The organism is Fructilactobacillus sp. X7R7C1 (assembly GCF_059901065.1).
In genome coordinates this window covers 173,014-288,356 of record NZ_JBWXVF010000001.1, presented here as the reverse complement: position 1 = coordinate 288,356, position 115,343 = coordinate 173,014, and the positions used below count along the sequence as shown (strand labels likewise).

General features: G+C 39.5%; 90 protein-coding genes, 1 riboswitch and 1 other annotated feature (1 of these 92 running past the window's edge). Of the genes, 40 read left to right on the top strand and 50 right to left on the bottom strand.

Annotated features, from left to right (window positions below; genetic code table 11):
* Positions 1 to 740, bottom strand: partial view of a LacI family DNA-binding transcriptional regulator gene (locus tag AC6UDC_RS01235; protein ID WP_500708982.1) — the 5' portion only. It extends 241 nt beyond the left edge of the window; the window shows 740 of its 981 coding nt (coding positions 1–740); the start codon lies at positions 738 to 740; its stop codon lies beyond the left edge, outside the window.
* Positions 741 to 839: 99 nt separating this feature from the next.
* The gene (locus AC6UDC_RS01230; RefSeq protein ID WP_500720905.1) at positions 840 to 1,682 is read right to left on the bottom strand and encodes a MetQ/NlpA family ABC transporter substrate-binding protein; all 843 of its coding nucleotides are present in this window, start codon (positions 1,680 to 1,682) and stop codon (positions 840 to 842) included.
* Between the two features lie 48 nt (positions 1,683 to 1,730).
* Positions 1,731 to 1,964: a binding site (T-box leader), on the bottom strand.
* A 168-nt stretch (positions 1,965 to 2,132) separates the two neighbouring features.
* Here AC6UDC_RS01230 and AC6UDC_RS01225 point away from each other — a divergent pair.
* On the top strand, positions 2,133 to 3,758 hold the full coding sequence (locus AC6UDC_RS01225; protein WP_500720903.1) for a putative glycosyltransferase family protein: 1,626 nt from the start codon (positions 2,133 to 2,135) through the stop codon (positions 3,756 to 3,758).
* Positions 3,759 to 3,854: 96 nt separating this feature from the next.
* Here AC6UDC_RS01225 and AC6UDC_RS01220 read toward each other — a convergent pair whose 3' ends face one another.
* On the bottom strand, positions 3,855 to 4,205 hold the full coding sequence (locus tag AC6UDC_RS01220; protein WP_500693299.1) for an iron-sulfur cluster biosynthesis family protein: 351 nt from the start codon (positions 4,203 to 4,205) through the stop codon (positions 3,855 to 3,857).
* 226 nt (positions 4,206 to 4,431) lie between these two features.
* Here AC6UDC_RS01220 and AC6UDC_RS01215 point away from each other — a divergent pair, with 226 nt between their 5' ends.
* Entirely contained in the window at positions 4,432 to 5,217 is a 786-nt protein-coding gene (locus AC6UDC_RS01215; RefSeq protein ID WP_500693605.1) for a glucose 1-dehydrogenase, read from the top strand.
* A gap of 297 nt (positions 5,218 to 5,514) precedes the next feature.
* Here the strand turns inward: AC6UDC_RS01215 and AC6UDC_RS01210 are convergent, their stop codons facing one another.
* Together AC6UDC_RS01210 and AC6UDC_RS01205 are read right to left on the bottom strand one after the other, a co-directional pair.
* Positions 5,515 to 6,432, bottom strand: a complete 918-nt coding sequence (locus tag AC6UDC_RS01210) for an alpha/beta hydrolase (protein ID WP_500706168.1) — start codon at positions 6,430 to 6,432, stop codon at positions 5,515 to 5,517.
* Positions 6,433 to 6,634: 202 nt separating this feature from the next.
* Positions 6,635 to 7,102, bottom strand: coding sequence for a hypothetical protein (locus AC6UDC_RS01205; RefSeq protein WP_500720901.1), 468 nt, complete (start codon positions 7,100 to 7,102; stop codon positions 6,635 to 6,637).
* 112 nt (positions 7,103 to 7,214) lie between these two features.
* Here AC6UDC_RS01205 and AC6UDC_RS01200 point away from each other — a divergent pair, with 112 nt between their 5' ends.
* Complete coding sequence (locus tag AC6UDC_RS01200) at positions 7,215 to 8,762, top strand: ClC family H(+)/Cl(-) exchange transporter (RefSeq protein WP_500720899.1); 1,548 nt, start codon at positions 7,215 to 7,217, stop codon at positions 8,760 to 8,762.
* A gap of 11 nt (positions 8,763 to 8,773) precedes the next feature.
* Here AC6UDC_RS01200 and AC6UDC_RS01195 read toward each other — a convergent pair whose 3' ends face one another.
* The 5 genes from AC6UDC_RS01195 to AC6UDC_RS01175 all read right to left on the bottom strand — a co-directional run bounded on the left by AC6UDC_RS01195 (position 8,774) and on the right by AC6UDC_RS01175 (position 15,186).
* Positions 8,774 to 10,138: a S8 family peptidase gene (locus tag AC6UDC_RS01195; RefSeq protein WP_500721212.1), complete on the bottom strand. Its 1,365-nt coding sequence runs from the start codon at positions 10,136 to 10,138 to the stop codon at positions 8,774 to 8,776.
* A complete protein-coding gene (locus AC6UDC_RS01190; RefSeq protein ID WP_500720897.1) occupies positions 10,128 to 10,682 on the bottom strand; it encodes a flavoprotein in 555 nt (184 codons plus the stop codon). The genes AC6UDC_RS01195 and AC6UDC_RS01190 overlap by 11 nt, the downstream gene beginning before the upstream one ends.
* Positions 10,683 to 10,700: 18 nt before the next feature.
* Positions 10,701 to 11,954 carry a lanthionine synthetase C family protein gene (locus tag AC6UDC_RS01185; RefSeq protein ID WP_500720895.1) on the bottom strand — a complete coding sequence of 418 codons (1,254 nt, stop codon included), beginning with the start codon at positions 11,952 to 11,954 and terminating at the stop codon, positions 10,701 to 10,703.
* The gene (locus AC6UDC_RS01180) at positions 11,944 to 14,925 is read right to left on the bottom strand and encodes a lantibiotic dehydratase (protein WP_500720893.1); all 2,982 of its coding nucleotides are present in this window, start codon (positions 14,923 to 14,925) and stop codon (positions 11,944 to 11,946) included. The genes AC6UDC_RS01185 and AC6UDC_RS01180 overlap by 11 nt, the downstream gene beginning before the upstream one ends.
* Before the next feature lie 81 nt (positions 14,926 to 15,006).
* On the bottom strand, positions 15,007 to 15,186 hold the full coding sequence (locus AC6UDC_RS01175) for a gallidermin/nisin family lantibiotic (protein WP_500720891.1): 180 nt from the start codon (positions 15,184 to 15,186) through the stop codon (positions 15,007 to 15,009).
* A 152-nt stretch (positions 15,187 to 15,338) separates the two neighbouring features.
* On the opposite strand from AC6UDC_RS01175, the gene AC6UDC_RS01170 reads away from it, so the two are divergent.
* The 5 genes from AC6UDC_RS01170 to xylB all read left to right on the top strand — a co-directional run bounded on the left by AC6UDC_RS01170 (position 15,339) and on the right by xylB (position 21,446).
* Positions 15,339 to 16,031, top strand: coding sequence for a response regulator transcription factor (locus AC6UDC_RS01170; RefSeq protein WP_500720889.1), 693 nt, complete (start codon positions 15,339 to 15,341; stop codon positions 16,029 to 16,031).
* Positions 16,028 to 17,017, top strand: coding sequence for a sensor histidine kinase (locus AC6UDC_RS01165; RefSeq protein ID WP_500720887.1), 990 nt, complete (start codon positions 16,028 to 16,030; stop codon positions 17,015 to 17,017). The genes AC6UDC_RS01170 and AC6UDC_RS01165 overlap by 4 nt, the downstream gene beginning before the upstream one ends.
* A gap of 89 nt (positions 17,018 to 17,106) precedes the next feature.
* Complete coding sequence (locus tag AC6UDC_RS01160; protein WP_500720884.1) at positions 17,107 to 17,865, top strand: ABC transporter ATP-binding protein; 759 nt, start codon at positions 17,107 to 17,109, stop codon at positions 17,863 to 17,865.
* 2 nt (positions 17,866 to 17,867) lie between these two features.
* On the top strand, positions 17,868 to 19,787 hold the full coding sequence (locus AC6UDC_RS01155) for an FtsX-like permease family protein (RefSeq protein ID WP_500720882.1): 1,920 nt from the start codon (positions 17,868 to 17,870) through the stop codon (positions 19,785 to 19,787).
* Positions 19,788 to 19,949: 162 nt separating this feature from the next.
* Entirely contained in the window at positions 19,950 to 21,446 is a 1,497-nt protein-coding gene (gene xylB / locus AC6UDC_RS01150) for a xylulokinase (protein WP_500721209.1), read from the top strand.
* Positions 21,447 to 21,474: 28 nt separating this feature from the next.
* Here xylB and AC6UDC_RS01145 read toward each other — a convergent pair whose 3' ends face one another.
* The 3 genes from AC6UDC_RS01145 to hisS all read right to left on the bottom strand — a co-directional run bounded on the left by AC6UDC_RS01145 (position 21,475) and on the right by hisS (position 25,014).
* Positions 21,475 to 22,128 (bottom strand): VTT domain-containing protein, encoded by a 654-nt coding sequence (locus AC6UDC_RS01145; RefSeq protein ID WP_500720880.1) that lies wholly within the window; start codon positions 22,126 to 22,128, stop codon positions 21,475 to 21,477.
* A 170-nt stretch (positions 22,129 to 22,298) separates the two neighbouring features.
* Complete coding sequence (locus tag AC6UDC_RS01140; RefSeq protein ID WP_500720877.1) at positions 22,299 to 23,759, bottom strand: amino acid permease; 1,461 nt, start codon at positions 23,757 to 23,759, stop codon at positions 22,299 to 22,301.
* Between the two features lie 64 nt (positions 23,760 to 23,823).
* Complete coding sequence (hisS, locus tag AC6UDC_RS01135; RefSeq protein ID WP_500720875.1) at positions 23,824 to 25,014, bottom strand: histidine--tRNA ligase; 1,191 nt, start codon at positions 25,012 to 25,014, stop codon at positions 23,824 to 23,826.
* Positions 25,015 to 25,248: 234 nt separating this feature from the next.
* Between hisS and guaB the strand changes: the two genes are divergently transcribed.
* The 6 genes from guaB to AC6UDC_RS01105 all read left to right on the top strand — a co-directional run bounded on the left by guaB (position 25,249) and on the right by AC6UDC_RS01105 (position 32,001).
* Complete coding sequence (gene guaB / locus AC6UDC_RS01130; protein WP_500693290.1) at positions 25,249 to 26,391, top strand: IMP dehydrogenase; 1,143 nt, start codon at positions 25,249 to 25,251, stop codon at positions 26,389 to 26,391.
* A 10-nt stretch (positions 26,392 to 26,401) separates the two neighbouring features.
* On the top strand, positions 26,402 to 27,961 hold the full coding sequence (gene guaA / locus AC6UDC_RS01125) for a glutamine-hydrolyzing GMP synthase (RefSeq protein WP_500720873.1): 1,560 nt from the start codon (positions 26,402 to 26,404) through the stop codon (positions 27,959 to 27,961).
* Between the two features lie 163 nt (positions 27,962 to 28,124).
* Positions 28,125 to 28,277, top strand: a complete 153-nt coding sequence (locus AC6UDC_RS01120) for a hypothetical protein (RefSeq protein ID WP_500693288.1) — start codon at positions 28,125 to 28,127, stop codon at positions 28,275 to 28,277.
* Positions 28,278 to 28,316: 39 nt separating this feature from the next.
* Positions 28,317 to 28,985 carry an SAV1803-related protein gene (locus AC6UDC_RS01115; RefSeq protein ID WP_500720871.1) on the top strand — a complete coding sequence of 223 codons (669 nt, stop codon included), beginning with the start codon at positions 28,317 to 28,319 and terminating at the stop codon, positions 28,983 to 28,985.
* A 129-nt stretch (positions 28,986 to 29,114) separates the two neighbouring features.
* On the top strand, positions 29,115 to 29,861 hold the full coding sequence (locus AC6UDC_RS01110) for a hypothetical protein (RefSeq protein ID WP_500720869.1): 747 nt from the start codon (positions 29,115 to 29,117) through the stop codon (positions 29,859 to 29,861).
* 1,141 nt (positions 29,862 to 31,002) lie between these two features.
* Positions 31,003 to 32,001: a LacI family DNA-binding transcriptional regulator gene (locus tag AC6UDC_RS01105; protein WP_500693285.1), complete on the top strand. Its 999-nt coding sequence runs from the start codon at positions 31,003 to 31,005 to the stop codon at positions 31,999 to 32,001.
* A 1,033-nt stretch (positions 32,002 to 33,034) separates the two neighbouring features.
* Here the strand turns inward: AC6UDC_RS01105 and AC6UDC_RS01100 are convergent.
* Positions 33,035 to 33,946 carry an alpha/beta hydrolase gene (locus AC6UDC_RS01100; protein ID WP_500720867.1) on the bottom strand — a complete coding sequence of 304 codons (912 nt, stop codon included), beginning with the start codon at positions 33,944 to 33,946 and terminating at the stop codon, positions 33,035 to 33,037.
* Positions 33,947 to 34,171: 225 nt separating this feature from the next.
* Between AC6UDC_RS01100 and AC6UDC_RS01095 the strand changes: the two genes are divergently transcribed.
* Together AC6UDC_RS01095 and AC6UDC_RS01090 are read left to right on the top strand one after the other, a co-directional pair.
* Positions 34,172 to 35,119: an NAD(P)H-dependent flavin oxidoreductase gene (locus tag AC6UDC_RS01095; RefSeq protein WP_500720865.1), complete on the top strand. Its 948-nt coding sequence runs from the start codon at positions 34,172 to 34,174 to the stop codon at positions 35,117 to 35,119.
* Positions 35,120 to 35,253: 134 nt separating this feature from the next.
* A complete protein-coding gene (locus tag AC6UDC_RS01090; RefSeq protein WP_500720863.1) occupies positions 35,254 to 37,302 on the top strand; it encodes an LTA synthase family protein in 2,049 nt (682 codons plus the stop codon).
* A 30-nt stretch (positions 37,303 to 37,332) separates the two neighbouring features.
* Here the strand turns inward: AC6UDC_RS01090 and AC6UDC_RS01085 are convergent, their stop codons facing one another.
* The 3 genes from AC6UDC_RS01085 to hdcB form a co-directional block, all read right to left on the bottom strand.
* Positions 37,333 to 38,526 (bottom strand): aminotransferase-like domain-containing protein, encoded by a 1,194-nt coding sequence (locus AC6UDC_RS01085; RefSeq protein WP_500720860.1) that lies wholly within the window; start codon positions 38,524 to 38,526, stop codon positions 37,333 to 37,335.
* 141 nt (positions 38,527 to 38,667) lie between these two features.
* A complete protein-coding gene (locus AC6UDC_RS01080; protein ID WP_500720858.1) occupies positions 38,668 to 39,213 on the bottom strand; it encodes a GNAT family N-acetyltransferase in 546 nt (181 codons plus the stop codon).
* A gap of 12 nt (positions 39,214 to 39,225) precedes the next feature.
* Positions 39,226 to 39,747: a histidine decarboxylase maturation protein HdcB gene (hdcB, locus tag AC6UDC_RS01075; RefSeq protein ID WP_500720855.1), complete on the bottom strand. Its 522-nt coding sequence runs from the start codon at positions 39,745 to 39,747 to the stop codon at positions 39,226 to 39,228.
* Between the two features lie 112 nt (positions 39,748 to 39,859).
* On the opposite strand from hdcB, the gene AC6UDC_RS01070 reads away from it, so the two are divergent.
* On the top strand, positions 39,860 to 40,528 hold the full coding sequence (locus tag AC6UDC_RS01070; protein ID WP_500720852.1) for an MmcQ protein: 669 nt from the start codon (positions 39,860 to 39,862) through the stop codon (positions 40,526 to 40,528).
* An 8-nt stretch (positions 40,529 to 40,536) separates the two neighbouring features.
* Here the strand turns inward: AC6UDC_RS01070 and hdcA are convergent, their stop codons facing one another.
* The gene (hdcA, locus tag AC6UDC_RS01065) at positions 40,537 to 41,472 is read right to left on the bottom strand and encodes a histidine decarboxylase, pyruvoyl type (protein ID WP_500695478.1); all 936 of its coding nucleotides are present in this window, start codon (positions 41,470 to 41,472) and stop codon (positions 40,537 to 40,539) included.
* Between the two features lie 261 nt (positions 41,473 to 41,733).
* Here hdcA and AC6UDC_RS01060 point away from each other — a divergent pair, with 261 nt between their 5' ends.
* From AC6UDC_RS01060 to cydC, 5 genes are read left to right on the top strand one after another with little or no spacing between them, the layout of a single operon-like run.
* Complete coding sequence (locus tag AC6UDC_RS01060; protein ID WP_500693276.1) at positions 41,734 to 42,912, top strand: NAD(P)/FAD-dependent oxidoreductase; 1,179 nt, start codon at positions 41,734 to 41,736, stop codon at positions 42,910 to 42,912.
* A 26-nt stretch (positions 42,913 to 42,938) separates the two neighbouring features.
* Positions 42,939 to 44,378, top strand: a complete 1,440-nt coding sequence (locus tag AC6UDC_RS01055) for a cytochrome ubiquinol oxidase subunit I (RefSeq protein WP_500693275.1) — start codon at positions 42,939 to 42,941, stop codon at positions 44,376 to 44,378.
* Positions 44,375 to 45,400 (top strand): cytochrome d ubiquinol oxidase subunit II, encoded by a 1,026-nt coding sequence (cydB, locus tag AC6UDC_RS01050; protein WP_500693274.1) that lies wholly within the window; start codon positions 44,375 to 44,377, stop codon positions 45,398 to 45,400. The genes AC6UDC_RS01055 and cydB overlap by 4 nt, the downstream gene beginning before the upstream one ends.
* A gap of 20 nt (positions 45,401 to 45,420) precedes the next feature.
* Positions 45,421 to 47,163, top strand: coding sequence for a thiol reductant ABC exporter subunit CydD (gene cydD / locus AC6UDC_RS01045; protein WP_500720849.1), 1,743 nt, complete (start codon positions 45,421 to 45,423; stop codon positions 47,161 to 47,163).
* Positions 47,156 to 48,895, top strand: coding sequence for a thiol reductant ABC exporter subunit CydC (gene cydC, locus AC6UDC_RS01040; RefSeq protein ID WP_500720846.1), 1,740 nt, complete (start codon positions 47,156 to 47,158; stop codon positions 48,893 to 48,895). The genes cydD and cydC overlap by 8 nt, the downstream gene beginning before the upstream one ends.
* A gap of 8 nt (positions 48,896 to 48,903) precedes the next feature.
* On the opposite strand, the gene AC6UDC_RS01035 is transcribed toward cydC, so the two are convergent.
* Positions 48,904 to 49,881, bottom strand: coding sequence for a polyprenyl synthetase family protein (locus tag AC6UDC_RS01035; protein ID WP_500693271.1), 978 nt, complete (start codon positions 49,879 to 49,881; stop codon positions 48,904 to 48,906).
* A 105-nt stretch (positions 49,882 to 49,986) separates the two neighbouring features.
* Between AC6UDC_RS01035 and AC6UDC_RS01030 the strand changes: the two genes are divergently transcribed.
* Both AC6UDC_RS01030 and AC6UDC_RS01025 read left to right on the top strand, forming a co-directional pair.
* Positions 49,987 to 50,901 (top strand): prenyltransferase, encoded by a 915-nt coding sequence (locus tag AC6UDC_RS01030; RefSeq protein WP_500710510.1) that lies wholly within the window; start codon positions 49,987 to 49,989, stop codon positions 50,899 to 50,901.
* Positions 50,902 to 50,924: 23 nt separating this feature from the next.
* The gene (locus tag AC6UDC_RS01025; RefSeq protein ID WP_500720844.1) at positions 50,925 to 51,845 is read left to right on the top strand and encodes a prenyltransferase; all 921 of its coding nucleotides are present in this window, start codon (positions 50,925 to 50,927) and stop codon (positions 51,843 to 51,845) included.
* 70 nt (positions 51,846 to 51,915) lie between these two features.
* Here AC6UDC_RS01025 and AC6UDC_RS01020 read toward each other — a convergent pair whose 3' ends face one another.
* Positions 51,916 to 52,797 (bottom strand): glycosyltransferase family 8 protein, encoded by an 882-nt coding sequence (locus AC6UDC_RS01020; protein ID WP_500720842.1) that lies wholly within the window; start codon positions 52,795 to 52,797, stop codon positions 51,916 to 51,918.
* Positions 52,797 to 54,032: an aminopeptidase gene (locus tag AC6UDC_RS01015; RefSeq protein ID WP_500720840.1), complete on the bottom strand. Its 1,236-nt coding sequence runs from the start codon at positions 54,030 to 54,032 to the stop codon at positions 52,797 to 52,799. The genes AC6UDC_RS01020 and AC6UDC_RS01015 overlap by 1 nt, the downstream gene beginning before the upstream one ends.
* Before the next feature lie 227 nt (positions 54,033 to 54,259).
* On the opposite strand from AC6UDC_RS01015, the gene AC6UDC_RS01010 reads away from it, so the two are divergent.
* From AC6UDC_RS01010 to AC6UDC_RS00995, 4 genes are all read left to right on the top strand, one after another.
* Positions 54,260 to 55,459, top strand: coding sequence for an MFS transporter (locus AC6UDC_RS01010; protein WP_500720838.1), 1,200 nt, complete (start codon positions 54,260 to 54,262; stop codon positions 55,457 to 55,459).
* Positions 55,460 to 55,476: 17 nt separating this feature from the next.
* Positions 55,477 to 56,118, top strand: a complete 642-nt coding sequence (locus AC6UDC_RS01005; protein WP_500720836.1) for an NAD(P)H-binding protein — start codon at positions 55,477 to 55,479, stop codon at positions 56,116 to 56,118.
* A gap of 112 nt (positions 56,119 to 56,230) precedes the next feature.
* Positions 56,231 to 56,758: a DUF308 domain-containing protein gene (locus tag AC6UDC_RS01000; protein WP_500695492.1), complete on the top strand. Its 528-nt coding sequence runs from the start codon at positions 56,231 to 56,233 to the stop codon at positions 56,756 to 56,758.
* Between the two features lie 27 nt (positions 56,759 to 56,785).
* Positions 56,786 to 56,938, top strand: a complete 153-nt coding sequence (locus AC6UDC_RS00995) for a hypothetical protein (protein ID WP_500720834.1) — start codon at positions 56,786 to 56,788, stop codon at positions 56,936 to 56,938.
* 143 nt (positions 56,939 to 57,081) lie between these two features.
* Here the strand turns inward: AC6UDC_RS00995 and AC6UDC_RS00990 are convergent, their stop codons facing one another.
* The 7 genes from AC6UDC_RS00990 to AC6UDC_RS00960 form a co-directional block, all read right to left on the bottom strand.
* Positions 57,082 to 58,791, bottom strand: coding sequence for an ABC transporter ATP-binding protein (locus AC6UDC_RS00990; protein WP_500720832.1), 1,710 nt, complete (start codon positions 58,789 to 58,791; stop codon positions 57,082 to 57,084).
* Positions 58,792 to 58,807: 16 nt separating this feature from the next.
* Positions 58,808 to 59,578, bottom strand: coding sequence for an ABC transporter permease (locus tag AC6UDC_RS00985; protein WP_500720830.1), 771 nt, complete (start codon positions 59,576 to 59,578; stop codon positions 58,808 to 58,810).
* Positions 59,579 to 59,604: 26 nt separating this feature from the next.
* Positions 59,605 to 60,363 carry an ABC-2 transporter permease gene (locus AC6UDC_RS00980; RefSeq protein WP_500720828.1) on the bottom strand — a complete coding sequence of 253 codons (759 nt, stop codon included), beginning with the start codon at positions 60,361 to 60,363 and terminating at the stop codon, positions 59,605 to 59,607.
* Positions 60,364 to 60,369: 6 nt separating this feature from the next.
* Positions 60,370 to 61,242 (bottom strand): ABC transporter ATP-binding protein, encoded by an 873-nt coding sequence (locus AC6UDC_RS00975; RefSeq protein WP_500720826.1) that lies wholly within the window; start codon positions 61,240 to 61,242, stop codon positions 60,370 to 60,372.
* 11 nt (positions 61,243 to 61,253) lie between these two features.
* Positions 61,254 to 63,935, bottom strand: coding sequence for a class III lanthionine synthetase LanKC (lanKC, locus tag AC6UDC_RS00970; protein ID WP_500720824.1), 2,682 nt, complete (start codon positions 63,933 to 63,935; stop codon positions 61,254 to 61,256).
* Between the two features lie 635 nt (positions 63,936 to 64,570).
* A complete protein-coding gene (locus AC6UDC_RS00965; RefSeq protein ID WP_500720822.1) occupies positions 64,571 to 65,158 on the bottom strand; it encodes a helix-turn-helix domain-containing protein in 588 nt (195 codons plus the stop codon).
* Positions 65,159 to 65,436: 278 nt separating this feature from the next.
* On the bottom strand, positions 65,437 to 66,285 hold the full coding sequence (locus AC6UDC_RS00960) for a hypothetical protein (RefSeq protein WP_500720820.1): 849 nt from the start codon (positions 66,283 to 66,285) through the stop codon (positions 65,437 to 65,439).
* 122 nt (positions 66,286 to 66,407) lie between these two features.
* On the opposite strand from AC6UDC_RS00960, the gene AC6UDC_RS00955 reads away from it, so the two are divergent.
* Both AC6UDC_RS00955 and AC6UDC_RS00950 read left to right on the top strand, forming a co-directional pair.
* Positions 66,408 to 66,983 (top strand): hypothetical protein, encoded by a 576-nt coding sequence (locus tag AC6UDC_RS00955; protein WP_500693257.1) that lies wholly within the window; start codon positions 66,408 to 66,410, stop codon positions 66,981 to 66,983.
* A gap of 10 nt (positions 66,984 to 66,993) precedes the next feature.
* The gene (locus AC6UDC_RS00950; protein ID WP_500693256.1) at positions 66,994 to 67,116 is read left to right on the top strand and encodes a hypothetical protein; all 123 of its coding nucleotides are present in this window, start codon (positions 66,994 to 66,996) and stop codon (positions 67,114 to 67,116) included.
* A gap of 87 nt (positions 67,117 to 67,203) precedes the next feature.
* On the opposite strand, the gene AC6UDC_RS00945 is transcribed toward AC6UDC_RS00950, so the two are convergent.
* On the bottom strand, positions 67,204 to 68,145 hold the full coding sequence (locus tag AC6UDC_RS00945; protein WP_500720817.1) for a dihydroorotate oxidase: 942 nt from the start codon (positions 68,143 to 68,145) through the stop codon (positions 67,204 to 67,206).
* Between the two features lie 380 nt (positions 68,146 to 68,525).
* On the opposite strand from AC6UDC_RS00945, the gene AC6UDC_RS00940 reads away from it, so the two are divergent.
* Together AC6UDC_RS00940 and pyrC are read left to right on the top strand one after the other, a co-directional pair.
* Positions 68,526 to 69,476: an aspartate carbamoyltransferase catalytic subunit gene (locus AC6UDC_RS00940; RefSeq protein ID WP_500720815.1), complete on the top strand. Its 951-nt coding sequence runs from the start codon at positions 68,526 to 68,528 to the stop codon at positions 69,474 to 69,476.
* Complete coding sequence (gene pyrC, locus AC6UDC_RS00935) at positions 69,473 to 70,747, top strand: dihydroorotase (RefSeq protein WP_500720813.1); 1,275 nt, start codon at positions 69,473 to 69,475, stop codon at positions 70,745 to 70,747. Before AC6UDC_RS00940 ends, pyrC begins: the two co-directional genes overlap by 4 nt.
* A 54-nt stretch (positions 70,748 to 70,801) precedes the next feature.
* Here the strand turns inward: pyrC and AC6UDC_RS00930 are convergent, their stop codons facing one another.
* Positions 70,802 to 71,308 carry a type 1 glutamine amidotransferase domain-containing protein gene (locus AC6UDC_RS00930; RefSeq protein WP_500695500.1) on the bottom strand — a complete coding sequence of 169 codons (507 nt, stop codon included), beginning with the start codon at positions 71,306 to 71,308 and terminating at the stop codon, positions 70,802 to 70,804.
* Positions 71,309 to 71,486: 178 nt separating this feature from the next.
* Here AC6UDC_RS00930 and AC6UDC_RS00925 point away from each other — a divergent pair, with 178 nt between their 5' ends.
* Together AC6UDC_RS00925 and AC6UDC_RS00920 are read left to right on the top strand one after the other, a co-directional pair.
* Complete coding sequence (locus AC6UDC_RS00925; protein ID WP_500720811.1) at positions 71,487 to 72,116, top strand: hypothetical protein; 630 nt, start codon at positions 71,487 to 71,489, stop codon at positions 72,114 to 72,116.
* Positions 72,109 to 72,798 carry a hypothetical protein gene (locus AC6UDC_RS00920; protein ID WP_500707680.1) on the top strand — a complete coding sequence of 230 codons (690 nt, stop codon included), beginning with the start codon at positions 72,109 to 72,111 and terminating at the stop codon, positions 72,796 to 72,798. The genes AC6UDC_RS00925 and AC6UDC_RS00920 overlap by 8 nt, the downstream gene beginning before the upstream one ends.
* A gap of 100 nt (positions 72,799 to 72,898) precedes the next feature.
* Here AC6UDC_RS00920 and AC6UDC_RS00915 read toward each other — a convergent pair whose 3' ends face one another.
* The 3 genes from AC6UDC_RS00915 to AC6UDC_RS00905 form a co-directional block, all read right to left on the bottom strand.
* Positions 72,899 to 75,856, bottom strand: coding sequence for a KxYKxGKxW signal peptide domain-containing protein (locus AC6UDC_RS00915; protein WP_500707682.1), 2,958 nt, complete (start codon positions 75,854 to 75,856; stop codon positions 72,899 to 72,901).
* Between the two features lie 572 nt (positions 75,857 to 76,428).
* A complete protein-coding gene (locus AC6UDC_RS00910; RefSeq protein WP_500720809.1) occupies positions 76,429 to 80,454 on the bottom strand; it encodes a mucin-binding protein in 4,026 nt (1,341 codons plus the stop codon).
* Between the two features lie 336 nt (positions 80,455 to 80,790).
* Positions 80,791 to 81,582, bottom strand: a complete 792-nt coding sequence (locus tag AC6UDC_RS00905; protein WP_500707684.1) for a KxYKxGKxW signal peptide domain-containing protein — start codon at positions 81,580 to 81,582, stop codon at positions 80,791 to 80,793.
* Positions 81,583 to 82,241: 659 nt separating this feature from the next.
* On the opposite strand from AC6UDC_RS00905, the gene AC6UDC_RS00900 reads away from it, so the two are divergent.
* Complete coding sequence (locus AC6UDC_RS00900; RefSeq protein WP_500720807.1) at positions 82,242 to 82,742, top strand: hypothetical protein; 501 nt, start codon at positions 82,242 to 82,244, stop codon at positions 82,740 to 82,742.
* Positions 82,743 to 82,811: 69 nt separating this feature from the next.
* Here AC6UDC_RS00900 and AC6UDC_RS00895 read toward each other — a convergent pair whose 3' ends face one another.
* From AC6UDC_RS00895 to AC6UDC_RS00870, 6 genes are all read right to left on the bottom strand, one after another.
* On the bottom strand, positions 82,812 to 83,441 hold the full coding sequence (locus AC6UDC_RS00895) for a class A sortase (RefSeq protein ID WP_500720805.1): 630 nt from the start codon (positions 83,439 to 83,441) through the stop codon (positions 82,812 to 82,814).
* A gap of 71 nt (positions 83,442 to 83,512) precedes the next feature.
* On the bottom strand, positions 83,513 to 84,661 hold the full coding sequence (locus AC6UDC_RS00890) for a glycerate kinase (RefSeq protein ID WP_500720803.1): 1,149 nt from the start codon (positions 84,659 to 84,661) through the stop codon (positions 83,513 to 83,515).
* Between the two features lie 97 nt (positions 84,662 to 84,758).
* On the bottom strand, positions 84,759 to 84,998 hold the full coding sequence (locus tag AC6UDC_RS00885) for a DUF2922 domain-containing protein (RefSeq protein ID WP_500696311.1): 240 nt from the start codon (positions 84,996 to 84,998) through the stop codon (positions 84,759 to 84,761).
* Between the two features lie 15 nt (positions 84,999 to 85,013).
* Complete coding sequence (locus tag AC6UDC_RS00880) at positions 85,014 to 85,217, bottom strand: DUF1659 domain-containing protein (RefSeq protein ID WP_500694590.1); 204 nt, start codon at positions 85,215 to 85,217, stop codon at positions 85,014 to 85,016.
* Between the two features lie 68 nt (positions 85,218 to 85,285).
* A complete protein-coding gene (locus AC6UDC_RS00875) occupies positions 85,286 to 85,801 on the bottom strand; it encodes a sigma-70 family RNA polymerase sigma factor (RefSeq protein WP_500720801.1) in 516 nt (171 codons plus the stop codon).
* A 189-nt stretch (positions 85,802 to 85,990) separates the two neighbouring features.
* On the bottom strand, positions 85,991 to 86,914 hold the full coding sequence (locus AC6UDC_RS00870) for a prenyltransferase (protein WP_500720799.1): 924 nt from the start codon (positions 86,912 to 86,914) through the stop codon (positions 85,991 to 85,993).
* Positions 86,915 to 87,190: 276 nt separating this feature from the next.
* Here AC6UDC_RS00870 and AC6UDC_RS00865 point away from each other — a divergent pair, with 276 nt between their 5' ends.
* Together AC6UDC_RS00865 and AC6UDC_RS00860 are read left to right on the top strand one after the other, a co-directional pair.
* Positions 87,191 to 87,787: a hypothetical protein gene (locus tag AC6UDC_RS00865; RefSeq protein WP_500694593.1), complete on the top strand. Its 597-nt coding sequence runs from the start codon at positions 87,191 to 87,193 to the stop codon at positions 87,785 to 87,787.
* Positions 87,788 to 88,340: 553 nt separating this feature from the next.
* A riboswitch (THF riboswitch) is annotated at positions 88,341 to 88,438 on the top strand.
* 47 nt (positions 88,439 to 88,485) lie between these two features.
* Positions 88,486 to 89,031, top strand: coding sequence for a folate family ECF transporter S component (locus AC6UDC_RS00860; protein WP_500696001.1), 546 nt, complete (start codon positions 88,486 to 88,488; stop codon positions 89,029 to 89,031).
* Positions 89,032 to 89,181: 150 nt separating this feature from the next.
* Here the strand turns inward: AC6UDC_RS00860 and AC6UDC_RS00855 are convergent, their stop codons facing one another.
* From AC6UDC_RS00855 to AC6UDC_RS00805, 11 genes are all read right to left on the bottom strand, one after another.
* On the bottom strand, positions 89,182 to 98,346 hold the full coding sequence (locus AC6UDC_RS00855; RefSeq protein WP_500720797.1) for a KxYKxGKxW signal peptide domain-containing protein: 9,165 nt from the start codon (positions 98,344 to 98,346) through the stop codon (positions 89,182 to 89,184).
* Positions 98,347 to 98,527: 181 nt separating this feature from the next.
* Positions 98,528 to 99,484, bottom strand: coding sequence for a helix-turn-helix domain-containing protein (locus AC6UDC_RS00850; RefSeq protein WP_500706122.1), 957 nt, complete (start codon positions 99,482 to 99,484; stop codon positions 98,528 to 98,530).
* Between the two features lie 5 nt (positions 99,485 to 99,489).
* Positions 99,490 to 99,678 (bottom strand): hypothetical protein, encoded by a 189-nt coding sequence (locus AC6UDC_RS00845; RefSeq protein ID WP_500694576.1) that lies wholly within the window; start codon positions 99,676 to 99,678, stop codon positions 99,490 to 99,492.
* 20 nt (positions 99,679 to 99,698) lie between these two features.
* Positions 99,699 to 100,553, bottom strand: coding sequence for a hypothetical protein (locus AC6UDC_RS00840; RefSeq protein WP_500720795.1), 855 nt, complete (start codon positions 100,551 to 100,553; stop codon positions 99,699 to 99,701).
* A complete protein-coding gene (locus AC6UDC_RS00835; protein ID WP_500706342.1) occupies positions 100,531 to 101,997 on the bottom strand; it encodes a glycosyltransferase in 1,467 nt (488 codons plus the stop codon). The genes AC6UDC_RS00840 and AC6UDC_RS00835 overlap by 23 nt, the downstream gene beginning before the upstream one ends.
* 34 nt (positions 101,998 to 102,031) lie before the next feature.
* A complete protein-coding gene (gene asp3, locus AC6UDC_RS00830) occupies positions 102,032 to 102,760 on the bottom strand; it encodes an accessory Sec system protein Asp3 (protein WP_500721207.1) in 729 nt (242 codons plus the stop codon).
* A 13-nt stretch (positions 102,761 to 102,773) separates the two neighbouring features.
* Positions 102,774 to 104,333, bottom strand: coding sequence for an accessory Sec system protein Asp2 (gene asp2 / locus AC6UDC_RS00825; protein ID WP_500720793.1), 1,560 nt, complete (start codon positions 104,331 to 104,333; stop codon positions 102,774 to 102,776).
* 5 nt (positions 104,334 to 104,338) lie between these two features.
* Positions 104,339 to 105,934: an accessory Sec system protein Asp1 gene (gene asp1, locus AC6UDC_RS00820; protein WP_500720791.1), complete on the bottom strand. Its 1,596-nt coding sequence runs from the start codon at positions 105,932 to 105,934 to the stop codon at positions 104,339 to 104,341.
* A gap of 15 nt (positions 105,935 to 105,949) precedes the next feature.
* Positions 105,950 to 107,152: an accessory Sec system protein translocase subunit SecY2 gene (locus tag AC6UDC_RS00815; RefSeq protein WP_500720789.1), complete on the bottom strand. Its 1,203-nt coding sequence runs from the start codon at positions 107,150 to 107,152 to the stop codon at positions 105,950 to 105,952.
* A 20-nt stretch (positions 107,153 to 107,172) separates the two neighbouring features.
* Entirely contained in the window at positions 107,173 to 109,506 is a 2,334-nt protein-coding gene (secA2, locus tag AC6UDC_RS00810; protein ID WP_500720787.1) for an accessory Sec system translocase SecA2, read from the bottom strand.
* Between the two features lie 59 nt (positions 109,507 to 109,565).
* On the bottom strand, positions 109,566 to 112,955 hold the full coding sequence (locus AC6UDC_RS00805) for a BspA family leucine-rich repeat surface protein (RefSeq protein ID WP_500720785.1): 3,390 nt from the start codon (positions 112,953 to 112,955) through the stop codon (positions 109,566 to 109,568).
* A gap of 555 nt (positions 112,956 to 113,510) precedes the next feature.
* Here AC6UDC_RS00805 and AC6UDC_RS00800 point away from each other — a divergent pair.
* The 3 genes from AC6UDC_RS00800 to AC6UDC_RS00790 all read left to right on the top strand — a co-directional run bounded on the left by AC6UDC_RS00800 (position 113,511) and on the right by AC6UDC_RS00790 (position 115,041).
* The gene (locus AC6UDC_RS00800) at positions 113,511 to 114,251 is read left to right on the top strand and encodes an ion channel (RefSeq protein ID WP_500720783.1); all 741 of its coding nucleotides are present in this window, start codon (positions 113,511 to 113,513) and stop codon (positions 114,249 to 114,251) included.
* 100 nt (positions 114,252 to 114,351) lie between these two features.
* Positions 114,352 to 114,534, top strand: a complete 183-nt coding sequence (locus tag AC6UDC_RS00795) for a hypothetical protein (protein ID WP_500694142.1) — start codon at positions 114,352 to 114,354, stop codon at positions 114,532 to 114,534.
* A gap of 303 nt (positions 114,535 to 114,837) precedes the next feature.
* Complete coding sequence (locus AC6UDC_RS00790; RefSeq protein ID WP_500720781.1) at positions 114,838 to 115,041, top strand: hypothetical protein; 204 nt, start codon at positions 114,838 to 114,840, stop codon at positions 115,039 to 115,041.
* Positions 115,042 to 115,343: the final 302 nt, after the last annotated feature.

Below are 115,343 nucleotides of genomic sequence, written 5' to 3'. Positions count from 1 at the left end.
TCCTTTAAAGCAAAAATCAGCCCCCCATTTGTTTCTTTGATGTCATTTTTCAGTTTGGAGTATGCCTGACGAAATGAAGCCTCATCGTTTCCCGGTTGAATGATCGTGACGTGGTTCCCATAGACTGCTTTAATCCCGTTCAGTCGTTGTTCTCGGGTGGAAACGTTTTTTACATTATTTGTAATCACAAAGACGTGGCTTAATCCCTGGTCTTTAAAGTATCGCGCCGCTTTCTTACTGACCTCATAGTTATTGGTAACCACACTCGGCCACGGACTGCCCTTAATCTGCCGATCTAACATGACCACCGGTACATTTGTGGGAATTGAGCTTTGAAAGGCGTCCAGGTCGTTACTTAACGGCTGAATCAAGACGCCACCAAACATTTGTTGGTTAAGTGACGATAACGTGTCAAGTTCCCGCCGTTCATCACTATCGGAGTCCATTAAGACCGCGATGAAGTTGTTCTTTTTTAAAACCGAATTAACACCCTTAAAAATCTCCGTGGAAAAGTAATCATCAACATCCGCCGCAATGACCGCCACCAATCGACTTTGCTTGGTAATGAGCTGTCTGGCGGATTCGTTTGGCACGTAGTTCAACTTCTTGATCGCTTCGGTAACCCGCTTGGCAGTAGCATCGGACATGTGGTTGGTCTTTCCGTTTAAGTAGCGTGAGATGGTGGCAGTTGACACTCCTGCTTCTGACGCAACGTCTCTAATCGTAGCTACTGAACCCATTTGGACCCCTCCCATCGTTTTTTTCATTCTACCATTTATTAAACCATTGTTTCAGACCAATAAAAGAATTCATCAATTAATTGATGAATTCTTATTGAGTTACTTAAATTTAAGGTTCCAAGCCGCTTGTTGATTAATCCCGGACTCTTTCTTAATCAGTTTAGCGGTCTTTTCGGTCTGATAGGCTTTCACTAATTCCTTGATTTTCTTGCTATGTTCGTCGCGCTTCTTTGCGGCAATGAAGTTGACCCACTTATGCGAATCCTTGGTAAATGGCGCCGTATAAATGGCCTTCTTGGGACTCAGGTTCGAACTCTCAGCGAAGTTCCCGTTCACAACGGAAGCTCCCGCTGAATTCAGTAATCGTGGCGTTTGCGAGGCGTCAACTTCCTTAATCTTCAGGTTCTTCGGATTACTAGTAATGTCCTTGACGGTGGTGAACGCCTTTTTCGGATTTAACTTAATTAATCCCGCACTCTGGAGGACGTGTAAAGCCCGGGACTCGTTGTTAGTGTCGTTTGGCACCGCAATGGAAGTTCCACTGGAAATTTCACTGACTGACTTAAACTGATTGGAATAAATTCTCATTGGCTCAATCACGGTATCCCCAACCGGAACAATATCAGTGTGGTGGACGTCATTCCAATTGTCCAAAAATGGGTAGTTTTGGTAGGCATTCACATCAATGTCTCCGTTAGTCAGAGCGTTGTTAGGCTGTGAATAATCGGTAAACGTCTGAAACTGAACGTTTAGGCCGTACTTATCCTTGGCGTCTTTAGCTACTTCGTTCCAGATGGCCTGTTCCTGTTTGGATCCGGCCATGATGCCAACGGTAATGGTGTTCGCTTCCGCTTCTGATTGGTGGAAAAAGCTGAAGTATCCGGCGATTCCAATAAACAATATAATTCCAATCCAAATTAAGTATTTAACCCATCTTCTCATCTGCGTTCCTCCCATTTATTAACCAAACAAAAAAAGCATCCATCCTGTAAAAAGGACGAATGCTTTCGCGGTACCACCTTAGTTCATAGTCGTCTCACAACGACTACCTCAACGGTTACTTGTAAAAATAACCGGTCCATGATATCGGCGGCATCCCGTCACCAGCTCACGATTCACTGGTGAAAACTCCAAGTCCATCTTCAACAACGTTAACTCATCTCATCGCACCAGCCTGAGACTCTCTTTGAGTTTCTTCTGCCTACTCAACTTTTCCGTTTAGTTAATTTATTGTTTTTAATGGTCGTTACTTTACATGCTTTAAAACTCAATGTCAATCATTTTTAAGAAAAAATAGAATAACTTTTAAAGTTATTCTATAATAACGATATTAACTCACAAGGGGGAATTACCATCTCGAAGTTCATACATAAACATTTTACGCTATTTTCAATGATTTTATTTTTAATTCTAAGTGTGGCAATCAGCAGTCCGTATTTCTTTGGCAATCCAATCCTACCACGCGAAGACATGCAGTTTCATCTGGCCCGGGCGTACGAGAGTTACATCCAGGTTCAACACGGTGGCATCCTACATATGATACCAGGGATGATGACGAAAACTTTTGTCAAAGTTGGTTATCCGCTAAACGGGTTCTATCCGATTTTTGCCGTCTTACCTGAGGCCATGATTCATCTGGCCATTAAAAATCCGTACACATCCTACTTACTTTACCTAATACTAATCAACTTTCTGGTATTTATCTCCATGTATCTAGCAACCTGGAAAATTACCAATCGGAAACTGACTGGGCTCGCATCCGCCATCATCTACGGTTTATCGACGTATCTAACGTTCGACCTCTTTGTGCGCTTTGATGTGGCTGAAGGAATGGCGTTTGTCTTTCTGCCAGTGGTTCTCTACGGAATTTATCAAGTATGTATCAAAAACGATCGTCAGTGGTGGGTCTTAAGTATTGGATTAACATTTTTAGTCTTAACCCACCTCTTGTCGTTTTTAATTGCCGGTACCTTTGCCGCCATGACGATCATTATTATCATGTTAAACCATGATTCATTGAAACTTAAGGTGAAGCGAGGCCTAGCGCTAATCGCCGCTGCCGTCGGAACCTTTTTTCTGTCAACTTTCTTTTTACTGCCATTAATTCAGAATTACCACTACGACCAAGAAATTTCCATCATGAAGTGTCGCCTCCAAGACATGAGTATCCCGGTCACCAATCTGTTTTTTGGTCCCACTCCGAACGGACCGTGGCAGTACGGCGCTGGCATTGGCATTGTCGGACTAATGATCATCATTTTGCTGTTCGTCTTCTGGCATCGAATCGACCTGTTCTCTAGATCAATGACGGTCCTCTCACTGCTCTTTCTGCTTTTTAGTTCGAATCTTTTTCCGTGGGACCTTTTGCAAAAGTGGGTGGGAATGATCCAATTCCCATTCCGTTTTCTGATCATCACCACCGTTCTATTAGCGTTTTTAGGCGGAGAAATCATCACCAAGATTTTTGCCAAAAACAATTCTACGGGAGCTCTCTTGCTTTTAGGCGTCTTAGGACTTAGCCTGTGTTCATCACTTGCCACCAATTTGCAGCTCAAATCGTGGGAACCTCAGGCTTCTTCACCACAGGAATTTGAAAAGGTGGGAAAATCGGCCGTTTATTGGGACTACCTCCCTCATGCTTCCGATTCACTAGAACCGCTACTCAAAGAACACTCTATTTTAAAAATGAATCCAAATCAGAAGGGCTTAAAACAAAAGCAACGGACTACCTCGTACAATCAAATTGAGTACCAGTTAGACGCTGAAAGTGCCACCAGGGTTCGTTTGCCAAATGTTTACTTCCCTGGCTACGTAGTGACCGTTAACAATCAGGCCGTTCCAATTAAAGTAGACCAAAAGCGTGCCATCCACATTCCCGTCAAAAAGGGAGCAAACACCATCAAATTGACGTATCACCGCACCCGCGTTCACATCATTGGGATTTGGATCAGCGTTATTTCTTGGTTACTTTTACTGGGATACCTTGGGCTGGCATTTTACAAAAAACATTTTAAATAAACGAAAATGGGACTCACGTGACGTGAATCCCATTTTTTAATAAAAAAGAACCGAAGCAATTACTCCGGTTCTTCCCTGGCTTATTAATCTCTTATTCTATTTTTCAACTTGATTGTTGGTCGTAACTTGACCATCAATCATTTCACCGTCATCTTTTAACTGTAAGAAGTTATTCTTGAAATCAAGTTTTAGACCTGGTCCGAAGAAAGTCATATCATTCTTGCTGGTTAAAACGTCAGCACCTTGATTGTTTTCAAGTTTAACATCATAGTCTGATGGTGCTTTTGAAACACCAACAACTTGAAAGGCATCTCCAACGGTGCAAGCACCGCCGGCACCTTCAGAGAAGTTATTTGATCCGTCATTTGCGGCCAACAGGTATGCGTTAGCACCTGCTAATCTTTTCTTCATGTAGGCCATTGCGTCATCAGTAATTGTTAGTTTCATATTTATAACCTCCTATAAGTGATTCAGAAATGAACCTCTTCAAATCTTCACTATTTATGATAGCAGGAATTCACCATAACGCAAGTAAAATGTACACAACTTAATTTTAAAGGGTCAATCAGTTCTTTCCCCTTTATATTAGTCTCTTAATGGGTTATTATAGTGTCAGAAACAAGTCCAATCCGCTTAACAGGATTAGAAATGTAGAGGTGTATATTATATGGTTATGTATAAAGATCTTGAAGGCAAGACGGCCGTAATCACTGGAGGAGACTCAGGGATTGGTGCTGCCATTGCTGAACGTTTGGGTCAAGAACACATGAACGTGGTTATTAACTACCACAAAAACGAAGATGCAGCTAACCAAGTTGTTGAAATCGTTGAAAAAAACGGTGGCCACGCCGTTACTAAGCAAGGCGACATTGGCGATGATGCTGGTGCTGAATCATTAGTACAAGCCGCCGTTGATTCCTTTGGTGATTTGGACGTTTGGTTCAACAACGCTGGGATGGAAAAGAAGACCCCTACAAACGAAGTTACCCTTGAAGAATGGGAAGCAGTCGTTAACGTTGATTTGACTGGTACTTTCTTGGGTACTAAAGCTGCTTTAAACTACTTCTTAAAGCACAACAAGAAGGGTAGTATCGTTCAAACTTCATCAGTTCACCAACAAATTCCATGGCCGACATTTGCAAGTTACGCTGCAAGTAAGGGTGGCGTTAAATTATTCACCGAAACTGCCGCAATGGAATTTGCTCAACAAAACATTCGAATTAACTCGATTTGTCCTGGTGCCATTAACACCCCAATCAACGCCAAGAAGTTTGCTAATCCTAAGACTTACGAATCAACTGTTAACATGGTTCCAATGCACCGGATTGGTAAACCTTCCGAAGTTGCAGCTGCTGCCGTTTGGTTAGCTTCTGACCAAGCTAGCTACGTTACTGGAATCTCACTTTACGTTGACGGTGGAATGACCTTATACCCATCATTTCAAAATGGTAACGGTTAAAATTATCAACCAAAAAGACTACGAATTCAAATTCGTAGTCTTTTTTTGTCTAAAATACCTTTAAAATTCTTTTGATTAACTCATTAATTCCGTGCCATCCAAACAGGACGCATGCGACAACTAATCCAACTCCTTCAAAAAAGAGGACCAATCGTTCTCTTTGATCCAGGATAAAATACGCAGCAATTACCCCGATTACAAGTAAACACGCAACTGTTAGTCTAATTTTGGCTTTAATTGGTCCTCATCTCCTCAGCATTCGTGTTTTAATTTTACCAATCATTTCACCAAATTCAACTACTTAAAATACTGCTGAGAAAAGTTGACGACTTTTTGCGTATACGCATCTGGATCCTGACTCCGACCTTCAATATGGCCAGCACCCTTAATGATCCAGATTTGTTTTGGACCAGCATCGTTCTTGTAGTTCTCATAGGCATTTTTAACGGGGACAAACTTGTCAACATCACCGTGAATGATAAACAACGGAATCTGGTTGTGCTTCAGGGTCTTCTTCGTGTTCCCATCATTCATGTTATACTTCGCAAACATTCTTACATAGAGATTAACGGTCGGAACCAGTGGAAAACTCGGAATGTTAAATAGCCGCTTCAATTGGCCACCCAACTCCCCTTCGACACTGGCATAACCACTGTCTTCAATCGCAAATTTCACGTTACTTGGCATTTTTGGTAAAGAGTACATGACGGCCGACGCCCCCATGCTTGTCCCAAATAACCCTAATTCGCCATCGGGGTGGTCATAATTGAGCACTCGAGCCCATTTTTCCAGGTTAGTGGCGTCTTTGACACCGTACCCGATGTATTTACCACCACTGCCGCCAAACGACTGGTTATCCGGTGCAAGAACATTATAACCGGCATCATGAAAGATTTTTATAAAGGATTCCATCTCTTCACTATTACTACCGTACCCGTGAACGACAATCATCGTCTTGTTGGTTGGTTTTTCCGATGGGACGTATCTAGCAACTAGATTGGTCCCATCACTCGCCTTTTCGTGTAGAACCTGTGCGTGATTATCACTAAACCACTCGGTATCGGGCGTTCCAGCATTTTCGTTGTACAAGCTGGCTAGTCCCGTCTTCCCAAAGGCAAAGTTAAACAGGAGATAGCCAACCGCCAAATCAAGGATGACTGCGAAAATGACAAAGAAGAAAGCCGTCACTCCAGTCCATTTCAGTATTCTTTTCATTGGCCTTGCTCCTTTCTAATTGATTTTCACTTTTAAAAATGATTTTAATAAGTCTATGTACTATCTTAGTGGAGGTCAGACACAATGACACAAAAAAGGTTTAGTTTAGTGAAAAATTAATGAAAATAAAATACACCTATGAAAACCATAGGTGTATTTGTGCTTGTATAAGGATAAAATTATTAATTAGCTAATATGTTTATTAATTAGAATTGCTACCTGAACCTTGCTGGCTCGAATTCTGCTTCTCAGAGTCTGGTGTAACATCCTTCCAATCACCCTTAGTTCCATCATCGTTAATCAAGTCCGTCTTAAGCGTACTAATGTTAGTAAATACCTGCCACATGATAATGGCCATCACAATGTGTGAAATCCATCCCACAATTGGAATGACCGCGATTATCGACAAGACAATCCCAACGATAAATCTTGGTTTGATGTTATCCATCTCAGCCTTAACTTTACCATCACTTAAAGAACTCACCATCTGCGAACTGATGATGAAACAAGTAATGTAGAGTCCTAATAGCACCAAGAGTGGAACCCAAAGCATGCTGACAATGATGATCCCACCGAGGATTGGAAACAACAAAACCGTTTCAATAATTGAAATTACTAGGGTTAGAACATACAAGAAGTCTAACTTTTGAACAATATCTGATTTCTTCATAAATTCCTCCAATTAAATCTTTTCTATATTATTATTTTACCCTAAAATCGAATTCATTTGGGGAAATTAATCGTGATACAATTGGTGTAATTGCTTAATGGAGATGAACAACTTGCCGAAACGCACACACCACATTGATTTTTCAGACATTCGATACGTTCTCTTTGCAACCATTATTGGAACGCTGACGGGTGCCGTAATTGCGTCTTTTCGTTACCTAATCCAGGTCGCTTTAAAATGGTCGCTTACAATTTATCATGGACTTGACCACAATCTCAATCTTCTGTGGTTGGTAATTCCCACTTTCTTACTCATCTCAATCGTGACCGGTCTTATCATGAAGGGCGATCCTGACGTTAAAGGCTCCGGGATTCCACAGGTTGAAGCTCAACTTGCGGGCAACATTGAAACTAATTGGGTCTCTGTCTTATGGCGGAAATTTGTCACTGGTGTCCTAACCGTTGGAACCGGAATTTTCGTTGGACGAGAAGGACCTTCCGTTCAGTTAGGTGGTGCCATTGGTCAAGGAATTGCCCAGGGATTTAAAGAAGACGGTTCTGAGCGGCGATTGATGATTGCGACCGGAGCAGCCTCAGGACTGTCGGCCACCTTTAGTGCACCACTAGCAGGGACGTTCTTCGTCATGGAGGGCGTTTACCGCAATTTCTCCCCCGCCGTTTGGCTTTCGTCACTCACGGGGTCAATCTGTGCAAACTTTGTTTCCTTAAAAGTTTTCGGCTTAAAACCCATTCTGCCCATTTTCTACAGTCACATTTTTCAACTGCAGAACTACTGGCAACTGATTATCCTAGGTATTATTCTGGGTGTCCTAGGCTACGTCTATAACCTAGGTCTACTGGACCTGCCAAAGTGGTTCGCTAAGATTAAAATTATTCCATGGTACTTTATGTGTGCGATTCCGATTTTACTAGTTATTCCCGTTGGAATGTTCTTTCCGACCACCATCGGAAGTGGTAGTCGGGTCATCATGACCGTTGCTACCCACAACGTGCCCTTAACCGCCATCTTTGTCTTCTTAATCGTCCGGTTTGTCTTCGGATTAATTACGTATGGTGCTGGAATTCCAGGTGGCTTCTTCATGCCGGTCTTAGCAGTTGGATCACTGATTGGTGCCGCTTACGGTGGCTTTATGTCACAGACTGGACTACTTGGTTCCGGGTACGTCAATAACTTGCTGATTTTCGGGATGGCCGGCTACTTTGCGGCTGTCAGTAAGGCGCCTTTTACCTCGATTATGCTAATAACCGAACTGGTCGGTAACACCAAGAACTTCATGGCGTTAGCGCTCGTGGTCCTCATTTCGTACGTCGTTGTCGACATGCTGGGTGGTCAACCAATCTATCAAGCCTTAGCGGAACGATTGACAGCCATTAAGACGTATTTCAACGCTGACAGCAAGACGGACAAGATTCAGGTCCCGGTCTACGAATTCAGTTCAATTGAAAACAAATTAGTCAAAAACATCCACTGGCCGAACCACTCCATTCTAATCACAATTAGTCGGGGTAATCTCCACATCATCCCTAATGGAAACACTAAGATTAAAGCCGGTGACACGCTGATCGTCCTCGCCCATCGAGATAACATCGGACCCGTTAAGAAACAGCTGGTAAAAATGGCGATGGAAATTGATGAATAAACACACTCAATTTATTTGTTATTTAGTGCCCTCTCCATATTCACTATTTTTAATTGATTAGAATTATTAGTAGATGTATCTGAAACAATCCTGATTGCTTTTTTGGGATTATTATATAATTTATATTTACACAATGTATCCATTAAAATTCCAGAAACTTTTGGAGCTGATAACGATGTTCCATCAAAATAAGAATAATTATTATCATTAGTGGTTGTTAAAACGAATTCATTCATAAATAATTTTTTATCGTAAAACACTTTAGGCCCAACTTTATCTAAAAGTCTTTCATCCCCTCCCGGAGCAACCAAATAATATCTTTTATTATTAGAATAGTAATTAGAAAATGAAGATAGCAAGCCATCTCTTGACGATGAAGTTACTTTTACAACTCCATTTATATTCGATGGATAATCTTGTACTCTACCAATTACATTTTTCATGGGATTTTGTTTCTTATACAACAGTTCAAGTTGTCGGGAATCATCCTCGTTTATTCCATCATTTCCCATAGCAGCTACAACTAAAACATGGTGATGGATAGCATATCTAATAGAACGTTCATATCCAATCCGATCAGCTTTATTTAGGTTTCCACTATCTACGTATTCACCAAGACTTAAATTTATTAGCTTTACATGGTCTTTTGTCGCAGACAGTATAGCTTGAGTTATCCAAGAAGTTTCCCCTTTCCCATTACTATCAAAAACTCGATATGAACTCAATTTAACTCCAGGAGCTGTTCCCTTTATGCTACCATTTGCTGCAATTTGTCCAGCAACTTCTGTTCCGTGCCCAAAATCATCCTGAAAATCACTTTTATTTCCAGTTTCTTTTGGATCATTTCCATTTACTCCACCTTTCCTAACAAAATTTCTATTGATATTACTTTTACACTCTTTTAAAGATGGATTATCAAAATCGATTCCAGAATCAATAATAGCGACTTTATTATTTTTTAAACTTCTAGGTATTAATTTATATCCCATTCCATTGTCAGTGATTTGTTTCATATCCCATTGATAATTAGTTAAATCAGGAACATTATTTTTTAAATTGGCCTTACCATAATTTGTTTCATTCGAAATTTTATTAGTTTGAACTTTTGATATAAATGCTATATTTTTAATTCTCTTGATAAAATCACTATTAGTGAACTTAATATTATAGTATCCAATCTGTGGTGAAGAATTATTAATTACAACTTTATTTTGTTTATCGGCAGTAGAAAGTAACGTACCTAATTCAACATTATTACTGGAACTCTTACTACTAACAGAATAAGCATCATTTTCTGATCCTAAAACGTTTAATTGTAATATTAAAAAAACAACCAGTGAACAAATAAATAATCCTAATCCCTTGCTAACTTTCACTATCAATCAATATACCTTTCAAATCGTTGCATAATAATTCAATATTAGGAACCACAAACTGCTTATTAATAGAATGAGCCGCCACTTCATATGCATCCATTGAGACAGGCCCAATGAAATTATAATTTAACCTTTTTAATTTTTTATAATTGTCTTGAACAATTGGATTTAACCACATTCTTTTGTTCATATTAGGACAAATTATTAAATTACTTCCAAAAGATAAAGCTACCGTAGAAAGTAAATCATCTGCAATTCCATTGGCTAACTTACCAATAAAATTAGCCGTGGCAGGTATAATAATGAATGCATCTGCCCATTCACAAATACTAATATGATTATTTTCACTCAGATCTTCATTACCATCCAAATAAACTTTCTCTGAAAACAACTTTAATGTACTCTTATTAATCATAGTACAAGCAGATCTTGTAGAAATAACTCTTATATGTGGAAAAACAAATCCTAATTGTGCTAGATAATCGTTAATTTTTAAAACGTCGGCAGAACCAGTAATACCTACTAGCAAGTTCTTATATTTCATAATGATCCTTTCATAAAGTTAAATTATTAAAAAAATGTTGCTCCATTTGGTGGTCTTACAAGATTGATCAATCAGCTCACTTAGCAATAAAATAATACCTGCACTTCCCTCCAGTAAACTGATATTATTCTTTTTGACACTTCCATCTAAATTTAAAAAACCAAATTCATATTTACCCGAATAACAATTAAGTAGATCGGAAGTTAATTTATCAATAACAACTTCAGTTTCTTTATTATGATATAAATTATCGTTAATACTTTTTAATACCATAAGAAGCCCTGCTTTTCCGTGACATACTATTGGAGAATTTAAATATTCATTGTAATGATTGAGAACAAACTTAAGAACTTCAACTCCATTATTAAAAACTTCATTGTCATGAAGGATTTTTCCAGCTAGTAGTAAAGTATAGGAAATTACAGAGTTTCCATAGCACCACCCATTTCTATAAACGAATTCTTTATCTACATAAACGTTCATATTTGGAGGTTCTCTAGGAAAAAAGTACATGTTACCATTATCATAACGTTTAAATTTCATGATCTCTTTTATCATAGAATATATACTATCTTTAATTTTTAACTCTAATTGTGGCATTATTCTTGATTTATAAATTAGACACAATAAAGAAAGTGGTCCTAGTATTCCATGAGCTAAGCCTAAATTATAATTACCTTCTTTATACATCTTTTTATCTACATCCAAAAACTGATTCTCACTACTTATCCAAAATGGCATTCTATTTCTATTAAAATTCGATTGTTCATTACAAAGGCATACAACTATTTTCTTTAACGCTTTAGTTTCTTGAATATTATAATCATGAGAATAGTAATTAATATAAGATAATAAATAATTACCTATTCCAGTTATTCCTTGAATTAAGTCAAATGACTGTGATTTAATAGAATGATTTGACATTTGCTTTAATTTACAATCAAGATTACTAGTTATTAGTTGATTTAATGTTTTTAAAATTTTAGAAGTATTATGATTCAATCCATCAGAAATTAGAAACGCATAAGCAATACCACTAATACCCGAAAACAATGAAAGATCTAATTGTTTTCTAACAAGCTTTCCCAAAATATACTTCTGTATTAATAAAGATTTCTCATGATCTCCTAATGTAGAATACAAAACTAGTTCACCACTGAATCCATATGACAGTGATAAATCTATATTATGCGAATTACTTTTTATTTCGTTCCATATTTGATGAGAACATTCATCTATGATCTGAGATGCTATAATTTTTTTATTTAACATATTTCATACCCCGAGAAAGCACATTAATAAGAGTTAAAACTTTTCCTTCGGCGTTTTGATCTATGCCAAATAACCTATTATTATGCATGTGAATATAACTATCAATAATTCTTACAATTCTGTCTCTATTTAAACTATTGAATGAACTTTGATTAGATTGAATCTTATTAGATGATTCTTTAATTTTTAAAAATATTAATGGATAGTTTTTACTCAACATTTTTTTACCATCTTTAAAATACTTAAAAGCAAGTTTTGACACAGTGTGAACTGATTTTTTACGATCTGACGTAGTAAATTGATCCGTATGCTTAGCAATTTCGGCATATGAAAATCCAAATGAAGAATAAACTTCCATAGAATATATTGCACTTAAAATTATTAACTTGTTATAACTTAAGTTATAATTAAGTACTTCAGTTACAAGTTCACTGTCTAACATAAAAATATTTTCTGCTAAATTTAAAGCCTTTTTGCCCCCATATCGATATACTTCTGGAATATATCGCTTATATACAAAATCACTAACTAATCCATTGTTATACATAGCTTTAAATAAAATTTCAAAATATTTGTTTATTCTTTCCTTACTCATTAATCCACTATTAATTCTCAATCTAACAGTGTTATTATCGCCATTCTTATATTTAATAAAAAACCATTCTATATTTTTTCCATTTATTTTAGATAAATATTGAATAAATCTAGTTAAATATTCCCTTATTACTTTGTTTTGCAATCCTTTGGGAACATTAATTTCAACATAAAACCATTCAGATCTAATAAACTGACTATATTCATCCCAATCGTAATTATCAATCTGTCCATAGGTACCATTTACTTTCTCATCTTCAGTGTTTATAAATGGTAATACAAGTTCCGATTGATAATAATTATTATTAATTTGTAATGTTGGAGAATACTCAGGATGATTTTTTAAATAATCTTCTGTTAATTTTACTTTTTCATATTTTTGAAAACATTGAAATAACAATGCTCTATCATGTTTATTAAATAGATCTATATTTAATTCATTATCATTTTTTGAAATAAATACATATCTAGGAATTTTTAAAGATTTAACTTCTTTCATTAAAAGGTCTACATCTAGTTTTTCATTATTAATTATTTCATTTTTTGACAAATTCCAGGAAGCCAAATTTATAATTATATTATTCCATTCAATTCTTTGCTCAATCTTATTATTAAAATTAGTACAAACGGGACTAAGGTACTTAGTATTTGCTAATGAAATCTCAATAAGAAATCTATATAAACGTGATGCATAATTAAAATTAAGCATATTATTTGCAGAAAATTTTAATCGTTTTTTGTTTCTTTTCGAATAAAAATATAAACCCTTTAAAGTTGCTCCTACATATATATCATTAACATCTATGCTATTATCCAAATGATTAATTCCTTGAAGTTGTAATTTATATTTTAAATTACTATGGTTATTCATTACATTTCCATTTTTTCCGTACAAGGGAAATTCTGATAACTCTACGTTAATTTCATCATTAGGATAATTCACCTTATTCTGACCAAATGTGATAGTGTTGTTTTCTTTATCATTAAAAAGCGACCAAAAGCGACCGAATGAATTTCCAACACCAAATGATCCCATAACTCCACTTAATAAGATCTTATATTCATTATTTTTATTTTTTAATAGTTTAAAATAAATTTCTCCAGACCGTGGCACTTTATAATTTTTAGATACCATCCTTCTCATAATTCGCCAATCATTATCACATAACACTAAGGAATTACTTCCATTAACAATTTTCTTTATTCCCAAATTATTTAAATATTCTTGGATTTTATTATTTTTACTTATCTTACTTTCTTTATGAAGGGCAAATTCAGATGGATACCCTAATCCAAAAGTTTCATCTAAAACTCGTGTAACATTTACTAACTGACCTACTCCATATTTTTCTATGAAGGACATTAAATATTTAGAAATCCACTTGTCATTAATTGTTGGAGAAATAGATATCATATTACTAGCTAATGCTGTAATTTCATTTGCTAAATCATAACTTAACTTAGGACTTCTTACATAGTCAGAACGTAAGTCAACTTTTAATGTTGAATCTTTTGAATATAAAAATTTCATTTGTTCAATAATTTCTATATAAGTATTGATTCCATTTCCAACTTCATTTTTTTCGTATTTATCAATTAATTTTAAAATCACCTTTAATTTTTTTACTAGGGTAATATTAATATTATTGGTCTCCAATATTTTAACTAACCGAATAAGAGAATCATGATCAAAAAATTTAGGTCTTAACTCTGTTATCAAAATTTCGTTATTTATTAAATTTTGTAAGTACAATTCAATTTCATTACAATCATATTGAGTTAAAGACGTCAATTTATTGATCACTTTACTGATACTAATGGGATTTCTGGTTATTCTTAAAATCATGCTTAATATTTTATTGCTTTTAGTAATAAATCGTCTATCTATTTTAGATAAAGAAGTCTCCCCATAATTTGATTTTTCATCAATAATAAATATATTGCTATCTTGGTAAACTTGATTATTCTTTTGAATCTTAATACAAGAGTCCTTTGAAACTATATCTGAATCGACCATCTTAATAATCGACATTAACCATTTAAAATCAACCGTAACATTTTTAATATAGTGAACTGTTTTAAAATAAAATTCATTATTTTCAGATAAGTATCCTAATGATACCCCCGAAAATAATCCAAAGGGAGTTGGACGATCACTAATACGCTTAGAATATTTAAATAAGCTAGAATCAATTTTATTTAATTGTTTTGGCTTTAAATTTTCTTTATTTACAATATATGCATTTTTAAACAAATTCTGAGAGGCAACTAGTATGCTCTCTTTAAATACGTTGTTATGACTTTTTTTAGCGTTATTCATACAAATAGGCAAAACATTGTTACGCATCATAAAAAAATTTGCTGGAACATATTTCATTTCTATACCTTCCTAAAAAAGGTAAGATACTAACACTGAATTAAATGTTGGCATCTTACCTTTTCTTTCAAAATGTATTAATTAACAGCAATAGCTATTAAAGCTTCCTGTATGAGCACATCCTGGTGTACATAAAAATGCTGATTTAATTCGTGGATCTGAATCAGTTGACTCAACAACTGTTACATCTGAAGAATTTAAATTCAAATCTAAATCTGTATCAACATTAATATCGCCTAACGCATTCTTTAAGGCTTCCATTAATCTCACCTCCCTTACTTTTAATACAAATTAATTGTATTACACTAAATCGTTATTAAAACTTACGATTTATGCATAAACATTACAATTTGTTATATAAAATAGTTTATGTATACAATTAATATAAGATACTAATTAAGGAGGTAACAATCATGAACAACATATTTATAGTTGAAGATGATAAATTGGTATGTTCTATGATGAAAGATGAACTCGTCAAATGGAATTATAAAGTAGCATCCGTAGACAACTGGGATAATATAATTAAAGAAGAAAGCAGTTTTAAACCTGAATTAATAATAATGGATATAACTCTTCCAAAATTTAATGGTTTTTATTGGACAAAAAAAATTCGTCAAAACTCAGATGTACCGATCATTTTTGTCTCAGCTTCTGAACTTGAACCAAATGCAATTAGAGCTATTGAAGATGGTGCTGATGATTATATTTCCAAGCCATTTTCATTAAATTTATTAATGGCAAAAGTTCAAGCAGTTCTAAAGAGATGTCAAACAAAACATCATGATACTGAATTAAACAGAAAGTATAAGATCAACAACTATATTTTTAATCCACTTACAAATGAAATTAGCAAAGAAAAATTAACAACAAAACTAACCCCAACAGAAGGTTATATTTTGAAGATATTAATTATAAATAACAATAGTGTTGTAGATAAAAGAAAAATATTTAGATTATTATGGGAAGATGGAAATTTTATAAATGATAATATTTTAAATGTTAATATGAGTCGTTTAAGAACAAAATTAAAAGATATTGGATTAAAAAACATAATTATTACTGAAAGAAATCATGGTTACATGATTATAGGTAATTGCAAATGAAAAATTATCTATTTTATTGGATAAAATTATTATTTGAACAAAAATCAATAATTTTAACATATTTATTCATAATCATAATGATGGCTTTATTATGTAATTTATATGATATTACATTAAAAATAATATTAGATCTTGTTCGATTTACTTGGATTCCTATACTAATTGTCATTTTTTATAGAATAATTATCGAAAACAAGCAAATAAAAAAAGCACAAAATTATTCTTCTAATAAAAAATTAGAACAAAAGGGAGATACTCTTGTTCTAAAAAGATACAAGGAACTTATCTATAAAATAGAATCAGAAAAATCTTCAATTAAAAATGACACTATAAATTTAATTAAAAATAATAATGACTACATAATGATGTGGAGTCATGAAATGAAAACTCCGCTTACAGAATTAAATTTGCTCGCAGAAAAAAATGACCATATCGATAGCAATGACACCATTTTAAAGATATCAATTATAAAAAATGATTTAGACTCACTACTAACATATGAAAGACTAAATACATTTAACCATGATTTAAGATTTTGTTGGATAAACTTATATAAGATCATTTTAGAAATATTAAAAGAATATTCTGTATTTTTTATTAACAAAGATATAACACCTAAAATTCTTGTTTCAAAAAAATTATCAATATTAACAGATAAAAAATGGCTTGAATTTATAATAAAACAAATAGTATACAACGCTATAAAATATAGCGATTGTTCTACTACAATCATATTTAGTTTTAAAAACAATACTCTCTCTATAACGGATCAGGGTAAAATTATTGAAAAAAGTGATTTATTAAGATTATTTGAACCTGGATTTACCGGTAAAAATGGAAGAATTAACCAATCTTCTACTGGAATGGGATTGTATCTATCAAGAAAAATATCCAAGATATTAAATATTAATTTATCAATCGAATCTAAATATAAGAAAACTATAGTTAAAATGTCTTTTTTAAACTCACAAATACGAATTAAATAATACTGTAAACATATTACTGAAATGTAAGATTACTCCATAAAAACAATGATTTATAATTATTTATATCACTTAACTTGAAGGAGATTAATATGTGCTTGTTACAGTTAAAAAATATATCAAAAACATTTAATGAAGGAAAAAAACAAAAGATTGCATTAAAAGACATCTCATTAAAGGTAAATAATGGTGACTACGTAGCTATAATGGGTGAGTCCGGAGCAGGTAAATCTACACTATTAAATATAATTGCAACTTTAGAAAAACCAACTAGTGGAACAATTAGATTAAACGGAACATTAACTTCCAAATTATCTGAAGAATCGTCTGCAAAATTTAGAAGACAAAATTTAGGATTCATATTCCAAAATTTTGACTTATTAGACACTCTTAATAATCGCGATAATATCTTCTTACCCTTAGTACTATCAAAAGTTGACTATGCCACAATGACAAAGAGATTAATACCAATAGAAAAGGGACTGGAAATAAAAGACATCCTAAACCAATTCCCATATGAAATTTCTGGAGGACAAAAGCAAAGAATAGCCACTGCAAGAGCCTTAATTACTCATCCAGAATTAGTATTGGCTGATGAACCCACCGGAGCATTAGATTCACACAATTCATCACGACTAATGAATATATTAGATAAAATCAATAATAATGGACAAACTATCCTATTAGTCACACATAGTGCCATTACAGCTAGTCATTCAAAAAAAGTTTTATTTATAAAAGACGGAATCATCTATCACAAAATAAACAAGGGAGATTTATCACAAGACGAATATACAAAAAAAATCACTGATACTATCACCTCACTTTTAACCAAGAGAGGTGAAAAATAGTTATGCTATACATAAAATTAGCTATCAATAGCATTTCAAATAATATAAAACAATATTCAATTTTTACATTATCTGGGTCTATCTTATTTAGTATTAATTTTATATTTTTATGTATTTTAAATGATAAAAATTTAACAGATGGAGAAAATGGTAATATTTTACAAGATATGATCAAGCTTGGAACTATTTTTATTTTTTTTATTTCTGTCGTGTTTGTTTTGTATTCAAATAGTTTCTTAATGAAAAATCAAGTTAAAGAATTGGGCTTGTATAATATTCTAGGTTTAACCAAAAAGAATCTTGCGTCAATGCTATTGATTGAAGATATTATTTTATTTTTAATTAATATCGTATTAGGTGGACTTATCGGAATTACATTCGTTAAATTATCATTCTTATCTCTAAAGAAACTTATAAATATTGATTCCATTAATATCTCAATTCTGGACATAATATGCTCACTATTATGTGTAGCAGTTTTCTTCATTTTCTTATATTTAATAATATTCACATATAATTGGATTCATATAAAGCATCTACAGCCAATTGAATTACTCAAATCATCATCATCAATTGAAAAAGAGCCAAAAAATCATTTAGTATTGGGACTTATTGGACTTCTATTACTTAGTAGTGGCTATTTTATTTCTATAACAACTGTTCCAAATACAGGAGCATTTATAAAATATATCTTTGCAATAATACTAGTCATAATGGGAACCTATATAACATTCACAGTTGGAATTATAACCCTATTAAAAGTTCTAAAGAGTAATAGTAAAATTTATTATTCACCAAATAAATTCATTCCTATTTCTGGGATGTTGTATAGAATGAAACAAAATGGAATAGGACTAGCAACAATATGCTTATTGTGTTCATCAATTCTTGTTGTCACAGTCACAACAATTAGTCTTTATATGGGACAAAAAACTTTACTAAAAGAATGGAACCCATATGATATTATGATAACTTCAACTGAAAAGCCAGATAAACAATCTAAACTTCAAATTTATGATAATGCCAAAAAAAATAATGTAAAGATACATCATATTAATATTTTAACTTCCACTATACCAACAATTGGATCGTTATCCAAAAACAAATTCAAGCCCCAAACTATTAATAAAGCAACAACTTCATTATCCACCCTTACAATTAATAATTATAATAAATTATCCAACAAACATATTACTCTACAGAAAGGTCATGCCTTAATATATTCACCAGGAATTTCGCAAAACTTAAATAATATTATTGTCCATAATAAAAAATATAAAGTAAAACATATAAAGCGATTTAATATGTCATTTAATTATCAACATTCAACATTCAATCCTATCTTTTTAATTGTTCAAAATAAGCAAATAGCCACAAACATAAATAATAAACCATGGATCTACACAGAAGGATTTGATATTGAAGGATCTAACAAGAATAAAATGACTTTTTCATCTTCATTGCAAAAAAAATTAAACATTGATCCCGGCTTATATTCATCTAAACCAAAAATGCAAAAAATGTTTAAAGAAACCTTTGGAAGCTTATTATTTGTGGGATTGCTCATAAGCATTGTTATGGTTTTAGCTGCTGCTTTAGTTATATATTACAAGCAATTGTCTGAGGGAATTTCGGATAAAGACAATTTTATTACAATGAGAAAAGTTGGATTAAGTTTCAAAGAAACAAAAAGTGCCATCAATAGTCAAATGATAATGATATTTATGCTACCAATATTAGGAGCCATCATTAATTTTGGATTTGCACTTCCCGCAATAAAAAATATTTTATCGGTTTTTTCAATGTATAATAAAAATATTCTTGTATACACTAGTATATTAATGATATTAATTTTAACTTTACTATATGCAATATTTTATAAATTCACTACAGTTATATATCAAAATATAGTAAATGATTAACCAAAACATATATTCCTTATCTCTTTAACAACTAACCAAAATGGTTAGTTGTTTTTTCTTTGTCATCATTAAATTAATATTCATTGAAAACGATTACATAACCTGCTAACCTTAAATTAAGAGTTGTAACTACAAGGAACATTTATGAAAGTTGGTGCACACATGGAAAAAAACGTTTTAGGAATCGACCTCGGCACGGGATCGGTTAAAGTCACTGCCGTCAATAAGCTGGGCGACATTGTGGGACAGGAGTCAACGTCGTATCCAAACCCGCAGCCAAAACCCGGATGGAGTGAACAAAATCCCAATGATTGGGTCAATGGCACGATTGCGGCCATCAGAAAATTAATCAACGACGATAATGTTGATCCAGAGTCCATTAGTGGAGCTAGTTTCTCAGGTCAAATGCATGGACTAGTCTTGTTGGACAAAGATAATCAGGTCATCAGACCAGCCATCTTGTGGAACGACACTAGAACCACTAAACAACGCAAAGAGATTGAGGATAAACTAGGGAAGCGATTCGTCGAAATCACCGGTAATCAACCACTGGAGGGCTTTACCATTACCAAACTTCTCTGGGTCAAGGAAAACGAACCGGAGAACTGGGCAAAAGTAAAAACCTTCCTCCTACCAAAAGATTACCTGCGCTTCAAGATGACTGGTAACATTGCGGTCGACTTTTCTGACGCTACCGGAACCACCCTCTTAGACATTCACGATAACAAGTGGAGCCTCGAAATCTGTAAGGCCTTGGGAATTCCCGAGAAAATCCTGCCGCCACTAATTCAGTCCATTGACTACGCGGGAAACGTCATCCCCGACTTCGCCGATCAAGCCGATATGTCAACCATTACCAAGGTCTACGGTGGAGCCGCCGACAACTCAGCGGGAGCAGTTGGAGCGGGCATCATGTCACCCAATAACGCGCTGGTCAGCGTCGGAACCTCGGGCGTGGTCCTACATCATGAGGTCGACCTCTCAACCGACTATGGTGGTCGCCTGCAAATGGAAGACCATTCCATTCCGAACACCTACTATTCAATGGGTGTCACGCTGGCCGCTGGTGATTCTTTGACCTGGTACAAGAACACCTTCGTTAAAGACGAAGACTTTACCGAGATGACTAATGAAGCAGGTAAATCTCCGATTGGATCCAACGGTCTGTTATTTACCCCTTACATTGCAGGGGAACGAATGCCTCACGCTGATTCGCAAATTCGCGGGAGCTTCATTGGAATTGACCGCACCCAGGTCCGACGCGACTTCACTAGAGCCGTGATGGAAGGGATCACCTTCAGTCTCCAAGATATCCTTACCATTTACGCCGAAATGGGTGCGACCATTGATCACGTTACTTCCATTGGTGGCGGCGCTAAAAGTTCCGTCTGGACCCAAATGCAGGCGGACATCTTCGACAAACCCGTCATCACCCTCGCAAACGAACAGGGACCTGGCATTGGAGCAGCCATGATTGCGGCTGTCGGACTTGGTTGGTTCACCGGCTTTCCCGCCTGTGCCGATCAGTTCATCAAGTTCGGTAAGACCTACGAACCAATTGCCGCTAACGCTGATAAATACGCTAAGATTTTTAAAATCTATCAACAAATTTATCCCCAAACGAAAAAAATTAGTCATGAATTACAGGATTTACGTTAATTCAAACCCCAAAATAAAAGGATGCAGCCTAGGCTGCGTCCTTTTTACTAGTGAAACGGGTTTTAATTAATCCGATCAGAGCCGGAAGTAACGTAATCAAGATAATTGATAAAATCACGGCCGAAAAGTGTTCCTTAACGAACGGAATGTTGCCAAAGAAGTATCCGCCACCACAACATAGTGCGACCCATGCCACACATGCGGTAATGTCATACTTCACGAACTTTTGGTAACTGTAGTCACTGCTGGCAGCGACGAACGGAACGAACGTCCGCACAATCGGCATGAAGCGACCAAGTAGGATGGCCCATGAACCATACTTATCAAAGAACTGATGGGCTTTCTCAAAATCCTTGGGCTTAATTAACCGACTCAAATACTTATTGTCAGTAATGGCTAGGCCAACTTTTCTTCCCAAGAAGAAATCCAGTGAGTCCCCCAAGGCGGACGCCAGAAAGAACAAAATCACAAAAATCCAAACGTTTAAATCATTGGTACTAGCGGCGGCCAAGGCGGCGGCCGCAAACAAAAGTGAATCACCCGGCAGAAATGGCATGATCACGGCGCCGGTTTCGATGAAGATAACCGCAAACAGGATCAGATAGGTCCAATTGCCAAACATGTTGACGAGTGTGACTAGGTGGTGGTCAATGTGAAGCACAAAATCGACTAAAAAACTCATATAATTAATCCCCACTTAAATTTAGTTATTTTCTAATTTTACCAAAATGCCGCTAGTAAGGATAGCCACGGAGCACCTATCGGCTTCTATTTAAACTAAAATTAATGAATATCAAAAAGACGACCGAACTATCTGAAAGTTCAATCGTCTTTTAATTTTTCCAAATTTAATTACAATTTCGGTTGAATCAGTAAGATGACCCCAATGACGGCCACCACTAGAATGGCAATGGCAAAGTAGCGTTCGTACTTACCAAAGATTGGTTGACCCGGTGCGTACTGTTTTCGAGCGTACATAAACAGTGGGATTCCCAAAGCGTAGATCACGAAGGCAATCGTCAGGTATTCCAATCCGGCGGCGTATCCCATGAAGATGGTTCCTAAAATTGCGAGCGCTGAAACCAAATAGGCACTCTTTCTAGAAACGGATAGCTTATGCCCTTCAGGATTGAACGTTTTCTCATTGCGACTAATCTTGAACAGATACATCATCGAAATCAGGTACGGTGGCACCGTCATCGTTCCCACGATCGTCAGCGTGAAATTAAAGGCCCGCCCCGCAAAATGGGTAAAGATAATGATTAATTGAATGACGATAACCGTCATGAACAGCGAGTGAATCGGAACGTTGTTCTTGCCCATCTTTCTAAAGAACTTCGGGAAGGTCCCGTCCATGGAGGCTGCTCGGGGCATTTCAGATAAAACTAAGACCCACGTCAACCAACTGGATAAGACGGCGACAATGACGCCAAAGGTGATGATTAAGCGTCCCAGTGGTCCCAAAACAATCTGCATCAAAGCTCCGGTTGACGGACTCTGCAGGTTCGCCAGTTGACCGTAACTGCGTAAGCCTAGTGGCAAAATTGAAACCAGCGCATACAGTACCAAACAGATTAAGAAGCCATATTTAGTGGCCTGCCGCACGTCCTTTTGACTCTTGGCGTTACTTGACAGTACCACGGCTCCTTCAACCCCAGAAAAGACCCACATTGTGGTCATCATGGCATTTCGGACTTGGGAAAACAAACTCCCCATGGCCTCATCATTAACCTTTGGTAACGTCTGGGACGCAAACATGTTGGTGGTAAAGGCGTGCCAGTTGAAGACCACAATCATGGTAATGATGAAGATGGCTACAATTGTCAGCATACAAATCGTCCCAAAAATATCGACGTGGCTGGTAACCCGGATTCCCTTTAAAATTAGGTAGGTCATCAGCCATAACACGATGGTTCCCCCAATAATTGAAATCCAGTTATTGCCACCAGTAAACGTCCCAGGCCAAAACGCGTTTAACGTCGACATCAAGAGGACCGAATACGCGGCAACGGCAAACGACTGACAGATCCAGTACCCCCAACTTACAAAGAAGGCGGTAAAGTTGCCAAAGCCAGCGTGGGCATAATGATACAAACCAGTGGTGTACTGTGGTCGAACCTCCGATAGGGTCATAAACGAACGCACAATAAACCAGATAATTAATCCCGATAGCACCCAAGCGATGATTTGGGCAATTGCGCCGGCATGGAGCGCCATGTTTTGGGGCAAATCGTAGATTCCACCACCAACCATCGCTGATAGTACAAACGCGGTCAGACCAATAGTTCCAACCTTTTCTTTTTTACTACTCAAATCTTCACTTCTTTCATCTTGAATTAAAAGAAAAAGGCGATATTATTCGCCCTCTTCTTGATAATTAATCCATTCGCATAATGTTTTTACTATTTAATTTCTTGGCTTCTTTAATCTGACTCTTCATGCTTCGACTCTGAAAGTTGACTTCAACGGAATTCCCGTCGTTACGCAAGTCTTCAGCGGTTTTTAGGGCCTTATCAAGAATCTGATTCTTAACGTCAGCTTCCTTATCTTTCACGTCGGTCGCAATGAAGTAGTCAATCGAATCACTGTCATCGTTAGAGTTCACGATGGTTGCCAACCGTTCCTCACCAAAAGCAAAGCCCACGCCTCCGGTATCTTCTGGTCCCCCGAACTCTTCCACCATGTGATTGTATCGGCCACCAGCACAAATCGTGGTGTAATCGTCACCAAAACTCGGATCCTTGGCCATGATTTCAAACACCGTATCGGTGTAATAATCAAGCCCGCGAACCAACCGATCATCAATGGTGTACGGAATGTCTAAAGCATCAAGGGCCGATAAAACATCATTAAAGTATTGTTTGGATTCATCCGTTAAACTGTCTTCTAATTTCGGAGCGTCAGCAACTAATTGTTGGTCCCCCTTGTCCTTACTGTCTAAAATCCGGAGTGGATTCTGTTTTAAGCGCCGTTTGGAGTCTTCACTTAATTGGTCCTCATACTTTGAGAAGTAGGCTACTAGGACGTCATGGTAACGTTTCCGACTCTCTTCATCACCTAACGTGTTGATTTCAACCTTTAAATCGTTGATGTCGACGCCCTTGAAGATGTCCAGGGCTAATGCAATCGTTTCAGCGTCAATCTGGGGACTGGTAGCTCCGATTGATTCACACCCAATCTGATGGAACTCCCGGTTATGAGTTGCACCCGGACGTTCGTATCTAAACATGGCTCCCATGTAGAAAACCTTAACGGGCTTGGGATGTTCTGGTCCAAACAGCTTGTTTTCAACGAAGGAACGGACTACTCCAGCGGTTCCCTCTGGTCGTAGTGAGATATCTCGCCCACTTTTATCCTGGAAACTGTACATTTGCTTGGTGACGATATCCGAACTATCACCAGAAGTTCTGGTAAAGACGGGGGTTTTCTCAACTAGCGGAGTGCGCATTTCATGAAAGTCGTATCGAGCGAAAACGTCCCGCGCCGTATCTTCGATTCGTTGCCAAACACTGGTCTCATCAGGCAAAATGTCTGACATTCCTCGTACTTTCTTAAATTTGTCATCCATAATATTCCCATCTTTCTATTAATTGTTTAATTAAAATTCTGTCAAATAGATATACGTAGATTTTACCATTATTGAATTACTCTGTCTTGTCCGTCTTTATAAATCAGTCAAGCGCCAACTACATATGATTAAAGTTAACCAAAGAAAAATTGTTCGAGTTGTCATTGATGTTGCAACGTTTTTTATGGTATTCTATTAACAATTTATATAAAACTGAACAATAGGAGGAGTACGATGAAGGATTGGAATTATAAATTCGGGAAACAAGGATTAACATTTGACGATGTTCTCTTAATTCCTGCAGCAAGTGACGTGTTACCAAACCAAGTTGACTTAAGAACGACCTTAGGTAAAAACTTAAAATTAAACCTACCCGTTCTAAGCGCAAGTATGGATACTGTCACAGAGGCACCTTTAGCGATTGCGATGGCTCAAAACGGTGGACTCGGCGTAGTTCACAAAAACATGAGCGCCAAAAAACAAGCAGCTGAAGTTAAAACGGTTAAAAATGCTGAAGTTACCGGTGCCAATGCTGCGGTTGATGACAATGGTCATCTATTAGTAGCGGGGGCCGTTGGGGTAACTAACGATACCTTCGATCGAACTCAATTATTATTTGATGCCGGGGCAGACGCCGTCATCATCGATACCGCCCACGGTCACTCCAAGGGTGTATTAGAAAAAATCGCTGAAATCAGAAACAAGTTTCCAGACAAGACTTTGATTGCCGGAAACATTGCGACCGGTGCTGGTGCTAAAGCTCTCTTTGACGCTGGTGTTGACATTGCCAAAGTCGGCATTGGCCCCGGTTCAATTTGTACCACCCGGATCGTGGCCGGTGTGGGAGTTCCCCAAATTACCGCTGCCTTCGATGCCGCCCAGGTGGCCGCCGATTACGGCAAGCAAATCATCGTTGACGGTGGGATGCAATACACCGGAGACATCGTTAAGGCGCTCGCAGCGGGTGGCAGTGCCGTCATGCTAGGAAGTATGCTGGCAGGTACAACGGAAGCTCCTGGAGACGTTTATACGGGTGCTGATGGCAAGAAGTACAAGGCTTACCGTGGCATGGGCTCACTGGCAGCCATGGAAAATGGCTCTTCTGACCGATACTTTCAGGGCAAGGTCAAAGAAGAAAAGAAACTCGTCCCAGAAGGAATTGAGGGTCAAACCCCATACAAGGGTGACGTCTCAACCGTTCTCTTTCAGATTGCGGGTGGCCTTCGTTCTGGAATGGGTTACACCGGCTCTCACACCATTTCCGACTTAATTAATAACGCTCAATTTGTTAGAATTACTAATGCAGGACTACGCGAATCACATCCCCACGATGTGCAAATCACCAAATCCGCACCAAACTATTCAATCGATAAATAGGAGGAATTTGATGGCAACTGGTACAAAAAAACGTGATTATGATGAGATTTTAGTTCTCGACTTTGGGAGTCAATACAACCAATTAATCACCCGTCGCATTCGTGACATGGGCGTTTATTCAGAACTAAAACCGCACACCATCACTGCCAAAGAAATAAAAGCGATCGCACCTAAGGGCATCATCTTTTCTGGCGGTCCCAACAGTGTCAACGGAAAAGACGCCCTAGACGTCGACCCCGAGATTTTAAACATGGGCATTCCGATTCTGGGAATCTGTTACGGCATGCAACTATTGGCCCACGACTTAAAGGGTGGTCAGACCACCACCGCTGACGACAGTCAGTACGGTCCCGCTCAAATCAAGGTCACAAGTAATGACTCCGGTACCTTTAAAGGACTGGACCCCAATCAAACCGTTTTAATGAGTCACGGAGACTTTGTGACCAAAGTTCCAGACGGTTTCAAAGTCACTGCCACTAGTGAACAGTGTGCCATTTCTGCCATGGAAGACCATGACAAAGACATCTATGCCGTCCAATTCCATCCCGAAGTTAACCTCACAAAACAGGGGAACCAAATGCTGCACAACTTCGTCTTTGATATTGCCCACGCTAAGGATAACTGGTCAATGGACGACTTCATTGAAGATGCCATTACAAACATCAAGGAAGAAGTTGGCGACAAACGTGTCTTACTGGGTCTCTCTGGCGGAGTTGATTCCAGTGTGGTCGCCGTTCTCTTACACCGGGCAATTGGGGACCAACTCATCTCCGTCTTCGTTGACCACGGTCTGTTGCGAAAGAATGAAGCCCAACAGGTCTTACACACTTTGGGCGATGAATTTGGCTTAAACATTGACTTTGTCGATGCTAGTGACGAATTCTTATCCAAACTAAAAGGCGTCACCGATCCCGAAAAGAAACGTAAAATCATCGGGAAAGAATTCGTCGACACCTTCTCAAAGGAAGCCCGCAAATTCAAGGACGTTGATTTCTTGGCCCAGGGAACCTTGTACACCGATGTGATTGAATCCGGAACGGATACTGCGCAAACGATTAAGTCCCACCATAACGTTGGTGGACTACCTAAAGACCTCAAGTTCAAGTTAATTGAACCATTAAACAAACTCTTCAAGGATGAGGTCAGAGAAATCGGTGAAAAACTGGGAATGCCAGACGAGATGGTTTGGCGCCAACCTTTCCCTGGTCCCGGCCTTGCCATTCGCATTATCGGTGACGTGACTCCCGAACGATTAAAGAAGGTCAGAGATTCTGATGCCATTCTGCGTGATGAGTTCAAAAAGGCCGGTCTGGACAAGAAGGTTTGGCAGTATTTCACTGCCCTACCTGGCATTCGGACCGTTGGTGTCATGGGTGACGAACGAACTTATGATGAAGCCATCAACATCCGAGCCGTCAATTCGGTTGATGGGATGACCGCTGAATTTGCGGAAATTCCGTGGGACGTTTTGAGTAAGGTCTCATCACGAATCGTCGATGAAGTTCCCGGGATTAACCGCGTACTCTACGACATTACCGGGAAGCCACCGGCAACCATTGAGTATCAATAAAAATAACTTTTAAAATAAAATGCTCTATAACTAGTAGATAATCTAGTGGTTATAGAGCATTTTTTGTGTTTGAAATTTAAAATAATTAAAAGCTTTAAAATCATTATCATTGCGGGGATAATGAAGATGTAAGCAAATACATGTGGCATTTGGAGATTTGATAATGAAAGATTCAGTGAACAAAACAACAAACAATAATTTTTTAGATACACCTGTGGCACAAAATGCGAAAAAAGATGCTGAAACTAATAACGTAACCACAATTGGATCATTAAGTGATTTTGATGCTTGGGTAGATAAACTAAACGAAAACTAAAGTACCATAATCAACGAATACATAACTACTATTAGGAGGATGAATATCATCGATAATTTAAGTGAATACCAGCAACTATTAAAAATTTCTTATAACGATGCAGTTAAAAAACTGTTGGACAAGTATGGACAAGTAAAGGGTAATTATTTTGGAGAAATTTCGTATAATAACTTTTTAAATGATAATAATGGTACCAGAAAAAGAATTAATAAGGGACACTACAAAAACAAGGAAGAACCAGGATTATATTGTCATCATATTGACGAAGATACATATAATAATTTATCTAAACCAAAATCCATCAAAAACCAATGTCCCCCTTTTTCTACTCAAACTCCAAGTAAACTTGTTTATTGTAATTTCATTGAGCATACAATCTTGCATGCCTTAATATATATCGAAAATAATAATTACATTTATCCTGGCTCTCATTACACTAATCCGGTGTTAACAGATATTTGTAAAGGTTTTCCTGATGCAATGTTAGGGAATGTATGTAAATGTTATCTAGATGCAATAAATAGTAAGTATAACCCTAGTGCAATGTTAAAAAACATAGATGTGTGGTACGTCAAGGAAGACCTAAAAGACGAGAATTTAAGAGATTTTTATGATGAATCATATTTGGATAAAGAAAATGCAAAGCAATTAATAAAAGACATTCAAAGAAGTGCTCTAAGAAATGACGTATCAATCACAATTAAATAAATTTCAAAAAATAATTTTTCCATATTTAATTGGAAATGGTTCTTTTGATGATTGTACTAGTTACCCCCCTATTTTGATGTATACTTATCCTTGGATTTTATATCAAAATACATAACGAGGATGGTTATTATGAATATCAAGAAAATCGCTCTTTCACTTCTAGTCGGTACTACCATGTTTGCCGGTGGACTGTTTGTAACCCATCCAAACATGGTTCACGCTGACTCAAATGTCGCGGCCGATACTGCGCAAGGTCAAGTTGTCGTCCAGTACGTCAATGCTTTAACTGGTCAACCAATTCGTGCCAGTAAAGTTATCTATGGTGCTCCTAACAGTATGCTTGACCTATCAAACGACGTTCCAAACATTCCTGGCTACGTTGCCAGAAGTAACCGAGCTGATAACGGTGGTAACACTTATCCAGCTGCTGGTCAGTCAATGACGGTCACCATTGCGTACCAACCACTCAATAAGCCACAACAGAGTGGAAATTATCAGGGCGGAAACGCAACGTCTCCTTCAAACGGCACGACGGCAAATGGACAGAATAACGGTTCAAGTGGCGGAAACGCAGCGATAAATAAAAACGGTAACTCTCAAGCAAATAATAACCAGGGACAAGCCGCTAACGGTAACGAACCTAAGCAAGCAAATAAAGCTAAGCAACAAAATAAAACCAAAAAAGACCAACAAAAGCAGAAGAACAAGCATCATAATGACAAGAATCAAAAGGCTAAAAGAGACAAGCGGAACCACAAATCAGCCAAAAAAGATCACACTGGATGGATGATCGGTGGTATTATTGTCATTCTAATTGTCGGAATTGGAGCTTTTGTCTGGTATCGCGTAAGAAAAGCACATCATTTTAGACACTAACAATTAAAAATTAAGATAACTAAAAAAGGAACTCCCAAATCTTTCGACTTGGGAGTCCTTTTTGGATACCTAACGTTAGAGTGTCTTACATATAATGTGACTTATTAGTTTTCGACTTATTTCGTTAGATACCACTATTCAGTAGAACTACGTAATCGTGACTTAATTTGCTTCTGACTACTTTCGTTTCTTCTTTTGCATACCAGCACCATTGACTAACCTGTCAATTCGCTCAAATGTCTCGCAGATTCCACCTGTTACTGGGAGTGTTATTGGCCGTGAAACCTGCTTAAGCAATGCATTTCCCACCACCCCGCGCAAACCGAAAAAACTCCAACAATCGCTACCAAACTAATCAGTGACAGCAATCCTACTATTAAAACAATCAGGCCATAAATGCCCAATTGTCGGTGATTGATATACATCTTCCACAAGTATTAATTCCGAAATGGCCCACCCGAAAATTAACTCATTTGATATTAAAGAAACCGCCAGGATCTTTTTATCATTATGTGTTTAATATTTATTTATGTTTATATCCCTCAATACTTGTGGCCTGACATGTATACATACGACAATCTAAGTTGTTGTTATTAGTTATTTTTGATTAATATGAAATACTTTTCTCACATTCAAAATTCCCGCAAACGAAACTTGATTTATCTTTAATTATAGAGATGAAACCACCTTCTCAATCTTTAATTCCACAAGTTATTTCATAAATAACGGCCTTTTATGGCGTAAAAATCTGATTAATTAAGTGGTTAAGCGTTTGCGCAAATTGTTTAAATTAAGTTGATCAATTACAGCTAAAGTCACTCAAACTTCTTGACCCCTTCTACAAGCGATACATGTTATTCAAACTGTAAACAATCCCACTAATCTTTAAGAACGGTTAAAAATAATGGCCCCGTTGCCTGTCATACCAGCCCTTCAATTGATTTCATGTTTATTTTTTAAAATAAACATGTTTCTCATTAATCCTCATACAGGCATGCTCGGTTAACCGTTTTCTCAATTTTATAACAACAATAACCTTAATTTCAATCTTAATTGAGATCGTTTTGCTTTTTATAATTTTATTAGATATGATAATTCCATGCAGTTAGCAGTTATGAAATAAAATTTGAGGAAATGAGAAATGAACAAAAAACGAGTCACCATTAGAGAAGTTGCCAAACACGCCAAAGTTTCAACGGCCACCGTGTCACGGTTCTTAAACAACCATTTGAACTCAATGTCCAAGAACACGGCGAATCGCATTAAACGATCAATCAAACACCTCGGGTACGTTCCTAACTCAATGGCACGTGGCTTAAGCCGCCAAAATGACAGTGGGAGCATCATTGCGGTGGGAGTGTCAGACATCGAGGATCCCTTTTCAATCAGAATGTTTGAGGGAATCCAGGACCAACTGTCCATTTACAAGTACATCCCCTTACTGATTAATTCCGCCAGTAAGTACAAAAACGAACGCGACCTCTTTCTAGCCTTAGATACTAGCCTCATCAGGGGCGCCATCATTCATCCCGTCAACAGCCACATCAAGGACATTGCCGAACTTTTAAAACCGCGTTTCCCCGTTATTTTGACCGATAAATCCATTAACGATGGCTTTTTTTATAATATCGTCATCAACAACTTTGCGATTTCTCAGAAAGCCGCCGCCTACTTTAAAAACAACCTGGGGCTTTCCAAGTTAATCTTAGTTACTAACGCCGAAAGCGAGATGAAGGTCGTCAGAGAACGCGTTGCCGGGATTAAATACGTCTACCCCGAACCTGATATTACAATTGTCAAGCCCGGTTATTCCAAAACGTCACTTCATCGTGCCTATCATGAAATCGTTCGCCAATTAAAAAAGCAACCCAACAGTTTGATTTTCTGTCTAACGGAAAAGTGGCTGTTAAGCTTTTTGCCCCGGTTGTTGCGTAACAACATTATTGACCGCGACAAGATTCCAAACATCACTGGATTTGTGAGTTCCAACATCGTTAACCTAATTCAGCCAAAAACGAAGTGTATCAGGACAGACGCATACACCATGGGAAAATACGCCGCGCAACTCATGTACGACATCTTAAACAAAAAAGTGGACCCAAGTAAAAAACGCTACATGGTCCACGCCAAATTTGAATAATATCTGTAACCGACTAAGTCCATGCTTAGCCGGTTTTTGTCTAATAAATAAAAAGTGCCACTTCTGAGAAGCAGCATTTTTTGGAGTTTGAAGCTATGTGTGCTCCAGAAGTAGGAAGCATTGTGAAAGTATCTTTTTTGGAGCGACTAAAGAATAACACGGTAAAATGCCTTACCATAGGTCGTTTAAACTCCACTCAAAGTAATAATGAAAGATTTACTGCCAAAACGCCACCTATCACGTTTAGTTAATCGTTTACGAAACTTATCTTAAGCCTAATCGAAGCTCAAAAAAACTTTAGACCAGCGCCAAGCTCATCCGTGCCAATCACTTCGGCTATCCTAACTCTTGTTTAATGATTATTTCAAAATCATAATTAGTCTCTTTTTATTATTTTGGTGATATACTCCTTTCATCGACTAGTTAAGAAACATTTTTATCGGACTCCCTAACTAATATAGATACTTTTTAAACCTCGATAACTCACAAGCGTCAGGCATCCACAAACTAATGTACTGTTAACTTGACTAGCCGAATCTTCCTAATTGCTCTGACTTCTTCAGCGAAGCCAGGGTTTTTTCTTTTGGATTTTTGGTAATACTTAATCAACCCCTATCTACACCGCATTTTTGTTATCACGAGTATATACAATAGAATAAAGTAATGCCAAGATGACAAATAAAACTCATAATATTATAGATTTCTTCTCGTTATGTGAAAATATATTATAATTAAAATGATTTAAGAAATAAGCTTAAGTTATTGCATAGTTTAAGGAGGAAATTAGATGCTTAATTGGTTTGATTTATTCTTTATGATTGGTACTTTGTTGTTAACAGTACTTCTAATTTTACTAGTTATCTTAGTACTGTACTTGTGTATCCGCCTAGGAATAAAACTAAATAGGTTCTTAAAAAGAGAAGAAGATAACCATGAAAAAAGGCATTAAATTATTAGTCATTAATGTCATGCCATTAGCTTCTGAATCAAAACTAGCAAATTATTTATAAATATAATTTGCTAGTTTTTTTGTTTATTTAAAATACTCTTCAGCGAACGCCTTGGTCTTATTAACGTAAACCTGTCCCTCCTTGTTCAAAGAATCAGCGTGTGTCGCGTGGTTCACAATCCACAATTTCTTAGGACCGTGGTCGTTTTTATAATTGATATAGGCGTCTTTAACAGGGACAAACTTATCGGCATTGCCATGAATGATGAATAGCGGAATTTGATTGTGCGCTAACGTCTGCTTCGTGTTGGCGTCGTAGAAATCGTACTTGGCAAAAACATCACCGTAGATGCGGGCAATGGGTAAGATTGGGAAGGTCGGCAAATGAAACAACGTTCCCAGTTCATATTTCAACTCGTCATAGATACTGTTATAACCACAGTCGGCAATCGCAAAGTCAACGTTGTGCGGGACCTTCGGCAAGGTAAAGAGAACGGCAGCTGCTCCCATACTGATCCCAAACATGCCGAGTCGTCCATTCGGTATTTTCTGGTTAATCATGTTCATCCATGTCACAATGTCAGACCGATCTTTCCACCCATAACCAGCGTACTCACCCTGACTGTTCCCAAATGATTCGTCATCGGGTGCGAGAACGTTATAACCATCATCATGAAACATTCTAATGTAGTTATTCATCTTGTGCCCGGTGCTCCCGTAACCGTGGATTACGATCACGGTCTTATTCGTCGCTTGCTTAGCTGGTAAGTAGTAAGCCGTGAGTTTTAAGCCACTCTTGTTCGTTTGGTGCCAAATCTGAGGCTTTTGTTCTTTAATCCAGGTGGTGTTAACCTTTTCGCCGACCTGCGTGCTGTATCCACCCCGTTTAAACGCGAAGTTAAACAGGAAGTAGGTTCCCACAAAGATTAAAATAATCACGGTAATTACGATGGCAATTGTAACTTTGTGCCAGCGCTTCAGCTTTCCTTTTTTCATAATTTCGCTCCTTTTTGCAACACTTGCCATTATACGGGCAGAGCGATTCAAATCATGATTAATTTTTAAGCGTCGCGTGGTACCGGTAACTAGCCAGCTTCAGACGAGTTACAGATTAATTTGAATGTCATTATATTAATCACAAATCGTTTTAGTTTGCTTCAAGCTAACTTTCAACTAAAATGTAAGATATAACTAACTAATAATAAGTAGGGAGTAATTAAATTGAAAACAAGTCCAATAACTAAAATGCTTGGAATTAAGTATCCAATCATTCAGGCGTCACTCAACTGGTTAACTGACGCTAAGTTTGTTGCCGCGGTCTCAAATGCTGGTGGTCTGGGAACGTTCGGACCCAATGCTGGTAAGACGAGTCCCAATCAGGATGCCACGGAAACGCTGAAAAGGCAGATTAAAGAAGCCAAACAGCTCACCGACAAACCCTTTGCCGTCAACATGATTGTCGGAAGTGAAGATGAGTTTGATTACCCAGATAAGACCTTTAGAGCTGCTTTTGACGCTGGAGTTAACATCTTCATCATTTCTGGTGTCATCAATCCAAAACTTTTTAAAGAAATCAAGGATTCAGGGAGTACCTTAATCTTTCGGGAGCTCAATCCGTCCGTTAAGGGCGCTAAAAAAGCCGAGGAGTTGGGCGTCGACATCCTGATTGCCACTGGTTACGACGAAGGTGGCATCATTCCAACGACCGGCCTTGGAACGTTTACCACTATTCCGCGCATTGTGGATGCCGTTTCCATTCCCGTCGTTGGCGCTGGTGGCATCACGGACGTTCGTGGTGTACGTGCTGCCCTTGCCCTTGGAGCACAAGGAGTCTACGTAGGAACTCGGTTCATTGTGACTGACGAAAACCGGACTTCAGCCGCTGCCAAACAAAAAATCATCGACTCGACGGTTGATGACGTAGTACTAGTCTCTTCTAACCAACGTTCAATTAAGAATCCGCTAGCTGATAAGTGGGCCAAGGAATTTGAAAATGGCGTCAAAGACACCTACGAACAAACCCGCAAGGCCGGTGGTGTTCGTCCTGCAATGCTTGACGGCAAACTTGATGACGGTGTGATTTCCACTGACGTTGGTATTGATAACATTCATGACATCAAGAGTGTTCAAGGTGTGGTGGATGAAATGATGCAGGATTTTCAAAAATAAATCTTAATAAAAAGCTTCAAGTGGCGTGTCTATCATCCATTTGAAGCTTTTTTATTCTGCTTTGCTAATTCTTAATGTGATAAGATGTTTCCTATGTGATAAATTACATAAATTCTTACAAAGGAACGTTCAATTTGAAAATCATTAAGAAAATTCTCAATATCTTTAATACCCGCATCGGGTTCTTCTTGTTACTAGTGGCTCTGTTCTGGTTCAAGACCGTCTACGCTTACTACCACGTCTTTTACCTCATCTCAGCGAGTCGCATGCAGCACATCATCTTACTGATAAATCCGCTGGCCGCAACCATCATTACGCTGAGTCTGGCACTGTATTTAAAGCCCGCCAAGCTCTTTTATCCCTTTATCATTTTCATTGACTTCTTAAACACCGTCTTACTGTACATAAACATCGTCTACTTCCGGGGTTTTCTGGGATTTATGACCGCCGACACCATGACGACCGGTCATTCCAACTTAAACGGTGGCTTGATTACCAGTGCGACCGCCCTTATCAACAAATGGGACGCCTTATACTGGCTTGATCTAATCGTGATTATCCTTCTGCTGGTATTTCGCGTTATTAAAATCGACAAAAAGCCTTTGAAGCTTAGGTTTAGCTTACTAACCACCCTGGTCGGAATTATCTTTTTGTTTCTCAACCTTTTTCTTACTCACATCGATAATCCCAACCTGTTCGCTCAGTCAAGTACGCAAAGCAAGCAGAATGACATCGTGAAATACATCGGAATTGACAACTACACCGTCTACGACTGGACCAAGTCCATTCAGACCAACATTGCGCGCTCGACCGCCAAGAAGTCCGATTTAAATGACATTTTAGGCTTTACGAGGAAACACTACGCTGCCCCGAACCAAGTAATGTACGGAAAAGCGCGCGGTAAAAACGTGATTGTCATTCACCTAGAAAGTTTTCAACAGTTCTTGATCGACAAAAAGGTCAACGGCAAGGAAGTGACGCCCTTTCTAAATAAAATCTACCATAGTCAGTCAACTGACTCGTTTGATAACTTCTACCACCAAGTGGGACAGGGACGAACGGCCGATGCCGAAAACATGCTTGAAACCAGCACGTACGGACTTCCCGAAGGCTCCTTGTTCTCTCAGTACGGAAACGACAATACCTTTCAGGCAGCTCCCGCTATTTTGAAACAGCAGCGAAACTACACGTCCGCCGTTTTCCACGGTAACGACGCCAATTTCTACAACCGTAACAACACCTACAAACGGCTCGGATTCCAGTACTTCTTCAGTTCCAAGGACTACAACATGAAGGGTGATCGGACCGAAGGCATGGGCTTAAAGGACAAGTATCTTTTTCAAGATTCCAACAAGTACTTAGAGAACCTTCAACAGCCCTTTTACGTCAAATATTTAACGGTCACCAATCATCTCCCGTACGTTCTGGACCAAAAAGACCAGAAGCAGATGCACTTTAAGACCACCAGTACTGACAATCCGGAGGTCAATAACTACTTTGTTACCGCCAACTACCTCGACCAGTCCGTCAAAGAATTTTACGACTACCTGCATCAGACGGGACTTGACAAGAACTCAATGATTATCATCTACGGTGACCACTATGGTTTGATGGACCAGGATGAACGGAGTTTGGCACCGCTTTTAGGCGTCAAGCCAAATGACTGGAATGCTTTTGACCACAACCAAATCCAGAAGGTCCCGTTTATGATCAACATGCCAGGAACCACTGGTGGGAAAATCGACCACACATACGGCGGTGAAATCGACGTGTTACCAACGGTTCTCCATCTTCTCGGAATTAATTCCAAGCCATACATTCAGTTTGGGACCGACCTCTTCTCCAAGCAACACGACCAGGTGATTGCCTTTAGAAACCGTGACTGGGTCTCACCCAAGTTCACCTCCACGAACGGAACGGTTTACGATAATCAGACCAAACGTCAGCTTCATCCAAGTCAGAAGCAGCAAAACCAAATCAATCAGAATCAGCACCAGGTCAACCACGAACTGGAACTGTCGGACAAGTTAAACAAGGATAACCTATTGCGTTTCTATCATCCCAAGGGCTTTAAGCCAGTTAATCCAAAAGATTACCACTATAATCATGAATTGAACCGCGAAAAAAGCCTTGAGAAGCAGTTGGGCCAAAAGTCAACGAGTCTAGCTTCCTTGGACAAATAAAAATAGCACTTAACTCACATGAGTTAGGTGCTATTTTAGTCTTTTATTTAATACCTGTGAAATGGCCGTTGCCATCCGTTTAATTCCTTCATCGATCTCATCGTCATTCATGTTGGAAAAGTTTAAGCGGAAGGTCCCTGGTTTTACCTTACCCGCGTAAAAGGAGGACCCAGGAACAAACACCACGTTGTTTTTTAAACAAGTCTGATACAGTTCCTCCGTGTTCACTCCGGGAACTTCAACCCAGATGAACATCCCACCTTCAGGATGACTGTGGCGCACGTTCTTTGGGAAGTACTTATCAATGCGGTTCATCATCAGATTAGCCCGATGCTCGTAGGTATCGGTAATCTTCTTGATGTGGTCGTTAATATCCACGTCATCTAAGTACTGGGACACGATGTACTGGGTTAAGTTATCCGTATGTAAATCGGCATTTTGTTTAAACAAGATGAACTTGTCCATAAAGTTTAATGGTGCATCGATCCACCCCAAACGGAGTCCTGGTGCTAAAATCTTGGAAAAAGAGCTCAGATAGATTACCCCACCGTCATGGTCAAAGTGCTTGAGTGGCGGTAAGTATTTGCCAGCGTAACGAATGGCACCGTATGGGTCGTCTTCCAGAATTGGAATCCCAGCCTCTTTACCAATCTGAACTAACTTCTTCCGCCGCTCTTCCGTCATGGTCCGTCCGGTTGGATTCTGAAAGTTAGGAATCGTGTAGATAAATTTGGCCTGCGGATACTTTTTGATTAACTGTTCTAAGGCATCTGTCTCCATCCCGTCCTCGTCCATGGGAATGCCAACGATTCTGGCACCATAGGACTTAAAAACGTCGATAGCTGAGAGGTAGGTTGGATCCTCGGTCAAAACCACATCACCAGGATTAATCAACATCCTGGAAACAATGTCAATGGCCTGTTCCGACCCCGTCACGATGCCAACGTTAGCAACCGTTGTATTAACGTGGCGTTCTTTCATAATGGCCACAATCTGCCGTCTTAATTTTTCGTAACCAAGCGACTGCGAGTACTGCAAAACCGTTTGCCCATACTGTTCAAAAACCTGGTTTGCGGCCTTTTGGATCTCTGAAACCGGAAACAACTCGGGAGCTGGCATTCCACCACCTAATGAAATCACCTTGGGATCGGAAGCCGCCTTAAAAAGATCTGAAGTTACCGTACTAACATGAGCTGGCACACCGCTTGCGTATCTAAATTCCATTTTAATCGCCTCACCGTACTAAACATTTAATAGTTATTTAACAGTTCACTGTAATCAAAGCATTACCTTATTATTAGTATAGTACATTCAGCTTGAATGCGTCGCTATCACGTATCTAAATGACCTAATGTGTGCGGTGTCTCAAACTTTAGATTCGTTGCGATTTTTCACCCAATCATTTTCGTCATGGCATACGCCGTTAATGACAATTCCATTGGTAATGACTCGTTCCAGCCGAAATCCAGCACGTTCAGTAACGTGATTACTCCGTTTATTATCAACGGCTACTTTAATGTGGATCTGATTCAACTGATAATCACGAAAACCCAAGCTAATCATGAAGTTAAGCGCCCGGTAAACGATCCTCTTTCTGGTAAATTGATTACCCAGCCAATAGCCAATCTCCGTGCTTTTTTGGTCATGATCAAACGAATTAAAACTGATCATCCCAGCAATTTGATCCTGATAAATAATTAATAAGTTGACTGACTTTCCTAATCGATAATGGGTTAAAGTTTGGTGTAAAAATTGCTGCTCATGTGCAACTGATTGCATCGCATCCGCCCATGGCAACCACTTTGAAAGGGTGGTACGTGAGTCTTTTACTAACTGATAGACCAATTTTGCGTCTTCTGGCTGGTCAGGAAGGCGTAACTCAATCTCACTGTCAACACGTTCCGTCCTCATTTCATCACTTCCCTACTTTCCGGTTTTTGAAACCGAACCATTCATATCATCGTATTCATAGCGACTCATTTTTCCCTTTTGCATGGCTAATCGTAGTCGATCAACCTCTGCACCATGATCGGCATTCGTAATGTAATTATTTTCACCACGAACAGTGTTATCGTACTTAGCATCCGTTAATCGGCGTTTTAACACTGACTGAGTAAAGTCATAAACCCGACCATAAACAATGTTTTGATAATTAAATTGCTGACCATTAACCTGAAACTTGATGGCACCGTGTGGAACACCGCGCACAAAGGTCATTGAGTCAATCTCGTTTTGGGGATAGTGGATGACGGAATCATCACCGCCTTCATCATGAAAAACAAGTAGTTCGTTTTTGGTGATCATCAGAACCGTTCTTTGTCGGCCAATCGCGTTAACCAACAATTCCCTTACTTTTTCTTTGGGTAAACGGTTACTTAAATATTGATCGAACTCAGTCCCAATCACTTTTGGTAGCCCATGAAATTTACCTAACTTGGCATGCATTTTGCTTCACCTTTCCTCTTAGTTAGTTGTAATTATGTTATAACGTTTCTTCACTCATATTTTTGGGTACAATAAAACCAGTTCCATTAAAAAGAATGTTAAGGAGTCAGTAATGAGCATCGAAGAACAAATTTTTACTAACCTGAAACCTGATATTTCTAAATTGATTCGGTTTGGTTTTAGGAAACAAAATCACGTCTTAACGTACACCACTCACCTCCCACAAACCAACTTTTCGGTCACCATTACCGTTAAGCAAAATGGCGAAGTCAGTGGAAAGGTAATCGACGATGATTATCACGCCGAATATACGAACTTCCGGGTCGCTAACCCAGAGGGCGGCTTCGCCAGCACCATCAAGCAGAGATACACTGCCATCTTAAAAAACATTGCGCAGCAATGTTTCGACTACGTTCCAGACAACATGGGAACGAAGTGGCTCATCCCCGCCAATCCAAAATACTTTGACTTAGAAAAAGACTTCGCCAAAACCGGTACCATCATGTGGAAACAAACCACTCACATTCATGTTGATGATTTAGTTTACATCTACGTGACGGCACCAGTTGCCGCCATCACGTATAAATGTGTGGCCATCAAGGTGAATCAACCGCACTACTACCACGATGAAAACATCACCATGCACTACGTTATGTTACTTCATTTACTTAGCAGATTTAATCCCAATGAATTTAACGTGGCCGTCCTAAAAAAGCACGGTGTCAAAGCCGTCAGAGGTCCGCGCCACGTTCCTCAATCTTTAAGTCGGATTCTCAAATAACCGCAACATTAATACTGAATATTTTGGTCTGCGACAATTGACTGGTAATTCATCTTTTCAAGCCATTTTGGTAAACTCAGGTTCTCCATAATGTTCATGTCAACGTCTGGAGTCAAAATCGAACCGCCAGGAACCGCATCAACTGGAATCGAAAAGTAGGGTCCAACGGTAATCGCGTTACCAATCTCACCCGGTTTCATCATGACGTGGGCAAAGCCAATCCACGAACTGGCAAACGAAGTGCCCGCATCTTGACCACACTGGGCAATCGAACGCGCGATGGCTTCTCTTCTTCTGGCCAAGAATTCGCCGAGGTCGTCCTCGTTGGGAGTGTTCCAGGTTCCAGCATCCTCAATGAACATGGAGGAATTATGAACGGGATCCTTCGCAATTGAAATGGCAATGGCGGACCAAACGCCGTAACTTTCACCCGGTTTTAGCGGGCGGTCTTCAATTGGTCGTTCGGCAGTGACGCCCTTGTTAGCACAAATAATGAAACTCCCCGGAGCTGGATAGTGCCGACGATTGTCAGCCGTTCCAAAGAATTCTACCAGCGAATCCTGCAGTGGTTTCCCATCGTAAATTGGTAGTTTCGAACCATCCCACTGGGTCACCTTAAACAACGGTTGTGCCCGATCGACTTCTGGATTTCTCAGGAGATCATATCCCAGAATGTGGCCCTGAACGCCCGTAAAGCTGGACGCCGTCATCATGTTAATCTGGCCGATGTAGGCGTTCTTACACTCGGCTCGGTCGTAAGACACGATTCCATCCAAGACGCCATCGTCCGTCTTTTCGCGGGTCCCAGCGTCAACTTTTAGGCCAGTAACATAGCCTGTTCCGAGATTCCCTGGCTCCATGTAACCCCGCGAATATTTTTGATAGGGACTAATCGCAATACGATCAATCCCCTCTTGATTTAAAACTTTGTCAATTTTAGCCATTTTTTGCCTCCTATAAGCGGAAAATTTATTTTGCTTTTGAGACTACGTTCATAATCGCCTAACTCAAAATTACTTGCAAGGAACATCACTTATTAATGCCCAAATGACGGTACTAAAACGATTTTATCTCCCTTTCTTATCAATCAATAAATATTTTATTAAAATTTCCTCATAAAAAGAGTGACACAATGTCAGCATTAGCGTTAAAATAATGTTAAGATTTACACAATAATAGGTGTGTATTGAAAGGAGATCCTAATAATGAAAAAAGTCTTAATACTAGGCGGTGGATTCGCTGGATTAAGGGCTTGCAAGCTTTTAGCTAAGAGTAAAGCCAATCTAGACATTACCTTGGTTAATAAAAATGCTTATCATTATGACTCGACCGGCCTCTACAAGGTCGCATCAGGAGATGAAGCACCAGAACGACTCATGTTTAGAATTACCGACATGATCAATCCTAAGATTCATTTCATAGAGGATGAAGTTATTAAAGTAAATGGTAAAGATAACACGGTCCAAACGAAAAACAACGGAGATTTAAGTTACGACTACCTGTTCAATGCGCTTGGATTTGAACCCGAAACGTTTGGCACCCCGGGTGCGGACGAGTTTGGGCTTCAGATCAGTGACATTGATAACTCAGTCGCTGACTACAAGAAGATTCAAACCACCCTAGATGCCTACGATGAGTTTAAGGATGCTAAGCTCTTGAACATCGTGGTTGTCGGTGGTGGTTTTACTGGCATCGAACTTTTAGGGGATCTCGTGCACATGGTGCCAAAATGGGCCAAAAAGTATGGTTTCAAAAAAGAAGAGTTCAAAATTACCTGTATCGCTCCGGGCTTTTTGCCAATGTTTAACAAAAAACTCGGTGACTACGCGCAACACTTCCTTGAAAAGAAGGGCGTTAAGTTCATCATGGGTGACACGGTGTCAAAGATTACGGCTGATGGTGCTTACTATGGTAAAGATAACAAGTTTATCCCATCTCACTTAGTCTTCTGGACTGCTGGAGTAAAAGGATCTGACGTTATTCCCGATTCACAGTATCCAAACGAGAAACGAAACCGGGTCGCCGTTAACACGAACATGAGCTTAGACGACTTTCCTAACCAGTACATCATTGGTGACGTCTCAGCCGTTAAAGATGACAAGTCCGGTCGGATGTTTCCAACGACTGGTCAGATTTCCATCTACGAAGCGGACGTTGCCGTTAATGATTTCTTAAATAAACTAAATGGTAAACCCGCCATTAAGTTCGACTACAAATCAATGGGAACCGTTTGTTCACTTGGCCCATACAGTGGAATTGCCGAAATTTACATGTTCGGCATGACCTTTAAGTTAAAGGGATGGATTGTCCCAATCTTTAAGAACATGATCTTCAAGAAGAACGGACTTGAACTCGGAAACATTCGGACCATGTTAGAAAGTTAAATTGATTTAAGGAGGAACTATTCACAATGCTTAATTTAGGTTTAAGTGTTTTGCCGCTAGCGCGAATTCAGTTCGCTGAAACCACGATTTTCCATTTCTTCTTCGTCCCAATGTCAATTGGATTGGCATTGATCGTTGCAATCATGGAAACCTTCTATGCGGTGACCAAAAAACCAGTCTATAAGACGATGACGAGATTTTGGAGTAAGATTTTCTTGCTTAGTTTCGCGGTCGGAGTTGTAACTGGTTTGATTCAAGAATTCCAGTTCGGGATGAACTGGTCTGATTACTCAAGATTTATGGGTGACATCTTCGGGGCGCCGTTAGCCATCGAAGCTCTGTTGGCCTTCTTCTTGGAATCAACGTTTATCGGGGTTTGGATGTTCACCTGGGACAAATTAAAACCTGCTTGGCACGCCCTGATGATTTGGTTGGTCTTCTTTGGGTCAGCCATTTCAGCACTTTGGATTCTATCAGCCAACAGTTTCATGCAACATCCCGTTGGTTACCGGATTGACCCTAAGACCGGTCACGCTTTAATGACTAGTTTTAGCGCCATCCTGACCAACCAACAACTCTGGTACGAATTTCCCCACGTGATCTTCGGAGCCTGTGTTACCGGTGGTTTCATCGTCGCTGGTGCATCGGCTTGGATGATCTTTAGAAAGAAGTGGCCCGACTTCTTCAGAAAATCAATGCGAATTGGTTTAGTTGTTGGTTTGATTGCTGTCTGCGGTAGTTTCCTTAGTGGAGACCAACAGATGCTTTACTTAAGCCATCAACAACCAATGAAATTTGCCGCCGCTGAAGGTGAATTTGAAAACGTTAAAAGTCCAGCTGCTTGGACGGCCGTTGAATTCGCTCATACTAACGAACACCGTGCTAGTTTTAAGATTGAGATTCCATACATGATGGACATCTTGACCTACCACAAGCTAAGTGGATCGGTTACTGGTATGAATGAAACTAATGCAAAATTACACAAGAAGTGGAATAGTCAGTTTGGCAAAGATATGAACTACTACCCACCAGTAAACACCTTGTTCTACTCATTTAGAATCATGGTATTTGGTGCAATGACACTAGCTTTCTTAGCCATCTGTGGCCTTTGGTTCTCACGGAAAAAGAAGAATACAATTGGGAAGCAGTGGTGGTTGACACTACTGCTGACGGTTGGAACCTTTGGACCATTCATTATTAACACCTGTGGTTGGCTGGTTACCGAAAGAGGTCGTGACCCATGGGTTGTCTACGGATTACTGCCAATTGCCAAAGCGGTTTCGCCAAGTACGACGGCGGCTTCCGTGCTCTTTACCATTATTATTTACTTCTTCTTATTTGCCACTTTGGGTGTCTTCATGTTTATTTACGCACGAAAATCACTTTACAAGGGGCCTGAAGGTGTCGGCGATCACGAGAGCTACGATACCGAAGATCCATTTTCAAAGGAGGCTTTTGAGAAATGAGTTTATTACAACTTTTATGGTATTTCTTAATCGGATTACTGTTCGCACTGTTCTTAATTCTCGATGGAGCTGATTTTGGGGCCGGAATGTCAACAAGACTGCTGGCTAGTAATTACGACGAAGCAGCTTTGGTACTTCGAACGATTGGACCCCACTGGAGTGGAAACGAAGTCTTTTTGGTTGCCGCTGGTGGTTCAATGTTTGCGGCGATGCCAATGTGGTACGCCTCGTTGTTCTCCGGATTCTATCTCCTGCTGTTCTTTATCTTGGTGGCTCTAATTTTTCGGGGAGTCTCGTTTGAATTCTCCGAAAACGCAGAGACCAAAAAGGGCCGAAATCGATGGATGTGGGCCAACTTCTTCGGAAGTGTCTTCATCCCCTTCCTGTTCGGAATGCTTTTTACCGACATGATTCAAAGTTTGCCAATGGACGGTCAGGGTAACATCTACGTCACCTTCTTCGACGTTGTTAACCCACTTTCAATTCTTGGTGGAATCACGGTAACTGCATTATGTCTCTACCAAGGCCTTCACTACATTTCCTTGCACACGGCGGGCTTAATTCGATACCACGCCTCAGCAATGGCATCCAACCTGTACTGGTTGGCATACCCAGTGGAAATTCTAGTTGTGATTGCCTTATATTTCCAAACCAACTTTTTCGAGACACATTTGGTCTCAACTGTAGTAGTATTAGCATTAATCGTTGCTACAACTATTTGGGGTCAAATTGCTAGTGGCTCTGGTCATGAAGTACAAGCTTATCTTGCAAGTACCAGTACCCTCGCCTTACTAGTAATCCTGATCTTTATTGGTTTATTCCCTAACGTATTGGGTGCCAATGATCCAGTTCACACGATTTCAATCGCAAACGCTTCTTCATCACCATATACGTTAGTTGTAATGACCATCGTGGCATGTATCCTCCTACCGCTCATCGCGATCTACTTTACTTGGAGTTACGTCTCACAATGGCATCGCATTTCGCTTAAAGATATGGAAGATGCCAATTCTGGATATTAAAAATTAAGGATTGATAAAACATGTTTGATAAACAACTTCTATCAATTCCTGGGGTCAAAAAATTAATTGCCAAGCTAAGTATTCTAGCAGTCGTTCAATCGGTCGCTATCATTCTAGAAGCCCTTTTTCTCTCACAGGCAATGGTGCTTACTTGGGAACAAAAAAAGATAGCAGCGTTAACCATACCTGTGCTATCTTTTTTTGTTGCTTTCGCATTAAGATACCTGATCACAAGAATTGAAAATCAAATTACCGATAAATTTGCCAGTCAGGCTAGTAGTCAGTTAAAAGAACAACTCCTACAAAAAGAATTCGAACTAGGACCAGCCATGGTCTCAAACATCGGATCCGGTCACATGGTAACGCTCGCCCTTGAGGGAATCGATAAGGTGGAGAACTACCTTAACCTCATCTTGCAGAAGACCATTAACCTGGCGATCATTCCATGGATCATCCTTCTGTACTGTTTCTTCGTTAACTGGCTCTCAGCGGTCGTGATGCTACTGGTCTTTCCGGTAATCATCTTGTTCATGATTATTCTAGGACTCGCCGCTCAGGCTAAATCTGACCGACAGTACTCCGGCTTTAAAGAGATGTCCAATAACTTCATCGACAGCATGCGGGGACTTAAGACCCTCAAACTCTTTGGCCTCAGTAAATCCTACGGAGATAACATCTATCGGGTTAGTGAAAATTACCGAAAGAGCACGATGAGCGTGTTAAGAGTCGCTTTACTATCGACGTTTGCCCTCGACTTCTTTACGACCATGTCAATTGCCATCGTGGCCGTCTTATTAGGTGTGAAATTAATTAATGGAACGGTGACCTTGCTCCCAGCCCTAATCATCTTAATTCTCTGCCCGGACTACTTTTTACCGGTCAGAGATTACGGAAATGACTACCATGCCACGTTGGACGGCAAAAATGCCCTGATTGACATTAACAAGATTCTGGATTTACCAAGTCCAACCAGCAAAATTAAACTAACCAACTTTCACAACTGGACTAAGGACAGTACCTTAAAGGTCAGCGACTTAAACTTCAGTTACGACCAAAAAGAGGACAACATCGCCGATGCCAATTTCAATCTGAACGGATTCGTTAACATCGGAATCGTGGGTCGATCTGGTTCAGGGAAGTCCACGCTTTTAAACCTACTTGGAGGCTGGCTGTCTCCAACCAACGAAAACGGTCATCTCCCATTCAACGTTGACGGTCAAGCAGTTGACAGTCTCGCTCAATCGGAATGGCAGAAGCACATCAGTTACATCCCCCAGGATCCATACATCTTTGCCGGAAGCATTGCCCAAAACGTCGCCTTTTATAAACCCGATGCTAAAGCTTACGCCATTGACTCGGCCATCGAAAAAGCGGGCCTATCCAAGTTTGTTGACAGTCTCCCAGATAAGGCGAACACCAAGATTGGTGAAGGTGGAAGGGGAATTAGTGGTGGTCAGGCCCAACGGATTGCCCTGGCTCGAACCTTGCTTGATACCGAGCGAACCATTCTCCTGTTAGATGAACCAACCGCCCATTTGGACATTGAAACCGAATATCAACTGAAACAAACCATGGTTCCGATCTTCAAAGACCACCTCGTCATCTTTGCGACCCACAGACTTCATTGGATGAACGAAATGGACTACATTCTAGTCATGGAAGACGGCAAAATCGTTGAACAGGGAACTCAAACTGAATTATCCAACCAAAACGGAGCCTACAAGCAATTGATTAGTGAGATTCGAGGTGGAAACAATGCGTAAACTACTTAAAAACGATACGTGGATTAAACCGTACCTGACCAAGTACAAGGTCCTGTTATTCTGGGTCTTCTTTCTCGGCGTCTTGACCTTTGGGTGTGGGATTGGATTGATGTTCGTTGCCGGCTACTTAATTAGTCGTTCGGCCACTCATCCCTACAACATCCTGATCGTTTACGTCCCGGTCATCTTAACGCGGGCCTTCGGAATTGGCCGACCGGTCTTTAAGTACTTAGAGCGACTAAACAGTCATAACTGGGTCTTAAAGGTCACGTCTGCCCTTCGAAAACGGCTCTACACTACCCTGGAATCATCCGCCCTTTTTTTGAGTGAGAAATTTCAGACCGGTGATTTACTGGGTGTCCTAGCCGACGACATTGACCACCTTGAAAACCTGTACCTGAGAACCATATTTCCAACCCTTGTGGCCTACATCACGGGTATCATCATCATTGTGGCCTTAGGCATCATTAGTTGGCCCTACGCCATCTTCATGTTCGTTGCGTTTACCATCATCTTGTTCTTTGTTCCACTTGCCTCTGAGGCCATGCGGGGGGCTTCTAAGGAATACCAGAAGTCGCTTCTCCACCAGTCTTATGAAAATCTGACGGATTCAACCCTTGGAATCGCGGACTGGATGATTTCCGGTCGAGAAAAGGGCTTTCTTAATCATGTCAGAAAAAACGACCCGAAGATTGCCAAGTCTAACGATCAGACCCACTTATTTGAGTGGAATCGTGAATTTCTCATTAAAGTGGTCTTCGCAATCGTCATCATCGGGACCCTGCTTTGGTCTAACCTGTACTTCAAGGGGTCACAGGAACTCGTTAACTACGCGGCCGCCTTCGTCATGGGAATCTTCCCGCTGATGGATGCCTTCGTACCGGTCTCTCAAGCCTTAGAAGAGTGGCCAATGTACAGTGATTCGGTGGTCCACTTGAATCAACTTTCAGACGAAGAGAGGAAACCGTACGTCTCAGACGAAAAGTTGCCCGTACCAGCTGACTTTAACTCCATTAAACTCGATCACGTGACTTTTCACTACCAGGACGACGCAAATGACATCATCAAAGACGTCTCTTTTAAGATTGATAAACACCACAAGTTAGCAATCATCGGACCCAGCGGAGTTGGAAAGACGACCCTCTTGCAGCTTTTAACCGGAGCGCTTACGCCAACGACTGGACACGTCTTAATCAACAACATCGACGCCTACAAGTTTGAGTCTGACAGCTATAAATGGTTCAGTGTGCTGGATCAGAGTCCGTTTCTATTTGACACGTCGGTCTTAAACAACGTCCGAATCGGAAACGAAACCGCTACTGACGAAGACGTCAAAAGGGCCATCAAGGCCGTAGGATTGTCTGATTACATTGAATCACTACCAGACGGCTATGAAACGAACGTCAAGGAAAACGGAATCAGATTCTCTGGCGGACAACGGCAACGAATTGCGCTCGCCCGCATCCTCTTGCAGGACAATCCAATTGTCCTACTAGATGAACCCACGGTGGGACTGGACCCGATTACCGAAAATAACCTGATTAACACCATCAGTCGAGTTTTAAAAGACAAAACCATGATTTGGGTTACCCATCACCTTCAGGGCTTAGACGAAATGAATGAGGTCATCTTCCTTGAAAACGGCGTCATCAAGATGGAAGGAAACCCGCAAGCATTGTATAAAAATAACGCCCGTTATCGTAGATTGTACGCAATGGACGTTGGGAAATAATTATTCGGTTATTTAGAATACTGAAACAATTCCGAAATGATGGTTTTAAGGACAGCGGTACTCTCAGATTGTGGTAATTGCGCAATTAGGTCAAAAGCGTCGTCTAAATACTGAGTATAAATCTGACGCGCCGCTTGCATTCCGCCACTGTCACTCACAATTTTAGCAATTTCTTTTAGATCAGCTTTTTTAAGCTGGTCTTTTTTTAGGATTTTTTTTAACTTTGGACCGTCAGCGGTCTTGAAAGTCTCAATGACGGGCAAGGTATACACGCCCTCACTGGCATCGTGCAGGGTGGGCTTTTCGGTTTCAACGTCTGGCTCAAAGTCCAGGAGGTCGTCTCGAATCTGAAACGCCATCCCAAAGTTCAAACCAATCTGCTCAGCAATCTGGACGGTGTTATTGTCAGCCATTGAAAGGATGGCGCCCTCCCCCATTGCCACTTTGAAGAGTTCCGCCGTCTTTCCCTGAATTGAATCAAAGTAGTCCTGTTCACTTCGGTCTAAATCATACTTACTTTCGTCTTGGGCCAACTCGCCAAATAGGACGTCCTTCATGCTTTCAACGTTGTAACGCAAATTATCAAAACTTGGGGCATAGTCCAAAAGCATTTCAAAGTATTTCGTGAACAGGTAATCACCCAGGTAGATGGCTTCGCGCTGGCCAAATTGAGCGTTTAACGTATCTTCTCCCCGTCTTAGGTCCGATTGGTCAATGACGTCATCGTGGACCAAAGAAGCCAAATGAATGACCTCAATTGAAGCGGCGGCCTGGAGGAGTTTCTCTCGCTCAACTGCTTCTGTGCCAAAGTTACCCGCGATTAACAGGAGCGCCGCCCTTAGCATCTTGCCGTTTCCGTTAATTAGTTCTTCGATTCCCCGTTTAAACTCGGCCTCAGGAACCTGAATCTCTTTACTTATGAGTGATTGAACTTGAACCAGTTCAGATTCAATTTCAGGAAATTTATTCCAAATGGTTGTTTTCATGTCTTTTCCTTTTTTATGGTAACCTTACGATATTTTCATGGTACTATAATAACAGCATTATCCTTAATAATAATAACATTAACAATGACTTTCGGAGGCAAAACAATGAAGTGGAAATACTTTTATCAACTAACCGAGATGTACACCACCCCAGTCGACGTCTTAATCCTACTGTTCTGTGCCAGCTTTTCGTACTACTTTTACGGTTCTTTTAACTGGCTATACGCCATCTGGGCCTTCTTCATCGTGTTCTTGATGCACCTGTTTTTAAACCTACATAACAACCTGGAAGACTACGAACACGCAACCGACGTGACCGACTACAAGCACGCCACCAGTATCATTGGTAAGTACCACCTAAGTACCCGGATGATCTGGAAATGGGTCGTAATAATGGGGATAATTGTCGCCGTCCTTGGACTCACGCTCGCATACCTCACTGGTTGGCCGACGCTAATCATCGGCATCATCGGCTTTGGCCTCGGACTAGCCTACTCGGCGGGTCCGAGACCAGTGGACTCCACCCCATTTTGTGAACTCGCAACCGGAATGCTCATCATGTTTTTTGACCCGCTGGTCTACGTCTATCTAGGAAGCATTCATCGCTTTCGCTTCTCCTGGGACAGTATCGTCGACGTCTTCTTGGTTACCATGTTCCTGTTTGTGCTTGCCTACATCACCCAACTCGCCAACAACACCTGTGACCTAAGAGAAGACATCGGAAATCACCGTTACACCCTGGTGTATTACATCGGACCATCAGACGCAATTAAATTATTTACAATTGTTTTCTGGTTGACAATCTTAATCATACCAATTTTATCCTTCTTTGGATACGTCCCAATCATTTCAAATTTAATTATTTTGGCTTATCCGCTGGCCTGGAAGAAAGTTAAAGTTTTTCAAACCAACCAGAACAAGCAAGAAGTCTATCATCAAATCGTTGGTGGGGTGACAATGTTAATGGGGTTGTATATCATTACTTACATGATCGGAACCATCATCAAAATCTTTCTTTAATTCATTTACACTGGAGGTAAATCATGACCTGGAAGTATTTTTATCAACTAACTGAGATTTACACAACACCGCTGGACGTGACCTGGCTCATACTTGCGGCTAGTTTTTCTTATTATTACTACGGCTCGTTTAACTGGCTATACGCCATCTGTGCCTTCGTGATTGTCATCGCCCTGCACCTCTTTTTAAACATGCAGAACAACCTCGAAGACTACGAACACGCCACCGACAAGACGGACTACAAGCACAGTACGAGCACCATTGGGAGTAATCATCTGAGCCTCACGATGATTCGGCACTGGTTGTATGGTTTTGCCGCTTTCATTATCATCGCCGGTTTGATCCTCAGTTACTTTACTGGCTGGCCCACGCTGGTCATTGGTGTGATTGGTTTTCTATTGGGACTGGCGTACTCGGCGGGTCCGAAGCCTCTAGACGCCACCCCATTCTGTGAGTTAGCGGTCGCCACGTTAATTCCGTTCTTTGTTCCGCTGATTTACATGTACATGGGAAGCATCCACCGCTGGAACTTCACCCTTATGAGTGTGCTGGACGCCTTTTTGGTGACACTACTACCGTTTATCCTCTTCTTCATCATTCAACTCGCAAACGACACGTGTGACCTCGAACAAGACATTGGTAATAACCGTCATACGTTAGTCGACTACATCGGGAAAAAGAACGCCATCAAGATGTTTGACTTGGTCTACTGGCTCTCAATCATCGTCATTCCAATTCTTTCTTTGGCAGTCGGCATTGTTCCCTACTTTGCCCTACTGACCATTCTAATTTATCCCTACGTTTGGACCAAAGTCAAAGTGTTTAACTTCAATCAAAACAAGGGAGAAATTTATAACGTCATCGTTAAAAACGTTTCACTGATCGTTATGTTATACATTTTGACGTATATGATTGGCACCATTATCATCTACCTATTTAAATAAACCAAAAGCACTTCTTTAAATAAACTAAAAGCACTTCAGAATTTTCTGAAGTGCTTTTTTAGGTTTAAAACTAGTGATGATTACTAACGTACCACGCTAGTTGATTCAGTAATTTATTTTGGTACTCATCATACAGACTTCTCAAGGGATGCAGATGATCCACCTTGACAATCCACGGCTTATCGAAGTTTGTGTAATGCACAATGACGGGATGATCCAACGCCTCAATTTGAGAACACTGACCGTCCGTCGTCTCACTTTTGCGATACTTGCCCTTCACTAGGTTACTTTGCACGTTGTACTTGGAGGGTAATGACTGCCAATCACCGTTAAAGATGGCATTTAAGGCATCCTGGTCCTGAAACCGCAACATTTCCGGATGGTCATTCGCAAGTCCGCGTGCTTTTTGTGAAATACCAGCGCTACGCCATTTCTTGGTATCAATTAGTAACAAGCCGGCGTTAAAGTAATGACCAGTTTTCTCACTGACCCCCATCTCACGCAAGCGGTCCAAGTACCCCGCATTTTCAACGGCCCCAATTACTTTCCCATTTAAATCAGCGTGATAAAGTTCATCAATGTTTCCCACACAAATCATATCAGCGTCAAGATAGAGAATCCTGGGACGGTCAATTTCTTCTGGAATATCAATGCGGTAGTAAGTATTGCGTTTGATGATGCTGTTTGGGGCGTCCGTGTTGGCCTTCTGGTAGCGGTCCTCGTGGGGTTTTAAAAATTTCACCGTTCGACAGTTTCTAAAAAGCTTCGGAAGCGTGGCAATTAAGTTCTGATTTTTGGGATTTAGATAATCGTTGACGACAAAAAACTCAAAGTCCGCATCGAGATTGTTTAAAAGGATAGAAGTGTAATTAATCGCTAGTGGCAGTGCCATGTTGTTGTCAGTGGTGGACGCAACCGTGAGCGGATGAGCCACTTCAGTTGGTTTTTTCACTAGGCCCAGTCTCCGTTACGAAAGACGGGAACGACCGTCCCATCAGCTTTAACACCGTCGATGTTCATGTCGTTAGAACCCATCATGAAATCAACGTGTTCTTGACTGCTATTCAAGCCAGCCTGGTCTTGTTCTTCCGGACTCATCTCGGTCCCACCAACAACACTGAATGGATAAGCAGCGCCCAGGGCCATGTGATCACTGGCATTTTCGTCGTACAGGGTGTTGTAGAAAATGATGCCTGATTGTGAAATTGGACTGGGATCCGGCACCAGTGAAACTTCTCCGAGCGAACGAACTCCTGGATCAGTGGCAAGGAGGTGGTCAAGTGTCTTTTGCCCCTTCTTGGCGGTAGCCTTTACAACCTGTCCGTCCTTAAAAGTGAACTCCATGTCTTCAATCAAAGTGCCAGAATAGCTTAACGGCTTTGTCGAAGTGACGTGACCGTTAATCCGGCGTTTGTCAGGAGCGGTGAAGACCTCTTCGGTCGGCATGTTGGGCATGAACTTAATGCCATCAACACTGGTACTGCCAGCCCCGACCCAGACGTGGTGCTTGGGCAATCCAACCTCCATGTCAGTTCGTGGGGAATGGTACTGCAACGTGTCAAACTGTTCCTCATTTAACCAAGCTGCCTTTTCTTGGAGTTGGTCTTTGTGGTCCTTCCAAGCCTGAATGGGGTCGTCGTTATCAACTCGAGCCGTTTTGAAAATCTCGCGCCACAACTTGTCAACGGCTTCGTCATCCGGTAAGTCAGGAAAAACCTGTTTCGCCCAGGCTGTGTCAGCGGCACCCACGACCGTCCAGGTTAAGTCGTTATTCTGCGTAGCAATCCGGACCGCGTTCGTGGCCTTTCCCATAGCCGCCGTGTTCTTGGCCACTCGTTTGGGATCGATTTTGGCAAACGCCGCCGGGTCTTCAGATAGAACCGAAATCCGAGCGGCGTGCTTATCAACGATGTAGTTGGCCTCATCAATCATGTACTGGGGAATGTTTTCCAACCGGTCGTCACTGGCATGTTCTAAAAATTGTTGGGACACAAAGGTATCGTCCCACTTAACCATCACATCGGCTGCCCCGGCTACATAGGCTTCTTTCACAATCATGTGGGCCAAGTCCTGGTGATGATCAGAGATATACAGAACGACCGTCTGGCCCGGTTGGACGTTTACTCCGACCTTGACAATCAATTCCGCATACTTTTTTAAATTACGATCTAATTCTTCCTTCTTCATGTAATCATCCCTTCTTCTCTCGTTGCGTCCATTCTATTGATTTTTATTTCCAATTACAATTAATAAGTGTAACGCTTTGCAATCAAAATTTAACTTACGGAATGTAAGTCCGAAGCCACGGCTTTTCAACTTATCTGACTTCACAATTTCTCAAAATGAGACTGGAGCAAGCGCGTGATACCGTGCTAAAATGGATGATATTACTTAACGAAACGGGAGGGAACGACGTGTCAAAAGCTGCCAAACGAGCAATTTTCATCCTGATTATTGCGAATTTTATCATTTGTTTAGGGATGAGTCTGGTAATTCCAGTCGAACCCTTCATTAAAAACGAATATCATCTAACCACCGCTCAGATGGGAACCATGACTTCACTATACGCCTTAGCTCAGTTCATCGGATCGCCGTTTGTGGGCCGGATTTCAGACAAGATTGGACGAGCACCGATTCTGGCTGGAGGACTCGTTCTTTATTCCGTCTCGGAAATGATGTTTGCGGCCTCTAACACGCTGATGTTATTCGATATTTCCCGACTAATTGGTGGAATTTCGGCCGCCATGGTGGTGCCAACGTCCATGGCAATGGCCGCTGACCTGTCATCTTCAGAACAACGGGCCAAGGTCATCGGCCTACTATCGGCCGCTTTTAGTGGTGGTTTAATCATCGGTCCCGGGATTGGTGGTGCACTTGCCAAGTTTGGGTACAAGACGCCGTTCTGGTTTGCGGGCGTCCTTGGCATCATCGCCGTCATCTTCTTCGTGGTGGGACTTCCCAAGCACATCAAACAGACCAACCAAAAAAGTCCCGTCATGGAAGAGGTTCACATTACCGAAAAGGGCCTGAAATCCATCCTAAATGGTGCCATGATTGCCCTTTTTGCCATGATTTTAATCTCATCATTTGGCCTGCAGGGCTTTGAAAGCATCTACACGATCTACGTGAACCAGGTCTTTCACTTTACCCTTGATAACATTGCCGTCGTCCTAATCATCAACGGGATGATCTCTCTCGTCCTTCAGGTGGTCTTCTTCGACCGCTTGGTCAGAATGCGCGGTGAACTCGGTCTCATCCGTGACTGTTTCATCCTCAGTTCCATCTGTATCGTCTGGATTCTGTTTGCTCACAGCAAAATCGAAGTCATCATTGCCACTCTAGTCGTCTTCTGTGCCTTTGACGTGTTAAGGCCCGCCATCACAACACTGCTGACTCGTTTTGGCAAAAATAACCAGGGATTAATCAACGGCTTAAATATGTCACTAACCAGCGTTGGTAACATCATCGGCCCCATTTTTTCCGGGGTTTTAATGGACATTAATCCGCACTATCCCTACACGATTGTCGCCATTATTTTGCTGTTTTCGGCGTTCATAACATTTGTAGTTCGTTACGAAATGCGTCACACTAAGGGCGTCAAAAGTGATGAATAGAAACGGAGGAATTGCATATGGCAAAAAAAGTACTAATCTTAGGTGCCGCAGGACAAATTCCTAGCATCGTAATTCAAAAGTTATTAAAGGATACCGACGTTGACATGACCCTCCTAGCTCGTAACGCTAAAAGTCGGTTAACTGTCAGTGACCCCAAACGAGAAACTGTCGTTGACGGTGACATCAATGATGATGAAATCTTGACAAACGTTATGAAAGGTCAAGACATCGTCTTTTCGGATGTCCCTCACGCTGAGGCAATGAGTTCCGTTATCAAGGCCATGAACCAGGCAGATGTTAAACGTTTAATCGTCGCTGGTCTCCTCGACGTTGACGATACGGTCGTTGGGACATTTAAGAAGTGGAACAACGAGATGATTGGCAGTACCTACGCCGATCCCAAGAAAGCCTATAAGGAACTGCTTGATTCCGACATTGACTACACCTACTTGAAGATGACTTGGCTTTATAACGACAAGAACAACGAAAAATACGAAGTTATCCCCGCTGGTAAACCGTTTAAGGGTGCGCAAGTCACCCGGGAAGCCATTGCCAAGTTAATTGTCAGCATCATTGAAGACCCAAGCAAGTACCAACGTGAAGACATTGGCGTGGTTGAACCCGGTACTGAGGATCTTTCCAAGCCTTCATTTTATTAAAAATTAAATTCTAACAGTTGGCACGAAGTCAGCTGTTTTTTATTTTCACCATTTCTCACAAACTACGTTATAATTGACCACGTAATAGCTTTAAATAAAGGGAGCGTTTTATATGTTTAATGAAAAAGAAAAAGGTTTTGATGGATGGGCCTTAATTGCGGGAATTATCTTTGTTGCCGCTGGACTCTTTGTCTTCATCAAACCATTTGCCACACTGCAGGCACTAGCCGTTATTTTAGGAATCGTGGCACTCTGCATTGGCCTGTATCACTTGGTGCTTCATCATCAACTGCAAAAGAACTTTGATGTTTCGGGATATTTGATTATCATTAATGGAATTATCGATATCATCATTGGTCTGATCCTGTTATTCAGCCGATCATTTGGCTTCTACCTCATTGCCATCGCCTTTGCCATCTGGTTCATCGTTGACTCTGGTCTAAGCATCTACTCGGCAACCAAAGCACAACAGAAGTCAGCCAAACGTTACTACTGGTTAATCGTAACGGCCGGTATTATCGGAATCATCATTGGAATTATCCTTTTGTTTACCCCATACCTATCAAACGCCGTTGTTATTATCTTCATCGGGATCTATTTCATCGTTGAAGGAATTAAGTTATTGGTAATGGCATTTTAAATTAGATATTAATTAAAAAGGATTCACATGAAAAATAATGATAAAGAAATCCAACATTTTTGGAATAATCTGTTGAATAAAAATCTGGCTCAAAAAACTAAAACTAATGATATGGGTCAAATTATTATCGATCCCGATTCAGATGACCAATCACTAATTGATTGGTATCTCAAAGGTTAAGCAAACCAAAAATGGCCTCACGTACTCAAATACGTGAAGCCATTTTCTTTTGTAAATTTTATTTAAATTAATGAGTTTCCCAATAGCAACATGATAAACACTAGGTATATATTAATTAAACACATAACTAAAATTTATTTCTTTTAATCTTTTGGTGTTAGCATTTGAGTCATAACAAAATCCCTATAAGCTGGTAAGTTTCTCATTAATTCTTTATGTGTCCCATAAGCCTGTACTGTTCCTTTATCAACAAAATAAATACAGTCGGCATCAATAATTGTTGATAATCTATGCGCAATGGCAATGATTGTTTTACTTTTAGTTAATTTGTTCATTGAATTGGTAACAATCTTTTCAGCATTAGCATCTAAATTAGCAGTAGATTCATCAAAAATGATAAACTTTGATTCTTTCAAATATGCTCTAGCGATTTGAAGTCTTTGCTTTTGTCCTCCAGATAATTTAATTCCTCTTTCCCCTACAAGTGTATCAATATTTTCTGGAAGATTCTGAACGTAATCAAAAAGATCTGCATCCATCAACGCCTTATTTAAAGTGCTCAAACTTAATTCTTTTTTTAATCCAAAAATCAAATTATCTGCAATAGTTCCAGACATAATACTGTTCTCTTGTGTAACCACACTAAATAAACTTCTCCATTTTTCTAAATCAAAGTGTGTTGCATCAATATTATCCAACAGTAATTTACCATCAGTAACTGGGTACAATCGCGTTAAGATATTTATTATAGTTGTCTTTCCTGCCCCTGATGGTCCTATAACTGCAATTTTTTTATGAGAAGGAAATTTCATATTAATGTTATTTAAAACTTCCTTATTCCCATAAGAAAAAGAAATATTTTTCAAAGATAATGTGCAGTTTGATAAATTAATGTTATCTAATGATTGTAGATTATATCTTTCAATGGGCAAATTTACTATTTCAGTTATTTTTCTTGTCGCTCCAACAGCCTGTTCATAACTACTATAAAAATTGGATAATGAACTCATAGCTGGCATAACTTGAAAGAAATAGAGCAAGATAGAAACAAGTGTACCAATTGTTAAAGTTCCCTTACTCACTCGTAATCCACCATACGTTATAATAATAACGATCCCAAAAGTTAATACGGCTTGTATGGGATCTAAAATAGCGTTTATCTTATCAGCTTTAACTGATAATTTATAAAGGGAATTGACATTATTTTCAAATTTCTTAAGAACACTTGACTCGGCAATATTTAACTTAACCGATCTAATATTTTGAAGACCTTCAGTTGTAATTCCTGTCAACTTACTAAGTAATAACTGAGAATTAATCGATATTTTTTCAGTGAGTTTACCAATTGGATATGAAATGAAAAATAATAATGGGAAACCAATTAAAATTAGACAAGTTAATTTCCAGTCCAAAAACATTAACAAAAAGAATGTTCCAAATATTGTAATTAAATTTCTAAGTACTGTTGGTATAACTTGGGTAGTAAAATTTTTAACGACTAAAGAATCATTTATTACACGACTCGCTAACTGACTGCTATTCTGTCCATTAAAAAAGCTTAATGGTAAAAACAATAAATGTTTTTGAACTTGCATACGTATATATGCAATTTGCTTATCTCCTTCTCTACTTAATATAAAGTTTCCAAATGAACTTATTATTGTACTCAAAACTAGTAATCCAATAATAAAAGGTATTAAAAATTTATTATTAGAACTAGCTAGTAATTTATTCAAATCAATAGTTTTACGAATTTGCATAGGTATATACAAATTAAGAAAACTGCTTAAAACGTTTAATAAGATTCCAAATACAAATATAAAATTAAGAGGGAACAATCTTATTTTATTCATAATATTGTCTTCTCCTCTAAAACTTCTTTTTTCTAAAAATTAAATATCCAATTATAAAGAAAAATAAAATATAAATTGTAGATCCATAAATTAATTGATTATTAGTTAATAATGTAACGGGATGGTAACTTGAATAGTTATAATACTGATTACTTAAGTTACACATATTCAATGGATTCCATTTTAATATTTTAGATAATCCCATATCCATTCTTACTAAATTACCAGATACAAATTGACCTATAAAAATAATTAATATGTTTAGTGTAATCACAATAGAATTTACATTTATAAGACAAGAAGTGACAAAAACAAAACTAATAACTAGTAATGAAGTAATCATATCAATAAGATTAAAATTGATCATATTTTCAAGTAAAGTATTTCCATATTCAAAAATAGATAACCAATTAACATTTATAGACAATAATGGTATAAATTGAAAAATAAAAGCTATAAAAACAGCCATTACATGTAAAATGATTGCATAAACAAAAATAATTATCATTTTAGACAAATAAACATATGATCTATTCGGCGACTTATACAACACTGTTAAAATTGCATTATTTTGATATTCCATTGAAAAAATGGTAGATCCAACTACTACCAAGACAAGCAAAATCGCTTCATTGGCATTATAACTTGTCATTCCTAATAAATTTTGTTCTTGATTACCCATTGCTAACTTGACAATAATCATATAAATAGGAATTAGAAGTGGAACAAGATAAATTATTTTTTTATGAATCATCTTATAAAATTCGCGATATAAACAACTTTTCATTAGATACTCCTTTCTTAAAAAACGATTTATACTTGTCGATGCTTAAAAACGAAATATCCTATTACAAAAAATATTAAAGTATACATAATAGTTCCACAGGTTATTTGAACATTATTAAGATGAGAAAATTTAATATAATTATTATTAGAGAATTGGTTAGTAATATAAATCATATTTAAAGGATTCCATTTAACAAAAGTAATACCCGCTGGAAAAACATTCATGAAAGAACTCGATAATGATGCTCCTAGAAAGGTAATTATTAAACTTACTCCAATTACTATGGAAATATTTTTAAACCAAGATATTAGAAGAAATCCTAAAGCAGAAATAAAAAACATATATATAATAATCCCAAAAACATTTAATAATAAACTCAATAATAAGGTATGTTGATTATGACAAATAGTGAACCATGGAAATTTATTAGCAGACAATAAACTTGTAAAAATAAATGTAAATAAAGTGCCTAATAATATTAAGAAAAATCCATATATAATTATTACTAAAAATTTGGATAAATAAATAATTAATTTATTAGAATGTTTATAAAATAAAGTCACAATTGTATTATTGTTATACTCCATTGCAATAAAGTCGGATCCAATAGCAATTAAAACAATTACTGACCATTGTCCTAATCCAAATCCCATAGAAATTGTTTCATTATTGATAGGTGAAGTTAGAGCAGTGTAAATCATTAAAACAAAAAGTGTAATTAAACCATATAATGATGTTTTTTTATGAATAAATTTGTAAAATTCTTCTATCAGACTAGATTTCATAATGAACTATTCACCTTGGCTTTCTAAAATTTTTACAACCAAAGTTTCAAGACTGTCATGCTTTTGATTTAATTCAAGAATATAAATGTCTTTGCCTTTTAATAATCTTTGAATCTTATATAAATCATCATGATTAACAATAAAGGTGTTATTTTTTTCATAATAAGTAATTTTAGCTTTTGTTAAGATCATTTTGGTTTTATCCAAATCTGAAGTTTCTAACCTATATTTATTTGCTCCTTTTTTATACATTTCATTAATTGATTTATTAATAATTAAATTGCCACGATTAATAATTAAAATATTAGTCATAACTTTTTCTAACTCACTAAGAATATGGCTAGAAATCAAGAAAGAAGATCCCTTTTGAGCATACTTCTTAATTATTTTCCGTACTAAAATAGTGGACTCAATATCTAATCCATTCATTGGTTCATCCAATATAATTAATTTTGGATGATTAAGTAATGCAATGGCTATTCCTAGTTTCTGCTTCATCCCTAAAGAATAATCCTTAGATTTATTATTAATATAATTATTCATTTTCAATAAAGAGATAACTTCTTGCATGTTTACTTCATCTTTACTATATAATTTTAAATTTTGAAGTCCCGATAGAAACGGGTATATAGCCGGATGCTCAATTAAAGCACCAACGCTTTTTAATGCCAAATGATTAGTTTCAGTTACATTTTTACCATTAACATTAATGGATCCAGTAAATTTTGTAAGACCCAATATGGTCTTCATAATTGTAGTTTTCCCAGCTCCATTTGGTCCAATCAACCCGACAATTTGTCCAGAATTGATTTTAAACGAAAAATCTTTAATGACTTTTTCTTTACCAAAAGAAACATTTATATTCTTTACTGATAGCATTGAAATCACCTTTACAATATTTTTTCACTTTTGCGCAGATTAAATAAATTTAAATTATTATTTTTTAAAAGTGGAAACCAAGAATACCAAGAATCACTGTTTGCATTTAAGTCAGCAAGAGATAACATTATTCCAGTATTTCCAGTCTCATAGTCCATTGAACTCTTTAAACCAAATACTCCAGGAAAAATGGTTTGACCATCATTAATTGAAAGTGCAAAATCATTCAATGATTTAATGTATGTTTCTAAAGAAGTGCTTTTACCGAAGTATTTATATATAGCAGTAGAACTGGGTATTATTCCAGCTACTCCACTAAACAAACAGCACTGATAAGTACAAAAAGATCCTTTATCATTTTGCATTGCATTTATAAGTTCCTTATATCTTTTGTAAATAAGATTTGGATCGTCTACTAGCATCTCAATTAAAAGTAAAACTAACCCAGAAAAACCTGTATCTAAATAAGGTAAAATTCTCGGAATTCCCCTACTTTTATCAATTAAAACTAATCCTCTATCATCACAAGTTATTCCTTCATTTATAATGTCATCTAAAATATTAATCGATACTTTTTTAAACTCATCAAAATTCAGTAGTTCACCTATTTTCCACAAAAACAAAACTGCACCTGTCCAACCCTTTAATAGGCCTAACTTTCCTTCGTAGATTTGTTGATTTCGAAATTCATTACTACGATATAATTCAACTATCTTTTTTGCTGAATCAATTGCATGTAATTTATAACTATTGTTTTTTGTACTTGCATACAATGACAAATTTGCAAATCCTATTCCGGAAACCCCTGAATACAATGAAATATCATTATCATTATGTTTATTATTAACAATTTCCATTAATTTCTTAGCAATACTAGATCTTTGCAAATCATAAAATGTTAATGCAATTCCACTAAGTCCATTAAATAAACCAGTATTATAATCATCACTTTTAATAATATTTAATATATTATTTTCTGTTCTATCCAACCACCTAGATAACTTGATATCATTAATATCAATACTATTTAACCTATTCAATGCCATGATTGATCCCATAGCACCATAATTAATTGCATAATCCGAAAGCGAATTACTATATTGTTTAATATCTCCGTGAATCAATCCATTTAATTGAAAATCTAGGTTTTTAATGATTCCGTTTTTTAATGAATAAATATTTTTATCAATATTTTTGAAATCAAAAGTATACTTGGGGACGCTAATATTCTTATCATAAAAAGGAGCTTTTCTATATATATCAGTGTGTTTTTCACATATAGATCTCACTCTGTCTAAAAATTCAACTACTTCAATTCCAAACTTATCTTTAATATTATTATTTTGTCTATCCTCAAGTTCTTTGCTGAAAATCATAGTTGACTCTACTGGCAAAAACATTTCTCTAGCAATTCTATATAATGAATACCAATCGCCATCTTCAAATGTTTTGCTTTGCCAAGAGGCATAATCCTGAGTTATAAGATTAGGATTATAAGGCAAATCCATTTTATTAGCACTTTCAAAATCAATAAGCTTAATAAAATTAAGTTTTTTATTAAGATCCACCATGATATTTTCAGGTTGCAAATCAACCATTGCAATTCCTTTTTCATGTATATTTTCGATCAACTTTATTAGTTGATTAATTATTAGCATCGAGTTATTTTTATATTCATTTACATTTGCGTTATTTGAGAATGGAAACTGAATGGCCATAAACTCACCAAGTGTTTCTCCACTAATCTTTTCTTCTATTAAGTAATTATGTTTCCATATCTTTTTATATGAAAATAATCTTGGAATTCCAGAAACACTAGAAAGTTTTTTAAGAATATTATACTCAGACTTAACTCTAGAAAATCCATCATTTTCATCGTTACCCAATCCAATATATGGTCTACCCTCTTTAATAACTACTGGCTTATCTTTATAAATTCCGTTATATATGCCACCACCATTACTAAAATGAATTGCACTTTTAATGTGTAGATCTTCTAACTCACTAAAAGTATCTTTACTTGGAAATATATTATTTCCATGTACATATGACGGTTCATGAACAAAGTACGGAAGTGTGTAAAATGGTACTCGTTTATCTTCTATATAATTTCCATTTGGATCTTTAATAGCATAAATTTGCTTACCATTTTCCCAATAAGTCATCTTTTCGAAGGCACCATATCTAAAATAAACATTGCTTTGCTTCCAAGAACGATCGTTTAAAATATAAGGTCCTTCTTTAAATCTTGAAGTTATTTTTAATAATTGATCTAATAAATCGCAAAATTCTTTCTCATTTTTTGGATATATTGTTATAAATTTTCCTGCTTCTACTCGATCTGCATTTTTTGAGTAAGTAAGAATTAGATCGTATTTACTAGATACAAATTTAAATGAAATCTTATTATCTATTAAAAAATTACTAACAGAACTAAGTAATTCTTGAGAATCATCAAGGTTAGCTGATATGTGTATCTTCCAACCTTGTTTAGGCAAACTTACTTTTTTGTAAATCATATAATGCCAATAAGTATCTATTGAATCGTTCCAATCATTTAAATTAGCACTACGCGTATTAACATGAAATTTATTATTTTCTTTTGAATGTGATTTAATTTGAGTTATATCAGAATAAAACGGACTTTTTTTATTTTGTAAATATTTTATATAATCACTACCATTAACTGCCATTAATACTCCTTTCCTCCTAACTGTCTTTAAAAAAGGGTAACGAATTATTCATAATCCGTTACCCTCTAATTAACTTTAATGACAATTAATACTAAAAGTACTTTGTCCTTTACAGTTAAAACTAAATCCACTGTTACGTAAGATTAAATTTGCTGAATCTTTTGATGCTTTGGTACTTTGTAAATTAACGATTGGATTTGACATATCAATCCACCTCCCGTCTTATTAAGTAATATGTAAGTTACTCATTACCAACTTACATATTTAATATACATGGGAAATATACTCCAATAAAGCTATGAATTATAGCATCACCAAAATATATTAATAGAACATTAAACTAGACATTGTAAATATAGATACATTCAACTTAAATACAAATAAACTAGCTGACCGAATTTATCATGTCAATCAGCTAGTTTGTTTTGTATTACGTACCTAATAGATTTTTTTCATAATCAAATAAATAACTTAAACAATAAAAAAATAAATTTTTTGCAACTCTATATACTGATACATTTTATTTAACGATATCAAATTTATAAGAGAGCTTTTAATCACAAGACTATTCTTAAATGCCTGTAAAACGTTTGTCTACATTTTATAGCTTTATTTATACTAGCTGCAGCTATATATTAAGGACGCAGGTAGAGTGCTAAAACCAAACTGATTGTCATACTTATTTCATGGATAAAAACACCTAAAATAAAAGCAGACAAATATTTATCATCATATGTTTGCGCAGCAGACGGTATTGCTATGGGTAAAGTTACTAAAATAAAAATAATACTCGTAACATACAATTCTTTGGATTTTAAAAGCTGTTTTATTTTTGTTTTCCATTTTGGATATGTAATTCTATATATAAATATATTTAATATTAATAATGGTGTTACCCATACAAACTTAATTCCAAAAGGTCGAAAAAAATTCAAAAAGCTAAAAATTAGTAAAAAGATGTTAATAAAATATACTAACCTAAAAATAGTTCTATTTTTTGATAATTTTTTGTCCCCATGTTGCTGAGTAGAATCAGATAGTAAATAGTTAATATTAATATTATAGATAGAACATATCGATTTTAAAGTATTTATATCTGGTGAGTTACGACCATTTTCCCAACTAGAAATGGTCTTTCTTGAAACATTCAATTTTTTAGCAACTTGTTCCTGCGTCATATTGACTCTTTTTCTAGAACTTTTTAATTTTGTTGCAAGATCCAATCAAATCACCTCAGATAACTCATTTTGCTGAAAGGGGTAAATAACTATGAATAATAAAGAAAAATTTAATATTATAAAATGGTGGAAACATGTAGCTGATCAATTTCATTTGTTTAAATAATCACATTTGTAGATATGTCTGCTATATTAAATATATCAAATATACCTACAAACACAAATTTACTTAAAATAATTAATGAATTCTAGCTAAAAGAGTCAATCCAAAAATGGCCTCACGTACTCAAATACGTGAGGCCATTTTATTTTGTCAATTTTATTTAAATTAATGAGTTGCCCAAAAGCAGCATGATAAACACGAGCACTAGGTCCAAGTAAACAAAGCTACTTACGACCTGCCACTTTCCCATTGTATGACTTGACCAAATCGCATTAACGATAATAAAGACCAGTTCGATGTAAATTAGCAGGGCAATAAAACTACCGCCGACCATTGTGAAACCACCAATGACGGAATGCGGACCAAGGTGAAGGTTAAACGGTCCAAATTTCAGCCAGAAAACCACGACCGCCGACTGAATGACCAGTAGAACGCTCAACACCACGTTAATCCAGAACATAATGCTATTTTTGATGAGTAATGGTTCTAACTGCCGGTGAATTAAGAAGTAACCAATTCCCGTCAAGATTACCATCACTAACAGGGTAATTCCAATAATCTCAAGATTAGCACTCAAAAGTTGCTTATGACTCTCGGTCACGATGTTAATCTTGCGTCCCGTCCACGTGATGATGTCGCATCCCAAGATGAACACCATCCAGTAGATCAACATCATCCAAAACTTAGGATACAGACTAATCGGGTGATAAATCATGAAGGCATAAACGGCGGTAAAGAACAGCACAGCCAACACAAAGTACGGTCGATTCATTACGGAAGCGGCTGCTCCACAAATCAAGGTCGAAGCCGCGAGCCACGACCACTGATAACCCTTCCCCTTTGACTCAAAGAAAGCCATTGGAACCGCCATAAAAATGAAGATTAGACCAATCTCAGCCGACAGGTGAAAAGCTTCATAATAAAGTAAGTCTAAAATGACGAAAGCATACGCCACGAACTCCAGCGATAACGTTTTGAATTGACGCGTCTTGACAAGTTTTTTTAACATGAAATTCCCCTTTATTAGTTCTTCTGGTATCTATTTTACACCCAATTAAACTCAATTTTCTAAATGTTTGTACTATCGTGAGCGTTTGGGTATGATGAAATTGAGCCCAGGAGGTGAATAAAATGGAAGACATTGATATTGATGAACTCAATCCCACCACGATGGTGGAATACTTTGAAAATGAACGGAAAAACAAATTCGACGTTGGTTACATTTTAAAACATAACGACAAGTATGCGCTGATGAGGACCATTGACCTCGAAGGTCGTCTTGATAACTACGAATTAATCGATCTGACGAAAGAAGTTCCGGTTTTTAACACGGGAACTCCATACTTAAAACAGATGATCGAGTATCGGACCCTTGCGACTGAATATGGGCTTAAGGATACACCACAAATTAAAACAATTGAAGACCTTCCTTTTAAGAATCCACTTCAGGAGGTCCTTGATTATCTGTCACGGAGTGAAGTGAATTTTGAAGTCGTCACAATTAACAAGAAGAACCAGAAAAAAGACCGCATCGGCTACATGAAAAATCGAGAACCGTCCAATTTCTCACTGATTTCACGAGCCGTTGACGATCCGTTTGACCCCATTTTAAATGAGGAACACAAGATCAAACTCAAAAAGATCGAGATTGTGTGTTTCAATTCATGGGAGCTCATCTTTTTGACTGATCTAATCAAAAATGATTAGGAGGAGATTTATGTCCAAGTCAACTAAGATTATTATTGCCATCGCTGTTGTACTTGTAATCGTACTACTCGTCTGCATGGCGTTAGTACTGTTAATTCCCGGTCCAATTGGTGAAATTTCAAACGCAGTTTAAGGTTCAAACTAAAAAGGTGATCACGCGATTCGATCGTGTGGTCACCCTTTCGTTAATAACAGTATTTAAAATCATTCTAGGACCAAACTAGTCCTGCCGCTCCTTGAGTTTCCCCCGAAAATCAGACAACTGGTGATAGCCCTTATGAAGCATGATATCTGTCAGTTCAGAATCCAGGCGTGAAAAGATTTTTGGACCTTCCTTTTGAAGTGCAGTTCCGACTTCAACGACATCAGCACCACACAGGATTAACTCAAAAGCGTCCTTCCCGGTGCGAACGCCACCAGTTCCGATAATCTTGATTTCCGGCTTCAAACGCTTTCTGAAGGCGCGCACGTTAGCTAACGCCACGGGCTTGACATATGAACCCCCGATGCCGCCAAAACCACCTTTGGGTGCAATGACCGCTGATTCGGTGTCAGCGTCCACAACCAAGCCGTTACCAACACTGTTGATGGTGTTGATGTAGGTCAGAGGGTACTGGTTTAAAATCTTACTTATGGCGTCATATTGTTGTAGATCAAAATACGGTGGCAACTTGAGACCCAGTGGCTTGGTATAAAAACTAAAGATGGCTTCCATGGCCGCATGAACGGCCGCAAAATCGTAACCAATCTGAGGCTTGCCAATCACATTCGGACACGACAAGTTAAGCTCACAGAGACCGGTAAAGCTACTGTCTTGAATCTTTCTTAGAGCTGTGATGTTGTCACCAAGGGAGGTTCCCGAGATTGATAAATCGATTGGTTTGTTAATCTGATTCTGTTCAATGTAATCAAGATAGTATGTCAGTCCCTTGTTTGGTAATCCCATGGAATTGATACTGCCAAATTCTGTTTCAGCGTAGCGCGGCTTGGGATTTCCCTCACGTGGTTCTAACGTGGCACTCTTAGTCGTCACCCCACCAGCTTCGGATTTCAGGATTTGATTCATCTCTTCGGCGGTTTCGTCAAAGACTCCGGCGGCATTTAAAAAGGGATGGGCAAACGTCTCGTTACCGATCTGTGCTGCAATTGAAATGTGATCCATTGTAAATAACTCCTTTGGTATATAAAAAGTCACAACTACTAGTGGGCATTCAGAGAAGTTCCCATTTGTCATAGTTGCGACCGCGATTAGTTTAATTAGGATGAATAATCTTTTGGATTCTCTGAACCAATTAAAGATTGATTGTCATTATCATAACGACCCCCACCCTCAATTGTCAACTTAGAAAACCTGCCTAAAAAATAATTGACTTTCTACGTCAATTTAGTTAGAGTATTTATCAAATAAATCGAGACTACTTTAATTCAATCCAGAGAGATTGAAAAGTTAACTGGTTATGTCAAAAAATGGGCGTGCTACGTTAATTTGTAGTAGGCCCTTTATTTATGCAATTCAACCAAGTGAAAATCTAGGAGGATCAAATGGCATATTCATACAAGCATGATTTAGTGACAGTCTCTGACATGGACGAGAAACAAGTTTTACATAAGATTAAATTGGCGCAACTATTCAAAGAGGGCAAGTCGGTGCACCTAAACCGCCCCACCTACGTAATGAACCTCTTCTTTGAGAACAGTACCAGAACGCACACCAGCTTTGAGATGGCGGAACGCAGACTCGGAATACAGGTCCTTCAGTTTAACGCCAACACTAGTTCAGTCACCAAGGGTGAGACCCTCTTAGACACCATCAAAACGCTTCAGGCGATTGGCGTTGACATCGCGGTGATTCGGCATCCCGAAAACGAGTACTACCGACAACTACTGGACGACAACCTGAAAATCAGCGTCGTTAACGGTGGTGACGGAAGCGGTCAACACCCGTCGCAATCACTGCTTGATATGATGACCATCTACCAGGAATTTGGCACCTTCAAGGATTTAAACGTCGGCATCATTGGCGATTTAAACCACTCCAGAGTGGCCCGTTCCAACATGGAACTTTTAACTAAACTCGGAGCGCACGTGTCGTTTGCGGGTCCCGACCAGTGGTACGACCCGCAATTTGAGGAGTACGGTAAGCATTTAACCGTTGACGAACTGGCCCACAAATCCGACATCGTGATGTTACTCAGGGTGCAAAAGGAACGCCTCGGAAAAGAACTGGCGAACTTTGACGCCACCAGTTACCACGAACAATTTGGCTTAACTAAGGAGCGCTACCAAACGATGAAGGATAACGCCATCATCATGCACCCCGCTCCCGTCAACCGGGGAATTGAGATTGATTCCGACCTCGTCGAAGCCGACAAGTCCCGAATCTTTAAACAGATGACGAATGGGATGTACATGCGCATGGCCATTTTGACCGACGTCCTCGTTAATAAGGGCATTGTGAATAAAGCAGATATTGAGGGAATTGACGAACGATGAAAATTTTAATTCAAAACGGGCAACTTTTTCAAAATCAAGCGCTCAAACGGTGTGATTTACTGTTAGATGATGGTGTTATTAAACAAATCAAACCTCAAATTGAGCCGACGCGAGCCGACAGGGTCATTGACGCCAAGAATAAGGTGGTACTGCCCGGTTTGGTGGACGTGCACGTTCACTTCAGAGACCCCGGTCAAACGGAAAAGGAAACCGTAAAAACCGGTAGTGAAGCGTCCGCTCACGGTGGTTACACGACCGTTTGTGCCATGCCAAACGTCATGCCCGTCCCCAATACTCCTGATAAACTAAAATCAATGATTGAACATAACCTACAACAGGGCGTTGTCAACGTGAAACAGTTCGCCCCCGTCACTTACAACGAACGTGGTGACCAACTCGTAAACTTTGCCGAGATGAAACAGGCTGGAGCCGTGGCCTTCAGTAACGATGGGATTGGGATTCAGAGCGCCCAGACCATGTACGAGGCCATGAAAAAGATCGCTCAAACTGGATTGCCTCTGGCTGCCCACGTCGAAGACCGCTCGTTAATGAACGGCGGCGTCATTAATGAAGGATTAACAGCTAAAAAACTAGGCCTAACGGGTATTTCCGAAGTGACGGAAACCAGTCAACTAGCCCGCGACCTTGAACTCGCACGTGTGAGTGGCGTCCACTACCACGTCTGTCACGTCTCAACGGCGCGCAGCGTGGAACTGATTCGACGGGCTAAAGCGGATGGCGTGCACGTCACCGCTGAGGTCTCTCCCCATCACTTGCTATTAGACGATTCCATGATTACCAGTGACAACCCCATGTACAAGATGAATCCGCCACTGAGAACCAAAAAAGACCGGCAAACGTTACTAGATGGATTATTGGACGGCACAATTGACATGATTGCGACCGACCACGCTCCCCACACTGTCTTTGATAAGGGGCATTCCTTTAACGATTCAGCTTTCGGGATCACCGGCATCGAAACGGCCTTTCCGCTGTTGTACACCAGACTAGTTAAAACCGGTCAGGTGACTTTAAGTCAACTACTAGAATGGATGAGTAGCAAGCCAACCGCCTCCTTCAAGCTCTCAAAAGAAAACCAAATCAAGGTTGGTAATCACGCCAATTTCTCAGTCTGGAATCTAAATGCGCCGCATCAAATTACAACCAAAAACATGAAATCAAAGGGAATTAATTCGCCGTTTATTGGCAAGCAAGTCGACGCGCAGAACCTCATGACCTTTGTTAACGGCCAAATCGTTTATCACTCATAATTAAAAAAATGCTTTACGTAATTAAATACGTAAAGCATTTTTACTATTGCTAGTTTAAATTAAGTCTTCAACAATGGCAGCGTTGAACTGATCCAAATCATCCGGAGTTCGACTCGTAATCAAGTGATGATCCTTTACAACCGGTTCATCTTTCACAATGGCACCAGCGTAGTAAATATCAGTTTGAACCGTCTTATAAGCGGTCATCGTGCGACCTTTAACCAGTCCCGTCTGCATGAACAATTGGGGACCATGGCAGATCGCAAACGTTGGCTTGTCAGCTAACAAGAAACTTCTCGCAAATTTAACAAACCGTGGGTCACCCCGCAGTTGATCTGGTGAAAAGCCACCGGGAACTAGCAAAGCATCAAAGCTTTCCGGCATAACATCGGCAATTCCAGCGTCAACCTTGGTCTTGTGTCCGTGTTTACCAGTGATCTCTTCGCCAGCCTTCTTATCGATGATCGTAATATCGTGACCAGCTTTTTTCAATGCTTCGACTGGTGAAGTCAATTCAACATCTTCAACGTCATTAGTTACAAGTACAGCTACTTTAGCCATTTCTTATCACTTCCTTACCTATAATTTTACATGGAATGAAATTTCAGGGAAAATATTTTGCTTAACAATTTATCACAATTTTAGAACCAATGAAACTTAACGGAAATTTGATTTACACTTCTCACGGAAAGCCGCTATAATTAACGTAACTACATTTTCCAGAATTCGAGGGTATTTTATGAACAAGTCCAAACATGACGTCAACCTAGTTTGCGTGACGGTCGCATCCTGCATCATCTTCGTCTTAGTGATCCTTATGGGATGCCTGTTAGTCTCAACTCATCACGCCAAGGCTAAAAACCAACAACTTATGACTAAGATTAGGACAACCCGGCAGGAAACCAATACGTTAAACGCCAAAAAGACCACGCAAAAAGTTCAAAAGCAGCACCAGACCGGAGTCGACATCACATCCATTCAGAAAAATAACGACCAGGTCTACCAAAAGGCCATGAAGATGGCATACATGGCCAAATCAAGCAAACAGCGTCAAGCCGTTAGTAAGCAGTTTAAAAAGGATCGTTTCGATCCAGCCTTTACTAAAACGGTTCTAAGTACCAAGGGACACAATAAAAAATACCTAAACCAAAAGATTGAAGACGTCTCCGTCAACAACGCTCGTTACGACAGCCAGTCTCAATCCTACAACTCGATGATCACCATTACCTTTGCCTCAAGGAAGAATAAGAAGCCAAACGTCTTGAATTACGTCGTTAACTACAACGTTAAGAAACGAAAGACGACCCTCGTTGGGACTTCATGGACCAGCACGTTCGTGGCGTTAGGAGGTCAAGAAATCAATGGCTAAAAACAACAAATTTCACCTCAATAAAAACGTCAGTGTTCTAGCAATCATGTTCGTAATCATTGTCGTCTTGCTCCTCGCTATCTTCACCCTGATGATTCATAATGACACCATTAACACCCAGGTTAAAACCAATCGGGCCACCCTTTCTGCTGAGCAGAAAACGTACAACCAACGGTTTAACTCCCTAAACAAGCGTTATAAGAATCGCCTTTTAAACACCGATAATCAAAAGGTCGGCAGTATTCTGCAAAACCAACACATGGCCGACACGACCTACAAGAACCTAAACGAATTCTTCCAGATTTTCTACACCTACGATAATGACGACCAATTCCTAGCACGTCCTCAAGTCCTAAAAGACGCTGGACTCATCGGACCAAACTACGCTAGCAACCAAAAGGTCTTTGGCAAACAAGGAAACAAGCAGACCAAGGATAAGGTCAAAAGCATGGGCATCAAGAGTAAAATGGTCGGGCTACAGATGTACGACAATCCCAACAGTCCCGAAACGATTAAAAAGATTCGCGTCATCGTCACGTACGCAACCAAGTACAACCAAAACGGCGGTGATAACGTCGACAAGCTGGGTGACGTGCTATACAACACCAAGACCAATCAAGTGCTGAGCTATCAACCAATCGTGACCGTGGGCCACTCATTAGTGACGAAGTGGGACCAATGAAAATAGCCTTCAGGAAATTTCCTGAAGGCTATTTTTTTGAACTAATTTAACTTAATTAAACAAATTTTTCAAACTTCTCGTATTTAACCATGATACCGAGTTATTTGACCCGATGTTTTAAATCATGAAGTGCCAAAGCCATTGCTGAAGCAATAAAGCCAAGACCGATTAACTCGAGAATTAACGAGTCGTTCTCACCAGTTTGTGGCAAGTTCTTGGAATTCTGCTTAGCATTCTTTTCTGAAGAATTGAAAGCCTGGTGAATGGCTTGCGTAATTTGCGGTTCAACTACCAGACTACCGTTCTGCTTTGTTGAAGCTTCTGGTGTACCGGTCTGACTGCCATTATTTGGAGTTGCTGTAGAGCCACCATTGTTAGTTGGTTGACCGGGCATGACAGAGTTGCCACTTGGTTGGTTTGGAGTTACCGAACTGCCACCATTACCGTTGCCACCGTTATGACTTGGTGTAATCGGGTTAGTGCCGTTGCCACCATTATTGCTTGGGTGGTTCGGAGTTGGTACATTCTTAGCCAAAACCGTGACAGTAACAACCAATGTGTCCCCGTTTGAGGCGGTGATGATGACCTTGTATTGACCAGGAACTTCATTATTTACTTTGGAAGTGTCAATGCTTGTGATCGTTGCTTCTGTACCATCAGCATTAGTTGCTCTAGCACCGTAGGCAGCGGCATTGGTAGGAACTAGATCACCAACGTGAATGGTAATTCCGTGACCTTCAAGACTCGTCTTATCCGCTAAGACGGTCACCGTTACTACTAGTTTCTTGCCATTTGATGAAGTAATGGTGACTGGATATTGACCCGGCACCTTATTATTAACCTTGGAAGTGTCGACGTTAGTGATACTTGCTTCTGTACCGTCCGTGTTAGTGGAACTGGCACCATAAGCTTGTGGGTCAGTTGGGACCTGGTCGCCAACGTAAATGGTCAATCCGTGTCCAACTAAAGTTGCTTCGTCAGGGAGCACTGTAACCGTGACACCCAGTTTTTCACCATTGTTGGCGGTAATCGTTACCGGATAAACGCCAGGAACCTCATTGTTTACTTTGGATACGTCAATGTTTGTGATCTGGGCTGGATTGCCGTCGTAATCAGTTGCTTGAGCATCGTAAGCTGCCGGGTCGGTTGGAACTTTTTGACCAACGTAAATCTTGATGTTGTTAGCACTTAAGCGCGTGTGATTCTTTAAAACAGTAACCGTGACAGTGATACTTTCGCCATTATCTGAAGTGATGGTGACTGGATAATCACCAGGGATTTGGTTATTAACCTTTGAAACGTCAATCTTGGTAATCTTAGCGGGCTTACCGTTTTTGTAGGTTGCTTTAGCACCGTATGCACTTGGCCACGTTGGAACCTGTCTCCCAATTCTGATGCTGGTTCCATGAGCGGCAATGCTAATCCGACTCTTAACGACCGTGACGGTGACACCTAGTGTCTCACCATTGTCAGCGTGAATCCAAACTGGATATACTCCAGGGACGTGATTATTTACCTTCGACACATCAATCTTAGTGATTTTAGCCGGATTACCATCATAATCGGTTGCCTTAGCGTCATACGCAGCTGGGTCAGTTGAAACCTGGTCGCCAGTGTAGATGGTCAGGTTATGCGCACTCAAACTAGTGTGGTTAAAGAGCACGTGAACGTAAACCGTCTTGGTTAAACCGTTTGACGCACTGATGACAACCGGATAATCTCCCGCCTTAGTGTTATTGACTTTGGAAGTGTCAATCCCAGTAATTGTTGCCGGACTGCCATCTGGGTTCAGAGCGGTCGCACCATAGGATTTAGCGTCGTCTGGAACGGCTTGCCCAATTCGAATGCTGATATCGTGACCGGTAACCGCATCAGCGGGAATGGGAACAACGGTTACATAAGCAATCAAGGTTGGACCTGATAAAGTATCAAGAGGACCGTAGATTACAACTGCATATTTTCCAGGTTTATTAAGGTTAACACTATTATAATTAACTCCATAAACTGCAAATGGAATAGTGCCATTCGTCATTTGAGCATCATAACTATCAGGATCTCCTAAATCGATATTAGTAGGATTACCTGTAAAAATGGAAATATTTTTGGCTGTAAAACTAACAATATCTACAAATGTTTGAGAAGTCGTGCCATCAGAAAGAGTAAATGGGACGTAGTAACGTCCGGGCACCTGATTATTAACTCCTGAAATATCAATAGACGTAACTTTTAGAGGATTACCCTGATCATCAGTTGCAATAATTCCATACGAACTTGGATCATCAGGAACTGGATCACCGACTTTAACCGCAATCGAATTAGAAATTATATGATCAGCTTGAATGTCATCTTTAACCTGTTTTGCTTGCTGATTAATTACCGCTGGTTGGTTAGTCTGAACGTTATTAGTGGTTTTCGGTGTCTGCTTTTCTGGCGCAACTACTTGTTTATTAAAATTGGCACCTTGATTATCAGTTTTTTGACTAGCTTGATTAGCGGGTGCTGGGGCAGTCTTTTGGTCAGTTGCGTTTTGTTGGCCGTTATTTGGCTCTGGTTGAGTCGATTGATTTTTGCTTTGCGCATTGTTCTGACTAGCAGTGGCTTGGTTGTTAGTCGGTTGTGAATTTGTTTGAGCTGCTCTTTCGGTTTGACCGTTACCATTCTTTGATGACGATTGGTCCACCTGCGCAGTGTTAGTCGTCGGTTTAGATGAATCAGTTTGTCCTGGTTGAGCACTGACCATTGGAGCTGTCCCAGTGGTCTGATTAGTATTAGCTTGAGCCGCATTATCCTGCGTTTGAGTTACGGCTGGATTCGACTTACTTTGATTTTCTGGTTGCGATTTAGCAGACGTCGTGACTAGGTCACCCTTTACTGGTTGATTGGACGCTGCTTTTTTAATAATTTGTATATTATGATTATTATTATTAGATTGACCGTTAGTATCGGCGCTTGCGCCAACCGTCAATCCTCCGACGGTAGCGACGGTCACAATGGCTGCGACCATCCACCGCTTTCCGGCTTTATACATCTTGTAATGTTTCTTGGTATTGTTCTGCATAAGGTTTCCCCTCTCGTTCTAAAATACATCTTGTGAATTATCAGAATATATAGTAAAACTGCTGTTTATATATTCACAATTGACATTGTAAACACGACGATGTCAGCAATCAACCTTTTAATATGCTTCACAATGTTTGTAAAACGTACTAGCAGAGAGGGGTTATAAAATAATAATTACTACGTAAAAATAGCGTACGAAATCTAGCAACCCGTAATTTTTATCGAATTTCCGATATTTAAATTTCCTCTTACGAATGATTAGTCAATTTATCATTGATTTGCCAGTAATTATAGCTAATCTTGCCAAAAAACGTTTCTTATTTCATTAATTGATTAAAATAACACGAGTCTTATCCAATCGTTCACAATTTATCTACTGTCAATTCTTTTTTTGACCGATTTTGTGGGAGTAAAATTCACAAAAATATTTGCAAAAATTTTTTTATTCCCGCACCAAATTAATTTTAAAAGTTTGATTAAACCCGGCTTTTGTTAAATAGCTTTCCATAAATTAGCCACAAAAAAATGGTCAACATCCATTTCATAGATGTCGACCATTCAATTTAAAGCTTATTTGGTTTCTTTTTTATCTTTAAACCATTTCCCTAATCCAAAGATACCAAGAATTGAAAGTAACATAATTCCAATGACACTTAGGAAACTGTTATCTTCTTGACCAGTTTGTGGCAACTCACCCTTCTTATTAGTGTTGGTTGCATTTTCCTTAGCTTCATTAGTCTCATGTTTTTGTGACTTAACATGGGGATTATTTTCTGAAGTAGAAGATTTCGGTGTGGTTGTTTCTGAAGAATTCGAGTTATTCTTACTTGAACTTCCATTACTTTCAGGAACCGCATTGCCATTGTGATCATTTGGTGTCATTATACCATTTCCACCATTGTTGTTTGGTGTGTTTGGTTCAACGTTGTTCCCACTTTCACCATTGTTTCCATTAGTTGGATTCTCTGGTTCCGTTGGGTTTCCACCATTGTGGTCCTCCGGATGATTTGGTGTTGGGTTAGTTTCACCTGTCTGTTCTTGAGAATAGATAACTTTTTCTGTTCCCATCTCATCTGGACCGATGGTTCCATTGACGACCGCTTGATCGGGAGTCATGTCAGCAACACTTGGTGATTTAACACTATAAGTATTGTCATCACTCGTCCAATCGTTCCATGTGACTTCACCCGTTGCCAAATCTTTGGTTCCAGTTCGAGTGAAGTGAGCCGTAATCGTCTTTGATGGTGCTACTTGGTTACCATCCTTATCAACATAGTGAATGGTAACCTGACCAGTTGTCTGATCTGATACTGCTTCAGTGTTATGCGTGTAAACAACATTTACTGAATCATACTCATTTGGAGTAATAGTTCCGCTAACTGAGTCCTTATCAGGAGTCATGTTAGCAATTTCTGGTGAGGCAACGTTGTAAGTATCACTGCCATCGCTCATCCATGGTCCCCAGGTAAGTTCACCCGTTGCAAAGTCCTTCGTCCCATTTCGAGTGAAGTTAACGGAAATAGTCTTTGAAGGTGCCACTTGGTTACCATTTTGATCAACATAGTGAATGGTTCTTTGACCAATTGCATTACCAGTTACTGAAGCCGTGTCATGGGTGTAGTAAACATTAATTGTATTATTTTCCCCACGAACAACGTTTCCAATAACTTGATATTTATCGGGTACCATGTTGTAAACCTTAGGTGAATCAACATTGTAATGAGCATCATCACTCGTCCAATCATTCCAAGTAACATCATTCGTTACTAAATTCTTAGTCCCAGTCCGGGTGAAATGACCAGTAATAACCTTTGATGGTGCCACTTGGTTGCCACCAGTTTTGTCAATGTAATTGATGGTTGTTTGACCAGTAGCTTGCTCACTTACTTCCGTAGTGTCGTCAGCATAAGTAATATTTATTTCACTGTTATCATTTGGGTTAATCGTTCCGCTGACTGATTTCTGACTAGGAGTTCTGTTAGGAACATTTGGCGATGTCACGTCGTAAGTGTTGTCAGTACTTATCCAATCGTTCCAAGTAACTTTACCAGTTACCAAATCCTTAGTTCCAGTCCGAGTAAAGTGGGCAACAACTGTCTTCGATGGGGCAACCTGATTGCCATTTTGATCAACATAGTTAATGGTTACTTGCCCATTGGCTTCATCCTTTAAATCTTCAGTATTATCAGTGTAAATCACTTTTGTTGAACCATTTTCGTCAGGATTGATGGTTCCACTGACTGAATCCTGACTAGGAGTTCTGTTAGGAACACTTGGTGATGGAATGTCATAAGTGTTATCGGTACTTGTCCACTTATCCCAGCTAATAACCTTATTTGTCAATGGATCTCTTTGACCAGTCCGGGTGAAGTGCGCGGTGATGACCTTATCTGGTTGGAGGGTATTACCATTTTGATCAACGTAATGAATGGTAAACGTTCCAGTGGTTGAGTCTGTAACTACTTGACTAAGAACGACTGTGACACTCACCGTCTTATAACTCGTCAATCCCTTCGAATTGGTTGTCTTATAGGTCACGTTATAAACGCCAGCTTGCTTGTTAGCAATGGCTTCTCTTAAAGCGGCATCATCGGAGATTTCAACTTTATCACTGGTCCCGTCTTGAACATCATTTGAACTTACACCATCTAACAAGTAGCTGTCTAAGTTGTCAATGTTGAAGGTGTCAGCATTTAATGACTTATCACTGGCCGTGATGGATGGGAAGAATCCCTGTTGGTCATTGTTTTGGTAAGTGAAATACTTGGTAATACTCTTATTTATTGGATTACCTTGCGGATCTAATGAGGTTCCTTGATCGTCGTAATATCCAAAATTAACTGAATATTTTCCACCAAGATCAGGAGCAATGACATTACCAGTAAACTGTAAGTATTGAATGGTTACTCCATCTGGGAAAGTAATGTATAACTTAGCGTCATTCGCATTGATCTGTTCCATCCGAACTTGTACACCTGGCAAAACCTGTCTCAACTGGTCTAATGTAATCCACTGACCAGCATATTGACCAGCCCACTTAGGTGTATATGGAGTTCCAGCTTCTGGAATTCCAAAACGCAGTCCACTCATATCAAATGAAGCACCATTTCCTTGAATCTCAACGGTCCAGGTTCTACCAGTTAAATTATTTAAGGCCTGGTCTGGATTAGCATTAGGATAAAGCACATTAGCGAAACTAGGTTTGTCACCCTTGGCTGGATCATATACAGAATCCCAATAAGTACCTGAGATTGGGTTGTTGGCGTTTGGTCCCTCATAATTTGGACCAACACCTGCGTAACCATCTCCTCCCAATCCAGATCCTAAGTTAGGAGCTTGAACTCGGTCAGGTGATGGTTGGTTGCTATCAGGTGTGTACCCATAATAAAAAGTATTTAATAGATAAGTTGAATTACCATGTTGAAACTCTGAAGTGAAATAAACTCCAGCTAGACTAACTTTTGTATTTGCTTGAAACGGAATGTTTAAAGTAAATGAGAATGAACCGGTTGTGAATTCAATGGTCTTATCAAAGATATAGTAAGCTCGACCATTTGCGGCATCAATGTCTAAGTGGCCATATTCTGAACCACCGGTCATTGAAATATTATTCCAATTGATAACTTGCTTCATTAAGTCATCACTACCAGGATCAGTACTATTGGCGATGTTAAAGACAATTCTGTCACCAGCATTGATCGTAGCATCCGCGTCAGTCACCGAAATGTCATTTCTCACTGACATGGTTCCAAATTGATTAAAGTTAGTGTTGGCAGGAACTGGATTACTAGTAATATCGATACCATTTGGTAAAGTACTACTGTCACTAGTAGTATCAGCGTTCATTTGTTGATTACTTCTTACAACATCAGGATTAGGCTGATTAGACTTTTTGGCGTCATCGTTTTTAGCCAGATTAGTATCATCCGGTTTGGTTTGGGTATCAATTCCTTGATTATTCTGGTCATCAGTTTTTGTCTGATCAGTTTGTGAATCAGATTTAGCTGTTGCATCATTTTGGTTTGATGAATCCTGAGTCTGATTTTGATTATCAGAAGTAGCGCTTGATTGATTATCATCCTGCTTCTTTACATCACTGGACTGGTCAGTCTTTGATTGATCAGTTTTACTATTTTGTGATGATTGCTCAGTTTTTTGGTCCTGAGTTGCTTGATTATAATTATTCGTGGATGATTGTGATTCTTGTTTACTATCATCCTGTTTTGACTGGTCATTTTGCGCCTGAGTTTGTGAATCAGTCGCTGGTTGAGTTGGTTGATCCGCCTGCTTTTGCGAATCAGCTGTTTGGCTCTGGTTATCCTTTATCTGACCATCTGTTGCACTAGCAGGTTGGTCTGAACTACTTGGGTTTGCATCATTTTGATTAGATGATGTGGTCCCCGGTTGTGTCGTCGCACTCGTCTGATCTGCTTTTTGTTCAGACGGAACGACTCCTGCATTGGCCTGAGTGGCAGTGGTGTCAGCACTTGCCCCAAGCGTCATTCCACCAATTGTGAAAGTGGTGACAAGGGCAGCAACCATCCAACGTTTCCCAGACTTATACATCTTAAAACGTTTCTTTGAATCCCTAAACATAAATAAACACTCCTTAGTACCCTGGCGGTTACAAAATAATAAATCACAAACTATACTTATTATTCATTATTACGGAAACTTATTATACACAAAAAATACGATAACTCAATCATCCTGTTTATCAAACTTGTCAATTAATTAGGTAATTCAAGTTGTGAATTTTTAAATCTAAATCTCACTAAGCTAGTGCCAACACGTTTTCAGCAATTTATTCATTTCTTAATAAATTGCTGAATTTTTTAATTATTAAAAATCTATAAAAAAAGGCTAACACCCAAAATGGATGTTAGCCTTTAAACTTATTAATCTCGCATATTTTTTAAATCACAAACTTACTTACTTGGTTTCTTTTTTGTCTTTAAACCATTTTCCTAACCCAAAGAAACTGAGAAGTGACAGAAGCATGGTTCCGATAATGCTTAAGAAGTTATCAGAACTTTGACCAGTTTGTGGTAACGTTGTCTTCTTTTCAGACTTTTTAGCTGGCTTAGCTGCTGGAGCTTTCTTGTCAGAAGCCTGGTTCTGTTCGGAATCATTCTTCTGGTTTGAAGCATCGTCACTCTTAGTGGCGTCTTGGTCAGTCTGTTTGTTAGTTGCTTGGTCTTTTGCTGAATCGGCCTTTTGACTTGTATCGTTGTCATTTTTAGTGGCATCAGCGTCAGCCTGCTTATCTGATGTGGTGTCATTGTTTTTTGCTATGTTTTGATCAGAATTGGTTGAATCGGCTTTTTGACTAGCCGCATCATCACTCTTAGTCGCACTTTGATCAGTTGTCTGATTTTGTGATGAGTCGGACTGCTTAGCTGAAGCGTCATCATTTTTGGTAGTGTCCTGAGCACTGGCAGCTTGTGCGTTTGCCGTGTCATCGCTCTTGGTGACGTTCTGATCAGCTGCCGTATCATTGGTAGTCTGATTTTGCGGTGCTACAACTTGTTTATCAGACGAATCACTATTTTGTGAATTCATCTGAGTGTTGTTAGTAACATCCGCTTTCACATTATGTTGGTTAGACATAAGGATTCCGCCTGAAATCCCGGCTGAAAACATCGTGACTGTAATTGCACTGAACAGCCATCGTTTACCAGCTTTATACATCTTATAATGTGTTTTGCTATCACGATTAAACATATAAATAAAAACCTGCCCTTCTAATTTCAAATTAATCTATACTTACCAGCTAACTAAGCCTGAAGTAATTATTGCACAAACTGAAATTGAATTGAACACAATTGTATTTTACACAATGTGTGTAAAACAACGTCACGATAGGCTTTTATTTGGTCGAATATCCCGGATTTGGTCCCACATACTACTCATTATGTGTAAATAATCACCAAAAAATGTAATATTTTTGTAACATTAATACTATATATTTAGAAACTGTAATGTAACTCGCTTTCATTCTATGAAGTAAGTTAAAAAGTACATAGGTATTTTTGTGTCATCCAAACCACAACTAGCACCAACGTAACTAGTAGATCAGATAACCAGCTAAACGCTGTCAGAATAGGCATGTGAAAACACTCCAAAATTAATTTATTATCAGGAATCATTTAAAAAGATCGAAATGGTTTCTTGTGATGCGTAAAAAAACTGATCTACAAGGCTTACATTGGGACTCATGCAGGAGAACTATAAAGGACATCATATTGTAATCACTATAATATAATTCACATTCAATGGTCGCTTAATGTGTAAAAAGCCTTAATTATCCAAAAGAGTTAGAACAACTCTCGCTAGTGAGTAACTCTCTTAGAATGATTTATATCAAAATTCTGGAGAAAAATATGGCAACCAATGTAACAAAGAACTTAATTGCAAACGAATTTCTAATTCAAGCTAGTCATAAAAGTATCTTTGATATCAACGTGAAGTCACTAACAGACTCGGCTGGCGTATCAAGAAAGTCCTTTTATAATAATTTCGAAAGCATTGATGATTTAATCACTTACATCCAAACCACATTATGCGATCAAATTGACGAAGAATTTAATAAGGAAAGTGATCCCGACGATACCTACGTCAATAATTTGATTAACTGTCTACCGGATCTCGTATACAAGTATCGCGATCAGATTCGCGTCCTGCTCAAACCGAGTCTCAAGGGCATCTTCATGGCTTTTTTAGAGAAAAAGTATAAAAGTAACATCATGAACAATTCTCCCAACTTTCACGTGAAACAAAAGATTCCCAAACATATGATCATGAATCTGCAGGCTCAGTCCTTTTTCTTTATCTTGGAGATGTGGATTACCAGTCCAATCCCAGAGGCACCCCCAATCTTTTGAAAAGAAACTTCGCGAATACTTTCAAGACAATTGATATTATCAACTCACGACACGGTATTTTATTTTGAACTATTTAATTAATTTACCGGACACAATCAACCGTTTGGTTTCACCCGGATTCCCAGAAGCACACGTGACTAGCGTGATTTCTTTTTGGTCGCCATTATCATTAATCACCGAGATGTCATCTTCAGAGACAATCTTCTTACTGGTAATCTTGTAGGTATACTTCTTACTAGGATTGGAAAGGTAGATTTTCTGTCCGACCTTCGCTTTTGATAGCGGCGAAAACAACACGTTTGGGTCCTTCATGTGATGACCCGCCAGGACGTAGTTTTTCTCCCCCATCTTTTCGTCCATCTTCATCGTTCCGGCTCCAATCGTTAGATCATCGTCGTTTAGCCCCTTAAAGATGGGTAAATCAATGTTTAAGTCTGGAATCTTGATGCGGCCAATTGCGGGCGACTGTTTGGCCTTTTGACTCTTCATAATGGCGTTCTCGTCGACCGCCTTCACGTTACTAAAATCATAATCACCCTTACGTTGATTACCACGCTTAGCCTCCTGCTTGGTGATACTGTTAGCCTTCTGTCCGCCTTGGTATCCAACCCACCATGAAGTAATCTGAGAATTAAAGACCAGACCAAGCCCGACAACGACCAGGACCACAATTAGAAGGTTCCAAAAAAATTTTTTCATTTTCCTACCGCCATTTCGTAAACGTACTCCACTACTACATACGCTTATTCTACCTTATTTCTATTTAAAATCTAAAGTTTCGAACTGGCTTTGATAATTCTTATAATATTCTCGGTGGTACGTTCGATGTTTTCGGGTCCCCTTTTAAGGGCCTCTTCCATTGACGTCACTCCGCCTAAGATGTCAATCACCGACGACACTCCAGCATCGTACAGGTCACTAATCCCTTCACCGATGTGACCCGTCTCAACAAAGACCGGTTTATGGTATTTCTTGGCCAACTTGGCGACTCCAAAGGGCACCTTACCGAACTTGGTCTGGGAGTCAATACTGCCCTCACCAGTGAAAACGCAGTCGGCATGCTTAATCTTTTCTTCTAGTCCGACCGTCTGTTCCACAATCTCAATGCCAGGTCGCAATTTGGCTTTTAAAAAGACCATCAGTCCGGCACCAACACCACCAGCGGCACCGCTGCCAGGAACACTTGTAACGTCCATCCCTAATTTATCGTTAATCACGTGCGCATAACTTCTTAAATTATTGTCCAGTTGCACGACCTGACTAGAGTTGGCACCTTTTTGGGGACCGAACACCGGCGCCGCACCGTTCTTTCCAACCAGTGGGTTAGTTACGTCTGATGCCACCACAAATTCGGTCTCGGCGATCCGATGATCGAGTCCCGCCACCGAAATGTCGGAGATGCGACCGATTGAGGCTCCATTTGGAATAATGACCTTTCCGTTTTCGTCCATGAACTTAACTCCAAGGGCCGTTGCCATCCCGGCTCCACCGTCAACAGTCGCACTGCCACCGATTCCGATAATGATTTTTTGGGCGCCAAAATCTAAGGCAGCTCTAATCAACTCACCAGTCCCAAGCGTGGTCGTGATCATCGGATTACGACGGTTTTCAGGAATTAACTCCAGTCCACTGGCCTTCGCCATCTCGATGACCGCGGTCTTGCCGTCACCGAGTATTCCAAAGAATGAATCCACCTTCTGACCAGGAATCGGACCATCAACCGTGACGTCAATCTTCCTTCCATGAGTGGCATCAACCAGCGTGTCAACGGTCCCTTCGCCACCGTCAGCCATTGGAACTTTATCAATGTGGGCCGACGGATCAACGTTGATGATGCCCGCCGCCATTGCGCCTGCCACTTGTTTGGCTGACATACTGTCCTTAAATGAATCTGGCGCTAAAACAAACCGTAAACTCATGCTCTTCCTCCTTTCGAACTTGTTCATCCATTAAACCGATTATAACGCACAAAAAAAGCACTTCATATACAATGAAGCGCTTTTCTGAGCTCATAATTTACTTGGTAGCTGGGACCACCGGTGCCTGGTAGATCGGATATTTCTTAATTTCCACGTAACGAGCACAAACCGGTGTGTTGTACAAGTTCACGCCGTCCTTTTGAAACATCTCGAGTTTGGCGATGCGGTCCATGGCGTTCTTGACCACTTCTTCACCTAGAGTACTTGAAGCGTAACTCAACTTAATGGTCTTGACCTTGTTTTGATCTGACTTAAAAACTAATTCTAAATTTCTCATGTTCATCCTCCTAAATTATTCAGCATCCAAAGTATCAGTGGAACTCAACGTTGCCTTCTTAAATGAGTCACCGGATAATTCCGCTAAAATCACACCGAACTGCTTGATTTGGTCCTCTGAAACGTTCTGCACCAGGTTGTTAAAGGTGTGTTTGGCGTCAGCATGACCCTCTCCTGCAAGTGTGTATGTTGCGCTAGTCTTCATCCAATTTCTTTTCATTTTTTCCATCCTCTTCAGTTTATTTTGTTAAGGCAGTTGGCCAACCCCTTACACCTACTAGAAACGAATCAACTAGTCAATGTGTTACCTAGATTGACTTTTTTGATAATGTGCCTGCGCCACTGGTAGAGGGTCTTCCGTGAAACGTGAAGTTCTTTCGCAATTGCCGTCATCGACTGGCCGCGATACCGTCGTATTACCAGCTGGCGCTCCCTTTCGTTCAATCGGTTCAAGACTTCTTCAAACATGATGCGCGTTTCGACATCTTCGCCGCCATCGGAAATAACATCCAGGTCGGTACTATTTTCAACGTCAATTCTGGAAGCCTGCCTGGTTTCCTTCTTTAATAAATCCAAGATGTGCCAGTAAACTCCCTGATAGATAAAGTTTAACCGACTTTTTTCGTCGGTCGGATCACCCAGATAGCGTTGATACGCACTCACAAATGCCAGGCGTCCCTCTGATACCAGGTCCTGATATTGATCGTGAAATGGTTTGATTCCTAAACATTTCAGTACGCCAAAAATCACAACCTCGTGGTCATCTTCCATTAAAAATCGAAATGCCGTTTGCTCGTTATTCATAAAATTGAATCTCCCTAAAGTAGTTTGATCCAAAGGCCTTTGTATCAGGAACTAGCATAAGGTGGAAAAAGAATCAGCACCATCCCGATAAATGGCGGAATTTTGCCGCAAAAAAAAGATGCTAGCGAGGCTAACGCCAAGACATCAAATTTAAAGGTGGAATCCATTTTCCACCTTATAGAGATTAATTTAAAAAAGAGCTATTAATAACTGGCACAGTGCTGCCAAAATCAGCGCTAGTAAAATCGCAAAACTACTCTTTACGGAAAGAATGAACGTCCGTTTTTTGTCCTGAACATGGATAAATTTACGCACATGCTGATAAATTACTGGAATCGTGAACAATACCAGTAACGTACTAACCGGAAGTAGCCGCAACCAGACGGTTACAATTACCATGATGTAAGTCACAACATAATTGCCAGTAAAAACCACTAACGACCACTTTTTCCCGATGAAAGACGCTAGGGTATGACGGTTTAACTGGATGTCTTCTTTTACGTCACAGAGGTTATTGGCAAGCATGATACTAGCGAGTGGAAACAGAGCGAGCGTGGACACCAAAAGGCCATTTAAAAACAGTTGCCAACTAAATTGTACTACCGGCACGTTTACCATGATGACGGTGTAAGTAATCCCCACTCCCATCGTTAGCGAACATGCCATTTCACCAAAGGGCGTGTGAGAGATTGGCAGTGGTCCGCTAGCATACAAATAACTAATAATAAAGCCAATTACACCAATCACTAGTAACCACATCGTGGTCGCAATGAGCAAATAAATGCCCAAGATGGCAGTTAGAAACGCAAAGATCATGGTCGTAATCACTGCCGCCTTAAATGAAATCTTGTTGACCCCTAGTGAATTGGTCTGCTCCCGAAACTTCCTGGCTGCCTTTTTCGAAGTCTTAAGGGCGGAGTGATAATCAGCCAGATTATCCAACGAGTTGGCCATCAGCTGGATTAAAAGACACGCTAGTAACAAAATAATAGAATTAAAGACGTCGACTTCCCCGTAATCATAACTGACAAACATTAATCCCAGTAAAAAGGGAATCACGGTTGACACGAGCGAACTCGGTTCCGTTAGGGCAATTAATTTATGAATATTCATTTTAACCTCCGGCTGGATTCGTTAAAGAATCCCGCAAAAATTAATTGGTTAAGAAAAGATGTAACATAGTGAATTTAGTAACAAATATTAACTATTTAATAAAAATAGCTTTTGTTTTGTCAAATCATCTTTTCTAATAAATACTATTATAATAGCACTTTATCATCATATTTACATAAAACATTTCAGCTCCACTTCATGTTAATTTATAAACAATATGTTAGACTTTCACGCTCTAATCCTGCTATATTGAGTGGCACAGAAAGGAGGAATACCATGAAACTAAACGAACTAAGAGACGCTCAGTACGTGATCGATCTCGTCTTGATGTATCAAGATGCCTATATCAAGAAGCAACAAAAAGAAAGCCTGTACTCATCGCTTCCAGTATGCGAACTTAACGATCATGAAATCATCCGCTTAAATCCATACAACGTCACCCCAAACTTCAAAGACAAACGCTCAATTTGGGACTTTGTGCCAAATCACAGTCAACTAAACAAAACAGATGATAACTTTCAGGTCCAAACCGACCAAGTCAAAGACCGTGATGAGGCCAACCGACTAGGATTTATCCGCAACCAATTCTTCAAACAGAAGTGCTACAACGGAGTCAACACCATCGGTGACGAGTTTTCAGGAAACATCACCACGGTCTCAGACGACGAGAGCCAGTTCCACGACCTAATCGACAACCCAATCATGTTAGTAGAGTATGCGCTCAGTTTTATCTCCGCGCTTAATCTTTCCAAACTTGAAAACGCCATTGACGACAACGTTGCCTATCACGTCGAACACTACGACTTAGGTCAGGTCTTTAACTTTGAAATTTTTGCCGATGACGACGATTTTAAAATCATCAGTTTTCAATAATTTAATTTTGTAATCACAATTTAATTTCCAGAGACTAGCGCCCACAGACGGGCACTGGTCTTTTTCTTACGGTTCATAGTACCTCATTATGAACTAAAAATACGTTTAATTTTCTTTTAAAATAATGTATTATTTTTACATATGATCTCAATTAATAATTGGTTCCTGTTAGTATCTTAGATGAGTAAATTATTGCGGAGTCTGGTAACTTTTAACAACGGGAGTTCGATTCTTCCCTCTGCACTTAACTACTTATTATGTTTAAATTTTAAAAGTTTAATTACGATCTTTAATATATATGATTTGTACATTCCTCTGGCGGGGCTTTTATAAATAGAAATCATACATAGGTAGTTAATTCCAAAGAGAACTAATCGGAAAGGGACCTTTGATTAATACTTACTTATTAATCAAACCAATTTTCTTATTTTTTCTCTTACCTTAGTCATGGTAGGTCAGCGATGGCTTCGTTAATCTGGGTTCGATTCCCAGACTGACCATATTTAACAAAACAATTATCTTAAAAGGAGTATACTTAGAATGTTCTAAAAATTTAGGAGTAGGACCTTGCGCGTTAAGTGTCGGCGGAACGGAATGTGAACGCTGAACGAAAAACTAACAGTTTGCGGTGCTTGGTCCGCATTCGCCACTTTAATTTATGCCAATTTTGGTGGCAGCTCCACTAAGGAGATGTCAGTATGAAGAAAGAATTAGAACATTGGGGGATGCTCCCCCTAAGCACCAAGGGATTAACCTATCTAGCGGTCTTGATGGCCATCAAGATTGTTTTAGGTAAGATTCAGTTTCAGACTAGTTATCTGGAGATTGGATTTGGCTTTATTGCCGCTGTATTTATCGCATGGTGGTTTGGCCCGTTCTGGGCCTCCATCTCGGCAGTGATTTTAGATATTCTGCAATCATTTATTAATGGGTACGGCTTTTTCATTGGTTACACTTTTACCGCCGTGTTAGCCGCCCTGATATATAGTTTTGCTTTTTATCACCACCAAAAAATTGGTTGGGTGCGCTTGACGATCACGATGGTAATTGTCACGTTAGTGATTAACGTCTTTTTCAACACCCTCTGGATCTCAATCATGTCCAACACGTCGTTTTTCTATTACCTGCCAATCCGGATTGTCAAAAACATCATCGCAACCCCGATTCAAATCGTAATCCTGTACGTGTTAATGAATAACAGAGTCATTCAGCATATGAAACCAAACGTTTTCAAAAGTAAATAATTAAAAAGGGTCCTTGAAGTTAAAAACTTCAAGGACCCTTTTTAGTCTTACGACATACACAAAAAGCGACCAAATTCATTTCGAATTTGATCGCTTAATGTTAACAGATACTAAAACCCTTTTTATGGTTTTAACATCTAGTTAAATTGCTTATTGGTTCTTCTTGCGTCTCTTAAGTCCGTTAAGAATTCCCCAAAGTCCAACCATTGCGAGTTCAATGACACCTGCAGCAGTTACTAGGTCATTGTTACTTTGTCCGGTTTGAGGTAATTTGTCTGCTTTATTATTCTTCTTCGCAGTATTTTCACCCTTGTTACCGTGATTATTAGTAGCATTACCGTTGTCTTCTGAGGTATTCGTTGAATGGTTGTCACTCATCGAAGTGCTGGTTGAACCGTTAGTGTTTATAGACAGACTATCGCTCGTCGATTGAGAACCACTTAATGAGGAACTTGCACTGGTACTTGCCGAGTTGACATCACTCATCGAAGTGCTAGTTGATTCACTGGCACTCGTGCTTGCCGAATGATTTGTACTCATTGAAGTGCTCATCGAGCCACTAGCGCTTGTCGATAAGCTATCGCTGGTGGATTGACTGCTACTCAATGAAGCACTGGCACTCGTACTTGCGGAATGATTGTCATTCATTGAAGTACTGATTGAACCACTCGTGCTGGTACTTAGTGAGTCACTTGCACTAGTAGAAATACTATCACTAGTACTGGTTGAGCCACTTACACTTGTGGAATTGCTTAAGCTACCACTTGTGGAAGCACTGCCACTTACCGAAGAACTAGCACTCGTACTTGTAGAATGGTTGTCGCTCATTGAGGTACTAGTTGAACCACTTGCACTGGTTGATAAGCTATCACTGGTGGATTGACTGCCGCTCATTGATGCGCTGGCGCTGGTACTTTCAGAATGGTTGTCGCTCATTGAGGTACTAGTTGAACCACTTGCACTGGTTGATAGGCTATCGCTCGTCGATTGACTACCGCTCATTGAGGCACTGGCGCTGGTACTTTCAGAATGATTTGTGCTCATTGAAGTACTAGTTGAGCCGCTGGCACTAGTTGATAGGCTATCGCTCGTCGATTGACTACCGCTCATTGAAGCACTGGCGCTGGTACTTTCGGAATGATTTGTGCTCATTGAAGTACTTGTTGAGCCACTGGCACTAGTAGATAGGCTGTCGCTAGTTGATCCACTTGTACTCATGGAGTTTCTCAGGCTATCACTGGTAGATTCACTGCCACTTACTGAGGAACTATCACTAGTAGAAGTACTTTGACTGTCGCTTGTACTCAATGAGGCACTAGTACTATTGCTAGTGGAAATACTCTGACTGTCACTTGTACTTACAGAAGCACTATCACTATTGCTTGTTGAAATACTTTGACTGTCACTCGTACTTGTCGAAGCACTATCACTATTGCTTGTAGAAATGCTTTGACTATCGCTCGTACTTGTCGAAGCACTATCACTATTGCTTGTAGAGATACTTTGACTATCGCTCGTACTTGTCGAAGCACTATCACTATTGCTTGTTGAAGTACTCTGACTATCACTAGTACTTACTGAAGCGCTGTCGCTAATACTATTTGAAGTACTGTTGCTCATTGACGTGCTAGTAGATTCACTGTCACTCAATGAAGTAGAGTTACTCTTGCTAATAGAGTTACTTAAGCTATCACTCATACTCAACGAAGCGCTTGTACTCATCGAGTTTCTCAGGCTATCACTGGTAGATTCACTACCACTTACTGAGGAACTGTTACTGGTACTAATTGATTCACTGTCGCTAGTACTTACAGAAGCACTATCACTGTTGCTAGTTGAAATGCTTTGACTATCACTAGTACTCAATGATGCACTGCCACTATTGCTAGTAGAGATACTTTGACTATCGCTCGTACTTGTCGAAGCACTATCACTATTACTAGTGGAAGTACTCTGACTGTCGCTTGTACTTACAGAAGCACTATCACTGTTGCTTGTAGAGATACTTTGGCTATCACTCGTACTTAACGAAGCACTATCACTATCGCTCGTGGAAATACTCTGACTGTCACTCGTACTCAATGAAGCACTACCACTGTTACTTGTGGAGACACTTTGACTGTCACTTGTACTCAATGATGCACTATCACTATTGCTTGTGGAAATACTCTGACTGTCACTCGTACTCAATGAAGCGCTAGTACTGTTACTGGTAGAAACGCTTTGACTGTCACTCGTACTTACAGAAGCACTATCACTATTGCTTGTTGAAGTACTCTGACTATCACTAGTACTCAATGATGCGCTATCACTGTTACTTGTTGAAACGCTCTGACTACCACTAGTACTCAATGATGCACTGGTACTGTTGCTTGTTGAAATACTTTGACTGTCGCTTGTACTTAATGATGAACTACCACTGTTACTTGTTGAGATGCTCTGGCTGTCGCTAGTACTCAATGAAGCACTACCACTATTGCTAGTGGAGATACTCTGACTGTCACTCGTACTCAATAAAGAGCTAGTACTGTTACTTGTGGAAATACTCTGACTATCACTGGTACTTAATGATGCGCTATTGCTATTGCTAGTTGAGATACTTTGGCTTTCACTGGTACTTAATGATGCGCTGTTGCTGTCGCTAGTTGAAACGCTTTGACTGTCACTCGTACTCAATGAAGCACTGATACTATCACTTGTAGAAGTACTTAAGCTATCACTAGTGCTCAACGAAGCACTGGTACTGTTGCTAGTTGAAATACTTTGGCTATCACTAGTACTCAACGATGCGCTGTCGCTATCACTAATTGAGACGCTTTGACTATTGCTAGTACTTAATGAGGCACTCCCACTATTGCTTGTGGAGATACTTTGACTATTGCTAGTACTCAATGATGCGCTGGCGCTGTTGCTAGTAGAGATATTTTGACTTCCACTAGTACTTAATGATGCACTACCACTGTTGCTAGTAGAGATGCTTTGACTGTCACTTGTACTCAGCGATGCACTATCACTGTTGCTAGTGGAGATGCTTTGACTGTCGCTTGTACTCAATGAGGCACTGCCACTATTGCTAGTAGAGATACTTTGACTATCACTAGTACTTAACGATGCACTACCACTGTTGCTAGTGGAGACGCTTTGGCTATCACTGGTACTCAATGATGTGCTGTTGCTGTCACTAGTTGAAACACTTTGACTATTGCTAGTACTTACAGAGGCACTATCGCTAATACTATTTGCAGTACTGTTACTCATCGAAGTACTAGTGGATTCACTACCACTCAACGAAGCGCTTGTACTCATCGAGTTTCTCAGGCTATCACTGGTTGATTCACTACCACTTACTGAGGAACTATTGCTAGTAGAAGTACTTTGACTGTCGCTTGTACTCAATGATGCACTACCACTGTTGCTAGTTGAAACGCTCTGACTGTCACTTGTACTTACAGATGCGCTATTACTATTGCTAGTAGAGATACTCTGGCTATCACTAGTACTCAATGATGCACTACCACTCATAGAGTTTCTCAGGCTATCACTGGTAGAAGTACTACCACTTACTGAGGAACTATCACTAGTACTTAGTGAATCGCTCTTAGTCAAGTTGCTTTCACTAATTGAGGTGCTAGTTGACTCACTGCCACTTAATGAAGTGCTGTTACTCTTACTAGTTGAGTCACTCAAGCTATCACTAGTACTTACGGAATCACTATCGCTAATTGAATTTTTATCGCTAGTAGATTGACTTAAACTATCACTGGTACTTACTGATTCACTCTTGGTTGAGTTACTTTCACTAATTGAGGTGCTAGTTGATCCACTGTCACTTAATGAAGTGCTGTTACTATTGCTTGTGGAAATGCTTTGACTATCACTTGTACTCAACGAAGCACTATCGCTGTTGCTTGTGGAGATACTCTGACTGCCACTCAGCGAAGTACTACCACTCTGACTAGTAGAGTCGCTCAAACTGTCGCTAGTGCTTAGTGATGCACTAGTACTCATGGAGTTTCTCAGGCTATCACTGGTACTCAGTGAGTCACTCTTGGTTGAATTACTTTCACTCATTGAAGTACTGGTTGATTCGCTGCCACTTAATGATGTGCTATCACTAGTGCTTAATGAATCACTCTTAGTAGAATCACTTTCGCTCATTGAGGTACTGGTTGATTCGCTATCACTTAAGGAAGTGCTGTCACTCTCACTTGTAGAAGCACTCAAGCTATCGCTCGTGCTTAATGATTCACTCTTAGTTGAGTTACTTTCACTCATTGAAGTGCTAGTAGATTCACTGCCACTCAACGAAGTACTGTTGCTCTTACTAGTCGAAGCACTTAAGCTGTCGCTTGTACTTAATGAATCGCTCTTGGTGGAGTTACTTTCGCTCATTGAAGTATTGGTTGATTCGCTGCCACTTAATGATGTGCTATCACTATTGCTCGTGGAGTTACTCAAGCTGTCACTAGTACTTAATGATTCACTCTTGGTTGAGTCACTTTCACTCATTGAAGTACTTGCTGATTCGCTATCACTCAATGAAACAGAGTCGCTCTTACTTGTAGAAGTACTTTGGCTATCACTTGTGCTTACAGATTCACTCTTAGTTGAGTTACTTTCGCTCATTGAGGTACTGGTTGATTCGCTACCACTTAGTGAAGCAGAGTCACTCTTGCTTGTGGATTCACTATCACTCAATGAAACAGAATCACTCTTACTTGTAGAGTTACTCAAGCTATCACTCGTACTTACTGATTCACTCTTAGTAGAATCGCTTTCGCTCATTGAGGTGCTAGTTGACTCACTGCCGCTTAATGAAGTACTGCCACTCTTGCTAGTAGAAGTGCTCTGGCTGTCACTTGTACTTACGGAATCACTCTTGGTTGAATTGCTTTCACTCATTGAAGTACTGGTTGATTCACTATCACTTAAGGAAGTGCTGCCACTCTTGCTAGTAGAAGTACTCTGACTATCACTGGTACTCAGTGAGTCACTCTTGGTTGAGTTACTTTCACTCATTGAGGTGCTGGCTGATTCACTACCGCTCAATGAAGTACTGCCACTCTTACTAGTGGATTCACTTAAGCTTTCACTCGTGCTTAATGATTCACTCTTAGTAGAATCGCTTTCGCTCATTGAAGTGCTAGTAGACCCACTGCCACTCAATGAAGTGCTGTCACTCTTACTAGTGGATTCGCTTAAGCTATTACTGGTACTTACGGAACCGCTCGTACTTGTAGAGTTTTCATCACTAGTACTAGTGGATTTGCTTTCGCTTGTCGAGTTACTCAAGCTATCACTAGTACTTACTGAATCACTCTTAGTAGAATCACTTTCACTCATTGAGGTACTAGTTGACTCACTGCCGCTTAATGAGGTACTGCCACTCTTGCTTGTAGAAGCACTCAAGCTATCGCTCGTGCTTAATGAATCGCTCTTAGTTGAGTTGCTTTCGCTCACTGAAGTACTAGTGGATTCACTATCACTTAATGAAGTACTGCCGCTCTGACTAGTAGAGTTGCTCAAACTGTCGCTAGTGCTTAGTGATGCACTAGTACTTATGGAGTTTCTCAGGCTATCACTGGTAGATGAACTACCACTTACTGAGGAACTATTGCTAGTAGAAGTACTCTGACTATCACTGGTACTCAGTGAGTCACTCTTAGTTGAGTTGCTTTCACTCATCGAAGTGCTGATTGATTCACTATTACTCAATGAAACAGAGTCGCTCTTACTTGTAGACTCACTCAAACTATCACTCGTGCTTAATGATTCACTCTTGGTTGAGTCGCTTTCACTCACTGAAGTACTAGTTGATTCACTATCACTTAATGAAGTGCTATCACTATTGCTAGTAGAAGTGCTCTGGCTGTCACTAGTACTTACGGAACCGCTCGAACTTGTAGAGTTTTCATCGCTAGTACTAGTGGATTTGCTTTCGCTTGTCGAGTTACTCAAGCTATCACTTGTGCTAATGGAGTCACTCTTAGTGGAGTCACTTTCACTGATTGAAGTGCTTGCTGATTCACTATCACTTAGTGAAGCAGAGTCACTCTTACTACTTGATTCACTTAAACTATCACTGGTACTTAGTGAGTCGCTCTTAGTTGAGTTGCTTTCACTAATTGAGGTGCTAGTTGATTCACTACCACTTAATGATGTGCTATCACTCTTACTTGTTGATTCGCTTAAACTATCACTGGTACTTACGGAACCGCTCGTACTTGTGGAGTTTTCATCGCTAGTACTAGTGGATTTGCTTTCGCTTGTCGAGTTACTCAAGCTATCACTTGTGCTAATGGACTCACTCTTAGTGGAGTCACTTTCACTGATTGAAGTGCTGGTTGATTCACTATCACTTAGTGAAGCAGAGTCACTCTTACTAGTTGATTCACTCAAGCTATTGCTTGTACTTATAGAGTCGCTCTTGCTTGTGGACTCACTCAAGCTATCACTAGTACTTACAGAATCGCTGCCACTCTTACTGGTAGAGTTGCTCAAACTGTCAATTGTTGAGTCGCTTTCACTTACTGAAGCACTTTCACTGCTACTAGTAGAATTACTTAAACTGTCACTGTTACTAGCAATCTTACTCAAGCTATCACTAGTTGAGTCGCTCAAACTATCTACTTGACTTGTAGAAGCACTTTCACTTTCACTGTGACTATCAATTGTACTGGTTGATTGACTATTAGAAGTACTGTGACTATTACTCGTAGCTGTGTTACCAGATCCAAATTGAAGGTAATTTGGCTGATTTTGACCGTTTAATACGGCCTCAATTCTTTCTTCTTCATCAAAATTAACATTGTATAGCACAACTTTCCCAATTTTACCATCTGTACCAATTTCGAAGTTCAAATAACTCGTTGGGTCTGGGAATGATTCATTCCAAATTATCATTGATACATTTTTAACACTAAACACAGTCCGATTGCTTGCAATTAAACTCTGTGCATTACTTTGAGTTAAATCAAATACAACGTTTTCAGGATCAGTAATGGTAATCGTGCCAGCAGATCCGCCATTATTTACTAGAATAACTCGTTGGTTTCCCGTTGCCTTCAATGACATCTTTCCCGTATCTTCAACGGTGATGTATCCACCATTATTTAAGTAAATTAAACTTTGTGGGTAACTAGTCGTCTTTCCAGATTGATTGTAGGTAACGTTAAGATTACCGCCACTGTTAACCAAGACACTAGAAGAATCGCCAAGGTAAATCAAACCTGGTTGAGAAGAATTTCCAGGATTAATATTTCCATTAGCAATAATATTCATAGAGCCATTAACAGTAATGGCGGTATTACCAAAGGAATAGATGGCTCCGGCAAGGGAACTAGTTGTACTGCTATTATTATTATTTAAAATAATGTTTAAAGTAGCACCTGTTTCAACATTAATATTGCCACCCTTGGTGGTAATCCCATAAACAGTACCATTTCTACTGTTTTCATTAGAACCACCATTATTGTTAGGAATTAGGGTAACGGTAGCACCATGTTCTAACGTAACGTCGCCATTAACGTTGCCACCCTTACTTAATTCGATAACATTATCACTGTAGCTAGTCCCAGTGAAATTGGAGTTAGCGCCAAAGGTAATTGAACCGGCTTCAATTACTTGTTGACTGCCAGATTCAGTTTGAATTGGTTTACTAGAAAACTTATTCGTGTAGGAAGGAACTGACTGTGCGGTAACGTTACCGTAGATCGTAACGTCAGTAGGTCCACCAGAACCATTTCTTCCGTAAATAAACTGAGCACCAGTGTAATTGACATTATTAATGATATATGACGTTGATTGACTCATAAAGCCATAAAAACATTGACCATAAATGTCTAAATTGTCATATTCAACGGTCGTATTATTAACGTTACCGCTCCAATCATTAAAGGTATAACCCCTTAAATCAATCGTGTAATGGTGCCCGGCAGCTGAACCAATCTTTAAATTACGTGGGTTGTTGACCGTTACGACAACTTCTTGTGCACTATTAAAGTTCTTTAAATCAGCAAAGTTAATGTCATCATCAATGATGATGTTATTAGCGGTTCCGTTCACGATTTCATCGTATAATTGGGCCGCAGTTGAAACGTGAACCGTTGTGGTATCTTGTTGCGATGCTAGTACCACGTTTGGATTAGCAATTGGTTGCTTCTCATTGGTTGAATTTTGGGCACTAGTAGATTGTTGCTCATTTTGACTAGTTAAAGCACTGTTGCTTTCTGACGTTGATGTCGAAACGTTCTGACTGGTCGATTCACTGTTGTTAGCCAAGACGTTTTCACTGTCTGACAGAACGTTATCAGCCAAAGTTGAAGTACTGTTAGCATCGCTATTCTTATTGCCACTTAAGTCCTTGATATTAACGGACATGTTGTTGTTTTCACCAATGGTACTTAGGGCTGCTAAAGTACTAGTATTGGGTGTCAAACCGTTGGCTAAGCCCACGTTAATGACTTGGTTTTGTGAATCAACGGTAACGGTAGCGTCTTTTGGAACAACAGCTTTAACTTGGTTATAAACATCTTGTTGGTTAGTTGTCTCACTAGCTTTAGTAGAATCGCTCATCTTACTAATGCTACTGCTGTCGCTGTTAAGCTGTGGCGCAGCCGTGATTGACTGACTGTTGTCTAAGGCCTTGTTAATAGTTGACTCACTATTAAGCTGTGAGCCTGATTGTAAGACTGATGGCTTAACTTGATCACTAATCGTTTGACTAGCAGCTGAAGTTGAATCAACTGAGCTAGTAGAACCTGTCGTTTTACCATTAGTATCAGCCTTAATTGCCTCACTGTCAGAACTAGGAACAGCCTTAGTAGTGTTAGAGTTCTGTTCGGATTGATTCTCGGTCTTAGTCTGACTGTTCTTAGCCTGACTATTGGCTGTTGTCGAACCAGAATCGGAACTAACCTTGTTCTCGCTAGCGGAATTAGCAGCGGCCATGGAAGCTGACGTAGATGTGGACAAAGCTTCACTCATACTAGTGGAGATTTGGTCAATCTTAGCTTGCGAATCCACCTGACTTCCGGCTGCAGAAGACGTGGTTTGTGACGTTGATGAAATTGTTGCGGAGTTTTTATTCGGTAAAACATCCGCATCCTTATTTTCTTTACTAGTATTATTGCCACTTGTTGAAACTGAATTAGCTGAAACAGAAGCAATTCCAATGTTAGCACCCAGTAATCCACCAATTAGTGAAATTCCGGCAACCATCCATTGTTTACCAGCTTTATACATTTTGTAATGCGTTCTAGCATCATCTCTTAATGCTAGACGAATGTTTTGCTTTTTATTTCCTTTCCCTCTCATAAGATCTTTCCCCCTTAAATTTGTGAATAATCTAAATTGAGATGGTCTTACTATATATCCAAATGAAATTATTTAGCCCATATTCCCAATAATGGGACGATTTTTTCACTAAATAATCAAATTTTATTTAAATAAACAAAAACAGCTGAATTTACCGTCAATCCAGTTGTTTTCGTCTCACTTAATATTCACTTTTAATAAACTTTTGGATTCCCTTCCAATAGTCATTTTCATAATTAAAAACGGACTTACTTTGTAAAATTTCTTGTGAAAATTCTGGACAAGTAACCTGATTGGTTATTAAACTATAAGTTTGCTCATAACAGTTATACAGATGACCATCCATGGATCCAGATCCACTTGTATTAATTGCTTGATAAACCTGCTTTAAAAATTTAATTGCTTGATCTGATTGTCGGTTAAGGCAAAAGTTAATCACAAAATCAATCGCAAAGCCCCAGTAAACGTATATTCGGTCTAAATCAGTGCTCTTTAATCCGCTTAAGACCTTCTGTAATACCAGAAAGTCACTATCAATTTTTTTCTTTGGAAATAGTGAGCGCTTCAAATTCAGGTCCAAAACGTTTAAATAAATATCAAAATCAGTTAGGTCATCACAATCTTTAAAGTACTTCTCGTTACTTTTAAAGAACGTGGACACATCCGGCTTTTGTCGCTCCGCAATTTGACTAATGATCTTAGTGTACGTATAGACCTTAAAAAAGGGCGATGCTAGCTGTAACCGGTACTTATCGAGATTATTTAAAATCACTTGAAGTTTACTAGGACTGTAGTCATAAGTATCATAAAAAGAAGCGAGGGCCAGTGTATCGATTAATTCATCCGTTGATGGAGTTAATAATGCCAGAAATTCTTCGTCAGAAATCCCCAATAATTTTTTAATTCCAAAAATATATTCAAATGGGATATCAATCTCATAATTAATCCAACGATAGTAACGTGAAGTACTTAAACCCACTCGATCTAAAAATGAACTTATTTTCACTTTATGTTGCTGAATCAATTCAGCAATTTTTCCCCGGTCCATACTAACGGCAGCGACACTATTTTGTGGAATTTCTTTATTTCGACAATGCAGATCGACATAATATGCGACTCCTAATGAAGGAAGATTCATTTTTATTACCCCGCTAAAGCTATAAAACTATAGACCAGACTAAGGATCACCACGAATACCATAATCACTGAAACAATAATCATAATTACCTTCCCGGTACTTTTAGTATCCGAAGCATCAACAACGTATTTTTTCTCTTCATCAAAACGTAACCTAATATCCTGCTGCAACTCTTTCAATTTAATTTTTGGCATTTTATCACCTGCTTTAAAAACTAATCCACTACTACTTTTTTCGTCGGAACACCTTTTTCCTTTAATTCCTCTAAGAATTTCTCGTTCATATGCACGTCTTGGATGTAGGAAATTTCATCCGTCAAAATATCCAACAAATTTTGCTTAACGTTGCCGTCATCATTAAGGGGCGATTCATCCAAATAGAGGGTGTTATGCGATTTAGACTGCGATAACGCCCACAATTCCACTCCCATGTAACTAATGCCGACTGAATCTTTTGGCGTTAAGTATTTTCCAACCGTATCGGCATAAAATTCATCCAAATTTCTAAACTGTTTTTGGGTCTTTAACGAACCAAAATCTTCAACGGTCACCCAATTTAGCTGCTTTTTGTAAAAATAGAAACACAACGCTGGGACGCCGGCATCATCATAAAAATCGATCCGTTGGGGCTGCCCTTTGGTGTAGATGATGTTGCTGAACTTCTTGCCGTCACTGGCGAATTCTTCGATGTAGTCTAATTCGTCATTTGGGAAAACGTAATCGACCTCTTTAACGTGGCGGCGCGTGTTCGGCCACAAGATGACGTGCCCAATTGGATTACCATTTACGATGATATTAATCGTGAAATCAGCGTTCATATAGATCTCGGCCCTGTCAACCGTGGGCACCCGGTTAAAAAACAAAAACGCTTTGGGATCCATATCTAATGTTCGACCAGTAATATAATCGACAACGTTAAAACCACTGATTTGATTTGTTAGTAGGGAATCACGAAAATTAGAGGCTGGCGCTAGCGTAATCACCTGGCCCTTCCTCTTTTGAATTCGGTCTCGTTGGTGTTGCCAAATTGGATTTTGGTCGTTTATTTTATTGGTTAGTTCGTAATGCATCAACAAACTCCTTCCATTTATTCGCAATGACATGATTTTGAAAGGGAGCCATCGAACTGACGGTGGCCCTTTGGACTTTTCCATAATCGGACTTTAATAACCGGTTAATCCCCTTCGCCAAACTATTCACATCAAAATCCACGTTTTTATCGCCCCGTTTGAAATCTTGTAAAAATCCATTGACCCCATCTTTTATCATTTCCATCGCGCCAAAACGGGCTTTGTAGGCAATTACTGGTAATCCGGCACTTAACGCTTCCACCGTGGTTAACCCAAATCCTTCTGAAAATGATGCTGAGACAAAGGCATCATATTTGGGATAAATATCATCTAAATGATGGGATAGCCCCTTTAATTTAATGTAGTCTTCCGCTTTTTCTTTTTTGATGGTTTTCTCAATCAAACCCTTCTCACCACCGGCACCGTAGATATCTAAAGAAACTGCAGTCCCTTGTTTATGTACCTTAGCAACTGCAAGTACTAACATATCAATGTGCTTTTCCCCAGCTAATCGCGAAGCAGTAATTAATTTGAGCGAATGCAATTTTTTAGCTCGCTGTTTTGGTCTGGTTTTGCCAGTCCCTTTGTCATCCACGCCACCAACTGGGATGGTAGTAAATTTCTCTTTTTGATTCGGAAAATCCTTCACTAGATCATCAGTTTGCATTTTGGTGGCACTGATAATGCTGTCGATATTATCAAGGTGCGTTAACGAATATTCGTAGTAGTTATTCCACAGTGGGTAACGGGGATCGTTGCGATCGGACAAATGATCCGCATGGACCACTTCCACCACTTTACTTTGGGGCATCTTGGGGTACAGTAAGGCCGCTTCACTCTCTTCGCCACGATCCAAAAACCAATTGTTAGAGTGGTTGTAGGCCCGATCCACTTGTTCAAAAAAGTAGCGCTGCAATTGAACTTCATTTGCAAAATAGAACTGCTTGCCATCCTGATTGAAGAGGTGAATATTTTTGATCAGAGTCTCTTTATGACCGTTATCATAAAAGTCAAACGTGACCTTTTTCTCGCCCGTCTTACTGGAGTAAATTTCAATCTTAGACAGACTCATAATTAACAAGTCATGTTTTTTATTAGGAAACTTCACCATGGTTTCAATAATCTTCATCCCCGAAGTCGTCTGGATTTTCAGCATGCGGGTGGTGTTGGTACCATCAATCACCGTTTCGTGTTGATATGGATAGAACTTTTTGACCCCATGCCGTAAATAATCATTTCCTAGCACAAAATATTCGTACATATTGATAACTTGGTCATTTCTTAGATTCCAGGTATCCATGGCCTCGTGTAAATTATTAATTAATTGCACAAAAATATACCGATATGGCAGTTCCATTTCATCAAAACGACGCGCTCGATAAAACTGCGCATGTTCCACTCCAGAATTACCAATTCCCATGGCACGATTAATAAAAAAATTCATTGGTTGCTTCTTTTTTACTTGTTCTTTCATCATTTCATTCCTTTACTTGGTTAATTTTAGAAAGAGGATAGCCGTATGGTCTGACCTCGGTTGCCATTTTTTTCAGCTGCTCATCTTGATTAATGGCCTCAAACAACTTCTTCATCGCGGCATCAGCTTTATCTTGATCATTAATTTCACCAGTAGAAAGCCGACAAAAGATTTGGGCCCGATTCGTTTTAACGGGAACCGTCCAACTCCCGGAATCACGGCGTCCAAGGTAGATATCGAGCTTCTTAGCGTTCGGATATATAAACTTGGTTAACTTCAAATTGGGGCTCACTTTAAAATTCAGATCCTTAAAATTATCGGCTTCGCCTAATATGAGGTATCTAAACGTGATTGACTGATTTGCTTTCACCACCAACGAGATTTTGTACTCGGAAGCGTGTTCTGGATACTCAAAGTCGCCCTCATGTCCGTTGATGATAATTTCCTTCATAAAATCATGGGATTGATCGTAGATTGTGACTTTAAAATAAACTGAGTCAACTGGTTTCGCCGTATAATCACTAACGATGTGATATTTGTGATTTCCAAGTAAGATTGGCAACTCGCTTTGCATTCGCACGTCCTGAAAATTCAGTTGTGAGTTCCAAGTATAAATGCTAGTGCCTGGAGACAATAATGGAGATGAATAAGTTACTTCAGTTGGTGAGTATGTGACTTGAGCTCCATATCGTTCCATTGGATTAAGATATCTTCCCCACGTTAAAACGGTCATTGCTTCCAATTTCTTAACTCCTATCAAACTTTTCCTGCATCAAATTATGGTATTGTCTGACAAACCAATTTACGATCCCGTTGGTGTCATCATTATGGCGCCCGATTAACCCCTTACTGATCACCTTTACAGCTTGCTCCTGCTGCTTAAAATAATTAAACAGCTCACCGTAGGCCTCTTTGTCGTAATCATCCTGTTTCATATAGGCGATGGCAAAAATGGTTTTGGAAAAGTCGCCAGTCTTAAAATGATTCCAAAAATATTGATTAAAATGTTTTTGGGCCGCTTCGTCGGTCTTGCCCTCGTGCGTTAGCAACAAATCCAGCGAGGTCAAAAAATCAAACGGCCGGTGCAAGCAGGAATTTTTAGCGATGGTTCCTAAATTTACGAGGGGCTTTCCGACAATCACGGCGGCGGGCTTTAGGTCAGTTGCGTAGTATAAAGCTGCCGTCGTCCCCATCGAAATCCCCGACAAAACCAAGTCATCACTAGAAAAATGCAACTTTTCCAGGCACTTTTTAATTGTTATAATTAATTGTTGTTCCAATTCTTTACTGCCAATGTAGAAGGAACCGCCTTCCATTCTTTCGTCGGCAATCAACAAATAGGGCGAGGAACTGATATTACTCATCATCCTGCCTCCTTCAAATCCTTCAGCGGTTCTATAACCACTGAAGTAGACGTTTAGGGGTGGTTTTAAATCACCGGGATTAAAATAGGCGGCAATCTCGCCCTTATAATTCTGCTGGTCAGTCAACGTTTTTGAGCCCACCATGTAAGTTCCGAGATTCCGGCGACGTCTTCTGACGTGAATCCTTCTCAACGTAAACGACTCAATTGCACCCTTTAAAAACACCGAAACGTACAAATTAGAACGTTGTTTAGGCGTCTGATAGGTAAAGGGTTGGTCTAGGTCAGATCCGGAAACCGTACACTGTTTAATAACATTGTCGGTTTGAGCGTCCAAAAAATATAATTTAAACGTCACCCTTCCCGAACCCTGTAGTTTATATTCGGGCCAAAACTCCATTAAGGTGTCGGTATCTTGTTCGAGGGTCATTTGAAAATTAATGGCTTGAACCTGATGCGACAACGTCAAGTGGTGAAAACTGACCTGACCCGAACCGGTTTGGGTGGTGTGAGGCAATAATTCGGACATAATCTCAACCTTGTCCTTATTCAATCGACTTCCAAACTGACCAGCAAAATAGACTTCCTTAATGAACCGAGTCACTTCATCGGGTTCTGTTAAATCAATCCCTTGCGCATTTTTATAGCTGAGGGTTTTCTCAATTTCATCCGAAAAGTTTTCGTCCTGCTGGTAAATAATGTTATTAGCGGGAAGCACCTCAATTAACTTCGGCATGATATAAACCATCGACTGTTTGCCTAGGATAAATAGCGTGTTGCTGTACTTGGGATTCAACTTTTCATCATCTAAGATGGTTTGTTGCATCTCAAAGACATCCTTAGGATCGTCCAATGAAAAATACTGATACTTAAAGTTGTCATCTAACGTTTTATTTAAATTTAGTTTTTGACCACCTAGTTGGATGAGTCCTTTTTTAGCCATGAACTTCACCTCATTTCTTTAAAAATGGCCTTGATTCTGGCGACAATCTCTTCGCTAGAAAACCTTTCGATTTTGCTAATATTGGCAACCAATGACTGGTTCCAACGGTCCAAATTATCCAAAAAGTAATTAACCGCCTTTACGAGGTGCAAATCATCTTTGATGATGATTCCATTTTCGTTATCAGTTACATAACCAGTTTGAACCACGTTGATCTGGGGAATGCCGGCGCTAATCGCATTAATCTGCAGATAGGGACTTGGTAACCAATCCAAATCAACCAGAATACGGGCCTTGTGAATATTTTGCTGGTAGAAAGCTGGGTTGTGATTAGAGTAAATCTGAATCCGGTCTAAAGTCTCACTAGCACCAACTAATTGTTCCCAATTAGCCTGCTGCTCCTTTGCCTTCGCCTTTTTTCGTAGTTTGGACGTTAGTTCATGCTCTTTTTTTAGCTTCAGGTACTTTCTGACCCACAGAAAGTCGGCTGATTGTAAGGAAACCGCAAAATACGTCTCGATTTCCGTCGTAATTTCCTGTTCGAGGGTTTTACGCATGCGGTCGTCATTCACGTCAAAAACAATGGCCTTGTCCTTACCTTCACTAACCATGCGCAACAGCTTATTTGCTAAACGTCTTACGGTCCTTTCGGGCATCTCGCTAATTTTCCAAAAAATAATTTGTTGCGCCATGCTGTTACTAATCCCCAAATTGAGGTGCGCAGCGTATGGCGAAACGACCCTTACATTTAAAGGATGCTCCTGATCCTGCCAGGTGTGCTTGATTTTATCGGCAATTAGTTGATTGGGCACCAGAATGGCACTGTTCTTGCCAGCTAACTGGGCTAGAGCTGCTTGATTAATCAAGGTTTGATCGGTTAAAAAACTACCAACTTGATACTCACTTTGTAACTGGTGAGTCAGCGTCAGACTATCCTTAGTTGGATTGTCAATGATTTGAATCCCATCATCGGTCTTGACCTGATTGAAATAGTTTTGTGAAACTTCGCTGATTAAGTCCGTTAAATTTGGATAATGCGAGTGCGCAAAGTGTTTTTGAAAAGGTTTCGCAATCTGGACGTAATCATCATGATTGTGATCAATGGTTAAGACCACCTCCGAAAGCGGATTATACAATTGGGTTTGTTTTAGAACTCCCTGATCGTAGATGCCTCTTCGAGATAGAAAACCGCGCGAATCAAAATAATCCACCGCAGTCAACTGACCATCCTGATAGTATTCAATGGTACTTAAGACTTTCTCAGCAAAATAGTTCGCCTTGGCATAAAATTGATCGTCTCTTAAAAACTGAATTCCGCGTGGTGAATAGACCCGTTCTAAACCACTTGGCAGCGGAATGTCCTCAATCGCGAGCGGCTTGCCAATCTTGATGTGCACATCCTGAATTTCATCCAACGCCTGCCAATACGGAGTGTTTAGCAACCCATACTCATTTAGTTGGTACGTCAGCATGGGCAAAAAACTGTTGGTGACTAACGTACAGTCTTCGTCATTATCCTGAAAAATCGCCAGCTGACTAATAATCGTGTTGTAACCCAGCTGCAGCGTGTAGGGATGCCAATTAGGGATAAAATAAACCATATAGCCTCCTCATAATTAAAAAATGCGATAACGATACTTATAGATTAATGCCCGGACTTCTTGGGAAATGCTGTCTAAAATGGTAATTAAAATAAACAACGACCCAAATAAAAACGAGAAGTTAGTCACAATCGGAAAGTATAAACCGATTACTAGTGGCACTAAGGCAATCAGCAGCACGTAAATGGTGCCTAAAAAGGACATAATGTTAACCTGTCCGGTTAGATACCGCTCCGTTTCTTTGCCGGGAGCCAGGTTAAAAATATAGTCGCCACTCTCTTTTAATGATTTGGCAATGATGTTGGGTTGAAAGTTCACAAACGCAAATAGATAACTTAAGACCACGATGATGAGCCCGTAAGAAACGATCCCCTGCCAGGTGTGATAGGAAAATAAAAGTGAAATTATCTTATTAATTTGAGCGTTGACCCTTAAATTCGACACCACTAACAGCGGAATCGAAAATAATGATAAGGCAAACATGAATGGCATGGCGCCGGAGACCAAGACCTTAATCGGAATGTATGAATCGGTCAGAAAACTGTTTACCCCAATTCTTTCAACGGGGATCCGGTATTCGGCCTCATTGACAAAGACGGTGACGTAAACAAATCCGATAACAATGATGGCGATGACGATCCATCCCAGAACGGAAAAGTTCAGCGGCTTTTTTAACCCCGAATCTAAAACCGTGGGGAGATTTTTGACCAGTCCCGGAATGATAAAGATACTGACTCCACCAATCCCCAGATCCTTATTAACGTCCGCCAGCCAGACAATCAGCATTGATCCGGCGAGTAGGACAGTGAAAATAAACCAGAAGAAGGCTTCATCGTTAAATCCCAGGGTCTCTGGTTGATAACGCAGGAATAACTTGGCCATCGCTAACGACTGGAGCGCCGCCAGCACAAAGGTGATTCCCTTTTGCCAGTACCCTGTTGTCTTTTGTGACATTCGACTCGTGGTCTTGTCATCAACGGTGGTAACCACCTGCCACACGATTAGCGCCGTCATGTACGGCCCTAATCCCAATGCAAACAAACTGGGAACGGTAATTTGACTACCAAAGTTACTAGAAATTAAATTGATATAGGCATTTTGATCTAACGCGCTAGCATAATTTTTTAATTGAAACCCTGGAATTAGGATTAATCCACCTAGTTCAAACAAAGCCAACAAAAAGATTGTAAATGATCCCCGTTTTAACAATTGCCTCACTAAAAAATCTCCTTTTAAACTTATACAAAAATCAAATCAATGGTTCCGTCGTCTTTTTGCACAATTTCCGATAATAATATGTTTCTGAGTACTAATAGATAGATTCGTTCGCGCATATTGTGAAAAGCCCGGCGCGCTTCGGTTTGATATTCATAAATGGGGTTATGTTGACCCCAGTTCCGGCTGCTAACCGCTAACTTCAACTGTTCCAACGCATCCACCTGGTCGATCCACATCGTATCGATTGATTTTAATAACACTAGTCGTTTGTACTCTAATAACTGATCATCATTTTTAAATTGCTGATAAACCTGCCGTTTTTTGTTATCAATCATCTTTAACAACTGGGCTTTTAAACGCTTTTTGTTTCGCCATTGATTCTTTAATTCGTTTTTATTCGGTAAAAACGAATAATCGATATTGTTATAAATGAAGTTGGTGATATCAAAGTAGTTTTTCCACTGCGGCAAATAATGATCGATGCACGAATTAATCGCCGTATCAATATAAGGATCCAAATCATTCGTTCGCATGGCTGCGTTCCGGGTCTTATAGAGACAATTGCGTTGGGCCTTGACCACTTCGTCAAATTTCAAAATGTTTTGGCGGTCGGAAATTTCACTATTCTTCTGGGTTCCCTGCGATTGATTAATGATGTTCTTAATCCGAGGTTTCTTTAAAGCACTCGTAACGTGATGTTTTACTAACTTTTCCCGGTACTTTTTGACCCACTTGGGAGCATTTTCGGTCACGATTTTATCCTCTAGTGAGACATAAAACTTCGTATCACCAGGTTCACCCTGCCGACCGGCACGCCCACGTAACTGGTTGTCAATTCGTAAAGAAGACATTCGTTCAGTGCCGAGCACAAATAAGCCACCGTTTTTAATGGCCTGATCCGAGAGCTTAATGTCAGTACCCCGGCCTGCCATTGAAGTCGCTACGGTAATCGAGTCCGTCTTCCCGGCATCGGCAATGATCCGACTCTCTTTTGGAGCACTATTAGCGTTTAACACGTTGTGCGGAATTCCTAGTGACAATAAGATGTGGGAATATAACTTTGACATTGAGACCGACCCTGTCTCAATCAGGATGGGGCGGTGCAACGCCCGCATCTTCTGGACCTCTTTTAGTGAAGCCGTGATCTTATCCTCGTTGGTCGCATAAATCTGATCAGGGTGGTCTTTTCGCATGATTTTCTCGTTAGTCGGAATGACAAACGTATTTAACCGATACGTTTCACGAAATTCATCAGCGTCGGTCTTGGCCGTTCCGGTCATCCCCGAAAGTCGAGTAAACAATCGAAAGAGGTTCTGGTAGGTAATACTAGCCAAGGCGCGACTATCATCACTGATTTTGACGTGTTCTTTCGCTTCCAAAGCCTGGTGAAGGCCGGATTGTAGTTTGGTGCCGTACAATTTTCGTCCGTTCATCTTATCCAGTAGAACAATCTCGTTGTTTTCCACTACATAGTTACGATTTCTGACAAACAGGCACTTCGCCTTCAGCGCCAAATTCAGGTGCTGGTATAATTCATGGGCCTTGGGTGCGAGTAAATCGGAAACTCCGGCGTACTCCTCTAAGTTATCGATCCCCGTTTCAGTGAGCCAGACCTTTTTACCATCCTCGGATTTTTGAAAGTCAACGTCTTCTTCGAGCTGCTGAATCATGTTTTCACACAGCTGATACAAATTCGATTGCACGTTGGGTGCACCAGAGACAATCAAAGGCGTTTGGGCCTGGTCCAATAAAATGGAATCAATCTCATCAATTAAGGCAAATTCCAGGTGCTTAATGTGCTGGTTTTCGGGCTTAATCGCTAAATTGTCAAACAAGTAATCAAATCCCAAACTACTGTGGGTGGTATAGACGATGTCTGAACTGTAGATCTTTTTTAAATTCCGACTGGCATCGTCACCATCTTCTTCTGGCACTCCACTAGCAATCGTCAAACCCAGCCAACGGTAGACTTGACCGATTTCTTTCGCGTCACGTCTGGCTAAGTACGAATTCGCCGTGATTAAAAAGACTCCTTTGCCCTCTAACCCATGCAGATACATGGGCATCGTCGCGGTTAACGTTTTTCCTTCACCAGTTTTCATTTCGGCAATGTTACCAAAGTTTAAAACGATGGCACCTAAAATTTGAGTATAATATGGCGCCAATCCTAAGACGCGGTGGTCCGCTTCACACACGGTCGCGTAGGCTTCCACAATCAGACTATCGAGCTTAGCGCCATTTTTTAATTGGGCCCTTAGGTACTTCGTCTGTTGCTTCAATCTCGCATCGGAAAAATACCTGAGTTCGTTAACACGCTTTTGCACCTTTAGAGCGATTTTTTTATATTTATGCATTAATTCTAGATGCGTACTCCCTTCGTCAAAAATCTTTTCCGTTCATTAATAAAAAGCTTTTATTTAACCCGGTGTTTTAAATCACGAAGAGCCAAAGCTAAAGCAGAACCAATGAAGCCCAGTCCAACGAGCCCTAAGAAAGTAGAAGTCTCTTGCCCAGTTTGTGGCAAAACGTGCTTGTTTTTCTTAACGCTCTTTTGGTTGGATTGATTAGTTGCTTGAGGAGCTTGCTTACCTTGATGTTTCATAGTCATTTGGTGTCCAGCATTAGTGCTTGAAGGTTGATTTTGATGGCTTTGTAAAGCAGGAGTGATGGCTTGCTTGCCACTGTTATTAGGTTCATTAGCGTTATTCATTGGTTGATTTGATTGGTTAGAAGCAGTCGGTTGCTGACCTTCGTTACTAGGCATTGTTGGAGTTTGATCCGAAGGCTTTGAGACGTTGTCACCATGATTGTCTGGAGTTACCGATGATCCACCGTTATCTGACGGTTGGTTTGGAGTAACTTGACTACCACCGTTTCCATTTCCACCTTGGTTATTTGGCGTACTTGGGTTTTCACCATTATTATCAGGATTTTCTGGATTGATTTCGGGATTAGATGGTTGGTTACCACTACCGTTGTTTCCGGGTTCATCAGGGTTGGTAGCGTTCTTAGCCAAAACTGTTACTGGTACGTAGAAGGTCTTGCCGTTTGAGGCCGAAATGGCAACCTGGTACTGACCCGGTACTTGGTTATTAACCTTAGATGTGTCAATTTTGGTAATCGTGGCTTTAGTGCCGTCTTCGTTTGTGGCACTTGCACCGTAAGCTGCGGCGTCAGTTGGGACATTGTCACCAGCGTAAATGGTGATGCCGTGAGCCGTAATGTTAGCCTGGTTGGCTAAAACAGTGACCGGGACAAAGAACGTCTTGCCATTGGAAGCACTGATGGCAACCTGATATTGTCCAGGGACCTGATTATTAACTTTCGAAGTATCAATCTTGGTAATCGTTGCGGGAGTTCCATCTTCGTTTGTGGCACTAGCGCCATAAGCTGCAGCATCTGTTGGTACGTTGTTACCAGCATAGATTGTGATGCCGTGGGCGGTAATGTTAGCTTGGTTGGCTAAAACAGTGACCGGTACGAAGAAGGTTTTACCGTTTGATGCAGTAATGGATACTTGATACTGACCCGGTACTTGATTGTTAACCTTGGAAGTATCAATCTTGGTAATGGTTGCTTTGGTTCCATCTTCATTAGTTGCACTGGCACCGTAAGCTGCGGCATCGGTTGGAACGTCATCGCCGGCATAAATGGTGATACCATGGGCGGTAATGTTAGCTTGGTTAGCTAGAACCGTGACCGTAACCGTCATACTTTGACCATTGGAGGCCGTGATGGTTACTGGATACTGACCCGGTACTTGGTTATTAACTTTGGAAATATCGATTTTGGTAATGGATGCTTTTGTGCCATCTTCGTTGGTAGCTCCAGCGTTATAAGCCGCAGCGTCGGTTGGGACAGCATCACCGGCATAGATCGTAGTTCCTTGGGCATGAATTGAGGATTCATCTTTAACTGGATTACCCCAAACCCATGTTCCGGGATGAGCTTCACCGTTGGTTAATTCATCCGAAGACAAGGCGTTTTGACCAGGAATCACGTGGCCATTGGCGTCGACTTGAACCCAACCAGCGTATTGACTAGGAACCGCTTGCAAATGAGAATCCAACAAACCAGTTTCATTGCCTAACTTGAGCTCACTTAAACTTTGATCGTTTGCAAGCATGTCAGTCGTGTTAGTGGTTTGGGTATCAAAGTTGGAAAGGTCCAAACTTTTAAGGCCAGAGCAGTTGGCAAACATGTTACTCATCGATGTCACGTTACTGGTGTCCCAATTGTGAAGGTCTAGTTGGGTTAGAGCATTATCATCCTGAAACATAAAGTCCATATTTTTCACGTTACTGGTATCCCAGTTGGTAATTCCACTTAGGTCCGTGATGCTTTGATCACCGTTAAACATGTAACTCATGTCAGTTGCTTTACTAGTATTTAGGTTTGAAAGACCCTTGATGTTGAAGCCGTCAGTTAAAACACCGGTTCCGCAGAACATGTAAGCCATATCAGTTACATGACTGGTATTAAAACTACTTACATCTAATCCTTCCAATCGATAAGTAGATTGGAACATGCTGTGCATTACTTGAGCACTACTGGTATTTAACTTGTCTAGACCAACAATCTCAATTAATGATTGGTCATTATTAAACATGTTCATAAAATTCGTAACGTGTGAAGTATCAATACCACCAAGATTGACGTACTGAAGTTGACTACCATATAGATTGTCTGTATGTGCATCAGTAAAGAGAAGTGCTCCAATGTTGGTTACCTTACTGGTATCTAGTCCAGTTAAATCAATTGATTTCAAAGAGTGATTGTCCAAAAACATGTTACTCATATTCGTACAATTCGACATATCAAGATTAAAGAGATTTTTATAATCTTGAACACTACTCCATCTGGCAAAGAGACCGTTGGTATCATCAACAATTACCTTGGAATTAAAGACAACGTGTTGAACGTTATAGTAGTTATTACTCAACCAATTATCATAGGAAAATTCATTACCTAAGTCTCCACCATCATTGAATGACAAAGTGCCAGTGTTGTAGTCGTACACGTACTTAGCAGAACCCCAGGTCCCCTGTTGCGTCTGGTCAGCTAGTTGAACGTTTTTGACGGGTTGAGCATTAAATTGAACAGCTTGGTTATTTTGAACGTTGTTAGCAACTGAATTAGCTTGATCATCAATCTTTTCGACTGGTTTTGGTTCTGGATTCGTTGGAACAACAGCCGCTTTGTTTTGGTCCACCTGTGGCTGGTCGGCTTTGACCGGGTTAGTTTGCTGCTTCACATCCTGGTTATCAGCGTTTTGATTGGTAGCTTTTTGATCGGTTACTTGTGATTTGTCGGGCTGAGCATTTGAAGTATCAGTCGTTTGATTATTAGTCTGTGATTGGTCCTGTTTAGCAGGATTGGCAGTTGATTGACCATCATTTTGCTGGTCATTTGATTGCGCAACTGCTGGTTGATCGTTACCGTTTTGGTTTTGTGCTGATGGAGTAACGGTGTTCTTTTGAGTCGTTTGTGATTCCGCTTGCGCATTAGTTGCTGCAGGTTGACTTGATTGGTCATCTGGCTGCTGCTCGTTAGCAGTCGGTGCTTTATCAACCTGAGTTTGATTATTAGTTGTCGTTGGGTCAGCTTTAGTAGCATTTACAGGAACTGCGCTACCTGCTGCTTGTGCATCGGTTTTCACATTATTTGTAGCCGGTTGAGCGGTGGTATCAGCACTTACTCCGACGGCTAAACCAGACACGGTAGCAAAGGTCACCAGCCCAGCGACCATCCACCGCTTTCCAGCTTTATACATTTTGAAATGTTTCTTTGGATTACTTAACATAAAAACTCCTCCCACTCCATTTAAAAACACGCTTTGTGAAGTAATAATAATTACAATCACGGCCGTTAAGGTCCATTGCCAATCAAGTAATTAATTAATACTTCACAAGAATAACGTGGTTTGAACAAAATTCACGAAGTATTTTATGAACAATTTATTAAAAATTAAAATAATAGACGGAACAATTCGTAGAGTGGCAATAATTTGAGTACATCATCACAATTTAGATGGTTTTAAAATATATGTTACATAATATAATATTTGTAATTTTTAGTGTTGCTTGTAGGTAATTTGTGAAAAATAATTATGTGATTTCCATAATAATTTAATAATCATTATTCGATTATAATCGCCGTCTGGTGTGCAATTTCTCTGATTATAATTTTTATTCCATGATAAAAATTGATGTATCACAACATTATTAGCAATTCAAATATGAGAACAAAAATAAAAAGAGTTCACTATCATTTTTGGTAGTGAACCCTTTTGAAGTTGTTATAAATGGTCCTAAGGACTGGTAAAATAAATATATACTATGTGATGGGTGATGTGAACGTGACTAAACCAATTATCAGAAATACCTACGATGCATTGATTATCTTATTAGCAATAATTTCCATTGTGCTGACCGTTCTTCAGTTCTTAAATAAGCTTAATCTTGACGCTGAACCATACGTGGCTATTGACGATGCCATCTGGGTGATTTTTACCGTCGACTACTTCGGTGGGCTCTTGCTTGCCAAACCAAAATGGCAGTACGTAAAAACTCATCTGTTTGATTTACTCGCAATCATTCCGTTTGGGTACGGCTTATTTTTCTTCAAAATCTCTCGGGTAACCCGATTAACCCGCATCTTCCGACTTTTCAGGGTCGCGGGTGTCCTTGGCAAATTCAAAGAAAGAATCGAACGGTTTTTTAAAACCAACGGCTTTATTTACCTATTACTCATATGTACGATTATTATCTTGCTATCAGCCGGCCTCTACTCCATCGTCGAAAACACGTCGCTCACTAACTCGATCTGGTGGGCCATTGCGACCACCACGACCGTTGGTTACGGCGACATTAGTCCTAAAACCAGGATTGGCAAAGGAATTGCCGTCATTTTGATGCTGGTTGGGATTAACTTTGTGGGGATGCTGACAAGTACCCTCACTACCTTCTTTTCCAAGGAAACAGACCACGGACCCGTTTCAGAGGCAGATGAAATCCGCAAGTTCAAAAAGTTGATGGATGATCACATTATTACTAGAGAAGAGTTTGAACAAAAGAAGCGGGAATTGTTGAGAAAATAGAACATGATTAAGACTTAACGTTAATACTTGCGATTATCAAATATTCATAAACTATTACGACAATATAAAGTAAAATATTGGTACAAGGAGGATATTCATTATGTCAACTCAAAGTTTTAAAACCAATTTAAATTTCACAACAAAGTCTGCTCTTTCACTATATGACGCAATAAACGAATCCAAAAGAGTAGATATTAAAGCGGAAAATCCCGTCAAAGAATTTAGCAGTAAAGATCCTAGTAGTTTACATCAAGAATTTGATTCATTATTTAGGAGAAAATAATTAAGAAGTTATTCCATATAAAACAGTAAACAAACAAAACCTAAAAATCATCAAATGTTTAATTAGATATTTATACCAATAAAGAAAATCATCCTCAAATAGGGATGATTTTCTTGCTTAACTTATACAATTCACATGAAGCTAAAGTAATACAATTAAAAATGCATTCTCTAATCTAAGTCAAAACATTTAATGATTTATAGCTTAACTTTCTTTTTAAAAACAATTGCATTGAAATTAATCTCAGAGTATCATTCTAATCAATCAAGTGGAATTAGACACAAGAGGAGAGGAATTTATACTATGGAAAAATTTGACAAGCAGCACAACCAGATGGCACTTGCCACTGGTGAAAAGAAACAACGTAACAAACTCGTTAAATCTCACAAGGGTTGGCTAAAGGTTACTACCGGAACCATCTTTGCGGCTTCAGGTTTGTTCGTCATGGGATCATTAAATAACCAAGTTAATGCCTCTACTACCCCCCCACTCAGCAATCGAGTGTAACTAACGTTGCCTTAGCAGCTGATGCTACACCAAACACGGTTCAAAGTGATCAGGGTAAAGTAGATAATGCTAAGACTAGTGTTAATAATGCTCAAGCTGGAGTAGATAATGCACAAAAGAATGTTGATAATGCTCAAAACAATGCCGACACAGCCCAGAAGAATGCTGACGCCAGTTCTCAAGCAGCTAGTGACCAACAAGGGGTCGTTAATAATGACCAAGGAGCTGTCGATAAAGCTCAAAAAGACGCTGATAACGCAACTCCAGACAACATTAAAAAGACCCAAGACGGAATTACCCAA

Coding starts and splice junctions, on each gene's coding strand:
- AC6UDC_RS00925 (WP_500720811.1), top strand. CDS start 71,487: ATGAACAAGTCCAAACATGACGTCAACCTAGTTTGCGTGACGGTCGCA.
- AC6UDC_RS00900 (WP_500720807.1), top strand. CDS start 82,242: ATGGCAACCAATGTAACAAAGAACTTAATTGCAAACGAATTTCTAATT.
- AC6UDC_RS01185 (WP_500720895.1), bottom strand. CDS start 11,954: ATGTTAAATAAAAAAATTATAGCATCTCAGATCATAGATGAATGTTCT.
- AC6UDC_RS00880 (WP_500694590.1), bottom strand. CDS start 85,217: ATGAAAAGAAATTGGATGAAGACTAGCGCAACATACACACTTGCAGGA.
- guaB (WP_500693290.1), top strand. CDS start 25,249: ATGAAGGATTGGAATTATAAATTCGGGAAACAAGGATTAACATTTGAC.
- AC6UDC_RS01080 (WP_500720858.1), bottom strand. CDS start 39,213: ATGAGGACGGAACGTGTTGACAGTGAGATTGAGTTACGCCTTCCTGAC.
- AC6UDC_RS00990 (WP_500720832.1), bottom strand. CDS start 58,791: ATGAATAAAATAAGATTGTTCCCTCTTAATTTTATATTTGTATTTGGA.
- AC6UDC_RS01000 (WP_500695492.1), top strand. CDS start 56,231: ATGTTTAATGAAAAAGAAAAAGGTTTTGATGGATGGGCCTTAATTGCG.
- AC6UDC_RS01165 (WP_500720887.1), top strand. CDS start 16,028: ATGAAAAATTATCTATTTTATTGGATAAAATTATTATTTGAACAAAAA.
- asp3 (WP_500721207.1), bottom strand. CDS start 102,760: ATGACCGTTTTAACGTGGGGAAGATATCTTAATCCAATGGAACGATAT.
- AC6UDC_RS00995 (WP_500720834.1), top strand. CDS start 56,786: ATGAAAAATAATGATAAAGAAATCCAACATTTTTGGAATAATCTGTTG.
- AC6UDC_RS00950 (WP_500693256.1), top strand. CDS start 66,994: ATGTCCAAGTCAACTAAGATTATTATTGCCATCGCTGTTGTACTTGTA.
- AC6UDC_RS01115 (WP_500720871.1), top strand. CDS start 28,317: ATGAATATCATCGATAATTTAAGTGAATACCAGCAACTATTAAAAATT.
- AC6UDC_RS01155 (WP_500720882.1), top strand. CDS start 17,868: ATGCTATACATAAAATTAGCTATCAATAGCATTTCAAATAATATAAAA.
- AC6UDC_RS01030 (WP_500710510.1), top strand. CDS start 49,987: ATGAAGTGGAAATACTTTTATCAACTAACCGAGATGTACACCACCCCA.
- cydD (WP_500720849.1), top strand. CDS start 45,421: ATGTTTGATAAACAACTTCTATCAATTCCTGGGGTCAAAAAATTAATT.
- AC6UDC_RS01055 (WP_500693275.1), top strand. CDS start 42,939: ATGCTTAATTTAGGTTTAAGTGTTTTGCCGCTAGCGCGAATTCAGTTC.
- pyrC (WP_500720813.1), top strand. CDS start 69,473: ATGAAAATTTTAATTCAAAACGGGCAACTTTTTCAAAATCAAGCGCTC.
- AC6UDC_RS01005 (WP_500720836.1), top strand. CDS start 55,477: ATGGCAAAAAAAGTACTAATCTTAGGTGCCGCAGGACAAATTCCTAGC.
- AC6UDC_RS00960 (WP_500720820.1), bottom strand. CDS start 66,285: ATGTTAAAAAAACTTGTCAAGACGCGTCAATTCAAAACGTTATCGCTG.
- AC6UDC_RS00975 (WP_500720826.1), bottom strand. CDS start 61,242: ATGCTATCAGTAAAGAATATAAATGTTTCTTTTGGTAAAGAAAAAGTC.
- AC6UDC_RS00920 (WP_500707680.1), top strand. CDS start 72,109: ATGGCTAAAAACAACAAATTTCACCTCAATAAAAACGTCAGTGTTCTA.
- AC6UDC_RS00865 (WP_500694593.1), top strand. CDS start 87,191: ATGAAACTAAACGAACTAAGAGACGCTCAGTACGTGATCGATCTCGTC.
- AC6UDC_RS00795 (WP_500694142.1), top strand. CDS start 114,352: ATGTCAACTCAAAGTTTTAAAACCAATTTAAATTTCACAACAAAGTCT.
- AC6UDC_RS00805 (WP_500720785.1), bottom strand. CDS start 112,955: ATGTTAAGTAATCCAAAGAAACATTTCAAAATGTATAAAGCTGGAAAG.
- AC6UDC_RS00985 (WP_500720830.1), bottom strand. CDS start 59,578: ATGAAAAGTTGTTTATATCGCGAATTTTATAAGATGATTCATAAAAAA.
- AC6UDC_RS01145 (WP_500720880.1), bottom strand. CDS start 22,128: ATGAGTTTTTTAGTCGATTTTGTGCTTCACATTGACCACCACCTAGTC.
- AC6UDC_RS00835 (WP_500706342.1), bottom strand. CDS start 101,997: ATGAATTTTTTTATTAATCGTGCCATGGGAATTGGTAATTCTGGAGTG.
- AC6UDC_RS01175 (WP_500720891.1), bottom strand. CDS start 15,186: ATGGAAGCCTTAAAGAATGCGTTAGGCGATATTAATGTTGATACAGAT.
- AC6UDC_RS01120 (WP_500693288.1), top strand. CDS start 28,125: ATGAAAGATTCAGTGAACAAAACAACAAACAATAATTTTTTAGATACA.
- AC6UDC_RS01015 (WP_500720840.1), bottom strand. CDS start 54,032: ATGAAGAAGGAAGAATTAGATCGTAATTTAAAAAAGTATGCGGAATTG.
- AC6UDC_RS01060 (WP_500693276.1), top strand. CDS start 41,734: ATGAAAAAAGTCTTAATACTAGGCGGTGGATTCGCTGGATTAAGGGCT.
- AC6UDC_RS01205 (WP_500720901.1), bottom strand. CDS start 7,102: ATGAAGAAATCAGATATTGTTCAAAAGTTAGACTTCTTGTATGTTCTA.
- AC6UDC_RS00845 (WP_500694576.1), bottom strand. CDS start 99,678: ATGCCAAAAATTAAATTGAAAGAGTTGCAGCAGGATATTAGGTTACGT.
- AC6UDC_RS01100 (WP_500720867.1), bottom strand. CDS start 33,946: ATGAAAAAAGGAAAGCTGAAGCGCTGGCACAAAGTTACAATTGCCATC.
- AC6UDC_RS01210 (WP_500706168.1), bottom strand. CDS start 6,432: ATGAAAAGAATACTGAAATGGACTGGAGTGACGGCTTTCTTCTTTGTC.
- AC6UDC_RS00840 (WP_500720795.1), bottom strand. CDS start 100,553: ATGCATTACGAACTAACCAATAAAATAAACGACCAAAATCCAATTTGG.
- AC6UDC_RS00885 (WP_500696311.1), bottom strand. CDS start 84,998: ATGAGAAATTTAGAATTAGTTTTTAAGTCAGATCAAAACAAGGTCAAG.
- AC6UDC_RS00790 (WP_500720781.1), top strand. CDS start 114,838: ATGGAAAAATTTGACAAGCAGCACAACCAGATGGCACTTGCCACTGGT.
- AC6UDC_RS01025 (WP_500720844.1), top strand. CDS start 50,925: ATGACCTGGAAGTATTTTTATCAACTAACTGAGATTTACACAACACCG.
- AC6UDC_RS00955 (WP_500693257.1), top strand. CDS start 66,408: ATGGAAGACATTGATATTGATGAACTCAATCCCACCACGATGGTGGAA.
- AC6UDC_RS01170 (WP_500720889.1), top strand. CDS start 15,339: ATGAACAACATATTTATAGTTGAAGATGATAAATTGGTATGTTCTATG.
- hdcA (WP_500695478.1), bottom strand. CDS start 41,472: ATGGCTAAAATTGACAAAGTTTTAAATCAAGAGGGGATTGATCGTATT.
- AC6UDC_RS01190 (WP_500720897.1), bottom strand. CDS start 10,682: ATGAAATATAAGAACTTGCTAGTAGGTATTACTGGTTCTGCCGACGTT.
- asp2 (WP_500720793.1), bottom strand. CDS start 104,333: ATGGCTAAAAAAGGACTCATCCAACTAGGTGGTCAAAAACTAAATTTA.
- hisS (WP_500720875.1), bottom strand. CDS start 25,014: ATGGATGACAAATTTAAGAAAGTACGAGGAATGTCAGACATTTTGCCT.
- cydB (WP_500693274.1), top strand. CDS start 44,375: ATGAGTTTATTACAACTTTTATGGTATTTCTTAATCGGATTACTGTTC.
- AC6UDC_RS00910 (WP_500720809.1), bottom strand. CDS start 80,454: ATGTTTAGGGATTCAAAGAAACGTTTTAAGATGTATAAGTCTGGGAAA.
- AC6UDC_RS00940 (WP_500720815.1), top strand. CDS start 68,526: ATGGCATATTCATACAAGCATGATTTAGTGACAGTCTCTGACATGGAC.
- xylB (WP_500721209.1), top strand. CDS start 19,950: ATGGAAAAAAACGTTTTAGGAATCGACCTCGGCACGGGATCGGTTAAA.
- guaA (WP_500720873.1), top strand. CDS start 26,402: ATGGCAACTGGTACAAAAAAACGTGATTATGATGAGATTTTAGTTCTC.
- asp1 (WP_500720791.1), bottom strand. CDS start 105,934: ATGGTTTATTTTATCCCTAATTGGCATCCCTACACGCTGCAGCTGGGT.
- cydC (WP_500720846.1), top strand. CDS start 47,156: ATGCGTAAACTACTTAAAAACGATACGTGGATTAAACCGTACCTGACC.
- AC6UDC_RS00915 (WP_500707682.1), bottom strand. CDS start 75,856: ATGCAGAACAATACCAAGAAACATTACAAGATGTATAAAGCCGGAAAG.
- AC6UDC_RS00870 (WP_500720799.1), bottom strand. CDS start 86,914: ATGAATATTCATAAATTAATTGCCCTAACGGAACCGAGTTCGCTCGTG.
- AC6UDC_RS01180 (WP_500720893.1), bottom strand. CDS start 14,925: ATGAAATATGTTCCAGCAAATTTTTTTATGATGCGTAACAATGTTTTG.
- AC6UDC_RS00850 (WP_500706122.1), bottom strand. CDS start 99,484: ATGAATCTTCCTTCATTAGGAGTCGCATATTATGTCGATCTGCATTGT.
- AC6UDC_RS00945 (WP_500720817.1), bottom strand. CDS start 68,145: ATGGATCACATTTCAATTGCAGCACAGATCGGTAACGAGACGTTTGCC.
- AC6UDC_RS00930 (WP_500695500.1), bottom strand. CDS start 71,308: ATGGCTAAAGTAGCTGTACTTGTAACTAATGACGTTGAAGATGTTGAA.
- AC6UDC_RS01230 (WP_500720905.1), bottom strand. CDS start 1,682: ATGAGAAGATGGGTTAAATACTTAATTTGGATTGGAATTATATTGTTT.
- AC6UDC_RS00890 (WP_500720803.1), bottom strand. CDS start 84,661: ATGAGTTTACGGTTTGTTTTAGCGCCAGATTCATTTAAGGACAGTATG.
- AC6UDC_RS01215 (WP_500693605.1), top strand. CDS start 4,432: ATGTATAAAGATCTTGAAGGCAAGACGGCCGTAATCACTGGAGGAGAC.
- hdcB (WP_500720855.1), bottom strand. CDS start 39,747: ATGCATGCCAAGTTAGGTAAATTTCATGGGCTACCAAAAGTGATTGGG.
- lanKC (WP_500720824.1), bottom strand. CDS start 63,935: ATGGCAGTTAATGGTAGTGATTATATAAAATATTTACAAAATAAAAAA.
- AC6UDC_RS01225 (WP_500720903.1), top strand. CDS start 2,133: ATGATTTTATTTTTAATTCTAAGTGTGGCAATCAGCAGTCCGTATTTC.
- AC6UDC_RS00860 (WP_500696001.1), top strand. CDS start 88,486: ATGAAGAAAGAATTAGAACATTGGGGGATGCTCCCCCTAAGCACCAAG.
- secA2 (WP_500720787.1), bottom strand. CDS start 109,506: ATGCATAAATATAAAAAAATCGCTCTAAAGGTGCAAAAGCGTGTTAAC.
- AC6UDC_RS00905 (WP_500707684.1), bottom strand. CDS start 81,582: ATGTTTAATCGTGATAGCAAAACACATTATAAGATGTATAAAGCTGGT.
- AC6UDC_RS01085 (WP_500720860.1), bottom strand. CDS start 38,526: ATGGAATTTAGATACGCAAGCGGTGTGCCAGCTCATGTTAGTACGGTA.
- AC6UDC_RS01110 (WP_500720869.1), top strand. CDS start 29,115: ATGAATATCAAGAAAATCGCTCTTTCACTTCTAGTCGGTACTACCATG.
- AC6UDC_RS01220 (WP_500693299.1), bottom strand. CDS start 4,205: ATGAAACTAACAATTACTGATGACGCAATGGCCTACATGAAGAAAAGA.
- AC6UDC_RS00855 (WP_500720797.1), bottom strand. CDS start 98,346: ATGAGAGGGAAAGGAAATAAAAAGCAAAACATTCGTCTAGCATTAAGA.
- AC6UDC_RS01160 (WP_500720884.1), top strand. CDS start 17,107: ATGTGCTTGTTACAGTTAAAAAATATATCAAAAACATTTAATGAAGGA.
- AC6UDC_RS00980 (WP_500720828.1), bottom strand. CDS start 60,363: ATGAAATCTAGTCTGATAGAAGAATTTTACAAATTTATTCATAAAAAA.
- AC6UDC_RS00875 (WP_500720801.1), bottom strand. CDS start 85,801: ATGAATAACGAGCAAACGGCATTTCGATTTTTAATGGAAGATGACCAC.
- AC6UDC_RS00895 (WP_500720805.1), bottom strand. CDS start 83,441: ATGAAAAAATTTTTTTGGAACCTTCTAATTGTGGTCCTGGTCGTTGTC.
- AC6UDC_RS01070 (WP_500720852.1), top strand. CDS start 39,860: ATGAGCATCGAAGAACAAATTTTTACTAACCTGAAACCTGATATTTCT.
- AC6UDC_RS01035 (WP_500693271.1), bottom strand. CDS start 49,881: ATGAAAACAACCATTTGGAATAAATTTCCTGAAATTGAATCTGAACTG.
- AC6UDC_RS01105 (WP_500693285.1), top strand. CDS start 31,003: ATGAACAAAAAACGAGTCACCATTAGAGAAGTTGCCAAACACGCCAAA.